118 protein-coding genes, 2 tRNA genes and 1 pseudogene (1 of these 121 running past the window's edge) are annotated in these 110,955 nt (G+C 63.0%); 61 read left to right on the forward strand and 60 right to left on the reverse strand.

The window, feature by feature from the left end:
- Positions 1-343 carry the 3' end of an SDR family oxidoreductase gene (locus GJR96_RS01715; protein WP_151161354.1) on the forward strand. 500 nt of this gene lie to the left of the window's left edge, so 343 of the gene's 843 nt are visible here — the last part of the coding sequence; the start codon falls outside the window, past its left edge; it ends in the stop codon at positions 341-343.
- Between the two features lie 24 nt (positions 344-367).
- Here GJR96_RS01715 and GJR96_RS01720 read toward each other — a convergent pair whose 3' ends face one another.
- The gene (locus GJR96_RS01720) at positions 368-1,582 is read right to left on the reverse strand and encodes an ArsA family ATPase (RefSeq protein ID WP_151161355.1); all 1,215 of its coding nucleotides are present in this window, start codon (positions 1,580-1,582) and stop codon (positions 368-370) included.
- A gap of 137 nt (positions 1,583-1,719) precedes the next feature.
- On the opposite strand from GJR96_RS01720, the gene GJR96_RS01725 reads away from it, so the two are divergent.
- Complete coding sequence (locus GJR96_RS01725) at positions 1,720-2,253, forward strand: CinA family protein (RefSeq protein WP_151161356.1); 534 nt, start codon at positions 1,720-1,722, stop codon at positions 2,251-2,253.
- Positions 2,254-2,377: 124 nt separating this feature from the next.
- The gene (locus GJR96_RS01730) at positions 2,378-2,926 is read left to right on the forward strand and encodes a metal-dependent hydrolase (protein ID WP_151161357.1); all 549 of its coding nucleotides are present in this window, start codon (positions 2,378-2,380) and stop codon (positions 2,924-2,926) included.
- 25 nt (positions 2,927-2,951) lie between these two features.
- Here GJR96_RS01730 and GJR96_RS01735 read toward each other — a convergent pair whose 3' ends face one another.
- Positions 2,952-3,686, reverse strand: a complete 735-nt coding sequence (locus tag GJR96_RS01735; RefSeq protein WP_151163860.1) for a PHP-associated domain-containing protein — start codon at positions 3,684-3,686, stop codon at positions 2,952-2,954.
- Between the two features lie 128 nt (positions 3,687-3,814).
- Here GJR96_RS01735 and GJR96_RS01740 point away from each other — a divergent pair, with 128 nt between their 5' ends.
- Complete coding sequence (locus GJR96_RS01740; protein ID WP_151161358.1) at positions 3,815-4,117, forward strand: DUF7565 family protein; 303 nt, start codon at positions 3,815-3,817, stop codon at positions 4,115-4,117.
- A 134-nt stretch (positions 4,118-4,251) separates the two neighbouring features.
- Here the strand turns inward: GJR96_RS01740 and GJR96_RS01745 are convergent, their stop codons facing one another.
- The 6 genes from GJR96_RS01745 to GJR96_RS01770 form a co-directional block, all read right to left on the reverse strand.
- A complete protein-coding gene (locus GJR96_RS01745; protein ID WP_151161359.1) occupies positions 4,252-4,704 on the reverse strand; it encodes a transcription elongation factor Spt5 in 453 nt (150 codons plus the stop codon).
- 1 nt (position 4,705) lies between these two features.
- On the reverse strand, positions 4,706-4,879 hold the full coding sequence (locus tag GJR96_RS01750) for a protein translocase SEC61 complex subunit gamma (protein WP_004044219.1): 174 nt from the start codon (positions 4,877-4,879) through the stop codon (positions 4,706-4,708).
- A 173-nt stretch (positions 4,880-5,052) separates the two neighbouring features.
- Positions 5,053-6,186, reverse strand: coding sequence for a cell division protein FtsZ (ftsZ, locus tag GJR96_RS01755; RefSeq protein WP_151161360.1), 1,134 nt, complete (start codon positions 6,184-6,186; stop codon positions 5,053-5,055).
- Positions 6,187-6,341: 155 nt separating this feature from the next.
- Positions 6,342-7,661, reverse strand: a complete 1,320-nt coding sequence (locus tag GJR96_RS01760; protein ID WP_151161361.1) for a D-aminoacyl-tRNA deacylase — start codon at positions 7,659-7,661, stop codon at positions 6,342-6,344.
- A 93-nt stretch (positions 7,662-7,754) separates the two neighbouring features.
- Positions 7,755-9,116, reverse strand: a complete 1,362-nt coding sequence (locus GJR96_RS01765; RefSeq protein WP_154326158.1) for a sodium:calcium antiporter — start codon at positions 9,114-9,116, stop codon at positions 7,755-7,757.
- 87 nt (positions 9,117-9,203) lie between these two features.
- Complete coding sequence (locus GJR96_RS01770; RefSeq protein ID WP_151161362.1) at positions 9,204-10,175, reverse strand: calcium/sodium antiporter; 972 nt, start codon at positions 10,173-10,175, stop codon at positions 9,204-9,206.
- Between the two features lie 208 nt (positions 10,176-10,383).
- Here GJR96_RS01770 and GJR96_RS01775 point away from each other — a divergent pair, with 208 nt between their 5' ends.
- Genes GJR96_RS01775 through GJR96_RS01795 form a run of 5 tightly spaced genes read left to right on the forward strand, consistent with a single transcriptional unit; the run spans position 10,384 to position 15,029 of the window.
- Positions 10,384-11,193, forward strand: a complete 810-nt coding sequence (locus GJR96_RS01775) for a shikimate dehydrogenase (RefSeq protein ID WP_151161363.1) — start codon at positions 10,384-10,386, stop codon at positions 11,191-11,193.
- A 44-nt stretch (positions 11,194-11,237) separates the two neighbouring features.
- Positions 11,238-11,897 (forward strand): helix-hairpin-helix domain-containing protein, encoded by a 660-nt coding sequence (locus GJR96_RS01780; protein ID WP_151161364.1) that lies wholly within the window; start codon positions 11,238-11,240, stop codon positions 11,895-11,897.
- Positions 11,898-11,954: 57 nt separating this feature from the next.
- Entirely contained in the window at positions 11,955-13,457 is a 1,503-nt protein-coding gene (gene pabB, locus GJR96_RS01785) for an aminodeoxychorismate synthase, component I (protein WP_151161365.1), read from the forward strand.
- Positions 13,454-14,122 carry an anthranilate synthase component II gene (locus GJR96_RS01790; RefSeq protein ID WP_151161366.1) on the forward strand — a complete coding sequence of 223 codons (669 nt, stop codon included), beginning with the start codon at positions 13,454-13,456 and terminating at the stop codon, positions 14,120-14,122. Before pabB ends, GJR96_RS01790 begins: the two co-directional genes overlap by 4 nt.
- Positions 14,115-15,029 carry an aminotransferase class IV gene (locus GJR96_RS01795; protein ID WP_151161367.1) on the forward strand — a complete coding sequence of 305 codons (915 nt, stop codon included), beginning with the start codon at positions 14,115-14,117 and terminating at the stop codon, positions 15,027-15,029. The genes GJR96_RS01790 and GJR96_RS01795 overlap by 8 nt, the downstream gene beginning before the upstream one ends.
- Positions 15,030-15,040: 11 nt before the next feature.
- Here GJR96_RS01795 and GJR96_RS01800 read toward each other — a convergent pair whose 3' ends face one another.
- A complete protein-coding gene (locus GJR96_RS01800; RefSeq protein WP_151161368.1) occupies positions 15,041-15,457 on the reverse strand; it encodes a Rieske (2Fe-2S) protein in 417 nt (138 codons plus the stop codon).
- 168 nt (positions 15,458-15,625) lie between these two features.
- Here GJR96_RS01800 and GJR96_RS01805 point away from each other — a divergent pair, with 168 nt between their 5' ends.
- Positions 15,626-16,555 (forward strand): calcium/sodium antiporter, encoded by a 930-nt coding sequence (locus GJR96_RS01805; protein WP_151161369.1) that lies wholly within the window; start codon positions 15,626-15,628, stop codon positions 16,553-16,555.
- Between the two features lie 354 nt (positions 16,556-16,909).
- On the opposite strand, the gene GJR96_RS01810 is transcribed toward GJR96_RS01805, so the two are convergent.
- From GJR96_RS01810 to GJR96_RS01820, 3 genes are all read right to left on the reverse strand, one after another.
- Positions 16,910-16,984, reverse strand: a tRNA-Met gene (locus GJR96_RS01810).
- 60 nt (positions 16,985-17,044) lie between these two features.
- Positions 17,045-17,512 carry a GtrA family protein gene (locus tag GJR96_RS01815; protein ID WP_151161370.1) on the reverse strand — a complete coding sequence of 156 codons (468 nt, stop codon included), beginning with the start codon at positions 17,510-17,512 and terminating at the stop codon, positions 17,045-17,047.
- Positions 17,505-18,290: a glycosyltransferase gene (locus GJR96_RS01820; protein WP_151161371.1), complete on the reverse strand. Its 786-nt coding sequence runs from the start codon at positions 18,288-18,290 to the stop codon at positions 17,505-17,507. Before GJR96_RS01820 ends, GJR96_RS01815 begins: the two co-directional genes overlap by 8 nt.
- A 97-nt stretch (positions 18,291-18,387) precedes the next feature.
- On the opposite strand from GJR96_RS01820, the gene GJR96_RS01825 reads away from it, so the two are divergent.
- Complete coding sequence (locus tag GJR96_RS01825) at positions 18,388-20,733, forward strand: DUF2298 domain-containing protein (protein WP_151163864.1); 2,346 nt, start codon at positions 18,388-18,390, stop codon at positions 20,731-20,733.
- Here the strand turns inward: GJR96_RS01825 and GJR96_RS01830 are convergent.
- The gene (locus GJR96_RS01830) at positions 20,730-20,993 is read right to left on the reverse strand and encodes an HAH_0734 family protein (protein ID WP_151161372.1); all 264 of its coding nucleotides are present in this window, start codon (positions 20,991-20,993) and stop codon (positions 20,730-20,732) included. The genes GJR96_RS01825 and GJR96_RS01830 overlap by 4 nt on opposite strands.
- Before the next feature lie 270 nt (positions 20,994-21,263).
- Between GJR96_RS01830 and GJR96_RS01835 the strand changes: the two genes are divergently transcribed.
- From GJR96_RS01835 to GJR96_RS01855, 5 genes are all read left to right on the forward strand, one after another.
- Positions 21,264-21,545, forward strand: coding sequence for a 50S ribosomal protein L44e (locus GJR96_RS01835; RefSeq protein ID WP_058572609.1), 282 nt, complete (start codon positions 21,264-21,266; stop codon positions 21,543-21,545).
- A 4-nt stretch (positions 21,546-21,549) separates the two neighbouring features.
- Complete coding sequence (locus GJR96_RS01840) at positions 21,550-21,744, forward strand: 30S ribosomal protein S27e (RefSeq protein ID WP_058572608.1); 195 nt, start codon at positions 21,550-21,552, stop codon at positions 21,742-21,744.
- Between the two features lie 18 nt (positions 21,745-21,762).
- Positions 21,763-22,563: a translation initiation factor IF-2 subunit alpha gene (locus GJR96_RS01845; RefSeq protein WP_151161373.1), complete on the forward strand. Its 801-nt coding sequence runs from the start codon at positions 21,763-21,765 to the stop codon at positions 22,561-22,563.
- Positions 22,563-22,748, forward strand: a complete 186-nt coding sequence (locus GJR96_RS01850) for an RNA-protein complex protein Nop10 (protein ID WP_151161374.1) — start codon at positions 22,563-22,565, stop codon at positions 22,746-22,748. The genes GJR96_RS01845 and GJR96_RS01850 overlap by 1 nt, the downstream gene beginning before the upstream one ends.
- 73 nt (positions 22,749-22,821) lie before the next feature.
- A complete protein-coding gene (locus tag GJR96_RS01855; RefSeq protein WP_151161375.1) occupies positions 22,822-23,586 on the forward strand; it encodes a proteasome assembly chaperone family protein in 765 nt (254 codons plus the stop codon).
- 123 nt (positions 23,587-23,709) lie between these two features.
- Here the strand turns inward: GJR96_RS01855 and GJR96_RS01860 are convergent, their stop codons facing one another.
- The gene (locus GJR96_RS01860; protein WP_151161376.1) at positions 23,710-24,609 is read right to left on the reverse strand and encodes a PhzF family phenazine biosynthesis protein; all 900 of its coding nucleotides are present in this window, start codon (positions 24,607-24,609) and stop codon (positions 23,710-23,712) included.
- Between the two features lie 129 nt (positions 24,610-24,738).
- A complete protein-coding gene (locus GJR96_RS18000) occupies positions 24,739-24,909 on the reverse strand; it encodes a DUF7563 family protein (protein WP_449271773.1) in 171 nt (56 codons plus the stop codon).
- A 210-nt stretch (positions 24,910-25,119) separates the two neighbouring features.
- On the opposite strand from GJR96_RS18000, the gene GJR96_RS01865 reads away from it, so the two are divergent.
- The 4 genes from GJR96_RS01865 to GJR96_RS01880 all read left to right on the forward strand — a co-directional run bounded on the left by GJR96_RS01865 (position 25,120) and on the right by GJR96_RS01880 (position 28,338).
- Positions 25,120-25,833 carry a phosphoribosyltransferase gene (locus GJR96_RS01865; RefSeq protein WP_151161377.1) on the forward strand — a complete coding sequence of 238 codons (714 nt, stop codon included), beginning with the start codon at positions 25,120-25,122 and terminating at the stop codon, positions 25,831-25,833.
- 108 nt (positions 25,834-25,941) lie between these two features.
- Positions 25,942-26,913: an AEC family transporter gene (locus GJR96_RS01870; protein ID WP_151161378.1), complete on the forward strand. Its 972-nt coding sequence runs from the start codon at positions 25,942-25,944 to the stop codon at positions 26,911-26,913.
- Positions 26,914-26,973: 60 nt separating this feature from the next.
- Positions 26,974-27,834, forward strand: coding sequence for an S-methyl-5'-thioadenosine phosphorylase (gene mtnP, locus GJR96_RS01875; RefSeq protein ID WP_151161379.1), 861 nt, complete (start codon positions 26,974-26,976; stop codon positions 27,832-27,834).
- Between the two features lie 129 nt (positions 27,835-27,963).
- Complete coding sequence (locus GJR96_RS01880) at positions 27,964-28,338, forward strand: CBS domain-containing protein (protein WP_191965794.1); 375 nt, start codon at positions 27,964-27,966, stop codon at positions 28,336-28,338.
- A 33-nt stretch (positions 28,339-28,371) separates the two neighbouring features.
- On the opposite strand, the gene GJR96_RS01885 is transcribed toward GJR96_RS01880, so the two are convergent.
- From GJR96_RS01885 to GJR96_RS01900, 4 genes are all read right to left on the reverse strand, one after another.
- Entirely contained in the window at positions 28,372-29,397 is a 1,026-nt protein-coding gene (locus tag GJR96_RS01885; RefSeq protein WP_151161380.1) for a segregation and condensation protein A, read from the reverse strand.
- A complete protein-coding gene (gene smc / locus GJR96_RS01890) occupies positions 29,390-33,085 on the reverse strand; it encodes a chromosome segregation protein SMC (RefSeq protein WP_151161381.1) in 3,696 nt (1,231 codons plus the stop codon). The genes GJR96_RS01885 and smc overlap by 8 nt, the downstream gene beginning before the upstream one ends.
- 84 nt (positions 33,086-33,169) lie before the next feature.
- A complete protein-coding gene (locus GJR96_RS01895; RefSeq protein WP_151161382.1) occupies positions 33,170-33,472 on the reverse strand; it encodes a DUF7518 family protein in 303 nt (100 codons plus the stop codon).
- A gap of 135 nt (positions 33,473-33,607) precedes the next feature.
- Positions 33,608-34,957, reverse strand: coding sequence for an amidohydrolase (locus GJR96_RS01900; protein WP_151161383.1), 1,350 nt, complete (start codon positions 34,955-34,957; stop codon positions 33,608-33,610).
- Between the two features lie 99 nt (positions 34,958-35,056).
- Between GJR96_RS01900 and gatB the strand changes: the two genes are divergently transcribed.
- Positions 35,057-36,547: an Asp-tRNA(Asn)/Glu-tRNA(Gln) amidotransferase subunit GatB gene (gene gatB, locus GJR96_RS01905; RefSeq protein ID WP_151161384.1), complete on the forward strand. Its 1,491-nt coding sequence runs from the start codon at positions 35,057-35,059 to the stop codon at positions 36,545-36,547.
- Positions 36,548-36,606: 59 nt separating this feature from the next.
- On the opposite strand, the gene GJR96_RS01910 is transcribed toward gatB, so the two are convergent.
- The 3 genes from GJR96_RS01910 to GJR96_RS01920 all read right to left on the reverse strand — a co-directional run bounded on the left by GJR96_RS01910 (position 36,607) and on the right by GJR96_RS01920 (position 39,081).
- Positions 36,607-36,786 (reverse strand): hypothetical protein, encoded by a 180-nt coding sequence (locus GJR96_RS01910; protein ID WP_151161385.1) that lies wholly within the window; start codon positions 36,784-36,786, stop codon positions 36,607-36,609.
- 73 nt (positions 36,787-36,859) lie between these two features.
- Entirely contained in the window at positions 36,860-37,540 is a 681-nt protein-coding gene (locus GJR96_RS01915) for a hypothetical protein (RefSeq protein ID WP_151161386.1), read from the reverse strand.
- 86 nt (positions 37,541-37,626) lie between these two features.
- Entirely contained in the window at positions 37,627-39,081 is a 1,455-nt protein-coding gene (locus tag GJR96_RS01920) for an MATE family efflux transporter (RefSeq protein ID WP_323849390.1), read from the reverse strand.
- Between the two features lie 204 nt (positions 39,082-39,285).
- Here GJR96_RS01920 and GJR96_RS01925 point away from each other — a divergent pair, with 204 nt between their 5' ends.
- Both GJR96_RS01925 and GJR96_RS01930 read left to right on the forward strand, forming a co-directional pair.
- Positions 39,286-41,808: a DNA topoisomerase I gene (locus GJR96_RS01925; protein WP_151161388.1), complete on the forward strand. Its 2,523-nt coding sequence runs from the start codon at positions 39,286-39,288 to the stop codon at positions 41,806-41,808.
- Between the two features lie 105 nt (positions 41,809-41,913).
- Positions 41,914-42,639, forward strand: coding sequence for a phosphoglycerol geranylgeranyltransferase (locus GJR96_RS01930; RefSeq protein ID WP_151161389.1), 726 nt, complete (start codon positions 41,914-41,916; stop codon positions 42,637-42,639).
- Positions 42,640-42,679: 40 nt separating this feature from the next.
- Here the strand turns inward: GJR96_RS01930 and GJR96_RS01935 are convergent, their stop codons facing one another.
- A complete protein-coding gene (locus tag GJR96_RS01935) occupies positions 42,680-43,414 on the reverse strand; it encodes a DUF4013 domain-containing protein (protein ID WP_151161390.1) in 735 nt (244 codons plus the stop codon).
- 52 nt (positions 43,415-43,466) lie between these two features.
- Complete coding sequence (locus GJR96_RS01940) at positions 43,467-44,048, reverse strand: cupin domain-containing protein (RefSeq protein ID WP_151161391.1); 582 nt, start codon at positions 44,046-44,048, stop codon at positions 43,467-43,469.
- A gap of 99 nt (positions 44,049-44,147) precedes the next feature.
- Between GJR96_RS01940 and aspS the strand changes: the two genes are divergently transcribed.
- Complete coding sequence (gene aspS, locus GJR96_RS01945; RefSeq protein ID WP_151161392.1) at positions 44,148-45,452, forward strand: aspartate--tRNA(Asn) ligase; 1,305 nt, start codon at positions 44,148-44,150, stop codon at positions 45,450-45,452.
- A 267-nt stretch (positions 45,453-45,719) separates the two neighbouring features.
- Here the strand turns inward: aspS and GJR96_RS01950 are convergent, their stop codons facing one another.
- Both GJR96_RS01950 and GJR96_RS01955 read right to left on the reverse strand, forming a co-directional pair.
- A complete protein-coding gene (locus GJR96_RS01950; protein ID WP_151161393.1) occupies positions 45,720-46,238 on the reverse strand; it encodes a hypothetical protein in 519 nt (172 codons plus the stop codon).
- On the reverse strand, positions 46,239-46,541 hold the full coding sequence (locus GJR96_RS01955) for a UPF0175 family protein (RefSeq protein WP_151161394.1): 303 nt from the start codon (positions 46,539-46,541) through the stop codon (positions 46,239-46,241).
- Positions 46,542-46,629: 88 nt separating this feature from the next.
- Here GJR96_RS01955 and GJR96_RS01960 point away from each other — a divergent pair, with 88 nt between their 5' ends.
- The 4 genes from GJR96_RS01960 to GJR96_RS01975 all read left to right on the forward strand — a co-directional run bounded on the left by GJR96_RS01960 (position 46,630) and on the right by GJR96_RS01975 (position 49,361).
- A complete protein-coding gene (locus GJR96_RS01960) occupies positions 46,630-47,082 on the forward strand; it encodes an SHOCT domain-containing protein (protein WP_394349472.1) in 453 nt (150 codons plus the stop codon).
- A 75-nt stretch (positions 47,083-47,157) separates the two neighbouring features.
- On the forward strand, positions 47,158-47,991 hold the full coding sequence (locus tag GJR96_RS01965; protein ID WP_151161395.1) for a pantoate kinase: 834 nt from the start codon (positions 47,158-47,160) through the stop codon (positions 47,989-47,991).
- Between the two features lie 86 nt (positions 47,992-48,077).
- A complete protein-coding gene (locus GJR96_RS01970; RefSeq protein ID WP_151161396.1) occupies positions 48,078-48,824 on the forward strand; it encodes a 4-phosphopantoate--beta-alanine ligase in 747 nt (248 codons plus the stop codon).
- Positions 48,825-48,884: 60 nt separating this feature from the next.
- Complete coding sequence (locus GJR96_RS01975) at positions 48,885-49,361, forward strand: hypothetical protein (RefSeq protein ID WP_151161397.1); 477 nt, start codon at positions 48,885-48,887, stop codon at positions 49,359-49,361.
- Between the two features lie 35 nt (positions 49,362-49,396).
- Here the strand turns inward: GJR96_RS01975 and GJR96_RS01980 are convergent, their stop codons facing one another.
- Positions 49,397-50,491: a molybdopterin-dependent oxidoreductase gene (locus GJR96_RS01980; protein ID WP_151161398.1), complete on the reverse strand. Its 1,095-nt coding sequence runs from the start codon at positions 50,489-50,491 to the stop codon at positions 49,397-49,399.
- A 117-nt stretch (positions 50,492-50,608) separates the two neighbouring features.
- Between GJR96_RS01980 and GJR96_RS01985 the strand changes: the two genes are divergently transcribed.
- The gene (locus tag GJR96_RS01985) at positions 50,609-51,673 is read left to right on the forward strand and encodes a phosphotransferase family protein (RefSeq protein ID WP_151161399.1); all 1,065 of its coding nucleotides are present in this window, start codon (positions 50,609-50,611) and stop codon (positions 51,671-51,673) included.
- Positions 51,674-51,714: 41 nt separating this feature from the next.
- Here the strand turns inward: GJR96_RS01985 and GJR96_RS01990 are convergent, their stop codons facing one another.
- Positions 51,715-52,692: a glutathione S-transferase family protein gene (locus tag GJR96_RS01990; RefSeq protein ID WP_151161400.1), complete on the reverse strand. Its 978-nt coding sequence runs from the start codon at positions 52,690-52,692 to the stop codon at positions 51,715-51,717.
- Between the two features lie 250 nt (positions 52,693-52,942).
- On the opposite strand from GJR96_RS01990, the gene GJR96_RS01995 reads away from it, so the two are divergent.
- The 3 genes from GJR96_RS01995 to GJR96_RS02005 are packed head-to-tail and all read left to right on the forward strand — an operon-like array spanning position 52,943 to position 55,980.
- The gene (locus tag GJR96_RS01995) at positions 52,943-53,977 is read left to right on the forward strand and encodes a thiamine pyrophosphate-dependent dehydrogenase E1 component subunit alpha (RefSeq protein ID WP_151161401.1); all 1,035 of its coding nucleotides are present in this window, start codon (positions 52,943-52,945) and stop codon (positions 53,975-53,977) included.
- Positions 53,974-54,984, forward strand: coding sequence for an alpha-ketoacid dehydrogenase subunit beta (locus GJR96_RS02000; RefSeq protein ID WP_151161402.1), 1,011 nt, complete (start codon positions 53,974-53,976; stop codon positions 54,982-54,984). The genes GJR96_RS01995 and GJR96_RS02000 overlap by 4 nt, the downstream gene beginning before the upstream one ends.
- Positions 54,985-55,980, forward strand: coding sequence for an NAD(+)/NADH kinase (locus tag GJR96_RS02005; RefSeq protein ID WP_151161403.1), 996 nt, complete (start codon positions 54,985-54,987; stop codon positions 55,978-55,980).
- Between the two features lie 24 nt (positions 55,981-56,004).
- Here the strand turns inward: GJR96_RS02005 and GJR96_RS02010 are convergent, their stop codons facing one another.
- From GJR96_RS02010 to GJR96_RS02030, 5 genes are all read right to left on the reverse strand, one after another.
- Positions 56,005-57,480: a 2-oxo acid dehydrogenase subunit E2 gene (locus tag GJR96_RS02010; RefSeq protein WP_151161404.1), complete on the reverse strand. Its 1,476-nt coding sequence runs from the start codon at positions 57,478-57,480 to the stop codon at positions 56,005-56,007.
- Between the two features lie 75 nt (positions 57,481-57,555).
- The gene (locus tag GJR96_RS02015) at positions 57,556-58,263 is read right to left on the reverse strand and encodes a class I SAM-dependent methyltransferase (RefSeq protein ID WP_151161405.1); all 708 of its coding nucleotides are present in this window, start codon (positions 58,261-58,263) and stop codon (positions 57,556-57,558) included.
- The gene (locus GJR96_RS02020; RefSeq protein WP_151161406.1) at positions 58,263-59,162 is read right to left on the reverse strand and encodes a thiamine-phosphate synthase family protein; all 900 of its coding nucleotides are present in this window, start codon (positions 59,160-59,162) and stop codon (positions 58,263-58,265) included. Before GJR96_RS02020 ends, GJR96_RS02015 begins: the two co-directional genes overlap by 1 nt.
- Complete coding sequence (gene dcd / locus GJR96_RS02025) at positions 59,159-59,752, reverse strand: dCTP deaminase (protein WP_151161407.1); 594 nt, start codon at positions 59,750-59,752, stop codon at positions 59,159-59,161. Before dcd ends, GJR96_RS02020 begins: the two co-directional genes overlap by 4 nt.
- A 110-nt stretch (positions 59,753-59,862) precedes the next feature.
- Positions 59,863-60,603 (reverse strand): Yip1 family protein, encoded by a 741-nt coding sequence (locus GJR96_RS02030; RefSeq protein WP_151161408.1) that lies wholly within the window; start codon positions 60,601-60,603, stop codon positions 59,863-59,865.
- 100 nt (positions 60,604-60,703) lie between these two features.
- On the opposite strand from GJR96_RS02030, the gene pth2 reads away from it, so the two are divergent.
- Together pth2 and truD are read left to right on the forward strand one after the other, a co-directional pair.
- Entirely contained in the window at positions 60,704-61,042 is a 339-nt protein-coding gene (pth2, locus tag GJR96_RS02035; RefSeq protein WP_151161409.1) for a peptidyl-tRNA hydrolase Pth2, read from the forward strand.
- A complete protein-coding gene (gene truD / locus GJR96_RS02040; protein WP_151161410.1) occupies positions 61,042-62,391 on the forward strand; it encodes a tRNA pseudouridine(13) synthase TruD in 1,350 nt (449 codons plus the stop codon). Before pth2 ends, truD begins: the two co-directional genes overlap by 1 nt.
- Before the next feature lie 37 nt (positions 62,392-62,428).
- On the opposite strand, the gene GJR96_RS02045 is transcribed toward truD, so the two are convergent.
- On the reverse strand, positions 62,429-63,211 hold the full coding sequence (locus tag GJR96_RS02045) for a hypothetical protein (RefSeq protein WP_151161411.1): 783 nt from the start codon (positions 63,209-63,211) through the stop codon (positions 62,429-62,431).
- A gap of 145 nt (positions 63,212-63,356) precedes the next feature.
- On the opposite strand from GJR96_RS02045, the gene GJR96_RS02050 reads away from it, so the two are divergent.
- From GJR96_RS02050 to GJR96_RS02065, 4 genes are all read left to right on the forward strand, one after another.
- Complete coding sequence (locus GJR96_RS02050) at positions 63,357-64,082, forward strand: DUF2103 domain-containing protein (RefSeq protein ID WP_151161412.1); 726 nt, start codon at positions 63,357-63,359, stop codon at positions 64,080-64,082.
- A gap of 140 nt (positions 64,083-64,222) precedes the next feature.
- A complete protein-coding gene (locus GJR96_RS02055; RefSeq protein ID WP_151161413.1) occupies positions 64,223-65,011 on the forward strand; it encodes a helix-turn-helix transcriptional regulator in 789 nt (262 codons plus the stop codon).
- A gap of 387 nt (positions 65,012-65,398) precedes the next feature.
- Positions 65,399-66,808 (forward strand): FAD-binding oxidoreductase, encoded by a 1,410-nt coding sequence (locus GJR96_RS02060; RefSeq protein ID WP_151161414.1) that lies wholly within the window; start codon positions 65,399-65,401, stop codon positions 66,806-66,808.
- Positions 66,808-67,128: a YdhR family protein gene (locus tag GJR96_RS02065; protein WP_151161415.1), complete on the forward strand. Its 321-nt coding sequence runs from the start codon at positions 66,808-66,810 to the stop codon at positions 67,126-67,128. The genes GJR96_RS02060 and GJR96_RS02065 overlap by 1 nt, the downstream gene beginning before the upstream one ends.
- A gap of 77 nt (positions 67,129-67,205) precedes the next feature.
- Here GJR96_RS02065 and GJR96_RS02070 read toward each other — a convergent pair whose 3' ends face one another.
- Positions 67,206-68,210, reverse strand: a complete 1,005-nt coding sequence (locus GJR96_RS02070; protein WP_151161416.1) for an NAD-dependent epimerase/dehydratase family protein — start codon at positions 68,208-68,210, stop codon at positions 67,206-67,208.
- A 102-nt stretch (positions 68,211-68,312) separates the two neighbouring features.
- On the opposite strand from GJR96_RS02070, the gene GJR96_RS02075 reads away from it, so the two are divergent.
- The 6 genes from GJR96_RS02075 (at position 68,313) to GJR96_RS02100 (ending at position 70,132) form a co-directional block, all read left to right on the forward strand.
- Positions 68,313-68,582 carry a 50S ribosomal protein L37ae gene (locus GJR96_RS02075; RefSeq protein ID WP_151161417.1) on the forward strand — a complete coding sequence of 90 codons (270 nt, stop codon included), beginning with the start codon at positions 68,313-68,315 and terminating at the stop codon, positions 68,580-68,582.
- 33 nt (positions 68,583-68,615) lie between these two features.
- Entirely contained in the window at positions 68,616-68,750 is a 135-nt protein-coding gene (locus GJR96_RS02080) for a DNA-directed RNA polymerase subunit P (RefSeq protein ID WP_058572543.1), read from the forward strand.
- 1 nt (position 68,751) lies between these two features.
- Positions 68,752-69,021, forward strand: a complete 270-nt coding sequence (locus tag GJR96_RS02085; RefSeq protein ID WP_151161418.1) for a KEOPS complex subunit Pcc1 — start codon at positions 68,752-68,754, stop codon at positions 69,019-69,021.
- A 43-nt stretch (positions 69,022-69,064) separates the two neighbouring features.
- Positions 69,065-69,442: a prefoldin subunit beta gene (locus GJR96_RS02090; RefSeq protein ID WP_151161419.1), complete on the forward strand. Its 378-nt coding sequence runs from the start codon at positions 69,065-69,067 to the stop codon at positions 69,440-69,442.
- Positions 69,443-69,697 (forward strand): DUF3194 domain-containing protein, encoded by a 255-nt coding sequence (locus GJR96_RS02095; protein WP_058572540.1) that lies wholly within the window; start codon positions 69,443-69,445, stop codon positions 69,695-69,697.
- Positions 69,698-69,925: 228 nt separating this feature from the next.
- Positions 69,926-70,132 carry an HVO_0649 family zinc finger protein gene (locus GJR96_RS02100; RefSeq protein WP_151161420.1) on the forward strand — a complete coding sequence of 69 codons (207 nt, stop codon included), beginning with the start codon at positions 69,926-69,928 and terminating at the stop codon, positions 70,130-70,132.
- A gap of 91 nt (positions 70,133-70,223) precedes the next feature.
- Here the strand turns inward: GJR96_RS02100 and GJR96_RS02105 are convergent, their stop codons facing one another.
- The 3 genes from GJR96_RS02105 to GJR96_RS02115 all read right to left on the reverse strand — a co-directional run bounded on the left by GJR96_RS02105 (position 70,224) and on the right by GJR96_RS02115 (position 73,469).
- Positions 70,224-72,137 carry a DUF2070 family protein gene (locus GJR96_RS02105; RefSeq protein WP_151161421.1) on the reverse strand — a complete coding sequence of 638 codons (1,914 nt, stop codon included), beginning with the start codon at positions 72,135-72,137 and terminating at the stop codon, positions 70,224-70,226.
- 138 nt (positions 72,138-72,275) lie between these two features.
- Entirely contained in the window at positions 72,276-72,827 is a 552-nt protein-coding gene (locus GJR96_RS02110; protein WP_151161422.1) for a GMP synthase subunit A, read from the reverse strand.
- Between the two features lie 117 nt (positions 72,828-72,944).
- Entirely contained in the window at positions 72,945-73,469 is a 525-nt protein-coding gene (locus GJR96_RS02115) for a DUF7097 family protein (protein ID WP_151161423.1), read from the reverse strand.
- 141 nt (positions 73,470-73,610) lie between these two features.
- Between GJR96_RS02115 and GJR96_RS02120 the strand changes: the two genes are divergently transcribed.
- Complete coding sequence (locus GJR96_RS02120) at positions 73,611-73,958, forward strand: DUF192 domain-containing protein (RefSeq protein ID WP_151161424.1); 348 nt, start codon at positions 73,611-73,613, stop codon at positions 73,956-73,958.
- Between the two features lie 252 nt (positions 73,959-74,210).
- Complete coding sequence (locus GJR96_RS02125) at positions 74,211-75,749, forward strand: (R)-citramalate synthase (RefSeq protein WP_151161425.1); 1,539 nt, start codon at positions 74,211-74,213, stop codon at positions 75,747-75,749.
- Positions 75,750-75,789: 40 nt separating this feature from the next.
- Here GJR96_RS02125 and GJR96_RS02130 read toward each other — a convergent pair whose 3' ends face one another.
- Both GJR96_RS02130 and GJR96_RS02135 read right to left on the reverse strand, forming a co-directional pair.
- Entirely contained in the window at positions 75,790-75,969 is a 180-nt protein-coding gene (locus GJR96_RS02130; protein WP_151161426.1) for a hypothetical protein, read from the reverse strand.
- Between the two features lie 80 nt (positions 75,970-76,049).
- A complete protein-coding gene (locus GJR96_RS02135; protein WP_151161427.1) occupies positions 76,050-76,715 on the reverse strand; it encodes a dihydrofolate reductase family protein in 666 nt (221 codons plus the stop codon).
- A gap of 89 nt (positions 76,716-76,804) precedes the next feature.
- Between GJR96_RS02135 and GJR96_RS02140 the strand changes: the two genes are divergently transcribed.
- On the forward strand, positions 76,805-77,140 hold the full coding sequence (locus GJR96_RS02140) for a hypothetical protein (protein ID WP_151161428.1): 336 nt from the start codon (positions 76,805-76,807) through the stop codon (positions 77,138-77,140).
- Here the strand turns inward: GJR96_RS02140 and GJR96_RS02145 are convergent.
- The 3 genes from GJR96_RS02145 to GJR96_RS02155 all read right to left on the reverse strand — a co-directional run bounded on the left by GJR96_RS02145 (position 77,137) and on the right by GJR96_RS02155 (position 79,554).
- Positions 77,137-77,313, reverse strand: a complete 177-nt coding sequence (locus GJR96_RS02145; RefSeq protein WP_154326160.1) for a hypothetical protein — start codon at positions 77,311-77,313, stop codon at positions 77,137-77,139. The two genes, GJR96_RS02140 and GJR96_RS02145, sit on opposite strands and share 4 nt — an antisense overlap.
- Before the next feature lie 802 nt (positions 77,314-78,115).
- A complete protein-coding gene (locus tag GJR96_RS02150) occupies positions 78,116-79,354 on the reverse strand; it encodes an RNA-guided endonuclease InsQ/TnpB family protein (RefSeq protein ID WP_151161429.1) in 1,239 nt (412 codons plus the stop codon).
- Between the two features lie 115 nt (positions 79,355-79,469).
- Positions 79,470-79,554 (reverse strand) — tRNA-Ser (locus GJR96_RS02155).
- Between the two features lie 126 nt (positions 79,555-79,680).
- Here GJR96_RS02155 and GJR96_RS02160 point away from each other — a divergent pair.
- A complete protein-coding gene (locus GJR96_RS02160) occupies positions 79,681-80,631 on the forward strand; it encodes an AAA family ATPase (protein ID WP_151161430.1) in 951 nt (316 codons plus the stop codon).
- A gap of 36 nt (positions 80,632-80,667) precedes the next feature.
- Here the strand turns inward: GJR96_RS02160 and GJR96_RS02165 are convergent, their stop codons facing one another.
- Genes GJR96_RS02165 through GJR96_RS02180 form a run of 4 tightly spaced genes read right to left on the reverse strand, consistent with a single transcriptional unit; the run spans position 80,668 to position 84,100 of the window.
- Entirely contained in the window at positions 80,668-81,174 is a 507-nt protein-coding gene (locus GJR96_RS02165) for a DUF7519 family protein (protein WP_151161431.1), read from the reverse strand.
- A gap of 30 nt (positions 81,175-81,204) precedes the next feature.
- On the reverse strand, positions 81,205-82,473 hold the full coding sequence (locus tag GJR96_RS02170) for a DUF58 domain-containing protein (protein ID WP_151161432.1): 1,269 nt from the start codon (positions 82,471-82,473) through the stop codon (positions 81,205-81,207).
- Positions 82,470-83,093, reverse strand: a complete 624-nt coding sequence (locus tag GJR96_RS02175; RefSeq protein ID WP_151161433.1) for a DUF7269 family protein — start codon at positions 83,091-83,093, stop codon at positions 82,470-82,472. The genes GJR96_RS02170 and GJR96_RS02175 overlap by 4 nt, the downstream gene beginning before the upstream one ends.
- Positions 83,090-84,100, reverse strand: a complete 1,011-nt coding sequence (locus tag GJR96_RS02180; protein ID WP_151161434.1) for a DUF4129 domain-containing protein — start codon at positions 84,098-84,100, stop codon at positions 83,090-83,092. Before GJR96_RS02180 ends, GJR96_RS02175 begins: the two co-directional genes overlap by 4 nt.
- 832 nt (positions 84,101-84,932) lie before the next feature.
- Here GJR96_RS02180 and GJR96_RS02185 point away from each other — a divergent pair.
- Positions 84,933-86,159 carry an orc1/cdc6 family replication initiation protein gene (locus GJR96_RS02185; protein WP_151161435.1) on the forward strand — a complete coding sequence of 409 codons (1,227 nt, stop codon included), beginning with the start codon at positions 84,933-84,935 and terminating at the stop codon, positions 86,157-86,159.
- A 31-nt stretch (positions 86,160-86,190) separates the two neighbouring features.
- Here GJR96_RS02185 and GJR96_RS02190 read toward each other — a convergent pair whose 3' ends face one another.
- The 7 genes from GJR96_RS02190 to GJR96_RS02220 all read right to left on the reverse strand — a co-directional run bounded on the left by GJR96_RS02190 (position 86,191) and on the right by GJR96_RS02220 (position 94,121).
- Positions 86,191-86,391, reverse strand: coding sequence for a hypothetical protein (locus GJR96_RS02190; protein WP_151161436.1), 201 nt, complete (start codon positions 86,389-86,391; stop codon positions 86,191-86,193).
- A gap of 70 nt (positions 86,392-86,461) precedes the next feature.
- Positions 86,462-87,067 carry a class I SAM-dependent methyltransferase gene (locus tag GJR96_RS02195; protein WP_151161437.1) on the reverse strand — a complete coding sequence of 202 codons (606 nt, stop codon included), beginning with the start codon at positions 87,065-87,067 and terminating at the stop codon, positions 86,462-86,464.
- A 95-nt stretch (positions 87,068-87,162) separates the two neighbouring features.
- Positions 87,163-87,555 carry a DUF7268 family protein gene (locus GJR96_RS02200; protein ID WP_151161438.1) on the reverse strand — a complete coding sequence of 131 codons (393 nt, stop codon included), beginning with the start codon at positions 87,553-87,555 and terminating at the stop codon, positions 87,163-87,165.
- Between the two features lie 27 nt (positions 87,556-87,582).
- A complete protein-coding gene (locus tag GJR96_RS02205; protein WP_151161439.1) occupies positions 87,583-88,518 on the reverse strand; it encodes an ABC transporter permease in 936 nt (311 codons plus the stop codon).
- A complete protein-coding gene (locus GJR96_RS02210; RefSeq protein WP_151161440.1) occupies positions 88,515-89,534 on the reverse strand; it encodes an ABC transporter permease in 1,020 nt (339 codons plus the stop codon). Before GJR96_RS02210 ends, GJR96_RS02205 begins: the two co-directional genes overlap by 4 nt.
- A 25-nt stretch (positions 89,535-89,559) precedes the next feature.
- Positions 89,560-91,287, reverse strand: a complete 1,728-nt coding sequence (locus GJR96_RS02215; RefSeq protein WP_151161441.1) for an ABC transporter substrate-binding protein — start codon at positions 91,285-91,287, stop codon at positions 89,560-89,562.
- 134 nt (positions 91,288-91,421) lie between these two features.
- On the reverse strand, positions 91,422-94,121 hold the full coding sequence (locus tag GJR96_RS02220; RefSeq protein WP_151161442.1) for an ABC transporter ATP-binding protein: 2,700 nt from the start codon (positions 94,119-94,121) through the stop codon (positions 91,422-91,424).
- 185 nt (positions 94,122-94,306) lie between these two features.
- Here GJR96_RS02220 and GJR96_RS02225 point away from each other — a divergent pair, with 185 nt between their 5' ends.
- Positions 94,307-94,816: a DUF7529 family protein gene (locus GJR96_RS02225; protein ID WP_151161443.1), complete on the forward strand. Its 510-nt coding sequence runs from the start codon at positions 94,307-94,309 to the stop codon at positions 94,814-94,816.
- Positions 94,817-95,045: 229 nt separating this feature from the next.
- Here GJR96_RS02225 and GJR96_RS18240 read toward each other — a convergent pair.
- Both GJR96_RS18240 and GJR96_RS02235 read right to left on the reverse strand, forming a co-directional pair.
- Positions 95,046-95,528, reverse strand: a pseudogene (locus tag GJR96_RS18240) (zinc ribbon domain-containing protein); the annotation flags it as partial.
- A 144-nt stretch (positions 95,529-95,672) separates the two neighbouring features.
- Positions 95,673-96,074, reverse strand: coding sequence for a MoaD/ThiS family protein (locus GJR96_RS02235; RefSeq protein WP_151161445.1), 402 nt, complete (start codon positions 96,072-96,074; stop codon positions 95,673-95,675).
- Between the two features lie 103 nt (positions 96,075-96,177).
- Here GJR96_RS02235 and GJR96_RS02240 point away from each other — a divergent pair, with 103 nt between their 5' ends.
- The 3 genes from GJR96_RS02240 to GJR96_RS02250 all read left to right on the forward strand — a co-directional run bounded on the left by GJR96_RS02240 (position 96,178) and on the right by GJR96_RS02250 (position 99,904).
- Positions 96,178-97,065 (forward strand): UbiA family prenyltransferase, encoded by an 888-nt coding sequence (locus GJR96_RS02240; RefSeq protein ID WP_151161446.1) that lies wholly within the window; start codon positions 96,178-96,180, stop codon positions 97,063-97,065.
- 91 nt (positions 97,066-97,156) lie between these two features.
- On the forward strand, positions 97,157-98,950 hold the full coding sequence (locus GJR96_RS02245) for a sensor histidine kinase (protein ID WP_151163869.1): 1,794 nt from the start codon (positions 97,157-97,159) through the stop codon (positions 98,948-98,950).
- A 66-nt stretch (positions 98,951-99,016) separates the two neighbouring features.
- Entirely contained in the window at positions 99,017-99,904 is an 888-nt protein-coding gene (locus GJR96_RS02250) for a halocarboxylic acid dehydrogenase DehI family protein (protein WP_154326161.1), read from the forward strand.
- Between the two features lie 9 nt (positions 99,905-99,913).
- Here the strand turns inward: GJR96_RS02250 and GJR96_RS02255 are convergent, their stop codons facing one another.
- The 4 genes from GJR96_RS02255 to GJR96_RS02270 all read right to left on the reverse strand — a co-directional run bounded on the left by GJR96_RS02255 (position 99,914) and on the right by GJR96_RS02270 (position 102,615).
- Positions 99,914-100,753: an oxidoreductase gene (locus GJR96_RS02255; protein WP_151161447.1), complete on the reverse strand. Its 840-nt coding sequence runs from the start codon at positions 100,751-100,753 to the stop codon at positions 99,914-99,916.
- A gap of 38 nt (positions 100,754-100,791) precedes the next feature.
- A complete protein-coding gene (locus GJR96_RS02260; RefSeq protein ID WP_151161448.1) occupies positions 100,792-101,469 on the reverse strand; it encodes a helix-turn-helix domain-containing protein in 678 nt (225 codons plus the stop codon).
- Between the two features lie 73 nt (positions 101,470-101,542).
- A complete protein-coding gene (locus GJR96_RS02265) occupies positions 101,543-102,043 on the reverse strand; it encodes a VOC family protein (RefSeq protein WP_151161449.1) in 501 nt (166 codons plus the stop codon).
- 95 nt (positions 102,044-102,138) lie between these two features.
- Positions 102,139-102,615 (reverse strand): hypothetical protein, encoded by a 477-nt coding sequence (locus GJR96_RS02270; RefSeq protein ID WP_151161450.1) that lies wholly within the window; start codon positions 102,613-102,615, stop codon positions 102,139-102,141.
- Between the two features lie 216 nt (positions 102,616-102,831).
- Here GJR96_RS02270 and GJR96_RS02275 point away from each other — a divergent pair, with 216 nt between their 5' ends.
- The 8 genes from GJR96_RS02275 (at position 102,832) to GJR96_RS02310 (ending at position 110,942) form a co-directional block, all read left to right on the forward strand.
- A complete protein-coding gene (locus tag GJR96_RS02275; protein ID WP_151161451.1) occupies positions 102,832-103,494 on the forward strand; it encodes a hypothetical protein in 663 nt (220 codons plus the stop codon).
- A 278-nt stretch (positions 103,495-103,772) separates the two neighbouring features.
- Positions 103,773-106,070, forward strand: a complete 2,298-nt coding sequence (locus tag GJR96_RS02280) for a type II/IV secretion system ATPase subunit (RefSeq protein ID WP_151161452.1) — start codon at positions 103,773-103,775, stop codon at positions 106,068-106,070.
- A complete protein-coding gene (locus GJR96_RS02285) occupies positions 106,067-107,986 on the forward strand; it encodes a type II secretion system F family protein (RefSeq protein ID WP_151161453.1) in 1,920 nt (639 codons plus the stop codon). Before GJR96_RS02280 ends, GJR96_RS02285 begins: the two co-directional genes overlap by 4 nt.
- Positions 107,983-108,711, forward strand: coding sequence for a DUF7289 family protein (locus GJR96_RS02290; RefSeq protein ID WP_151161454.1), 729 nt, complete (start codon positions 107,983-107,985; stop codon positions 108,709-108,711). Before GJR96_RS02285 ends, GJR96_RS02290 begins: the two co-directional genes overlap by 4 nt.
- A 58-nt stretch (positions 108,712-108,769) precedes the next feature.
- Positions 108,770-109,267, forward strand: a complete 498-nt coding sequence (locus GJR96_RS02295; protein WP_151163873.1) for a DUF7266 family protein — start codon at positions 108,770-108,772, stop codon at positions 109,265-109,267.
- Positions 109,260-109,976, forward strand: coding sequence for a DUF7263 family protein (locus GJR96_RS02300; protein ID WP_151161455.1), 717 nt, complete (start codon positions 109,260-109,262; stop codon positions 109,974-109,976). Before GJR96_RS02295 ends, GJR96_RS02300 begins: the two co-directional genes overlap by 8 nt.
- Positions 109,969-110,418, forward strand: coding sequence for a DUF7262 family protein (locus tag GJR96_RS02305; protein ID WP_151161456.1), 450 nt, complete (start codon positions 109,969-109,971; stop codon positions 110,416-110,418). Before GJR96_RS02300 ends, GJR96_RS02305 begins: the two co-directional genes overlap by 8 nt.
- The gene (locus GJR96_RS02310; RefSeq protein WP_151161457.1) at positions 110,415-110,942 is read left to right on the forward strand and encodes a DUF7261 family protein; all 528 of its coding nucleotides are present in this window, start codon (positions 110,415-110,417) and stop codon (positions 110,940-110,942) included. Before GJR96_RS02305 ends, GJR96_RS02310 begins: the two co-directional genes overlap by 4 nt.
- Positions 110,943-110,955: the final 13 nt, after the last annotated feature.

Consider the following 110,955-nt stretch of genomic DNA (forward strand, 5'->3'; position numbering starts at 1 on the left):
CGGTATCGACGCCGTGCTGGTCGAACCCGGCCCGGTGGAGACGCAATTCTCAGACCGCGTCGAAGACCAGGTCAACGGCGGCGACGAGACCGACGGTATCGAGCGGTCGGGTGCCTACGAGAAGTTCTACAAACTCTTCGACGATACCGAAGCACTCGGCGGCACTGGTCCCGGTGCGATTCCCCCGGAGCGAGTCGCAGAAGACATCGTCAACGCGGCGAGTTCGACGAAACCACGGGCACGCTACCAGCCCGGAACAGTCGCCCAAATCGGCGTGCTCGGTCGCTTCCTGCCAGATTCGTGGCGCGACACCCTGTTCGGGTTCGCACGCAAACTCCCGTAGGGCCGGTTTCGCCGACGGCCTTCCTTACTCCAGACAGGACGCGACGACGCGAAGCGCGTCTTCACCCTGCACCTGGTCTGCGAGGAGCGGAACCCGTTTCACGTCACGGCCACGGAAGAGGTCCGTCGCGGACCGAAGTGCCTCTTGCTGAACTTTCCAGCGACGCTGACAGAATCCACAGTGTTCGAGGTCCGGTGATTCGAACCACGAGGAGTCCACGTCAGCCACGTCGTCTACCTGCTCCATGACGCGATTGACGACGAGCGTCTGCACCGGGATGCCGAACTCGTCGAGACGGGCGACGAGACGCTTCGACTCGACCACGCTCATCTCTTCGGGAATCATGACGACACGGAAGTCCGTCTTCGAGGGGTCACGAAGGACGGCGCGAAGGCGCTCGATACGTTCGCGGAGTTCGTCGAGGTCGGCCATACCCGCTTGCGGGTCGTCCGGGCCGCCGCCGAACATGCCTTTGACGCTGTCCATCATCCCCGAGAAGCGTTCGCGCATGCGGACGATGCGACCGAGCATCGAGTCCATCATCTCCGGTAGTTCGAGGAGTCGGAGCGTGTGGCCGGTCGGCGCGGTGTCGATGACGACGCGTTCGAATCGCGGGTCGTCCAGATATTCGAGGAGTTGCTGCATCGCCGCTGCCTCGTCCGCGCCGGGCATCGACCCAGCCATCCCCATCGGCCCGTCGCCACCGAGCAGGTCCTCGAATCCACCCATCGCGTCACCCATACCGCCGAACGGAGAGGCCCCGCCGTCGTCGCCGACGAACGGGTTGTCGTCGTCGTAGTCGCTCGTGTCGTAGGCCGTCTCGTCGTCCGCGGGAGCGTCTCCGCCGCCCGCAAACGGCCCTTCCATCACCGAGTCGGGGTCGATTTCCGCCGCGTAGAGGGGGATGTCCTCGCGAACCCGCGCCGGTTCGGCGGGGAGGGGCATGCCCAGCGTGTCGGACAACGAGTGGGCAGGGTCCGTCGAGACGACGAGCGTCGCCGTCCCGTCTGCTGCACTGGCGAGTGCCGTCGCCGCGGCCATCGTGGTCTTTCCGACGCCGCCCTTGCCGCCGTAGAGGACGTAGTCGGGGGCGTCGATGCCACGCGGGAGGTCTGCACGGTCCGTAGTCGTCTCCTCCTCGCGGTCCGTGACTTCGACTTCTATCTCCGCTGGACCGTCGTCGCCAGCGTCGTCTGCGTCGTCTTGGGGGCGGTCGGTCGGCTCGACGTCGATGTCCATGTCGGACCCCAAACGGCCAGGCTTTGTGTACTTCTCGGTCTCGGAACCTCGGATTGGGTGCCGCGGGAGACGGGACGGTGGTGACCACCACCGCCTCGCCGACCGGGTTTTTGTCCCATCCGACCGTCGTCTGTCGCATGCGCGAGTTCGCATCCGACCCACCCGAGGAAGAACGCGTGGGCGACGCCCTCCGCGACGCGGGCCACACCGTCGCCGTCGCCGAGTCCTGTACCGGTGGCCTCATCGGGTCGCTCCTCACCGACGTGCCGGGGTCGAGCGACTACTTCGACCGCTCGCTCGTCACCTACTCGTACGACGCCAAGCGCCACGAACTGGCCGTCTCGCGGGAGAGTCTCGACGAGTACGGTGCTGTCTCGGAACCCGTCGCCCGCGAGATGGCCGCCGCCGTCCGCGACGTTGCCGACGCCACGTGGGGTGTGGCGACGACGGGTATCGCCGGGCCAGACGGCGGGTTACCCGGTAAGCCAGTCGGCACCGTCTTCGTCGGCATCGCGTTCGCCGCGCCGTGGGGGTCCGAAGAATCGTACACGCGTGTCGAACGATTCGAGTACGACGGGTCGCGGACGCAGGTGAAAGAACAGATTGCGCGCGGTGCGCTGGAGATGCTTCGTGAAGAAATCGGGTCGGTCAGCGCGAACGCCGACGACTGAGACACCACAGACGCCATGCGACAGGTCGGACAGACGCGACAGGCCGGACGGACGCGACAGTGGGCTACCGCAGTCGGTCGGTTTCGTGGGAAAGCTTTGTATCCCGGCGGGCCAGTCTCAGCGCATGAACAAGAAGGGGCACGTGCTCAATGCCATCCTCTTAGCCCTCGGACTCGGTGTCATTCTCACTGTCGACCCGCGGACGTTCGAACCGAATCGTGTGGAGACGTACGTCCACCTCGCGCAGAAAATCGGACAGTTGTCGCTCCCGGTCATCCTCGGCGCACTCTTTCCCGACGTGGACACCGCCTTCGGAAAGCACCGCAAGACGCTCCACAACCTCCCGGTGTTGATTGCGTTCCTCGCCTTCCCACTCGTCTTCGACAACCTCCACTTCGTCTGGATTGGCGTCGCCACCCACTACGTCCTCGACATGGTCGGGTCGAAGCGGGGCATCGCCCTGTTCTACCCCCTCTCGCCCCAGGAGTACGACCTGCCGACGGGTGTGGCGACGAGTTCGAAACACGCTGACGCGGTCACGCTCCTCGTGACGGCCGCGGAACTCGGCGTCTTGGCCGGCGTCCACTACTACCTCGTTTCGCTCGACGTGTCGCTGGCGAACGCCGCGGCGTCGTTCGTGGACGCGACGGCGGCGCTCACGGTGGTTCTCTGAACGGCAAATCAGGCAAATCAGACGCTCAGTAGACGCTCACGTCGTCGAACGCGCCGTCGTACGCGATGTGGTTCGGGTGGGTCGGTTCCATCCCCGAGAGGAGGAGTCGGTCTATCTTCCCCCACGAGTTCTCGAAGCCGAGGTGGGCGAATTCGACTGCGCCGCGAAGCGTGTGTGAGAGTCCAGAGCGGCGCATCACGTGTCGCTCGTCACCGTTTCGAAGTGCGTCGACGAGGTCCGCCTCCGAGTCGATGTCACGGTCGAACTCGGTCCACGCTTCGCCGATGCTCCCGCGCAGGTGCGCGTACGACGACCCGAATCCGGGGAGCGCGGCCTCGCGGGCGATTTCGCGTCCGCGACGATTGTGACGCGAGAACGCTTTGGCGTTGTACGTCTCGACAGCGTGGATGGCGTCGCGGTGCTGACGGATGTCGTCGATGGTCAGACTCACCGTCAGCAGTTCAGGGTGCGGGACGAGGGTCGCTGCCTCCTGTCGGGCGAACTCGTCGAGTGCGCCGTCGAGGGTGATGAAGTCGGGGACTGGGTCGTCGAGGCCGACTGCGAGGAGGTGTTTGCGGTCGCGCCACGACCCCGTGAACACCTCACGGGCCGGGACGACGAGCAGTTCGTCGTCGGAAAAGCGCTCGGCGCGAGCACGGATGTCGGGAAGACGGACGAAGTGCGGTGCGTAGACGAGCACGTCGATACCGCGGGCTTTCGCACGAGAGACGACTCGCTCGTCGAGAATCTTCACGTGCATGTCTACCCGTGTCGTCGTGCTCGCGGTCACACGACCACGTCGGGGTAGACGATAGTTAGTGGTTGCTATTTCTGAGACGACAGGGGTCCGAAGAAACGGTTTAGTCCCCCACGTCCGTCGGGTCGAACATGCCTAGGTGGAAGTGCGGTGTCGAAGGGTGTGGTGGACGCTTCGAAGACGTCGAAAGTGTCATCATCCACCAGACGACGGAACACGAGCGACACGAGTGTAAGGTGTGTGGGACCATCGTCCCCGAGGGTTACTTCGCGATTCGCCACGCCTTCGACGAACACACCCGCGCGGAGTTCGTCCGCGCGTACGAAGCAGACTCCACGGCGGTCCGCATCCGTGAAGACGTCAAAGACGCCGTCGAAGACGAAGCAGACCTCAACAGTATCGTCCAGCAACTCCGTGAGAAGGGCGCGCTGTAAGAACGACTGTTCGCGTGCGGCAGGGTGTTGGTGGGACCGTCGATACGCCCGACTCCGGTGAGAGCTTCATACGCTCGACTCGGTAGGGGTGCCGCGGAATACGGAGAGAGGAGAGAGAACTGACCGAGCGGTGCTTATCGCTCTTCGGAGTCGAGGACGCGAATCTGGTCGCCGCGGACGGTGACCGGAATCGGAACCGTCGCCTCGTAGAGTTCGACGGTGACCTGGTCTTTCGTCTCGTCGATACGCTGGACGCGTGCCTTCTCGCCTTTGAACGGGCCGGCGATGAGTTCGACGATGTCACCCTCGGCGATGCCTTCGACGTCGGGCGTCGGCGACAGGAAGTGTTCGACTTCGGCCATGCTGGACGTGCCGACCATCCCACCACTCTCGACGAGACCACGGGCGTGTGGAATCTCTTCGAGGACGCGCGTGACGATACCGTCGTCGTCTGCTTCGACCATCACGTAACTCGTGAGCGAGTCGGGCGCGAGGACGGCGTGAATCTCGGCGAAGTCCTTCGACGCAATCATGTCCGCGACCGTTCGCTCTTGGCGAGCGGTCGTCTTTACGGCGAAGATTGGCATCTCAGACGCCTCCGGGGAGGAAACTCATGACCGCGAAGATGATGAATCCGAGCAGTCCGACCAGGAAGATGCCCGCGCCGGCAATCTTGGAGATTTGAGAGAACTCCTGCCAGGAAGGCGTGCTCGCGAGTTTCAGCACGCGAACGTAGCTGTTGAGGTCGTATTTGACGTCCATGTTGGTGGGGGCTAAGACGGCCGGCTTTTTCTATCTATTGATGCTCGTCGCTTCGGAGCGACACGTCTGTACGACATGCGTCGACAGAAAAACGAGTGCGGTCGTGTCCAGCACGGACGACCCGCCGACACGAGTCCGACCGATGCGGTCCACCGAGTCGCGGTTGCGACCGATTACTCGACGTAGTCGATGTCTTCGAGGCGTTCCTGTGCGGCTTCTTGGACCTGCCCGTTGCGGCCGTAGATTTGCGGCGATTCGACGCCCGTGACGACAATCATCGTCCGCATCATGCCTTCGAGTTCGTCGTCGACGGAGGTCCCCCAGATGATACGCGCGTCGGGGTCGATGCGGTCGTAAATCTCCTCAACCACACCTTCTGCCTCTTCGATGCTCATGTCCGACCCACCGGTGACGTTGACGAGTGCGGAGTTCGCGCCGGAGATGTCCACGTCGAGAAGCGGCGAGCGAAGCGCGGATTTGACCGACTCCTGCGCCTTGGACTCCGAATCGGACTCGCCGAGACCAATCATGGCGACGCCACCACGTTCCATGACCGTCTTCACGTCGGCGAAGTCGAGGTTGACGAGACCCGGTTTGGTGATGAGTTCGGTGATGCCCTTGACAGAGCGCATCAGCACTTCGTCGGAGACTTTGAACGCTTGCCGGACGGGGAGTTTCCCGACGGCGTCGAGCAGGCGGTCGTTCGGAACGACGATGACCGTGTCGGAGACGTCGCGGAGGCGTTCCAGACCCGCTTCGGCGTTCGTTCGTCGGACCTCTCCTTCGGCCGTGAAGGGGGTCGTGACGATAGCGATGGTGAGTGCGCCAGATTCGCGTGCCGCCTTCGCGACGACGGGCGCGGACCCCGTCCCAGTGCCGCCACCAAGACCGGCCGTTACGAACACCATGTCAGAGCCTTCGATGGCGTCGTAAATCTCCTCTTGCGATTCGAGTGCCGCCTCTTCACCCACCTGCGGGAGGGACCCGGCACCACGGCCCTGCGTCTTCTGCTCGCCCATGAGAATCTTCGTGTCAGCACCGATTTCGACGAGGTGCTGCACGTCGGTGTTCGCAGCGACGAGTTTGGCTCCCTTGATACCCTCTTGGTGCATTCGGTTGACGGTGTTGCCACCCGCACCACCGCACCCGACCACCGTGATGTTGGTCTGAAGGTCTTTGAGAACCGCTTTCAGTTCGTCGTCAGTCATCGTGCCAGACCGGTTGATGTTGTTCGGGCCGCCGACTTCGGTCGTCCCATCCCCCATGTCCTCGGCCTCATCGATTGCGTCGTCGACGATAGAGTCCATATTTGTGCAGACGGTTTACGGAGGATGACTAATTATCTTTCCCCCTTGTGTCAGACGAGCGTCTGACGATGCCGATATTTGGGTCATTTAATAATTTCATTCTGATACAATCTACGAGAAATATGACAATCGCACTTAATTGATAACTAACTGCGTCACACTGTGAACTCGACAACTCGCTCGCGCGAGACGTCCGTGGGGTCGATAGTCTCCCCGTCGACTTCGACTACCTGTCCAGCCGATAGTTTCCCGAACGCCGGGCCCTCTGGAACGCCTAACTCGCGTGCCGCGTCGGGGTCGAACGCACTGGTGCGGGCCGTGACAGTACCGTCCTCACGGACGACCGAGTCGTACTTCCGGCGTAAAATCTCACAGAGACGCTCGACGAGTTCGTCGTATCCCGCTCCGGTGACTGCGGCGCGACCGACCGCGCGCACGCCGCCCTCGGTCGTGTGGAACGCGACTGTCGTCTCTGCGACGGCGTCGAGAGCGTCGTCGAGGTCGACGCCCTGTGCCTCGCCGAGGAGTCCATCTGGAAGCGATACGACGTCGTACGCGTCCGCGTCGATGTGCGCTCCGAATCGGAGTCCGTCTTCGATGCGCGTGATATCAGATTCGAGTTCGCGGACGCGAGCGAGTGGGACGCCAGCAGTCTCGCGGACCCACGTCTCGGAGACGACGCGATACCCCTCCTCATCGAGGACGGCGGCGAGGTCGTCTCGGTCGCCGTCGACGAGTGCAACGTCGGCCGCCGACGCCTCGAACGCGCGACGAAGCACGTCACGGTTCTCGTCGGGCGACCCCATCGCCTTCAGTTGCCAATCCGCCGCGATGTGCCCCACACACCAGTCGGTGTCGTCGAGGACGCGAAGGAACCGCGGCGCGTAGTGGCCGCCACCGAATCCGACGAGTTGTCGGTCGGTGTCGGCGTCGACGCCCTCGATGTCGAGGACGGCGACCGCCACGGCGCGTGCACCGTCTGGGTCTTCCCACTCGTCCTCGCCACTCCCGAGTTCGACGAACATCGACGGGACCGTGGTCCGCGTCGGCCCGTGGTGTGTCGCCTCGATACCGACCTCGTAGCCGTCGGGTGCGTGGTCACGGAGGGCCGCGACGACGGCGCGTTGGGCGTTTGGACAGGCGCGAGCGAAGTCACCTGCATCACCACCGTAGTCGGCGGGGCCGAAGTTCCCAGTGAAGTGTGCGGTCAAGAGTGGCCCCGTCTCGCCGGAGTGTCGAGAGACGACGGCGAGGTGGTCGAGGTCCGCAGCAAACGCCTCGGCGGGGTCGTCGAGGTAGATGTGGAGGTCGTCGAACTCACGGAGTTCGAACCCCTCACGGCGATAGAACGTGCCGCCACCGTCGGCGTCCGGTCGGTCCTCGTCGGTCTGTGCGTCCCACTCGGCGATGTCGAGTAGGTGCTCGCCGATGTGGACCGATGCGATGTCGGCGCGGCTGACGACGATTCCAATCACGATTCGAGGGTCGCCGACGGTGGCGAAAAGGGCGTCGGAAACGGCGAAGAGACGTGTAGTCGAAGCGACTGCAACCGAACAGTACGGGCGCGTTCAGTCCTCGGCAGCAGCGACGGGTTCCTCGGAAGCGTCCTCGGTGAAGTCGCCGCGTACCCGTCGGATGGACCGTCTGGCGACCGAGTGCAGTTCACGCCAGCGGATGATGAACAGCCCCGTCCCGAGCGCCATGTAGACGACAGCGAAGGCGAAGAGCGACGTCGTCCCGTCGAGCGTGACGAGGCCGAGGACGGGAATCGGGAGGGTGACTGCTGCCCCCGTGACGGCGTAGATGAACTGCGCGAAGAACAGGCCGAGGAGGACCAGCGCTTCGCGGACGCTAATCGTGAGCGAGATGAGGACGGCGATTGCGAAGTAACTCTGCGCGGCGGTGAGCCAGATTTCACCTGCCTGGTGGTTGTCGAGCGGGAGCGGTCCGTAGTAGCCGAGCGAGAGGCTGTAGACGAGGACGAGCGTGCCGATGAGGAGCGTCCACTGGTTGAGTTTCGACGAGATGAGTGCGTTGAATCCAGCTGTCGACCGGGCCTTGTTGACGAGGTAGGCGACGACGATGAGTTCGGGACTCTCACTGGCGAGCGGTGCGACCCACTGAATCATCAAGAACGGCGGGACGCCGACGGCGGTGCCGAGTTCTTCGAGGCCGTGGGCGAAGGGTTCGACGGCGACGAGGATGACGAACCCCGAAAAGAGGAACAACGAGAGCGTCGTGGCGATGCGCTTCGGTTTGACGTACGACTGAAGATACGCGGGAACGCCAATCTGTTCTTCGTGTTCGTGCGGCGAGTTCAACGCGACGAGGATGTACGAGACGTAGAGGCCGACGAGGACGAACATGTCGAACGCGCCGATTCCGTCACCGAGTGGCACGAAGAACGCGAACATCGTCGCCACGAAGAGGAAGAGAATCTCCGTCGAGATGCCCGTGTCCAGACGGACGGCGTCGGCGAGGAACCCGGGGCGGTTCTCGACAGCCTCGTCGCCGGTCTCACGCGCTCGGAAGACGGTGAAGAGCGCGATTGCAGACCAGCCGATACCGATGAGGATGCGGTTCGCACCAGTCATGTTGGCGACGGCGAGACTGGCAGCCTCGGCGGATTCGGGCGACCCTGGATTGATACCCGCCTCCCACGCGTAGAGTGCGTCGACGGCGTATTCGGGAGCGACTGCGAGGACAGCGAGGATAGCCAAGGCGAATGCGCGCGGCACGTCCGCTTCCGCCGTCTCGGCACCCCACGCGAGGAGGAACGATGCGCCGAGGACGGCGATGCCGCTCAATGCGACCGTGACACCAGTCTGGAGCTCGATACCGAAGAGTGAGTGGAGCCCCAACCACGGCACGGTGAGGAGGGCAGCACCGAACACTGCGACCAGTGGGTGGCTCAGTCGTCGTCGTACCATCGTGCCTACACTAGCGTCTGGGGGGTCGGTAGCTCTTGCGTTTCAACCGCACGACAAGAATGTCACCCTCCGCCGACAGGTTCGCTGTTAGGGGAGGATGAGCCAGAAGAAGACGAGATAGCCACCTAGCAGAATCCCGCCGTCGAGGCGAGACACGTCTCGATTGCGGAGCATCAGGAGGATGACGCCGAACGTGAACGCGAGGAGTGCGGGGAAGTCGAGCGAAATCGTACTCGCGGGAACGTTCACCGGAACCATGATGGCGAGGATGCCGAGGACGGCGACGACGTTGTAGATGTTCGACCCGACGACGTTGCCGATACTGAACTCGGACTCGCCGCGGACGGCGCTGATGACCGACGCCGCGAGTTCGGGCAGGGAGGTACCGAACGCGAGGATGGTGAGTCCGATGAAGCGCGTGCTGAAACCGTAGGCTTCGAGGAGTCCCTTCCCTCCCTGGATGAGCCAGTTCGACCCGATGAACAAGAGAAGCAGACCAGCACCGAGGTAGAGAACGTCTTTGAACTGGGCGGATACCGCATCTTCGTCTTCGATGTCGATTTCGTCGGTTCCAATCGCGTCGGCCTTCGCGGAGCGTGCGCGGTAGAGCAAGAACGCAGTGAACACCACGAGGATGACGAGGAGGATACCGCCGTCGAGTGCGCTGAGGTTCCCGTCCATTCCGAGGGCGACGAGTGTCACCGCTGCAGCAATCATGAAGGGGACGTGACGGCGGAGTGTCGCCGTCGAGACACCCATCGGTTGGATGAGCGCGGAGATACCCAACACGAGGCCGATGTTGGCGATGTTCGACCCGACGATTGCGCCCAGTCCGAGGTCAGAACTGTATCCCAGTCCGCTCAACACGGCGACGAACAGTTCTGGCGTCGTCGTCGCGAACGCGACGATGGTCACACCGACGATTGCTGCCCGGAGACCCAGACCGATAGCGAGGCGGGAAGCACCCTCGACGAGTGCCTCGGCCCCGAGATAGAGTGCGACGATACCAGCCACCAAGAGGGCGGTATCGAAGGAAAGCAGGGTTGCGAGTGCCGACATACGCGGGAGTAGACCAACGGGGGACCAAAAGTACGCCGGTACACCGTGCGGTCGCTATCGATTGACATACCGAGGCCTCACTGGTAGCTCTGGTGACTGTTCACGTGCGAATCACGGCGGCTTCGTCGCCGTGGGGACGCCGAACAGAGTCGCGGCGGAATCCGACGCAGACGGGCGAATTATATCACCAGCGAGACTCCACCCGGCTATGGAAGTCTACGGCCTCGTCGGCAACCCCGTCGGGCACTCGTTGTCGCCGCCGATGCACGAAGCGGCCTACGAGGCGACGGGGGTCGACGCGCGATACGTCACCTTCGAACCCGAACTGGACGCCATCGCCGACGCCATCGCCGGTGCGGACGCACTCGGTATCGCCGGCGTGAACGTCACGATTCCGTTCAAACAGGACGTACTGGCCCTCGTCGACCCGGACCCACTGGCCGAACGCATCGGTGCGGTCAACACCATCGACTTCGGCCCAGATGGCCCGGTAGGCTACAACACGGACGCCGCCGGCGTCACACGGTCACTCGAACGACACGGCGTAGAAATCGACGGGTCGAGCGCCGTCGTGGTCGGTGCCGGCGGTGCGGGCCGTGCCGCCGCGTTCGCACTCTCCGATAGTGGTGCAACGGTCCACGTCGCCAACAGAACGGCGGAGAAGGCGACTGAACTGGCCGCTGCCGTCCCCGGTGCGACGGGCGGCGGGTTAGACACACTCGAACGGGTCGGAGACGCAGATATCCTCGTCAATGCGACCAGCGTCGGGATGGATGCACCCGATGAGACTCCAGTTCCGGCGTCGTACCTCCACGCAGACCTCGCCGTCCTCGATGCGGTGTACGCACCGCTCGAAACTCGGTTGCTCCGCGAGGCGGCCGACGTGGGCGCGGTTACCGTCGACGGTGCCTGGATGCTCCTCCTCCAAGGTGTCGAAGCGTTCGAGATTTGGACCGGACTCGACGCACCCGTCGACGAGATGAACGCCGCACTCAGGGCACACCTCGCTGACGGCTGAGGCCGCCGGTTTTTAAATAACCGGATTGCATATGACAAACTAATATGGGCTTGCTTGACAGTATCTCGTCCTTCTTGAAATCCCTCATTGGTGGCGACTCCTCGTCCACTTCGCAAAGCGAACGTGACGAATCAGCGACCGTTACGGTCGAACGGGACACGCGCGCCGAGCGCGAGGAAGCGAACATCGAGACGGAAGCAGCGGTGAAAGAACCGGTCGAAGAGACGCAGGAACCCGAACCTGAAGCGGGAGACGAAGCCGAAGCGACCATCGAAGAGGCCGAACCCGAAGCAACGGAAGAACCGGACGCCGCTGTCGTCGACGAAGGTGAAGACGCCGATGAAGTGGCTGAAGACGCTGAGGAAACTGCACCGGCCGAAGAAGCCGAACCAGAGAGCGTCGAAGAGGACGAACCGGCCGAAGAAGCCGAAGCGAAAGCAGCGGACGAAACTGAAGAGACCGACGCAGCAGAGCCAGACGCAGTCGAAGCCGACGAGGACGAAGAGCCTGAGGCCGAAGAGAGTGAATCGCCCTCCGTCGATACGATTCGCGGCATCGGCCCGGCCTACGCAGAACGGCTCTCCGACATCGGTATCGAGACCGTTTCGGACCTCGTCGCCGCCGACGCAGACGACGTCGGCGACGCAATCGACGTGTCTCCGAAGCGGGTCCAACGCTGGATTGACCGCGCGAGCGACGCGTAAGCAGAACCGCTGACACGTCACGAAACCGTTTACCCGACGCGCCGATTGGTGCGAGTAATGACCGCACCGACCGTCGTCACCGACCGCGACGACTTTCGCGCGACTGCGGCGTCGGCCCCCGACGGCGCGCGCGTCCCCGTCGAAGTTCGGGTCCGCGTCTCGGACCCCTTCGACGCCTATCGGCGTAGCCGACGGGACGCTGGTGGCTTCTTCTACGAGACGACCGGCGGCCAATCCGGGTGGGGCGCGTTCGGCGTCAAACCCGTCGAACGTCTCGCTGTTGGCGCAGATGCCGTCTCCCGAGACGATACCGCGCCGACGCTCGCCGCACTCGAAGGACTCGTCGACGCCGAGACACTCGTTCGTGGCGAGTGCGACGTTCCGTATCCCTGTGGCCTGTTTGGTTGGCTTTCGTACGACGTGGCCCGCGAACTCGAATCCCTCCCCGACCACACGACCGACGACCGACACCTCCCGCACCTGCAACTCGGCGTGTACGACCTCGTCGCCTCGTGGGAAGAACCGCGGACCGACGACGGTGACGACACGCTCCTTCGAATCACCTGCTGTCCCCGAACCCCCACGGATTCGGACTTCGGCGAAGTGTACGACACGGCACGTGAGCGTGCGCTGGGACTCGCAGAGGACGCAGTGGACGGAACTCCCAGACCGGTGGAAGCGCCTGTCGCGTCTCACGAAGCGCAGTTCGAGAGTGAATGCGGGCGCGAAGTGTTCGCCGACCGCGTTCGCGCGGCAAAGCAGTACATCCACGACGGCGACACCTTCCAAGCGAACCTCTCGCAGCGACTCGTCGCACCTGCGGCGGTTCATCCTGTCGACGCCTACGCGGCCCTCCGTGCCGTCAATCCGGCACCGTACTCGGGACTCCTCGAACTTCCCGGCCTCGACCTCGTGAGTGCCAGTCCCGAACTACTCCTTCGAATCGACGGCGAGCGACTCGTCACGGAACCCATCGCCGGAACCCGTCCCAGAGGGGCGACACCGGAGGAAGACCAGCGACTCGAAGCCGACCTGACGACAGACGAAAAAGAGCGGGCCGAACACGCCATGCTCGTGGATTTGGAGCGAAACGACCTCGGAAAGGTCTCCGAGTACGGGTCGGTCGACGTGACCGAGTACCGTCGTGTCGACCGCTACTCCGAAGTCATGCACCTCGTCTCGCTCGTCGAGGGCCGGCGGCGCGAAGGCACAACGCTCGCCGACGCCATCGCGGCGGTGTTCCCCGGCGGGACCATCACGGGTGCGCCAAAGCCCCGGACGATGGAGATTATCGACGAACTCGAATCGACCCGTCGCGGCCCATACACCGGGAGCATGTTCGCCATCGGACTCGACGACAGCGCGGTGTTGAACATCGTCATCCGGACGCTCGTTCGCTACCGCGACGAGTACCACCTCCGCGTCGGCGCGGGCATCGTCCACGACTCCGACCCGAACAGCGAGTACGACGAGACGTTGGCGAAGGCACGCGCGCTCGTCACTGCAATCGACGAGGCACTCGGCGAACGCGCGAAGATGACTGTGGGTGCAGACCGATGACGCGCATCCTCGTCGTCGACAACTACGATTCGTTCGCCTACAACCTCGTCCAGTACGTCGGCGAGTTCGCAGACGAGGTGGACGTGTACCGAAACGATGCCCTGACGACCGAGGATATCCGCAACATCGACCCCGACGGAATCGTCATCTCACCCGGTCCGGGAACACCCGCCGACGCGGGCATCTCTATCCCCACGTTCCGTGACCTCGACTACCCGACCCTCGGTGTCTGTCTCGGCCACCAGTCGCTCTGTGCGGCCCTCGGTGCCCACGTCGGCCACGCGCCCGAAGTCGTCCACGGAAAACCCTCGTTGGTCGAACACGACGGCAAGGGCGTCTTCACCGGCCTCCCCGACCGAATCGAAGTCGGGCGCTACCACTCACTCGCCGTCGAACTGGACGACATTCCCGACGAGTTGGTCGTCACCGCGTACACGGTCGGTGATGAGAGTGGGGGCGACACCAAATCGGCCGTTGGTGCCGACGACACGCAGGTCGTGATGGGCGTCCGCCACCGCGAGAAACCGCATGTCGGCGTCCAGTTCCACCCCGAGAGCATCCTGACCGAGTCGGGCAAAGCCATCGTCCGCAACTTCGTCGCTCTCGCCGCGGGGGAGTCACCAGTCGCGGATACGTGGCAGGCGCGGGAGGCGAACCATGAGTGACGACGACACGGTGCGGCGGTACTACGTCGACGACGAACTCGTTCCGGCGGACGAGGCGTCGATTCCTGTCACGGACCGCGGGTTCCTCTACGGGGACGCAGCATTCGAGACACTCCGTGCATACGGCGGTGGCGTGTTCCACTGGGAGGCCCACGCGGACCGCCTCGCCGAGACGTGCGACGTACTCGGCATGGACCACGGTCTCTCAGACGACGACTTGCGAGCGCGTATCGACGAGACACTCGCAGCCAATGGCCTCGAAGAAGCGTACGTCCGCCTCTCGATTACTCGCGGGTCGCAACCCGGTCGCCTCACCCCCGCCGAAGACGTAGACCCGCGAGTCGTCGTCATCGTCGAACCGCTCCCGCGCGGTGGTCGCAATTCGGACCCTGTCTGGGACGGCCCGGCGACGGTCCAGACGGTCAGGACGCGCCGAATCCCTGACCGGGCCGTCCCCGCACGGGCGAAGACACACAACTACCTCAATGGAATCCTCGCACGCGTCGAACTCCGCGTCACCGGCGCTGACGAAGCGCTCATGCTGGATTCGGATGGGTACGTCACCGAAGGTGCGACGAGCAACCTGTTTTTCGTCGCCGACAACGCCCTCTGCACACCGAGTCTCGACGGTCCCGTCTTGCCGGGTATCACCAGACGAGTCGTCTTGGACCTCGCTCGACAGGAGGGCATCCCGATTCGCGAACGACGCTTCACCCCGGACGACGTGCGCGACGCGGACGAGGCGTTTCTCACGAACTCGACGTGGGAACTCCGCCCCATCGAGACAGTCGATGGCATCTCGGTCGGCGACGGTCCCGTGACGAAATTGCTCTCTCGACTCTACGACGACTACGTGGAGCGACGGTACTACGAGGAGTCGCGCGACGAGGGTATCGCGTCCGAGTAACCGCGGCCGTCTCAGAATTCGACGTTCGACTTCGAACTGCGGTCCGCGGGGTCGGTCTCTATCGCACCTGTTCCTTCGAACGAGAAGTCGTCGTCGGAGAGGAACACGTGGTCGCCGTCGATGGTGAGGTCGATGTCGTCGAGGACGGCACCCTCGCACGGCCCGTAGTTGCAGTACCCGGAGTCCGCTTCGAAGTACGCGCCGTGGTTCTCGCAGATTATCTCGCCGTTGCGCATCTCCGCGCCCGACCCCTTGTCGAGTTTGATGTGCGTCAGGTGCATGCAGTAGTTCAACCAGCCGGTGATATCGCCGTCGTCGCGGACGAGAATCGCCTCGCGTTCTTCTCCGTCGTCGTCGCGGACGCGGAAGAGAAACGTCGTGTCCTCGGGGACGTCGTCGACACCACAGATTCGTTCCAAGTCGCTCATTGGGGTCAGGTTGGAGGGGTGTAGAAAATCTCCTTCGGAAGTGGACGATGAGTCTCCGGATAGAGGCGGGGTTGTGTCAGGCCGGTAAGGGACGAAGAATTTATCCAGCTGAATGACAAAAATCCGAACTCGTGTAATGGAGCCTAACTCTACTCAGCCCGAGGACGAATGACCGACAGCGTACCCGTCGCGATTGTCACGTTCGCTTTGAGTATCGGGGCTATGTGGGTCGGTGCAGAAGCGTTCGTGTCCAGCGCCGCCGGGGTGGCACGTCGCTTCGGCCTCTCGGACCTCGTCGTGGGTCTCACGGTGGTTGCCCTCGGAACGTCGGCCCCGGAGGCCGCCGTCAGTGTCGACGCCGCTCTCGTCGGAAACGGTGATATCGCAGTGGCGAACGTCGTCGGCTCGAATCTCTTCAACATCGGTATCGTTCTCGGTGGTATCGCGGCCATCGTCGGCGTTCGAAGTTCTTCTCGGATGGTCCGGCGAGACGGAGTGGCGATGATACTCTCGACGGTGTTGCTGCTGGCGGTCCTGTGGGATTTACAGGTGAGCCGTCTCGATGGGGTCGTCTTGCTCCTCGCGTTCGCCGGCTACCTCACCGCCCTGTTCGTCCGACCGGACGAGTCGGGAGACGCACCGACCGAACCCCGTCGAGCAACGTGGCTCACCGCTCTCCTTCTCGTCGGTGGACTCGCTACTATCGTCGCTGCCGCGCACTTCCTCGTGGAGTCGGCAGTATCTATCGCCGAGACGGCGGGCCTCTCCGAGTGGGTCATCGGGGAAACTATCGTCGCAGTGGGCACGTCGACTCCGGAAATCATCGCCTCCGTCACCGCCGCACGGAACGGGATGGGCGACATCGCCGCGGGCAACCTCATCGGGAGCAACGTGTTCAATGCGCTGTTCATCTTGGGCATCACGTCGACGATAGCACCTATCGTGGTCGTCGAGACCGCTATCGGGACCACAACGTGGTTACTTTTCCTCTCCGTGCTCACCGCCGTCCTCCTCGGAACGAAAGGACGATTGGGACGACTCGAAGGTGCGGTGCTCGTTGCGATTAACGTGAGTCGCTGGATACTCGATATCTTGTGACGGTGGCCGAGTCGAATTCCTAGAGAAGCACGTCCTCCCAGCACGACGAGATGCACTGCGTGTGGGAGTGTCGTTTTCAGGAGAAGTAGCGGGAGGTAGATGTGAACCTCACTCGCAACGCTTCGCGTTGCTCGCTGGTTCAAACTACCTGGTGCAATTTTCAGAGAATCACGTCGGCGAAGTGCGACAAGACGCACTGCGTGGGAGTGTCGTTTTCAGGAGAAGTAGCGGGAGGTAGATTTGAACCTCGGTCGCTGACGCTCCCTGGTTCACATCTACTGAGCTATGAGGCCGACCTCAGTGGGTCACGCCGAGACGAGACTCGGCGTTCAGGAGTTGAGGTCGGCAAAAACATAGCGGGAGGTAGATTTGAACTACCGATCTCCGGGTTATGAGCCCGGCGGAATCTCCTGGCTATCCCATCCCGCTGAATCAACAAAAGTGACGTTCACTGTTAAGGCTTCTGTTTCGGGAGCTGTGTGGCAATTTTCACCGTGAGTCACGGTGACGCGAACCCGCCCCGATTCGCCACGTGAAGAGACTCTCTGCGACGTAGTTCAAGAACATCGAGGCACCGATTGCGATGGGGAGCGGGATGAGTTGCCAGAGGTCGATGCCAGCGACGGGAATCGTCAGCGGAACCTCTCTGAGTGCGCGGACGACGAGTACCTGCACGGCGAGGCCACCGCTCCTGACGAGATTCGACTTGACGAACCGCCGAACCTTCGCGAGGAGGTGGTCCGACCCCGCGTCGGCAAACGTCCAGCGGTCGTTGATGACGAACATCACGACGATGGCGACTTCTGCGCCGGCGAGTTTGGCTACCTCGCCGACGACGCCGAACACGACGATGAGCAGGCTACTCACCGTAAGGTCGAACATCGCCCCGACAGCACCGACAGATGCGAACTTCCCGAAGCGGGCACCAGAGAGGAGCGCGGACAACCGATTAGTCATCCATGACCTCGCACGAGGCGTCCTCGACGAGGGTTCGCTCGTCGTTGCGGGCGGCGATGAACTCGTGGAGCCTGTCCTGTCGAATCGTTCGCGCGCGATGCCGTGACCGAAGGAGGCCGCGGCCCATCTTGAGCGTCGTGTCGATAGGCGAGACGGTCGAATTCGGCTGGTCCTCCCAGACGACCGGGACTTCGGCGATTCGGTGGTCGAACGCCCCCGAAACGGCGATGAGTTCGATGTCCCACGCGAACCCGGGTTCGTACAGGTGCGTCCGCACGTCGCCCCACGCGTCGGCGGTGATGGCCTTCGCACCGCACTGGTAGTCGTAGAGTGGGACCTCGGTGAGATGGCGTGCCAACCACGCGAAGCCGTCGCCGAGATAGCGACGGGCGACGGTCTGGTGCGAGGCGACGGTTGCGTCCGGGTGGCGTCGTGACCCGACTGCGAGGTCAGCGCCGTCGTGGACGGCGTCGACGACCTGTGCCATGGACTCGGCGGGCGTGCTCCCGTCGGCGTCTGCGAACGCGAGGATATCAGTGTCGAGGGCTTCGAACCCCGCGGTGATGGCCGCGCCCTTTCCGCGGCGGGCGTCGACGGGGTTCACAGTCACGACTGAAGGGAGGGAATCGAGGGCGTCGAGGGTCGTCGACCGCGGCGCATCGAGTTCGACCCGGACCACCTCAGGGTCGAGTTCCTCGACGAGGGCGTGGACGTACGGGACCAGACGATCGGGGTTCGGTCGATAGGCTGGGACCACGACCCCGACAGACTGCGACATGCACGTCCATTCTTCGAACGGGGTAAAAAGCAAACCGCTCTCGCACGCACACGTCATCCACAACACGTATTGTGTCGGCCGAACCTTCCTCGGACAGATGGAGTACGCCCTCGTGGTCCGTTGGCTGGTGATGTTCGCGGCCCTCTGGGCAGTCGGGCTTCCGCTCTCGGCCCGTCTGTTCCGCCGCCTCCCCGGTCACGGCGCTGGTTTCACGCTCCCCGTATCGCTCGTGGTCGTGACCCTTCCGGTCTACTACGTCGGCCACCTCTCGTTCGGCCCCGCCACACTCCTCGTCGGTTTCGGCGTCCTCGTCGCTGCGGCGGCGCTGAGTGGACTCGACCTGACGGCGCTTCGGGGCGGGCAGATTCGTTTCGCGTCCGACATCGACATCGACAGGCGAGCAGTCGCGGAAGCGGCCACAGTGTTCGCAGTCGCCTTCTTGTTCGCCGTGGCCCTCCGCGCACTCGACCCGGCCGTCCACGCCGGCGGCGGTGAGAAGTTCCTCGACTTCGGCCTCCTCCAGTCGCTCTCTCGTGCGACGGTCTTGCCCCCCGAAGACATGTGGTTCGCCGGCGAACCGGTCCGCTACTACTACGGTGGCCACCTCGTGTCGATTCTCCTTGCGTGGCTCACGGGAACCGAACCCGAATTCGCCTACAACCTCGCGCTCGCGGGGTTCTTCGGGTTCCTCGTCACGGCGGCGTTCGAACTCGGGCGGAGTATCTCGGCCGCCGCCGATGCGGACGGCGTGCTCGGCGGCCTCCTCGCCGCGTTCTTCGTCGGGTTCGCTAGCAACCTCGTCACGGCAGGACGCTTCCTCATTCTCACTCTCCCCGAGGGGTTCCAACGGCCACTCGCGCAGGCCGTCGCCGAGCGCTCCCGGTACACCGTCTCGGAGCTTCTCGCGGGGGCAAACGAGTTCTCGTACTGGGACGCCAGTCGCGTCATCCCCGGCACCATCAACGAGTTCCCACTGTTCGCGTGGCTCAACGGGGACCTCCACGCACACATGATGGGCACGCCGTTCTTACTCCTCGCGGCGGGCCTCACGTTCGCGTACTTCGTGACCCCCGAAGACGCACGCTGGGAGCGTCGGCGTCTCGTGGGTGTCGCCGCTCTCGTCGGGGGATTGCAGGTCGTCGTCGATACGTGGAGTTTCCCGTCCGTGTTCGGTGTCCTCTTCCTCGGGATGGTCTTCGCGCCCGCACGTCCGTGGACACTCCTTCCCGGTCGTGAGCGCCTTCGAACGGTCGCAGAGCGTTCCTCAGTCACCAGCGAGGTCGCTCGACTCGTCGGCACGACAGTCGTCGTCGGCCTCGCGGGCGTCTTCGCCGTCGTCCTCGCGAGTCCGTTCCTCCTCGGGAGTGTCGCGGGCGGCGGGAGCACCCGGACGATAGAGATTCTCGCGCCGGCCGAACGGAGTGGCTTCGGCGTCCTGCTGCTCGTTCACGGGGCATTCATCGGCGCGTTCGCGCTCCACTACGCGCGGGAACTCGGCGCTCGACAGCTCGTTCCAGTGGTCGTTGGTTTCGTCGCCGTGACCGCCGTCGCTGTCGTCCACTCCTTCGCAGCCCTCGCGCTCGTCGTGCCGTTCGTCGTCGTCGGGTGGGTCCTCCTCAGACTGAGTGACACTCCGACGTTCGACACCGTGCTCGTCGTCGCCGGCGCAGGTCTCGTGATGCTCGTCGAAGTCGTCTTCGTGAACGAGCAGGCAGGGCCGGGTCGGATGAATACGGTGTTCAAGACGTACATGCAGGTGTGGGTCCTCTGGGGGAGCGCGATGGGGTCGGTTCTCGCAGGATTCGTCCGCGACGCGGCCGACGAGACCGACCTGTCGCTTCCGAACGTCGACTTCCACGTTCGCTCGGGCGCAGTTCGGGGAGTGAGCATCGCTCTCGTCGCGCTACTCGTCGCCTCCACGTCGGTCTACGCCGGCCTCGCCGTCGCCGACCACACACAAACCCCACGTCAAGAGACGACGCTCGACGCGACGGCCTTCGTCGAGTGGTATCACCCAGACGAAGATACGGCGATAACGTGGCTCGACGAGAACGTCGAAGGCACGCCGACCATCCTCACGGCCCCCGGAACAGAGTGGTCGGCGACACTCGATGACCAACGGGAACACGTCATGTACGCGTGGCGCGGGAACCCCGAGTCGAGTCTCACGGGCGTGCCGACAGTTGCTGGATGGGCACACGAAGTCGGCTACCGCGGCCCCGACGCCTACTACGACCGGGTCCGCGACGTGGATGCGATGTACGTGGGTAACGAGTCGACCCGGGCTCGCCTCATCGAGACCTACGACGTGCAGTACGTCTGGGTCGGCCCGGGCGAACGCGCTCGCTACGGAGAGATAGCGACCGACGTCCCGTGGCTGACGCCGGTGCACCGCTCGGGGTCGGTCGTTGTCTACGAAGTAGAAGAAGCGAGGCTGCCTTAGGCGACCTGGCCGCTCTTACGAACGACCTCGATAGCCTCGGCGTCGACGCCCTCGGTCTCGAGCCAGTGAGGGACGTACTCGCGCTTCTCGAATGCCTCGCGCTCGTCCTCGGTCCCGACAGTGCACCACAGTTGGACGCGGTCCGGACCGTGCCAGTCGCCCTGACGGTCGATGGAGAAACAGACGTACTCTTCGCCGTCGTGTTCGATGACGGCGTCGCGCCGAATGCCGGGGTCGCCGTGGATGATGAGCTTCTTCATGTGCCGGGATTGGCACAGTCATTGCTTAATCGCTTCGGCTTCCGCCTTGCAGATGGGGCTCCAGCCGAGAATTCTCGTTGCGTGCCCGGGTGCGACGGCCGACCCCCTACGAATAGCGGGCGTCTCCGAGTGCGGATGGTCGGCCCGGCTCGTGGTCTGCCCACACGTGCCACAGCGCCCCGCGAACGCGTCGAACGCGGGTCTGGGCGTCGCGGCGAACCAAACGGGTTTTAACGGGCGACACCAAATCCCTCCACAAGGTCGATATCTATGCAGATGCCACGCCGTTTCAACACGTATTGCCCCAACTGTAAGGGCCACCACGAGCACGAAGTCGAGAAAGTCCGCAAAGGCCGTCCGACCGGCATGAAGTGGAACGCCCGTCAGACCCGACGCGGGAAGGCGACCATCGGGAACGCTGGTAAGTTCTCCAAGGTGCCCGGTGGCGACAAGCCGACGAAGAAGACCCACCTGAAGTACATCTGCTCGGACTGTGGCAAGGCGCACATGCGCAAGGGATGGCGAGCAGGCCGTCTCGAATTCCAGGAGTAAACACATGGCAGGAAATTTCTACAAAGTCGCGTGCAGTGACTGTGAAAACGAACAAATCGTCTTCGGAAAGGCCTCCTCGGTCGTCAACTGTGCCGTCTGTGGCACGACCCTCGCGACCCCGACCGGCGGAAACGCCGAGTTCCACGGCGAGGTCGTCGAGACGGTCGAGCGTCGCGAGAGCGACGAACTAGAGGCGTAACGTCCCGGAGGATTCCTCATGAAGTACAGCGGATGGCCTGACTCCGGCGAACTCGTCGTCGGAAAGGTAGACGACATTACGGACTTCGGTGTCTTCGTCGACCTCGAAGAGTACGAAGACAAACGTGGCCTGTGCCACATCAGCGAAGTCGCCAGCGGATGGATCAAGAACGTCCGCGACCACGTCCGCGAGGGACAGACGGTCGTCGCCAAGGTGCTCGAGGTCAACGAGAGTTCGCAGCAGATAGACCTCTCTATCAAGGACGTCAACGAGCACCAGCGGAAAGAGAAGATTCAGGAGTGGAAGAACGAGCAGAAGGCGGACAAGTGGATGGCCCTCGCGTTCGGCGAGGACATCGACGACGAGCAGTACGGTGCGATTGCGAACGCCCTGCTCGCCGAATACGACTCGCTCTACGACGGATTCGAGCAGGCCGCCATCCACGGCACTGAAGCACTCGAAGACGTCGACCTCGACGACGACGAAATCGACGCCATCGTCGACACGGCACGACAGAACGTCTCGGTGCCGTACGTCAACGTCACCGGCTACGTCGACCTGCGTTCGCCCGCGGGCGACGGCGTCGACGACGTGAAAGAGGCGCTGAAGGCCGCCGAAGGCGACGGCGAAGTCAGCGACGAAATCGAACTGACGGTCACCTACGTCGGCGCACCTGAGTACCGCATCAAGGTGAAAGCGCCCGACTACAAGACCGCTGAATCGGAACTCGACGCGAGCGTCGCCCGCGCCCGCGAAGTCATCGAGTCGAAAGGTGGCACCGCGTCGTACCACCGCGAACGAAGCGGCGACGACGAGTAATGAAATCTGACATCCGGGTGTGTAGCGCGTGGCGAGGCCGCCACGACCGCCCGGTGTACACGCTCTCTTCTGCTTGTCCGGAGTGTGGCGCACCCACAGCAAACAGCGCGCCCGCACCGTACAACCCCGACGACACGTACGGCGAGTACCGTCGTGCGCGGAAGCGCCGCACCGCCGACGAGTAGTGCGCCGCCGCCGAGTGGCCGAGGCCGTTCGGCTACCGACGCCCTCTTAACCGGTGCGTTCGGCACTACGTGCATGGACGACATCGAAATCGAGGCAGTCGCAGAGGCCGACCTCTCGAATCCGGTCTTCGTCGAGGGGCTCCCGGGCGTCGGGAACGTCGGAAAACTCGCCGTCGAGCACCTGCTCGAAGAGTTCGAAGACGCGACGTTGGTCCGGCGCATCTACGCCGACGTGTTCCCACCGCAGGTCGGACTCGAAGACGGTGTAGCCGAGTTGACCCACGCCGAAATCCACGCCGTCGAGACGCCCGGTGAGGGGCCAGACCTCCTCTTACTCACGGGCGACCACCAGGCACAGTCCAACGAGGGACACTACCACCTCACCGACGCCTTCCTCGACGTGGCCGAGGAGTTCGGTGCCGAACGACTGTTCGCGCTGGGCGGCGTCCCAACCGGCGAACTCATCGACGAACCGTCGGTCCTCGGGGCCGTCACCGACGAATCCCAACTCGACGAACTCGAAGACGTCGGTGTCGAGTTCCGCGACGGCGAACCGGCAGGCGGCATCGTCGGCGTCTCCGGTCTCCTCCTCGGCCTCGGTGGCCGCCGTGGCTTCGAAGCGGCGTGTCTGATGGGTGAGACGAGCGGGTACCTCGTCGACCCGCACAGCGCACAGGTCGTCATCGAGGTGCTACAGGACCTCCTCGACTTCAGCGTCGACTTCGAAGCACTCGAAGACCGAGCAGAGGAGATGAAGGAAGTCGCCGCGAAGATTCAAGAGATGCAGCAGCAACAACAGGGACTGCCGAGCGACGACGACCTGCGGTACATCGGGTAAGCACAGTCGGAATCGAACGGCCGAAGCGCACATCTCGTCCCGACCGAAGCGTCCACTTCGGACTGTTCGAGGCGTCCACCCTCGGAACGCAGTCGAAGGCACCGACTGTCGATATCCGAGGCGCTACGCCTCGATGATGTCGTCGGTGTCGAATTCAGGAATCGTCACTTCTCCATCGAGCGACTGCACCGCACGACCACCGACTCGTATCTGCTCATCGACCGTGACGCGGACGAGACTCGGCCGGTCCACGAAGTGGCCCTGTTCGAACCGAAGTTCGTCGGGGACAGAGTCGAACGCCCCGACCTGTCGGAGGTACGCACCGCAAGCACCACTGGCGGTGCCAGTCGCGGGGTCCTCGGTGATTCCGACGCCCGGCGCGAAACACCGGGCGTGGAGGGTCGAATCGGCGTCGATGGCGTCGAAGGTAAACGCGTAGACACCCGCAGCGTCGTGTTCTGCGGCGAACTCCGCGATGGCATCCATATCGGGCGTGGACCCAGAGAGGTGTTCGAGGAAGTTCACGGGGACGACGACGAACGGGAGGCCCGTCGATGCGAGGGCGACCGGAAGGTCGGCACCAACGTCGCGGAGGGCGGCCACGTCGACGCCCAACATCTCTGCGATTCGGTCGTAGTCGACGTCGAGTGGCCGAACCGTCGGTGCGTCCTGTGTCATCCAGACCTCTCCAAGTTCGCCAATTTCGATATCGAGTGTTCCGACGTTCGTTTCGAGGGTGTGCGTCCCCGGTTCGATGGCGCGTTCGGCCGCGAGGTGAGCGTGTGCCGCGATGGTCGCGTGGCCACAGAGGTCAATCTCCTGTGTCGGCGTGAAGTACCGGATGCGGCGGTCCGCGCTCGCCGACGAACAGACGAACGCCGTCTCACTCGCGCCGAGTTCGCCCGCGACAGCGCGCATCTGTTCTGCGTCGAGTCCGTCGGCGTCGGGGACGACGCCGGCGACGTTGCCAGACAGTGGTTCGGTCGTAAATGCGTCGACGAGAAGGGCGCGTCGGCGGTCCATGGGAGTGCACACTACACGACACTGTATCAAACCCGTGGGTCGGCAGTCGGTCGCTCCCCGTCGGCGGGCGAAAATGGAGGGTCGAAAGAGGCGATGCGGGGGCCGGAGGTGTATCAGTCAGGAACCCGGTTACGCACGAGTCCACCGGACTCGACTACTCTGGGCAGCAGCACCGTTGCCCTGCATCACTTCTCGCATGTTCATGCAGGCGGGACAACCGACGACTTCGTCCATATCGTTGCCGAAGACGCGGACGAAATCTCGGGACACGAACTCACCACAGTTACCACACGTGTGCATTGTTTGATCACCAACGAACTCGGGTACTCCCCGACTCACTATAACTATGACCCTTGTTAGCATACGTTATGAAATTCCTGACGTGACAAATTCGAGGTTAATGGTATCTTAATCGGATGATTCCCGTATTGTGACTGTTCCACACCCTCGGGACGAGTCGTACAGATTAAAGGGCGTCAGGCTCCCCACTACGGACGGTGAACCGAAGACATGGGCAATCTCCCCGACGAATTTAAGTGCACCATCACAAACTGGGAGTACATCTACGGACTCTGTCGTGACGTCTCGGACGAAGTGAAGTCGTCCGAGTTCGAACCCGAAGTCATCGTCGCGCTGGCACGCGGCGGTTGGTTCGCGGGGCGCTGTATCTGTGACTTCGTCGGGCTCGACGACCTGACGAGTCTCAAGATGGAGCACTACGTCGGCACTGCTCAGAAGTCCAATGAACCAGAAGTACGCTACCCGATGCCAGAGGGAAGCGTCGAAGGCAAAGACGTGCTCATCATCGACGACATCGCCGACACCGGCGGGTCCATCAAGCGCGCGTACGAGTACGTGACCGACAGAAACGCGGGCGAAGTCCGCACCGCGACGCTCCAACTCCTCCAGACGAGCGAGTTCGAACCCGACTACGTGGGCGAACGTCTCGAAGAGTGGGCGTGGGTCGTCTACCCGTGGAACTTCATCGAGGACATGATAGACCTCACCTCGGGCGTCATGTCGAAGGCCGACGAGGAGACCTTCGAACTCGACGACATCCGTCACTACCTCTCGGAGTACCACGACGTCGACCGCATCGAGATGGAGATTGCCCAACCCGACCGCATGGAGGAAGTCATCACGGAGATGGAACGACGCGGTGTCGTCGAATCCACCGGTGACGGTGCGTGGCGTCTCCTCGAAAACGACGGCGTCGGTGCCTAATCGACGCGCCGAACCGCAGTCGTAAGCGGGGGCCAGATACCTTCTGGTCTCCGTTCTGTACGCGACAGAAGCGAAACGTTGGTGAGTGTAACCTCCGTCGGCACAGCCATGTCGCTTCTGTCTATCTTCGTCACGGCCCTGTTGCCGATTCTCGCTATCGGCGCAGTTGGTTTCCTTTTAGGGCGGACTCGCGACATCGACCCGGACCCCCTCAACACCGTGACAGTGTACGTGCTCGCGCCGGCACTCGTCTTCTATAGTCTCGCGACGACCGAACTCGCCGGTTCGACGCTGGCGACCATCACTGCCGGTGTCGTCGTCTACCACGTCGTGATGATTCTCGTCGCCGGCGGTATCGCCCGACTCGCCGGTCTCTCGGAGCCACTCCTCGGTGCACTCGTCCTCGTCTCTGCCTTCCCAAATTCGGGGAACTACGGTATCCCAGTCAGCTCGTTCGCCTTCGGCGACACCGGGAGGTCGACAGCGGTTATCTACCTCGCCGTGCAGGGCGTCCTCATCTACACGCTCGGGGTCTACATCGCTGGACGAGGGGCGTCTGGCGGTGACGACGGGGGCGCGGCGTGGCGCGTCGGAATCTCCCGCGTCCTCAAGATTCCACTCGTGTACGCCGTCGTCGCCGCACTCGCCGCCCGGTGGCTTGGCGTCGTCCCACCGACTGACATCGCCGCCATGCAGACGCTCAAACTCGTCGGTGACTCTTCGATTCCGGTCATGCTCCTCATCCTCGGCATCCAACTCGCCGGTGCCGACCTCGGGTCGACGCTCAGAGAAGTCGGCCTCGTCGCCGGACTGAAGATGGTCGTCGCACCCGCAATCGCCGTCGGTATCGCCCTCGTCGCCGGGTTCGGCGACCCAATCGTCGCGCGGACGTTCGTCCTCGAGTCGGCGATGCCCGCCGCGGTGACGCCGCTCATCCTCGTCGGTGAGTTTGGCGACACGAGTGGGTCGACAGTCAACCTCGCGGAGTTCGTCTCCGCCGCCGTCTTCGCGACGACGCTCCTCAGCGTTCCGATACTCTCGGTCCTCATCTTCCTCCTCGACGCCGGCGTCGTCGTGTAATCGCCCACTTCACACATCCCGATTCGCCACGATTTTGTGCACTCTCCGCGTCGTTCGGGTATGAAAATCGGATTTATCGGCGGCAGCGGCATCTACGAAGCACTGCCCCTCGAGAACACGCGCGAAGAACCGGTCGACACACCCTTCGGTGAACCCTCCACGACACCAATCGTCGGTGAGTTCGGTGAGACTGGCCGCGAAGTCGTATTCCTCCCGCGACACGGCCCCGACCACCAGCACTCGCCGACGACGCTCCCGTACCGTGCGAACATCTTCGCGCTGAAGAAACTCGGCGTGACGCACATCCTCGCCAGCAACGCTGTCGGGAGTCTGAAAGAAGACCTGCCACCACAGACGCTCGTCGTCCCCGACCAGATTTACGACCGCACGAAGCACCGCCCCCTCACCTTCTTCGACGAGGGTATCGTCGTCCACCAACCGTTCGCGATGCCGTACGACGAAGAACTCGTCTCCATCCTCGCCGAGGCCGCCGAGGAAGCGACGGACGCGACGGTCCAAGAAGGTGGCACCTACGTCTGCATCGAAGGCCCCTCGTACTCCACGAAGGCCGAGAGCGAGCACTACCGCGCACAGGGGTGGGACATCATCGGCATGACCACGATTCCGGAGGCGAAACTCGCCCGTGAGGCCGAGATTGCCTACGCGACCATCACCGGTGTCACCGACTACGACGTCTGGAAAGAAGACAGCGAAGTCACGCTCGACGAGGTGCTGAAGAACGCCGCCGCCAACGAGGAGGCAATCAAGGACACTGTCGAGGCCGCCATTCGAAAGATTCCAGACGACCACGAGACGGACAGTCACTCCGCACTCGAAGGCACCATCAACACGCCCGACGAGGCCATCCCCGCAGAGACGAAAGCGAAACTCGCACCACTCATCGAGCGGTACGTCGAGTAAGCGAGCGACAGGTGTCTCGGTAGTCGAAACGGTATCTGTGGGCACCTCGCAACGAGAGCGGGCGACGGTGCAAAAGTGTACACACAGCTAGGTGAACTTTCATAACCCTCCGTCACCGTCGTCTACGGAATGAGTTCTTCTGATAGAGTGACCGTCGAAGACGTCATGTCCACGCCGCTCGAGATGATTTCGAAAGACGCGACAGTGATGGAGGCGGTTCAGCAGATGCGCGAGAAGGATATCAACGCACTCGTCGTTCGGACCACGCCGCGGGCGATTGTCAGCAGTACGGACGTCCTCGACGCCATCGCTGACGGAAAGGACGTCTCGAAACTGAAAGTGACCGACGTGATGACGACCGACGTCGAGACTGCGACCCCCGACCTCTACATGGAGGAGGTTGCCGCGATGATGACCTCCTACGGTATCAAACACCTCCCTGTCGTCGACGACGACTACGTCGGGATGATTTCCTCGACTGACGTCACCGCTCACCTGTCGTAATCACGGTCGCAAAATCGCAGTGTGCGTTTGCCCTCAGTCGAGGGCGACTGCTTCGACTTCTTGTTCGCCGTCTGCTTCCTCTGTGTCCAGTCCCTCGTCGTCGTCCGCGTGCTGGTCGAACACCTCGGGATTCTGTATCCAGAGGTCACCGAACAGTTCGTCCTGTTCGAGGTAGACCGTGCTCCTGTGTGCGAGGAACAACAGCGCGAGGTACGTCGTCATCACGGTGTCTGCAACGTGGCGAATCTCTCGGAAGAGCACCTCGTCGCGTCCCTTCTCGTAGTGTTCTGTGAGCACGTCGCCCACTTCTTCGACGATTGCTTCGATGTCCTCGTTGTGGGCCGTGCCGGTCACGTCGTCTTCGGTCGGTTCGCCAGCGCCGCGCATGTCGCCCGCGGCGTGGTAGTCGAGCGTCTGCGTCCCGCGAGAAAACCCGCGGGGTGATTCGGAGGTGTCGTACTCGCGGCGGCGTTTCCACCACGACCCACGCTCTGCTTCGCGGAGTTCGTGGACGAGTTCGTCCAGCGTCTCCGGCGACCCACGGGCATGCTTGCGTTCGAGGCGACGGTCCATCTCCGCTTCCAGTGATGCGATGGGGTCGAATCCGGGCGCGCCGTCGTCGTCCGGACGGCCGCCCTCTGCGCCACCCTGCATGGCGAGTTCCCACGGTTCGAGTTCCTCCTCGTCCGGTTCGTCCGGTGCGAGCAGTTCGTCCGACTTCATCCGCAAGAGGACGCTCGCGTAGAACAGTGCCCGCCCGGTGGTCCGGAGGTCCATCGCGTCGAGTCGTTCGAGGAAGGCGTCCGTGACCTCGACGATGTCGATGTCCCACGGGTCGATGTCTCCCTCTTTGGCGAGTTGGACGAGCAGTTCGACGGGTTCGACTTCGTCGTCGTCGGACTCCGACACGTCGTCCGGGAGGACGTCGTCTACTGCCCCTTCTTCGGGCGCGTCGGTTCCGTCGTCGAGGGCCGCGTCGCCAGAGAACTGAAACGTCTCACTGTCGTCGGACTCGCCACGGTCCCGCGTCAGGTTGAGTTCCGGGATGTCGTCAGTCATCCGCCGGAACCTCCGGTTCCGCCGCAGTCTCGTCGCTGCTGTCACCACCGTCGTCGTCGCTGTCGCTGCCGCCGGTATCGTCGCCAGCATCACTGTCGGGTCCGGAACCGTCCTCCGAGTCACCGCCCTCGCCACCGCCGAACTGGATACCGGTGACGGCACTGACGTTGTCTCCTTGCATCGTCACACCGATTGCACGTTCGGCGCGTTCGAGCAGGGCAGAGCGGTGCGAGACGACCACGAACTGGGCGTCGCCGGCCAAGTCGTCGACCATCTGACCGACGCGTTCGGCGTTCGCGGCGTCGAGGAAGGCGTCGACTTCGTCGAGTGCGTAGAACGGGGCGGGGTTGTGTCGCTGGATGGCGAAGATGAACGCGAGCGCCGTCAGCGACTTCTCGCCGCCGGACATCGCGTCGAGGCGCTGAATCGGCTTGTCGCCGGGTTGTGCCTTCATCGTCAGGCCTTCTTCGAACGGGTCTTCGGGGTTCTCCAAGTGGAGGTGTCCGGTCCCGTTCGAGAGTCGCTCGAAGATGTCGGTGAAGTTCTCGGCGATGGCGTCGAACGACTCCATGAACGTCTGTTTCTTCTGTGACTCGTACTGCTCGATGCGCTCTTGGATGGCGTCACGCTCTTCGACCAGCACGTCGCGGCGTTCCTGAAGGTCTTCGAGGTCGGCCTTCACGTCGTCGTACTCGTCGATGGCGAGCATGTTGACCGGTTCGAGTGCCTCCATCTCTTCGGTGAGGCGTTCGATTTCGGATTCGACCGTACTGTGGTCGGGTATCTCCTCTGGGTCGTAGTCGCCGACCTGCGCTTCGAGTTCGTCTATCTCCCACTCGAGGCGTTCTGCGGCCGATTGCAGACTCTCCAGTTTGGACTCGACGGCGTTGACGCGGTCTTTCTTCTCGTCGCGGGCGGTGCGCGCCTCACGAAGGTCGCCTTGGAGTTCGCGGCGGTCTTCTTTGAGGTCGACCAGTTCCTCTTCGAGTTCTGCGACGGCCTCACGCTTCGCGTCGAGGTCGTCTTCGCGGTCTTCTATCTTCGACTCGGCGTCCGTGATGGTCTCGCGCGCCTCGGCCTTGCGGTTCTGGGCGGCCTCGACCGTGTCGTGGAGGTCGTCCACCGCGTCTTCGGCGTACTGCTTCTCCAGTTGAATCTCGTTGAGGCGACCATCGAGGGTACTCATCCGGTCTTCGAGTTCGTCGATATCGGCCCGAACCTCGTCCGCGCGAGCGGTGAGTTCCGGAATCTCCGAGTCGGCAAGTTCGCGCTCGATGTCTTCGATATCGGACTCGACGGCGGTGATTTTCTCGTCGTACGCGGCGATTTCGTCGTCGAGGTCCGACATCTGCTCGTCGACCGACTCACGCTCGGACTGGAGTTCGTCGAGTCGGTCGTTCAACCGGTCGATTTCGACCTCTGCGTTCTCGATATCCTCTTCGGCATCCTCGATTTCGCGCTCTATCGCGCGAACTTGGTCTGCCGCGTCGGAGGCCCGGCCACGGGCGTCCTCCAGGTCGTCGTCGATGTCCCGGATTTCGCCGTTGAGTGACCGGCGACGGTCTTCGAGTGTGGTAATCTCCTTGGCGATGCGTTCGAGGCGTCCCTCACCCGACTTCGAAAAGGAGTAGCGAGAACCGCCGCCGGACCCACCGGTCATCGCGCCGGAGCGTTCGACTAGGTCACCGTCGAGGGTGACCATGCGGTAGTCGCCCATCAGGTCGCGGGCAGTCTGCATGTCTTCGACGACGAGTGTCGACCCGAGGACGTACGAGAAGATAGATTCGTACTGACTGTCGTAGTCGACGAGGTTGCGAGCGAAGTCCACGACACCCGGATGCGACGGTTTGCGCGGCAGTCCGCGGTTGTCCATCTTCGTGATGGGCAAGAACGTCGCGCGACCCGCGTTCCGGGACTTCAGGTGGTCGATACAGGACGACCCCACGCCGTCGTCGTCGACGACGACGTTTGCGAGGCGGCCACCAGCGGCCGTCTCACAGGCTTTCGCGTACTCGCCGTCGACGGACCCGAGTTGACCGACTGCGCCGTGGACACCGGACATACCGGCGTTGAGGATGGTCGTGACCGCACGCGGCCACGAGTTGTCGCCGTCCGACCCGGCCCGCGCTTCGAGGCGAGCGTACTCGGACTGCTTGGTCTGGAGTTCGTCGTTGACCTCCGAGAGTTCGTCTTTCAACTCGGCTTTCTCGGCCTGCAAGTCCTCGATGACGCCGTCTATCTTCGATTTGTTCTTCGCGGCAGTGTCGAGTTCGCTGTGCAGGTCCGAGAGCGTCGCCTTCAGTTCGGGGATGCGTTCGTGGGCGGCGTCGATGTCGGCTTGCGTCTCAGAAATCTCGTTCGAGCGACGACGCGCGTCGTCGAGGAGGCGGTCTTTGGCACGCTGACGGTCGTTCTTCTCGTCTTTGTACGCGTCGACCGTCTCTTTCTTCTCGGCGAGTTCGGATTTCAGTTCGTCGAACTCGGTGTCGACCGAGTCGATTTCGGCCTGTACTTCGGAGAGTTCGACCTGCTTGGACTGGATGTCGCTCTTGACGGACGCCTTCTCAACTTTTATCTCGCGGATGTCGCCCGACAGGTCGTCTATCTTCTCTTGCTTGCGGTCGATATCGACGAACGCCTTCCGCCGTTCGGCCTCGGCGTCGTCGCGTTTCTCTTCGGCCGCTTCGATGGAGTTCTCGAGGCGTGCGATGTCGCCTTTTATCTCCTCCATCTCGGACTTGATGCGGAGTTGTTCGTCCTCGCCCTTCCGCTCGATTTCGTGCGTGAGGTCTTCGAGGTCCTCTTCGAGACGGGTGACTTTCCCCTGTCGTTCGTCGAGTTCCGCGCGGAGGCTTTCGAGGTCTGATTCGGTCGAGTCGATGCGAGACTCGGTCCGCGAGAGGTCGTCGCGCTTGTCTTCGAGTTCCGCGGCTTTCAGGTAGCCTTCGTACTCTTCTCTCTCGTCGCGGAGACCCTTGTACTGGAGCGCCGTCTCGCGTTCGTCGGCGAGTTGGTCGAGGCGCGTCTCCTTTTCTCCGATGCGGAGGTCCGCTTCGTCGACACGTTCTTCGACCGCTTCGAGTTCGCCGAACGCGGCGTCTTTCTTCTCGTCGAACTCGGCGACGCCCGCGATTTCGTCGATGATGCCACGACGCTGGTAGGGCGTCATGTTGATAATCTCGGTCACGTCGCCCTGCATGACGACGTTGTAGCCCTCGGGCGTGATGCCGGCTTGCGCCAGCAGGTCTTTGATGTCCGAGAGGTTGACCGAGCGTTCGTTGAGGTAGTAGTACGAGTAGTAGTTGTCTGGCGTCTCTTTGACGCGGCGCTTGATGGTTATCTCGTCGACGTCGCCGACGTTGTCCGTGCCGGCGGCGTTGACGACCTGTGACCGGTCGAGTGTTCCCTCGGAGTTGTCGAGGACGACGGTGACACTGGCTTCTTTCGGCCGCTTCGCTGCTTCGTCGCTCCCGTCGGCGTGGCCGGGGTTGTAGATGAGGTCCGTTAGCTTCTCGGCGCGAATCCCGCGGGTACGGGCGAGGCCGAGTGCGAAGAGCACCCCATCGATGATGTTCGACTTCCCGGAACCGTTCGGGCCCGTAACGACCGTGAAATCCTCGTAGAACGGGATGCGGGTCGGCCGCCCGAAGCTCTTGAAACCGTCAAGGACGAGCTCTTTGATGTGCATGTGTTGGTGTTCGCGCGGGTGAGGCCCGCAAGGGTGACACGCCGTATGGACACAGAGCGTGCCTACGTGGACCAGCGCGCCCGATTAGGCGACGATGATGTCGTCGTCGGGCGACTGACTTTCTTCTTCGTCAGAGTCGTCGGCCTCATCCGGTTTAGTCTCATCGCCGTCGACTGGGTCCGCCGTCTCTGCGTCTTCGGGCGCCGCCTCTTCGGCAGGCGTCCAGTCGCCACGTCGACGCGGGGCGCGCGAGGGCACCTCGACGTCGTTCGCGTCTTCGAGTTGGCGAAGTCGTTCTTTCGTCTCGACCAGCTCCTCGGTGAGTCCGTTCACCGCGGCCTGCAGCTCTGCAACCTTCGATTCGAGTTCCTCCACCCGATTGCTCATGCGTACAATAGCCCCGCGCGTGAGACATAAATGTGCGTCAGACAATCACCGAAAATGTGATACGTGCGCGAACTAACGCGCGTCTCTTCACTCGCAACGGGGGAGTCCGGTGCCAGTTCCCGACGTGCGGCCGACTCACTCCTCGCGCACGTCGCTCTCCGCATCTTCGCGGTACGACTCTGTCACCGTCCCGCGGAACGAGCGGACCGCGTCGAGATACGACTCACGAGACCGTTTTCGGTTCTTCGCCGCGCGAAGGTCGTTCATGGCCTCCGGGTCGGTGAGCACGTCGACGAGCGTGCAAGCCGTGAGTTTCGCCGGGACGACGTACGCCATCTCCTCGTCGACGACGCGGAAGTCGCGGGCGTGGACGGCCCCGTCGAATCCCCCGGTCCACGGGTGGAGACCGGGGACGAGTTGGGTGATATCGCCCATGTCAGTCGACCCAGAGAGGTGCGGGCGGCCCTCGGTGACGGCGTCCGGGCCGACGATATCGCGGGCGTTCGCCTCGTAGAGCGACGCGAGCGTCTGGTTCGTCCGAAGCGGCATGTAGCCCGGATAGTCCTCGATTTCGACGTCGCCGCCGATGGCCATCGCACCCGACGAGAGGGCGCGGTTGACCGACTCGTTCGCCTCCGAGACTGCCTCGATAGAGGCCGCACGGACGTACGACTCCATCGTGACCTCGGCCGGGACGACGTTTACCCCGTCGCCGCCGCGGGTGACAATCGGATGGACGCGAACGTGGTCGTCGTCGCGGAAGGTCTCGCGCAGCGCGTTCACCGCGTTCATGCCGAGCATCGCCGCGTTGAGCGCGTTGACGCCCTCCTCTGGGGCCGCACCGGCGTGCGCTTCGGTCCCCCGGTAGGTGACGAACTTCCCGACGAACCCGTTGGTCGAGAAGTTGCTCGTGACCTCGCGCTCCGGCGTGTTGCTGCCGGCGTGCATCATCACCGCGGCGTCCCAGTCGTCGACGTAGCCGCGGCGAATGAGTTCCTGTTTACCGCCGAAGAATTCGATATCGCCCGATTCGTGGAGTCCGCGGCGGTAATCGAGGTCGAGGTACTCCTCGGCCGGGACGGCGACGAACTCGACAGCGCCGTCGAGGTCGTCGACGACGCCGCTCGCGACGAGTCCGAACGCGGTTCCGACGAGGTTTGCGAGTTGCGCGTTGTGGCCGCAGGCGTGAACTGCGCCGGTGTCCGGGTCGGCGTGTGGATGGTCGGGGTTGACGAGGGCATCGAGTTCGCCGAGGACGGCGGCGACGAAGTCACCGGACCCTGCTCGGGCGCGAGCGCCGGTGATGGCGAGTTCCGTCTCCACGTCGAGACCGAGGTCCTCGAATATCGAGACGACCTTCGCAGTCGTCTTTACTTCCTTGTAGCCGAGTTCTGGTTCGGCCTGCACGTCCTTGGCGAAGGCGACGATGTCCTCGGCGTGGGCGTCGATGGCGTCACAGACGCGGGCTTTGAGTTCCTCGGTCATCTGGTCTGCGTGTCGAGACGGGTCCAACCATGATAAGTGAAACCGCCCGCTCGCGCCCGTCCCGTTAGTCTTTAGCCCACCGCCGTCGAAGCGCGCCCAATGACTGCGCAAGCGCTCGAACAGCGCGAACTCGCGGTCGTCATCGGGTTGGAAGTCCACGTGCAACTCGAGACGTCCACGAAGATTTTCTGTGGCTGTTCGACTGAGCCTGCCGAAGACGAGGAGCCGAACACCCGCGTGTGCCCGGTCTGTCTCGGGCTACCCGGCGCGCTCCCGGTACTCAACGAGTCGGCTGTCGAGTCGGCGGTCAAAATCGGGAAGGCGCTCGACGCCACCGTCGCCGAAGACACCCGGTTCCACCGGAAGAACTACTACTACCCCGACCTGCCCAAGAACTTCCAGATTACCCAGTACGACGCACCAATCTGCGCCGACGGAACGCTGGAAGTGTCCGTCGAAGGGAAACGCCGTGACATCGGCATCACCCGTGCCCACCTCGAAGAGGACCCCGGGAGCCTCCAGCACAAAGGTGGCAGCATCGACACCGCGGACTACACGCTCGTCAACTACAACCGCGCCGGCACGCCGCTGATGGAAATCGTCACGGAACCCGACTTCCGAAGTCCGCAAGAGACCCGCGCGTTCCTCGCCAAACTCGAAGAGGTGCTCGAATACCTCGGTGTCTTCGACGCCACTCGCGACGGGTCGCTCCGTATCGACGCCAACATCTCGCTCGTCCCGGCCGACGAAGTCGACGACGACGGCACGATTTCGGACGAGGCGCTCGAAGCCGCGAACCGGACCGAGGTCAAGAACATCTCCAGCCACAAGGGCGCAGAGAAGGCTCTCGCGTACGAGGTCACTCGGCAGAAGAACGCCATCAAGCGCGGGCGTGCCATCGAACAGGAGACGCGCCACTGGGACGAGTCCCGCGGCATCACCGTCTCGATGCGGTCGAAGGAAGAAGAGAAAGACTACCGCTACTTCCAAGAGGCCGACCTCCCGCCACTGCAGGTCGCCCACTGGAAAGAAGAGATTCCGATTCCGGAACTGCCGGACGCCCGCCGCGAGCGTTTCCAGAGCGAGTACGGACTGGACGAAGAGTCCGCATCGAAACTCACCTCCACGAAGGAAGTCGCCGACTTCTTCGAGGACGTCGCCGCCGAGTTCGACGCCGACCTCGCCGCGACGTGGGTCGCCGACAACCTGCTGGGCGAACTCAACTACCGTGACATGCTCATCACCGACGTGTCGGACCGACTCGACGAGTTTACGCGCCTCGTCGAACTCGTGAACGCAGACGAGGTGACGACGAAGAACGCCGAGGAAATCGTCCTCCGCAAGATGCTCGACGAGGGAACGGACCCCGACACCATCGTCGACGATGAGGGCCTCGGCAAGGCCGACGACGACGAAATCGGCGGGTTCGTGCAGGACGCTATCGACGAGAACCCCGACGCTGTCTCTGACTACCACGACGGCGAGGGCGGTGCGCTGAACTTCCTCGTCGGACAGGTCATGCAGAAGTCCAAGGGGAGCGCCGACCCCGGCACCGTGAATCAACTGCTCCGCGAGAAACTCGACGAGTAACGACGCTCGTCACGCGACGGGCCGCGTCACTGATTTTCGTTTCGACCGGTCCGCCGCGGTTACGCCGTCTTGTGACGGACGTACTGCTCGAACGAGACGAACTCGGTCGACCCACACGCGGCGCACTCGTCGGGGGCGCTGTAGTGATACGTTCCGTCTCTGTGCTCGACAGTCCCCGCATACACGACGTGGCATCCATCACAGACGAACCGTTCGGGCAGTTCTGGGGTGTGCGACATAGGTCTCTATTGTATCTCCACCCACATGATACTAGGTTGCCAGTAATCCTCGCCACGCCACCGCAATCGCACGTCAGTCGCGTTCGAGCAACACCACCGCACCGTAGACGACGCCAAAGAACGACAACATCGCTTCTGCTTTCGGGTTCGACGCGGTTCCTTTCGACCCGGATTGATAGACCACGTAGTACGTACCGTCGAGTTCGAACACCCGGCCTTCGCCCTCGTCGGCCCAGAGTGGTTCGTCCGTCTGTATCTGCTCTGTCCGAATCGCTCGTTCAGCGGCAGGATTCGGATAGGTAGAGAGCGACTGGGCGACGTCGTCGAGGGCAGTCGCCGCCGATACGCGTTCCGTCGAGAGGACGAAATGCCCATCCTCCCACGCCGAGTTGTACGCGTAGACCCGTCCGTCACTGTACGCGAGGTACTGTTCCTCGGTCGCGAGGTACCCCGACGTACTCGATACGATAGTCGGGTGGTCGACTTCCACGCTCTCGTTCAACGTCAGTGCTTCCAGCGTGCAGTACCGCGTGTCTGTCATCCCGAACGAGCAGTCGAACCCGTCGATTCCGTGGTGCATCTCGAATACCGCACCCTCGTCGGCGACCACCAGACGGTTCTCTTCGACCGTTATCTCGGCCGACTCGTAGACGTAGTCGGTGCCGGTTACCTCGAGCGCCGGCCCCCAGAACGGATTCGTGACGAGGAGGAGACCGAGGAGGATGCGGCGTGTGCGTGGGGAGGGCAGTCGCATATTCACTCGCCACACTGTGACCGAAAAGTCGTTTCGGCTGTCAGTTCGGTGCCGGCGGGCCGTTCTCGACCCCTCGCCCACGACTCTCAGTCGTCGCCCGCCGTCGGTGCGGGTTCGTGGTCCAAGACACCCTCGCGCCACGTCCCCGCACGGAACCACGCGACTGCGACGACGAACGAGGCGACAGCGCCGACGACGTACGCCCACCAGAGGCCTTCGACACCCCACCCGAGACTGGAGATGGGTCCGACGAGGGGAACGCTCACCGTCCACGTGAACGCGGCGACGATTGCGACTGGGACGCGGAAAATCCACCGCGAGAGGAACGACAGGGCCATCGAGGCTTTCGTGATGCCAGCGCCGCGGAACGCGCCCTGAATGACCATGACGCCGCCGAAGAACGCCCACGACGGCGCGATGATGCGGAGGAACGTGACCCCCTCGTCGATGACGGCCTGCTCGTCGATGAACAGGCGCATCGCTTCGTCGGGGAGCGCGACGACGAGGCCCGCGGCGGCAAAGAGCAGGCCCATCGTCGCCGCCATCGCCGTCCACGTGACTGAGGCGGCCCTGTCGGGCGTTCTGGCACCGAGGTTCTGGCCGACGCCTGTCGCCGTCGCCTGACCGACGGCCCCCGAGACAGTCCACGAGACGGACATCAGGCGAACGCCGATACCGTAAGCGGCAGTGGGAATCGGGCCGAAGCGGGCGACGAACCCGGCCATCACGACGGCCGAGAAACTCCGTGCCCACCCATCGAGCGTCGCTGGAGAGCCGATATCGACGAGTTTCTTCAGGCGTTCCGGGTCGGGCCGCAAGTCGGCGACGTGGAGTTTGACCCCCCAGTCGCCGCGGAGGAGGATGTAGACGCCGACGGCCGTCGCGAACAGGCGAGCGACGAATGTCGCGATGGCCGCACCGCGGGTGCCCATGCCGGCAATCGTGAGGTCGACTCCGAAGACGGAAACTGGCCCCGTCCCGAGGATAAGAATCGGGTCGAGGACGACGTTCAACCCCGCGGAGACGACCATCAACCACATCGCCGTCTTGGTGTCGCCTGCGCCCTGCAACGCTGCGCGGAACGCGAAGAAGAGGAACGTGAGTGGGAGCGAGAGGAAGATGACCTCGATGTAGGCGAGCGCTTCCGTGTAGACGGCACCCTGCGCGCCGATGAGTTCGAGCAGCGGATGTCGAAAGAGGAAGCCAGCGGCGGCGAGAGTCACGGAGACGGCAATCGTCAGCAGAATCGTCTGGCCGACGACGTGGTCGGCTTCTCTGTCCTCGCCGGCACCGACGTGCTGTGAGACGAGGGCAATCGTCGCCGCGGTGATTCCCATCGCAGTCGAGACGAACATCCAACTCATGGGGAACATGAGTGAGACGGCGGCGACGGCGTCCGCGCCGACGCGTCCGACCCAGAACACGTCCGCGAGGTTGTAGAGTGTCTGGAGCAGGTTGCCGGCGACGAGGGGCCACGAGAGGGCGAACAGTTTGGGGGCGATAGCCCCATCTGTCATATCTATTCGCGATTCACTCGACACGTTCGTCGGGTTAGTGTGCGTCGCGTTAAGAATGTGGGTCGCGGAACGTCTCGGCCGCCCAGACCGACGTGAACGACCGTATCATTCACCTCTCGCGCGCGATGCGCGCACCCACTCGTACACCCATATACGCGCGCGTTGAGGCCTCTAACCATCGAATTCGGCACGAAAGGTTTAGAACCTCCCCCGTCATATCGCCGCGCAATGAGTCGTGGCCCCGACCTCATCATCACGGAGAAGGACAACGCCGCGAGACGTATCGCCGACATCTTGAGCGGCGAGACGGCCTCCGCAGAGCGAATGAACGGCGTGAACGTCTACAAGTGGGGCGGCAAGCGCTGTATCGGCCTCTCAGGTCACGTCGTCGGTGTCGACTTCCCTCCGGAGTACAACGACTGGCGTGACGTCGAACCGGTCGAACTCATCAGCGCTCCCGTCGAAAAACACCCCACGCAGGAGAACATCGTCGCCGCCCTCCGCCGACTCGCCCGCCGCGCCGGCAGTGTCACCATCGCCACAGACTACGACCGCGAAGGTGAACTCATCGGCAAGGAAGCGTACGAACTCGTCCGCGAGGTGAACGAAGACGTACCCGTCGACCGGGTTCGGTTCTCTTCCATCACGAAACGCGAAGTGACGGAGGCGTTCGAGAACCCCGACGACCTGGACTTCGACCTCGCCGCCGCCGGCGAAGCACGACAGATTATCGACCTCGTGTGGGGGGCCGCCCTCACGCGATTCCTCTCACTCTCGGCCCGGCAACTCGGCAACGACTTCATCTCCGTCGGCCGGGTGCAGGGGCCGACGCTGAAACTCATCGTCGACCGCGAACGCGAAATCGAGGCGTTCGACCCCGAGGACTACTGGGAACTGTTCACCAACCTGACGAAGGACGCCGACGGGGCCGCCGAATCCTTCGAGGCCCAGTACTTCTACCTCGACGAGGACGGAACCGAAGCGGAACGTGTCTGGGACGAAGCGGCCGCAGAGGAGGCCTATCAGACCCTCCTCGGCGTCGACGCCGCCGAGGTCACGTCCGTCAAGCGACGGACTCGCACGGACAAACCACCCGCGCCGTTCAATACGACGCAGTTCATCCGCGCCGCCGGGTCGATTGGCTACTCCGCCCAGCGAGCGATGAGTATCGCTGAAGACCTCTACACGGCAGGGTACATCACCTACCCACGTACGGACAACACCGTCTACCCGGACGACTTGGACCCGCGCGAACTCCTCGGTGCGTTCGAGGGTGACCGCCGCTTCAAGGAAGACGCCGAGTCCCTCCTCGAACAAGAGGAGATAGAACCGACCGAGGGCGACAACGAGACGACCGACCACCCGCCGATTCATCCGACTGGGGAACTCCCCTCCGCGTCGGACCTCTCGGACGACGAGTGGGACGTGTACGAACTCGTCGTCCGTCGGTTCTTCGCAACCGTCGCAGAAGACGCCGTGTGGGAACACCTCCGCGTCGTCGCCGAGGCCGCCGGTCTCTCGATGAAGGCGAACGGCAAACGCCTCCTCGAAGCGGGGTACCACGAGGTCTACCCGTACTTCAACTCCACCGAATCGTTCGTCCCCGACGTGGAAGAAGGCGAATCGCTCGCCGTCACCGACACACACCTCGACGCCAAGCAGACCCAACCGCCGCGTCGCTACGGGCAGTCGCGTCTCATCGAGACGATGGAGCAGATGGGCATCGGGACGAAAGCGACCCGCCACGACGTGATTCAGAAACTCTACGACCGCGGCTATATCGAGAGCGACCCGCCGCGTCCGACCCGCCTCGCGCGGGCCGTCGTGGAGGCGTCCGAAGACTTCGCGAAACTCATCGTGAGCGAGGAGATGACCTCCCAACTCGAATCCGACATGATGGCTATCGCCCGCGGCGAGGCCACGCTGGAGGACGTCACCGACGAGTCCAAGGAGATTCTTCAGGACGTGTTCGAGGGGCTGATGGAGTCCCGAGAAGAACTCGGAAAGCAACTCCAAGACTCGCTGAAGGCCGACAAGACGGTCGGCCCGTGCCCCGACTGCGGCGGTGACCTCGTCGTCCGCAAGAGTCGCCGTGGGTCGTACTTCATCGGGTGTGACTCCTATCCCGACTGTACGTACACCCTCCCCCTCCCGTCGACGGGGAAACCGCTCATCATGGAAGAGACGTGTGACGAACACGACCTGCACCACATCAAGATGCTCGCCGGGCGCAAGACGTTCGTCCACGGATGTCCGCTCTGCAAGGCCGAAGAGGCAGACGAGGAAGACGACTTGGTCATCGGCGCGTGCCCCGAGTGCGGTGAAGAACACGGGGGAGAACTCGCTATCAAGCGCCTCCGTTCCGGGTCTCGCCTCGTCGGGTGTACTCGCTACCCCGACTGCGACTACTCGCTTCCACTCCCGCGGCGGGGGGACATCGAAGTGACCGACGACTCGTGTGACGAACACGACCTACCGGAACTTCGCATCACCTACGACGGTGACCGCGAACCGTGGGAACTCGGCTGCCCCATCTGTAACTTCCGTGAGTACCAGGCCCAGCAGAACGGCGAAGGCGGGTCGGAGTTAGAGAGCATCAAGGGCATCGGTGCGAAGACCGCCGAGAAGTTGAAAGACGCCGGTATCGAGGACGTGAAGACGCTGAAGGCGGCCGAACCGGACGATATCGCCGCGAAAGTCGAGGGTATCGGTGCCGACACGGTCCGAAAGTGGCAGTCTGCCGCTGACTAATTACAGTTCGATAGCACCGCTCACACGGCGATACATGTCGTCTCTGACACTGCGCGCCCAAAACTTCCGCACGCTTTTTAGGCCCCCTCCGGCATAGAGCGACCAATGAGCTATCCGTGGGAAGACTGGGACCACATCACCAAAATCGACCCAGACAAGGACCTGGTGGACGGCGAGACGTTCGAAGACGTGTGTGAGACGGGCACCGACGCCCTCGAAATCGGGGGCACGCTCGATATCACCGAAGAGAAGATGGAACGCGTCATCGAGGCGACGGCGAAGTACGACGTGCCCATCTATCAGGAACCGTCGAACCCCGGCGTCGTCATCGACGACGACCGGCTAGACGGCTACCTCATCCCGACGGTGTTCAACGCGAGCGACTCGTTCTGGATTACCGGCGCGCACAAAGAGTGGGTCCGCATCGAAGACGGTCTCGACTGGGACCGTACCCACACCGAGGCGTACATCGTGATGAACCCCGACTCGTCGGTCGCCGAGTACACCGAGGCAGACACGGACCAGTCGGCCGAAGACGTGGCCTCGTTCGCCCGCGTCGCCGAGAAGATGTTCGGCCAGAAGATAATCTACGTCGAATACTCCGGCACCTACGGCGACCCCGAGAAGGTGGCCGCGGCCCACGACGCACTCGACGAGTCGACGCTGTTCTACGGCGGCGGCATCCACGACTACGACTCTGCCTACGAGATGGGCCAGCACTCCGACGTCGTCATCGTCGGCAACCTTCTGCACGACAAAGGCGTCGACGCGGTCCGTGAGACGGTCGAAGGCGCGAAAGACGCGTCTGCGGAACTCGTCGACGCAGAGTAACCCGGCGGGACGGCGGCGAACTGACCGCACACTCTTCTGTTTACGCCGACCCGACCGCGTCTCTCTCCGGTTCGTGAGTCGGCCGAAGTGCACGCTTCGAGACGACGTTCGTCCCACGACCGAGGAGCGTCGCGGCCGCGACGAGCGTCACGAACGACACGCCCGCCGTGAGTACGACGCCGACGAGAGGGACCGTCCCGACGAGGAACCCGAGCAGTCGACCGCCGAAGACGACGAGCGCCGACGCGGACACGACCGAGAAAAACGCTCGGTCACCGACGAGCGCACGGGTCACGGGGACGGCGGCGACGAGAGACTGCTCACGGGCGAGCGCAACCGTCGCAGCGGCACCGATGTACGTCCCAGCGAGTGCGGCGAGTCCCGCGACGACGAGACCGGCCACGTCAAACGCAGAGAATCCCAGATACTGGAGTGTTCGCGGGTCGGCGACAGCGGCGAACACCGTGAGCGGTGTGGACGACGAACCGAGGACTGCGCCAGCGATGGCGATTGCTGGCAATTGGAGCACGACGAGAACGACCGAGAGGCGTATCCCCTCGACACCCATGCCGAGAACGCCGTCGAACGTCGAGAGCGTGGCCTCGTCGCGACTGCCGGCGCGGACGAGTCTGGCGACGTAGCCAGCGAGGAGAACGCCGGCCAGCGGCGTCGTGAACGATGCGAGTGTTACGAGGACGCCGATGGCGACGCTATCGAACGAGGTGTCCGCAGCGAACGGGAGTGCGACGGCGGTTTCGAGGTCTGACAGGTCCATGTTCGAGGCGGAGTGGTCCCGGTTTCGTATATAAACCTCCGCAGGCGGGTGGCTACTCTTCTTCAGTCGGTTCACCTTCGGTCGATTCATCCTCAGTCGGTTCCCCGTCCCAGTAGCCGACTGCGGCGTCGCGCGGGAAGTAGTCGTGGAGCGTTCGCTGGTCTTTGTCGCCGCCGGGTGCGGCACCGCAGAAGACACCGACTTTGTCCGAGTCGGGGTAGACGGTCACGTCGGGGTGGTTCATCGTCGAGAGGGCGAGGTACCGAAGCGGTTCGTCGCCGTCGTTCTCCACCTGCCGGACGTACTCCGCTCCCGCTGGCAGGGCGACGTACGCCCCCGGTTCGAGCGCGAGGGTAGATGCGCCTTCGCGGGTGTGGAGCGTCCCCGACCCGGAGAGGACGTACACTGCCTCTTCGTTTCCTTCGTGATAGTGTGTCGGCCACGGGCGCTTGCCCGGCGGGACTTCGTAGAGCGAACACCCGATGTCGCGCCCGCCTGCCGCCGCGCCGAGTTGTTTCCGTCGGAAGGCGAACCGGGTGCCGCGTTCGGTCTCGCGCCAGTCGAGGTCCTGTTCGCAGACGGCAATCGGGGTGTTCGGTGTCTCGTCTGCGGGCGACGTCGTATCGGGTCCCATAGTCTGACTGACACACTGCTCGACAAAGTAACATGGTACCGAGTACCTCGCGGAGTCGAAACGACCGTATTTATCACGCGCGGTCCGGAATCACGTCGTATGCGAAACCGAACGTACACGGCCGACGCCGAGCCTGGCGACACGGTCACCGTCGCCGGCTGGGTACACGAGATTCGTGACCTCGGCGGCATCGCGTTCCTGATTCTCCGGGACACCACCGGCAAGATTCAGGTCAAATTCGAGAAGGACGAGATGGACGACGAACTCGTCGAGACGGGCCTCGGTGTCCACCGCGAGAGCGTCATCACCGTCACCGGTGACGTCGCAGAAGAACCCCGCGCACCGACGGGCGTCGAAGTCACACCCGAGAGCCTCGACGTCGTCGCGGAAGCCGAAGCGCAACTCCCCCTCGACCCCTCCGGGAAGGTCGACGCCGAACTCTCGACGCGCCTCGACAACCGCACGCTCGACCTGCGCAAGGACGAAGTGAAGGCCATCTTCGAGATTCGCGCCGAGGTCCAGCGCGCCGTCCGCGAGAAGTTCCGCGACCTCCGCGCTACCGAAATCAATACGCCGAAAATCGTCGCCACCGGGACCGAAGGCGGCACCGAACTCTTCCCCATCACGTACTTCGGCAAAGAGGCGTTCATGAACCAGTCGCCCCAGCTCTTCAAGCAGCTGATGGTCGGCTCTGGTCTCGAACGCGTCTTCGAAGTCGGCCCAATCTTCCGCGCAGAAGAACACAACACGCCGCGCCACCTCAACGAGGCGACCTCCATCGACTTCGAGTCGGCATTCATCGACCACACCGAAGCGATGGACGTGTGTGAGGCAGTCGTCAAGGCCGCCTACGAGGCTGTCGAAGAGAACTGCCAGGACGAACTCGAAGCGCTCGACCTCGCCGAGGAGTTCGAAGCGCCGTCCGGCGAGTTCCCGCGTCTCACCTACGAGGAGGCCATCCAGCGCATCAACGCGACGGGTGAACTCGACGAGCAACTCGTCTGGGGCGACGACCTGCCCACGGAAGGTGAGAAGGCGCTCGGCGACGACGTCGGCGAGCACTACTTCATCACCGACTGGCCGAGCGAAATCAAGCCGTTCTACATCAAGGACCACGACGACGACGAGACCCTCTCGACGGGCTTCGACATGATGCACCCGAACATGGAACTCGTCTCCGGTGGCCAGCGTGAACACCGCTACGACCACCTCGTCGCTGGCTTCGAACAGCAGGGCCTCGACCCCGACGCGTTCGAATACTACACGAAGATGTTCAAGTACGGCATGCCCCCGCACGCAGGCTTCGGCCTCGGCGGCGAGCGTCTCATCATGACGATGCTCGGACTGGAGAACATCCGCGAGGCCGTTCTGTTCCCGCGTGATCGCCAACGTCTGAGCCCTTAAGGGCGAAGACTTGGAGAGCCAGCGAGACGAACGAAGTGAGTCTCGCCGGACCGGCAGCGCCTGTCGCCGTAGGTGACGGCGCAACGCGAGCGTGGGAGCAGCGAGCAAATCTCTGATTTGCGAGTGGGTTCCCGCGAGACCGCCAGCGTCTCTCCGTAGAGACGCTCCGGGCGAGCGAGTGCTCGTCGGACGAACGACGTGAGTCCGACGGTGTTCCCGCGAGACAGACAACGCCTGAGTCCGTAGGCGACCGAAAATCAGTCTCGACTATTCTTTCGCAGCCTCGTCGATGAGGCGGTAGGCTGTCTCTCGAAGTTCGCCAGTCATGTGCAGACCGTGTGAGTCGATTCGGCGGATGAGGTCTTTGGCCTCACTCGGGGGCAGTCCTTCGTGGACGGCACGAACGACGACTCCGACAGTACCGGTGACAGTCGCACCAAGTCCTTCAGCGACAGTTCGGACACGCCGGTCGTCGGAGACGATGGCAATCGATTGGTCATGTTCGCGCCATCTGAGAACCTGCGCAATGAGCGCCACACCACCGTTTATCTCTTCTTCGTCGAGAATTTCTTTTGCCTTCGAATGTTCCGCTCGTACTCCATCTCTCGAACGACGGGCACCCTCGTGCTTTAGTAGAGAGTGGAGATTGGTTGCCGCAGGTTCCGTGGTTATCTCGTGGTATACCTCAAGTTCCACAACCACGTCACCGTCGAAGTTTAGCAACAACTCCAACTCCCCAACCGTCCCCAACGCTATCAGCGTCGACGCGTCCACGTAGATATCCATCTACAAGTCGAGTGCTGCGTCCGCCTCACGTTCTATTTCATCGGGCGACAACTGCGAGGTGAGGTTTCTGTCTCGGGCGATTTCGAACCACTCTCCCAAACTCACGCCCGCCAGACGGGCCGCTTGATTGAGCGAAACGTCCCCAGATTGGTATCGCTCGATAGCGACGCGAACCCGCAGTTCGCGGAGACCCTCTCCGAGCGCTTTCCGTATCACTGTACTCCGGTCTTCGCCTAGCAGTTCAGCCACGTCCTCCAGTTCATCTCGTTCGTCGTCGGGGATTCGAGCACTGATAGACGGCATCTGTATACATTGTATTACTGCGTATTCGTATTTGAACCTACGCACTGTCAGCGAAACAGTCGTTACCCCTCCGCCGAGTGACTACTGTATGAGTGAACGTGGTCGCCGGAGAGACCGAGACGAGCGACCGATGAATATCGTCGACGACGAAGACGACGAAGGAACCCCACTCGAACAAATCGTCGCCGGTGTCGTCATGGCCCTCACCTTCCTCGTCGGGTTCGGTCTCCTCGCACTCGGGAATCCATTTTTCTGGATTGCATTTCCCGTCGGTTTCGCCGGCGTCCTCCCGGCCGCTATCGGTCTCGTGAGGCTCTACGAGTCACGTCAGACCGAGGAAGCGGACGAAGCACAGTCAGGGACAGAAGACGCGTTGGCGACGCTTCGGCGACGCTACGCGAACGGGGAACTCACAGAAGAAGAGTTCGAAGAGAAGGTCGAGCGCCTGTTGGAGACCGAGACGGTCGCAGACGCCCGTAACGCGGTTTCGGCGCGTCGGATGCGCGAACCCGAACCCGACGTGGAGTCAGAACAGAACTGAACTGAGGTGACAGCGGAGGCGTCCGAGCGAGACGAAACGCAACACCGTTAACCGACCCCCGTCGTAGGAAGACCGATGAGCGACGACGCGACGGCTTTCGTCCCCGGTCACATTACGGGTTTCTTCAGCGCCCATCCCGACGACGACCCGGCAGTCGCAGGGTCGCGCGGCGCAGGTGTGACGCTCTCTGACGGCGTCACCGTCACCGTCGAACCGGCGGACAAATCGGTCGTCACCCTCGACGGCGAGGCTGTCGAGATGCCACCTGTCACCGACGTATTGGGTGCCCTCGGCGTGACCGCCGTGGTTCGCGCCGATAGCGAGTTACCCCTCGGTGCGGGGTTCGGCGTCTCAGGGGCGATGGCGCTCGGGTCGGCACTCGCGGCAAATGCCGTCTTCGAGTGTGGGCGGTCTGAGAACGAACTCGTCACGCTCGCCCACGAAGCGGAAGTCCGCGCAGGGACGGGACTCGGAGACGTCGTCGCACAGGCCCGCGGCGGCATGCCCATCCGTGTCGACCCCGGCGCACCGGGCCACGGTCGAATGGACGGTATCCCCGCGCGACCACACATCGAGTACGTCGCCTTCGGTGGCCTCTCGACAGCAGACGTGCTCGCAGGCGATACGACCACACTCACCGCCGCGGGCGAGACGGCACTCGACGCACTCCTCGAAGAACCGACCGTGGGACGCTTCCTCAGCGAATCCCGACGGTTCGCACGCGACGCGAATCTACTCACCGACCGTGTCGAGACAGCAATCGACGACGTGCGAGACGCCGACGGCGACGCGTCGATGGCGATGCTCGGTGAGACAGTCTTCGCCGTTGGAACCGGTCTTTCGGACGCTGGGTACGACCCCGAGCGGTGTCGCATCCACCCTGCCGGAGCGACACTGCGGAGTGAGTGAGTAAGTGAAGGTCGATTCGCGTTCTGCGTGAGTTCTGCATCCGCGATGAGAAAACGTGTTACTCTCCGAGTGACGACCCTCCGTCAATGAGCGACATCGAGATTCCAGAGAGTCACCCCCGATACCAGTCGCTTCTCACCCGTCACCGAATCGAAGCGGGCGTCGAGAAGGGCATCACGAGCAAGCAAGGCCTCATCGCGCAGGGTCGCGGCGAGGCGTTCGACTACCTCCTCGGCGAACAGACGATTCCGAGCGCGGACGAGGCGGCGCGCGTCGCTGCCGCGTCTCTCCTTCTGGCCGACCACCCCGTCATCTCCGTCAACGGAAACGTCGCCGCACTGTGCCCGAAGGAAATTATCGAACTCGCCGACGCCGTCGACGCAGATATCGAAGTGAACCTGTTCAACCGGACCGAAGAGCGCATTCAGGCTATCGTAGAGCACCTCCGCGAGCACGGTGCCGACGAGGTGAAAGGACTGACCGCCGACGGGCGGATTCCGGGCATCGACCACGAACGCGCCAAAGTCGACGCCGACGGCATCGAGAGCGCCGACGTAGTCGTCGTCCCACTCGAAGACGGTGACCGCGCCGAGGCCCTCGGCGCGATGGGCAAGACCGAAATCGTCGTCGACCTCAACCCGATGTCGCGGTCCGCGCAGGTCGCCACCATTCCCATCGTGGACAACATCATGCGCGCCGTTCCGAACATCACGGCCCACGCGAGAGACCTGAAAGACGCCTCACGCGACGAACTCGAAGCCATCGTCGACGCGTTCGACGCAGACGAGGCACTCGCGGCGGCCGAACGGGCGATTCGAAGCGGCGACGAGTGAGGTTTCAGCCGGACGCGACCACACAAGAAGTTATTTCTGAGCGACACGAGTGGTGCCGATATGACCCGTCAGCGAATCCTCGCAGTCGCGGTGGCCATCGTCGGTTTCGCAGCCATCGTCGTCGGAATTCACCAAGAGTTGCTCCACGTCGCCCCCGGATACACCGGGACGATAGAAACCGGATGGAGTGGCCCACTCAACCACGGAGAGAACCTGCTGGCACGACTCGCTGGCGTCGGTGTCGTCGGGACGCTGGCCACACTCCGGTGGAAGTACGCCGCAGTCGTTCCGTTGGGTGTCGGTGGTGTCGAAATCGGCTATTCGCTCGTGGCCGTCTTCACATACGTCCAGAGCCCGGGACTCTACACCACCGTCCAGACGTCCGGGGGGACGACACGATTTCTGCTCGGGGCTGAGCCGTTCTTGCTCGTCGCCGGCGGCCTCCTCTTGCTCGTCGCGGGCCTCGTCGGGTGGCGGACCCACGGTGAACGCGCGGAGACTCACGACTCGGCATCGAGGGCGTCTTCGCACGCGTAACGAGTCGAACCGTCAGCACCGAACGGCTACCTGTTTCATCCAAACCCACTGACCAACACCGCAAGCCACTGCGCTGGGTCGCGTCGGCGGCGAACCTCCACCGAGTCTATCCACTTCACCCACTGGAACCCGCGGCGGTTCGGGGCGACGAGACGAAGTGGTGCGCCGTGGCCGTGCGAGAGCGGTTCACCGCCGACGTGCGTGGCGAGGAGCATCTCACGAGCCTCCTCGATAGGGAACGACCACCGAAAGCCCGTCACCGACCGAACCGTGACCCACCGCGCTGACGAGTGAACATCGGCGCTGTCGAGTACGTCGCCGAGCCTGACGCCGGTCCAGTCCTGTTCTGTGTACCACCCGCTCGTGCAATCGAGCAGAACCGACTGCGTCTCCCGTGGGACCGACTGCGCCTCGTCTGGGTCGAGGGCAGAGACGCCGAGCGTGCGCGGTCGGTCGACCAACCCACTGACCGAGAGCGACCACGTCGCGGTGTCGATGGGGTCTGGGTCGTCGGCGACCCAACTCGTGACCGGAAACGCGCTGTTTCCCTCACCCGGAGGGAGCGGACGAGAACCGGTGAATCGCCGTGTCGTCCCTTGGAGCGCACCGACTGTCTCTGTCGCGCGGGACGCGACAGCGCCGAAGACGAGGAGTGCCCCGTACTGGAGCGCTCTCCGGCGTCCCTCGAAGTCGGCACGACGCGGCGTGTGGAACCGCGACCGAAGGTGAACGAGAAGAATCGGGACGACGAGGAGACCAAAGCCGATGTGGACGTTGAGGAGCGTCCAAAAGCCGAGTCGGACCTCCACGCCGCTGACCCACGCGATGCCAGTCCCCAACGCCGCGAGTGCGACGACAGCGAGGAGGACGGAGGCGGCCGTATTCCCGTCGTGGAGACGCGAGTCGACGACGCGATGGCGAACCCGATACAGTTTGAACCCGACGAGCGCCACGAGCGTCAGGCCCGCGATGCCGTGGAAGAGAAACAGTGCCCCGTTCGCGGGGTGGCCAGCGCCAAGGCTCAACACACCCGAGAGCGCCTCGAACAGTACGAGGACGAGAATAGACCAGTCGACCGCTCGCGGTGGCGGTTCGACTCGTCTGAGCGCGCGGACGAAACGGCCAGCCATGCGAACGTATAACAGTCGAACGCGGAAGTACCCGTCGCGGTGAGTCGTCGGGACCGACCCCAGAGCGCGCCGCCTCCGCCACCAAAAATTTTCTACGAATCGACACGAACCGAGGGCATGGTCAACGTCCCCGAGGCACGGGAGGTGTCCGAGCAGACGATAGCGGACATCGTCCACTCGGCGTTGCCGGGGTGGCGACTCCGGACGGCAGACCCGGCAGAGCGAGGGTTCTCTTCGGTCTATCGGGTCGTCGTCGAGCGCGATGGCTCGGAACGAGAACTGTACCTCAAGAGTTCGCCCGACGGCCAGACGTGGGGCATCCCAACCGAAGCGAGAATTCAGGCCGTCCTCACCGCACACACGTCCATTCCCGTCCCCGAGGTGCTCAGCGTCACCGACGACCACGAGTCCCACCCGACGCCGTACTTCCTCATGCGTTCGGTGCCCGGTGCAGAAGTTCCCTACGAGCGAGTCGGTCGGTTCGACGACGACGTACTCCAGCGACTCGCCCGAGAAGTAGGCGCGTACCTCGGTGAGTTACACGCCGTTCCAGCAGTCGACCGGTTCGGGCACGTCCGGTCCGACGGTCCCGAGTTGGCCTGCGGGCGACCCAGCGGAGACCCAGAAACGCTGACCGTCAGAAACCCACGGGAGGACTGGCCGAGGTATCTGCGAGAACGGGTCGACGGAGAACTCGACCGGCACGCAGAGAGCCGATTTTCGGACCTGACGCCCGAGTTAGCGCAGTGGTTCGACGCGAGAATCGAGAACCTCGACGGTCCGTTCGAGCCAGTCTTAGGCCGCAACGACCACGGGTTACACAACCTTCTCGTCGACCCCGACACGGGCGAAGTCACCGCGATGCTCGACTGGGCGTACACCCTCGCCGTCCCGGCAGCGTTCGACTTCGAGTTCGCCGTGTACCTCTTCAGTGGAGCGTTCCTCGCCGGACTCCCCGACGTTACAGACCGCCGTGCGATGGTCCGTGAGGCGATGCACGCCGGCTATCGGACGACTGCACCGGAGCGTGCCGAGGCAGTGTCGACGCACGAACCGGTCTACGAGATGCTCGCGATGGTCCGTGTCATGAACGACTTTCACCACTTGACGTTGCCGGAGGGGACCGAGACGGCGGTGGCAGAGCGAATCCGGGCAGATGCGCGGATGCTGTCGAATCGATAGCGGTCGGCCAGCGAAGAGACGGCCGACCCGCCAACACGGCCTCAATCGTCTGCGAGAACGGGAGGGAGTTCCGCGTCGAATCGGTCCCTATCGTGCGGTTCGGCGAAGTCGAGGTCCGGGCCGACGCCGTAGATGCGCTTCGGGTTGATGTCGCCGTGACTGACGAAGTAGTGCCGGACGATGTGGTCGATATTGACCGTCTTGGGAACGCCCGACAGTTGGTAGATATCCTTCGTGTAGTTCCAGAGGTTGTCGTACTCGTGGATGGCCTTCTTGTTGCACTTGAAGTGCGTGTGGTAGACGTGGTCGAAGCGGACGAGGGTGGCGAACATCGCGATGTCTGCCTCGGTGAACACGTCGCCGGCGAGGAAGCGCTGGTCAGAGAGGACGGACTCCCAGTGGTCGAGTGCGTCGAACAGTTCCCTGACGGCGTTCTCGTAGGCCTCCTGCGTCGTCGCGAATCCGGCGCGGTAGACGCCGTTGTTGACTGGTTCGTAAATCTCGTCGATGAGGCGGTCCACCTCGGCTTCGTACCCGTCTGGATTGAGGTCCACGTCGTTCTCGGCGAGGGGGTCGAACGCTTCGTTCAGCATCCGCATTATCTCGCGCGACTCGTTGTTTACGATGGTCTCGCGTGCTGTGTCCCACAGCACGGGGACGGTGACGCGCCCGGTGAACTCGTCGTCGGCGCGGAGGTAGATGTCACGGAGATACGCCTCACCGTAGAGTGGGTCGGGATACTCCTCGGAGAACTCCCATCCGTCGTCGATACGGACCGGTTCGACGAGTGAGAGCGAGACGGCGTCTTCGAGGCCTTTCAGCGCCCGTGTCATCGCGGTGCGGTGTGCCCACGGACACGCGCGGCAGATGAACAGGTGGTATCGTCCCGCCTCGACGGGGAATCGGTCGTCCTCGCCGACCCAGTTGCGGAACGTCGTCGTCTGGCGCTCGAACTCGCCGTCGTCGTTGTTGGCGACGAACGTGTCCGTTCGCCACTCGCCCTCGTAGAGCATGTTCATGCTACCACGACCTGGGGTGTTCGCATCAGCGGGCGTTAGGGATTCACGAATAAAAGGAGGCAGGCGACATCGGTGTAACCGGGTGACGGAGTGGCTACGGTCGAGACGGCCGAAACTGTGGTCTTTGAATTGACATTTAGATGAGGCGAACGGTGTCTTCGGGTTAAACCCTCACAGAGCGCCGAAATTCACCGGTTCTGGTAGGTAGAGAAAGAGCAATGATTAATGCTGCCAATTGTTGTGATGCCGCATGGTGGTAATAGACATAGAAACCGAGGATGGACAGCGAGAAGCGCTCCGTCGAATGCTGACGATTCGTGCGTTCGACACGAAAGCAGGAGAACTCTTTGCAGACGGAGAGCTTCCGGGATTCGTTCACCTCTACGTTGGTGAGGAAGCAGTCGGGGTCGGTGCGTGTTCGGCCCTCGAAGAGAACGACTACATTACCAGTACCCACAGAGGCCACGGTCACTGTATCGCGAAGGGACTCGACCCGAAGCAGATGATGTCCGAGCTGTACGGCAAAGCCGACGGGTACTGTAACGGAAAAGGTGGGTCGATGCACATCGCAGACGTCGATGCCGGAATGCTCGGCGCGAACGGCATCGTCGGTGCAGGCCCGCCGCTGGCAACAGGTGCCGCACTCACGGCACAACTCAAAGGAGAAGACAAAGTCGCACTCGCGTTCTTCGGAGACGGCGCAGTCGCACAGGGACAGGTTCACGAGGCAATCAACATCGCGGCGACCTGGGACCTCCCGGCCGTCTTCGTCGTCGAGAACAACCAGTACGGTGAGGGGACGCCAGTCGAGAAGCAACACAACGTCCAGAACCTCAGCGAGACCGCTGAGGCGTACAACATCCCCGGCTTCACCGTCGACGGGATGGACATCACCGCCGTCTACGAGGCAGTGAAGGAAGCCCGGAAGCGGGCCGCAGACGGTCAGGGACCGACGTTCATCGAAGCCGAGACCTATCGGTACCACGGTCACTTCGAGGGCGACCAACAGCCGTACCGAACAGAAGAAGACATCGACATTTGGAAAGACCGCGACGCTATCGAGTCGTTCAAACAGCGACTCGTCGACGCGGGAACCATCACCGAAGCCGAGTTCGACGAGATGAAAGCCGAAATCGACGAGCAAATCGAAACGGCCGTCGAAGAGGCGAAATCGGCACCATACCCAGACCCGAGCGAGGCCTACGAAGACATGTTCAACGCGACAGTACCGGAGATTAGTCAGTTCTCGAGTCAGATGCGGGCCGACGGAGGTGAAGACCGATGAGTACCGAAACGACCTCCGGAACAGGTCCAGAAGATACCCAAGAGATGACGTTCCGGGAGGCGATTCGTCTCGCCATCCGCGAAGAGATGGAACGCGACGAAGACGTCTTCATCATGGGTGAAGACGTCGGGGAGTTCGGCGGTGTCTACGAAGTCACCGGTGACCTCGTCGAGCAGTTCGGTGAAGCACGCGTCCGGGACACGCCAATCAGCGAGGCGGGGTTCATGGGTGCCGGCGTCGGTGCGGCGGCAACCGGGTCGCGCCCAATCGTCGAAATCATGTTCTCGGACTTCATCGGCGTCTGCTCCGAGCAGATAATCAACCAGATGGCCAAGAACCGCTACATGTTCGGCGGGAAGACGGAGATGCCCGTCACCGTCCGAACGACCGAAGGTGGCGGCAGTGGCGCTGCCAGCCAACACTCCGGGACGCTCCACACGTGGTTCGCCCACTTCCCCGGGGTTATGGCCGTCGCGCCCGGCACACCCGAGTCAGCGAAAGGCCTGTTAAAGTCGGCAATCCGGTCGGACGACCCTGTCATCTTCTTCGAGAACAAGGAGATATACGGACAGACGGGTGACGTCCCACTCGACGAGAACTACACCCTTCCCATCGGGCAAGCGAACGTCGAACGCGAAGGTGAAGACGTGACCGTCGTCGCGACCCAGCGCATGGTGGGTGAGTCGCTCGAACTCGCCGAGGAACTCGACGGGCAGGTCAGTGTCGAAGTCATCGACCCACGGTCACTGTACCCGCTCGACACCGACACACTCGTCGAGAGCGTCAAGAAGACTGGCCGCCTCGTCATCGCCGACGAGAGTCCGCTATCGTACGGGACACACGCCGAAATCGGCATGCGGGTCATGGAGAACGCGTTCTTCAGCCTCGACGCACCAATCCAGCGTGTCGGTGTCGCTGACGTGCACATCCCCTTCAGCCCCGCGCTCGAAGACGAGGTTCTCCCGCACGCCTCGGACGTAGAAGCCGCAATCAACCGTATCGTATAAGTGACGACGACAGTCGGTCTCGCCGTCAACCCTGCTGCCGGGCGCGACATCCGTCGCCTCACCGGCGGTGCCAGCGTCAGTAACAACTACGCGAAACGACGCACCGCGGGGTGCGTCCTCGCGGGACTGACGCTCGTCGAAGACGTCGACGTCCTCGTCATGCCCGACAGCTCCGGCCTCGCAGACCGTATCGTCGACGACGCGCCGTCAGAACTCGACGTCGGATTCGTCGAGATGTCGGTGACAGCGTCTGGGAAAGACAGTCGGACTGCGGCCGAACACTTCGAAGCGAACGCGGACGCGGTAGTCGTCCTCGGCGGAGACGGGACGACCCGCGACGTCGCACACTCCATCGGTGACGTTCCAGTCGTGAGCATCTCGACGGGGACGAACAACGTCGTCCCGACACCAATCGACGGCACTGTCGCGGGTGCCGCCGCCGGACTCGTCGCAACCGGAGCGATACCCGCCGACGAGGCGACGATTCGCCACGGGGCCATCGAAGTCGACGTGGAAAAAGCAACCGGCGCAACGTCGATTCGCGGACTCGCGACCGTCGGGGTTCTCGACCGAGCGTTCATCGGAACACGGGCGATTTTGGACCCAGAAGACATCGTCGGTGGTGTCGTCTCGCGCGCGTCACCGGCCGAAATCGGTCTCTCCGGCCTCGCAGGTGGTCTCGTCACACACCGTCCAGACGAACCCGGGGGTGTCGGCTTCCGACTCGCCCGCGAGGGTGCCACTGGAACGAGAGTCCACGGGATTACGGTTCCCGGGACACTCTCGGAGGTTCAGGTCGCGGACTACCACGTCCTCGACGACGGTGAACCGTACACCTTCGAGGTACCTCGCGGTGTGGTCAGCGTGGACGGCGAACGTGAACACGAGGTCCAAGACGGCCTCGTCACACTCCGACCGGTTTCAGACGGCCCGCGTCTCGTCCAGATAGAATCGGTGCTCGAACAAGCAGCCCACGAGGGCTACTTCCGAGCCTGACTTTCTTTTCGCGTCGCCGAAGTGTTAGCGGCCACCTGCTGCGATGACGAGTGGCCACGGCTTTTCGACGTGTTCGACGAGGCTCCCGAGGAACCGTGCAGCGTCGGCACCGTCGACGATACGGTGGTCGAACGAGAGCGAGAACGAGATGACTCGCCGGACTGCCACGTCCCCGTCGTCTGTCGGGACGACTTCCTTTCGAATCGTGTTGACACCGAGGATGGCGACCTGTGGCGGGTTGATTATCGGGTCGAACGATTCGACGCCGAGGACGCCGAGGTTCGATATCGTGAACGTGCCACCGGTCAGGTCGTCCATCGTGTAGTCACCCGAGAGCGCCCGCTGGGTAACTTCTATGCGTGTCTCAGCCAGTTCGGCGAGCGAAAGCGAGTCCACGTCGCGGACGACAGGGGCGATGAGTCCCTCGTCGATATCGACTGCGATGCAGATGTGGTGCGATTCGTGGAGTTGGTGAACGTCGTCTTCGAAGGTGGCGTTGAACGCCGGGTACTCGTCGAGCGCCGCCGAGACGGCGAGGATGAGTACGTCGGAGATGGACACGTCGACGCCGAGTGCGTCGTCCGCCGCGTCCGCCGCCGCGAGCAGTTCCTCCGCGTCGGCCCGGCGATTGACTGTCACGTGGACAGACTCTCGGTAACTCTGGCCGAGTCGGTCTGCAATCGTTCGACGCATCCCCGAGAGTGGTCGCTCCATCTCGACAGGTTCGGCTTCGGCGGCGACTGCTTCACCTTCGGACACACCACCCGACTCGGCCGCCGCGCGCACGTCCGATTCGGTTATCCGACCGTTCTGACCGGTCCCTTCGACCTGCGAGATTTCGACGCCGAGTTCTCGGGCCAACCGACGAGCGCTCGGTGGCGCGAACACTCGCTTCCCCGCTGCACCCTCGCTCGACGTCGCTGCGTCCGCCGCGGCCGCACCGCCCTCACTGGGTGCGGACTCGGCCGCCCCCTCGACGTCCTCTTCGGTAATCGAACCCTGGAAGCCGGTTCCTTCGACTGTCGTGAGGTCGACACCGAGTTCGTCTGCGAGTTGTTTCGCTCGTGGTGAAGCACGAACGTCACTGGCCTCCTTCGTCTGTTCCTGTTCGGCCGGTTTCTGCTGTGTGACCGCCGACTGGGACGCGCTGGACGCTTCTGCAGTCGCCGTCTCGGGTTCTTCCTCGGCCGCTTCTGCGTCTTCCGCACCTGCGTCGGCATCTCCCACACCTGCTTCTGCTTCCAGCGACGAGATATCCTCGTCTGCTTCGGCCACGATTGCGACTACCCCACCGGGTGCTGTCGAGTCACCTTCGGCGAGGAGTACACGTCGCAAGACGCCGTCTTCTTTTGCCGTTATCTCGGCCGTCGTCTTCTCAGACTCGATTTCGGCGATAGGTTCACCCTCGGTGACCGCTCCACCCTCTTCGACGAGCCACGCGGCGAGTTCCCCGGACTTCATCTCCAGCCCGAGTTTGGGCATCTTGACAATGTACGCCATGGTAACAACATACACTATCTATCACGAAATAGGTTGGCAGGGAAACGAATCCGACTTCCTGCGTTCGAGGCCCGTTCACTCGTCGACGACACCGGCGCGAACCCGTGCGAATCCCAAGGCTTGCGTCGACGAGTCGACGGCGTAGCACCGCGATTCGAGGGACCGATGGGCCGCGAGGAGTCGCTGGTCGAGCATCGCCGTCGGCGACCCGCGCATCGTCCGCGTGCCGGGCGGCGCAGTCACGCGGACGAGCGCTCGGAAGACAGGATTGAGTGGTCGCCACGTTGGGTCTGTCGTCCGCGCGAGGTCGACGAGACAGAGACGCCCACCGGGACCGACGAGGTCCGCCCACGACGAGACGACGTCGGCAGGGTCGGCGAACATCCCGGAGACGAACGTCGCGAGGACGGCGTCTACGTCGGTGATTGGTGGACGTGTCGCGTCTGCGCGGACGAGGTGGACGTTCGGATACGCGGCCATCCGGTCGCGAGCGACGTCGAGTACGCCCGGAGCGAAGTCGACACCGACGACAGTGCCCTCGGGTCCGACGCGGTCTGCGAGGTACGGCAGGTTCGCACCCGTCCCGCACCCCATCTCGACCACGGTGTCTCCTGTGTCGAGTCCGAGCGCGTCTGCTGCGTCGGTTCGGACGCTCCCGACGCCGGGTGTCCGACGGGCGATGGCATCGTAGAGCGTCGCCCACCGCGTGTAGAAGGATTGCGCGACTGCCGACGGTGACGGAGTCGACGAGTGTTGTGCAGAGGCCGACGAGTCTGAAGGCATCAGAGTAAGACGCGAACCACGTCGGCGACAGTCGGCGCGTCGGGACCGAGGATGTACGTGATTGGTTCGATGCCGTACCCACCCGACTGGTAGACGACGAACGTCTCCGGCACGTCGCGGCCTTCGAGCGTCGCGCGGACCGGGTCCGTCGGCGCGTCCGGGTCGAACTCGATGCACTCGTACCCCGCCGCTTCGAGGTCACTGATGACACCGGCGTCGTAGACGACGTTCAGGGCCGCGTTCACGTCCACACCGGCGGCGCGGGCCGACAGCAACACGCTGGCGACGTGTTCGCTCACGCCGAACTCCGGTTCGCCGGGGACCGTCGCTTGCCCCTTCACGTCGAAGATTCGGCCGGGGACGCCGGCAACGTCGTCGATGTTGTCGGCACCGGGGAGCGCTTCGACGAGGTTCGACCCGACGTTGGGAATGAGACCGGCGAATCCAGAGGTGTTCGTGAGCATCCGAAGGCCTCGGCGAACCGACGACCGAACCTGTTCGACCGTCCGGAGGTGGCCCTCCGGGTCGTGGATGCTGTGGAACCCGTCGTACGAGGAGAGTTCCGGCATCGCCTCCTCGTGGAGGTCCGAGAGGAGGTCGCCTTCTTCGAGTTGGCGGATGAGGACTTCCGACTCCACGAGTGCCTGCACCGGCGTCATGTCGCCGGTCGCGAGGCCTTCGCCGACGCGGGCGACTAAGTCGTGAACGCGTTCGTCGTCGGCGATTCGCTCGTTCATGCTGACTTCGCCATGGGCGTACTTCGAGACGGCGCTCTGACTGATGCCGAGTGCGTCGGCCACCTCGGCCTGTGTAAAGCCACGAGAGCGGAGGTCTTCTGCGAGCAACGCGCGGAACGTGGGAAGAAACGCGTCGACGACGATTTCTTCGATGAATCTCATGTGTCGTCGGAGGCGGAAAACTCGGGGTCAGAACCGATGCGCGAGGCCTGTGGACCGCGCTGTCCCTGATACTTCGACCCGCGTTCTGCGCCGTAGGGACGGTCTGCGGGCGACTTCATCTCCGTGAAGATGAGTTGAGAGATGCGCATGCCGGGCGTGAGCGCGACGGGTGCGGTCCCGAGGTTCGAGAGTTCGAGCGTAATCTGTCCCTCGTATCCTGGGTCGACGATACCGGCCGTCGCGTGGATGACGACGGCGAGTCGGCCGAGGGACGACCGGCCTTCGACCGTCGCCAGCAGGTCGGCGGGAATCTCCACGCGTTCTTTGGTCGTCCCGAGGACGAAGTCACCCGGATGGAGGATGAAGTCCTCACCCTCGGGGACGTGCGTCTCGGTGACGTATTTCGACACTTCGTCTTCACGAGTCGGGTGGATACACGAGATGTTCGTGCGCTGGAACTCCAGAAAGTCCGTGCCCAGTCGAAGGTCCACACTCGCCGGTTGGACCTGCATGTCGATGTCGTCGATTGGGTCCACTACGAGGTCGCCTCGTTCGAGGCGAGCGAGGATGTCTGCGTCCGAGAGTATCATTGTCGGAATGAGCGCGAGGAGGTAACGTAAATCCACCTTCTCGCCCGAGGTGTGTGACGACTTGTAGCCAGAGAACCTCGCACCCAACCCGACACGAATTCGAGACCAAACTACAGCAGTTCGAAGAAGAGACCGGCGACGCTCAACCCGACAGTGACGAGTGCGGCGTCACCGACGTCGACGTCGCGTCCGCGGGCGAGGCCGTAGGTTCGGACGTACGTCGCCCACGCGACGACGACGAGTGTCACGGCACCCGTCAGTAGGCCAAGCCCCGAGAGAGACGCCTGTATGGCGCTGACCGCTCCGTTCGGGTTCGCAGGCAGGGTCACGCGACTGAGGTGGTAGACGAGGAACGACCCGACCACCAACAGACGAAGTGTGCTGGGAATCAACCCCCACCCGGCGACGACGAGCGTGTCGGTGAAGCGACCCGACCCGCCGACGAGTGACGACCCGATGTGGAGGACAGCACCTTGGAACACCCAGCCGAGAGGAACGAAGAGCAGCATGGCCCACGGTACCCACGAGAGTTCCTGCCAGACGAGGTCGCCGAGGCGCCTGTCTATCGTCTCGGGGACAGATGAGTCACACCCGTCGGGCGGGGACATGTCGTCGAACGCACCGCCGTCTTCGTACTGCTCGCAGGACCACGCTGGAACGTGGTCGGGATTGTCAACCGAGACCTGTTGGTCGAGTTGCTGGGTGAACGTCCAGAAGATACCGCCGACGCCGGCAGTGAGGACGATACTCAGGAGTGCAACGACGGCGAGGACGCGGCCGAAATCGAACGGTGGCGTCTTCGAATCGAAGTATTCGCGGGGCTCGAGGAGGGGCGTTCGGGGACCAGCCATCGGTCGAACGACGGAGATGTCAATTAAGTTTCTTGTGATTCTCGGAGAGTCGACGCCCACGATGGGAGGACATTTACCGCGTCGGCGGGGAGAACACGCCATGAAACAGGCCATCGTCGCCCGAGCAGACCTCGGCATGGGCCGAGGGAAACTCGCCGCGCAGGTCGCCCACGCCTCGCTATCCGCGTACGAGGACACGGACACACAGACACGGAAGCGCTGGAAGGGCGAAGGACAGAAGAAAGTCGTCCTCAAGGCGAACGGCGAGTCGGCGCTGTTCGAACTCGCCGACAAGGCAGAACGTGCGGGCCTTCCCACCGCCATCATCCGCGACGCGGGACACACCCAACTCGACCCCGGTACGGTGACGGCACTCGCCGTCGGCCCCGGTGACGACGAGGAAATCGACCGCGTGACGGGCGACCTCTCGCTGTACTGATGCGCGAGGCACACCCCCTCGAACAGGCAGTCGGCATCGACTACTACGTGAGCGACGCGGACGGTATCGGCGGCACCCTTCGAGTCGCCCCCGAGGACTTCCGCGTCCGCGAACTCGAACTCGACTCACTCAACATTCGCCCAGCGGACGCCCACACGGGCGACTTCCCCAACCTCGTCCTCCGCGTGACGCTCCGCGGGTGGGACACCAACGACTTCGCCGGACGACTCTCCGACGAACTCGGCGTGAGCAGAGAACGCGTCTCGTGGGCCGGGACGAAGGACAAACACGCCGTGACGACCCAGTTGTTCACCGTCCACGGCGGCGAGGCAGAGTCCGTCCCCGAGGTTCCGAACGCCGATATCGAAGTCGTCGGTCGACTCGGACGAACACTCGACTTCGGTGACCTCGCGGGCAACGGATTCCGCATCCGCGTCCGCGACCCGGAACGCCCAGAGAACGCGGCGGCCATCACCGAGGCCCTCCGCGACTTCGGCGGCCGAGACGACATGGTGGGGGTGCCAAACTTCTTCGGCCACCAGCGCTTCGGAAGTATCCGGCCCGTCACCCACACAATCGGCCTCCACGTCCTCCGCGGTGAGTGGCGCGAGGCCGTCCTCGCGTACTGCGGTGGCCCGACCGAAGACGAACCCGAAGAGACCCAAAAAGGACGCGCTATCGTCGACGAGGAGGCCGAATCCGACGACCCCGACTGGCATCGCGCACTCGACGCGATTCCGGGCTACCTCGGCTACGAACGCGGCATGCTCCACCGCCTCGCCGAAGACGGTGCAGAGACCGAAGCGGACTGGCGCAACGCGCTCGAATCCGTCCCGTCGAACCTCCAGCGACTCTTCGTCAACGCCGCCCAATCGTACGCTTTCAACCGAATCCTCTCGGAGCGACTCGCTCGCGGCCTCCCCTTCGACGAACCCGTCGAGGGCGACGTGGTTTGCTTCGCCGACAGAGACGCACCCGACGGCCTCGAACTGCCCGACGTGAGTCGCCTCCAGTCGGCGACTGGCCGTCGCGTCGACGTGATGGCCCGCCACATCGAACGCGGACGTGCCTTCGTCACCGCGCCACTCGTCGGCACCGAGACGGTACTCGCCGACGGCGAACAGGGCGAAATCGAGCGGGAAGTCCTCGACGAGTTGGACCTCGAACCGAGCGACTTCGACCTGCCCGGAAACTTCCGTTCGACCGGCACCCGGCGAGCGATTCTCGTCCGAACCGACCTCACCATCGACGACGACGACGAGTTCGCCGTCGACTTCGCACTCCCGCACGGGTCGTACGCGACGGCCGTGATGCGCGAGTATCTGAAGGCCGGTCCGCTGGACCTCTGAATAGGGGTGCAGACCCGTAGAATCCCTTTTTAGCTGTTCAATCAGTGGACTGCGACGCCGCTGTCGCCCGCGTCGTCGCGTACCCGATTGCCGCGAACGGGAGCGACAGCAGTGTCGCCACGAGTGCGAATCCGATAGCGAGTGCAACGGTCCAGAGTTGGAATCCCGAGGCTTCGGCCGCCGGCGGGAAGTACGACCACACGGGGACTGCGAACGCGAGCGTCGAGACGGCCGCCCCGAGGCGATACCGGCCCCGGGCACTCGCCACGCCGAGTGCGTATCCGACGGCAAGCGGGAGTGCGAGCGTCGAGGTGCGCGCGACAGATGGGCCGACGACGGCGTAGGCGACACCCGCGCCGAGGGCGATGGGTGCCATCGCGTACAGTGACCCCGTGACGACGCCTTCGGTGTTCGAGCGCCCGGCGAAGATTGCACCTGCCGCCGCGAGGAAGACGACACCCGTCCCGACGACGACCACGGGTCTGTCGCGGGCGAACACGGCCACGAGTGGAATACCAGCGGACGCGACGAGTGCGAAGACGAGTTCCGCTGTCGTGCGGGTGTCCGCGGGGTCACGGTGGGCGAAGAACGCGCGGAACGTTCCCGCGGCAAGCCACGCGAAAACGGCGAACAGCACCGTCGAGATGGGTGCGGCCCGGCGGAGATACGATGCGATGGCACGGCCAGTGTCGAGCGCTGACTGCCCGAGTTGGGTTGCGAGACGAATGGTCGTCTCTGGGTCGAGTGCGAGGGCGAACACCCCGACGAGACCAGCGAGTGCGAGCGGAGACAGAGACGCCAGAAGGGCGCGACGACGCATACCTCGGTGTCACGGACACGGCACCAATAGTTTTCGCCACGAGAGACAGTCCGGGAACCCGTTCAGAGTCGCCTCGCGGGGACGGGCGTGAAGAGCCACTTCCAATATAAACGACCTTTTGTACGCGCACACCCGAACCGACGGTATGCATTGCCGGCGGTGTGGGAATCCGTTAGCCAAACCGGGAGACTACTGTCTCACCTGCAACACCGCCAACTGCGACGCCGTCGTCGCCGTCTTCGACACCGACCGCGCGACGCTCACGTTCCTCGACGAAGACGACATCGTCGGCGAGACGACGGTCACGACCATCCCCGAGACGGACGACGACACCAGAGTCGTCCAACTGCGGAACTTCGCGGGCCTCGTCGCCGACGAGATTCGACGCAAACGCCCCGAGACGGTCTACGCCGCAGGCGAGCGTGCCCCCCTGCGCGAGACGCGCGCCCAACTCCACTACGAGTTCTACCGCGTCACTGAAACGGATCCGGTACAGGCCGTCCTCGACCGGCGAGGGGAACGAGCGCTGGAAGTCGTCGACATCCCACCCGCGGAGAAACTCGGTGGCAGTCACACGACACTCATCGGCGGGCGAAAGGGCAGACGGGCGATTGGCGTCGTCGCCGGCCACCCGCACGTCAAGAAGGTCATTCCCGGCCCTATCGACGCCAGTGGAACCGGGTCGCGGACCGGTCTCCGCGCCAAAGTCACGCGGGCCGATACCAATGGAAACGTCAGACTCCTCTTACGCGATGGGTCGAGCGTCCAAGAAAACCGCATCGTCACGACGGCGATGAACCGCGAGACGGGCGAACGCGTCCGCGACGACCTGAACGACGCACTGCGGGAAGACGGCTTACAGGACGAGTGACCTCGTGCCCACTGGGTGAGCGACGAGGAGGGTTCTGTGAGAGTCTCGACGGCCGAGAGGAGTCGCGTTCGAAGCGGGTTCCCGCCAGACGGGGAAATTCCCGCCGGAATTGGTAATACCGTAGCAAGCGTCTAAGTAGCATGATAACACCGGTCGAAGACATCGAATTTCTGGCTCGTTCAGCACACCGTGTGAACGCGCTCGGTGCACTGGCGGCCGGCCCCCAGAGTCGCGAGGACCTACGGGAAGCGATCGGCGCATCGAACGCCACGGTCGGACGTCTCCTCAACGAGTTCGACAAGCGAACCTGGATATCGCGTGACGGTCACCGATACGAACTGACACCGCTCGGTGAGTTCATCGCCACTGGGTTCTTCGACCTCGTAGAACGATTCGAGACAGAGCACTCGATCCGTGACATCTGGCAGTGGTTCCCCGCCGGTCTCGGGTTCACCATCGACATGTTCTCCGGGTCGACGATCACACTGCAAGACGAGCGCAACCCCTACTGTCCGAACAGCCGCTACGCCGAACTCATCGAGACGTCCGAGTCGCTCCGAGAGGTGGGAACTGTTCTCCACAAGCCGGAGAACGTCGAGATGGTGTTTGAGCGTGCTGTCGACGGCATGGAGGTCGAACTCGTCTTTCCGAGAGAAGTAATGACGGACATGGTCGGCTTCGCTCCCGAACTCGCGGACGAGGCGCTGAAGAGCGGGAATCTCGTTCTTCTGGTCTACGACGACCTTCCGGATGGGTTCTGGATATTCGACGAGCGTGTCGGAATGTGCTGTCGCGACCAAGAGACGGAACTCTCCCGGGCCGTCATCGATACCAGCACGGCCGAAGCGCGAGCGCACGCGCAGTCGCTCTACGACGCGTACAGAAGCGAGGCAACCCCGTTCAACCCAACTGTGTTCGTCGCGAGCTAACACCTCCGCTGCAGACTCCCGTCGTCGACGGGGAGCACGAGCGTGCGTATCTAGCCTCAGAGTGCGGTAATTTCGATTTCAACTCCCGGAGGATGTCACGCATCGAGGACGAAACTGTATCGAGGAAAGAGCGGATTTCAGCATGTGCAATGATATCACGCAGCATCGTCAAGAACCATGGGCGCCATTAGTAAGTGAGGAAACAAGTATGGCAACAGTAATCAGACAGACTAAGAACACGGTCCCCGTTGGGATGACACCCGTTCCGAAGTACGCCACTTGGGACGAACACCGTGATGCATTGCGCCAGGAGGCCGAGGCTCTTCGAGCGAAGATGGAACGGCGACGGACCGAGGGTGCCACAGATCACCGTTCTGCGGTGAGATAATGGCCTTGACAGCAGACCGACCGCTGGCTAACGACGAAATCGACGCACTTAGAGACAGACTCAGAGGTGATGTCCTGCTCCAGACTGACGAGGAATACGACGAGAGACGGTCGATCTGGAACGCAGCAATCGACAGGCGTCCAGCAGTCGTCGTTCGACCACTCGGGGCCGCCGACGTGATGGCCGCGGTCCGATTCGCCCGTGAACAGAGCCTCGAGATATCCATCCGCGGCGGGGGACACCACGTGGCTGGGCACGCTGTCACAGACGGCGGACTGATGATTGACTGCTCGGCGATGAAATCGGTCCGTGTGAACCCCGACGGAAAACGGGCGTGGGTCGAACCCGGTGCACTCCTCCACGACGTGGACGTCGAGACACAGGCGCACGGGCTCGTCCTCCCGGGCGGCTTCATTTCTCTGGTCGGAATCGGCGGTCTGACGCTGGGCGGCGGGTTCGGGTACCTGTCACGCTCACTTGGGCTGACCGTCGACAACCTCCGGTCGGTCGAGTTGGTGACCGCCGACGGGGAGTTCGTCACCGCGAGCGAGAGCGAGAACTCCGACCTGTTCTGGGCACTCCGCGGCGGCGGTGGGAACTTCGGCGTCGTGACGGCGTTCGAGTTCGGTCTTCACGAACTCGAGCCTACTGTCCTGGCGGGCCCCATCGTCTACGACTTCGCGGACGCCCCCGAAGTGATGGCTGCGGTTACCGGCGCCATTCGGGAGGGCCCGGACGAAATCGGGTGTGTCATGACGCTTCGGAAGGCACCACCCGCTCCGTTCCTCCCCGAGGAGGTTCACGGCCAGTCAGTACTCATCGTGACGGTGATGTACGGCGGTGACGTGTCCGCGGGCGAAGAGGCGCTCGCACCGATTCGTGCGATCGGTTCCCCGATTGCCGACGCCGTCGGACCGAAGCCGTACGCGGTGTTCCAAACGATGTTCGACGCGGCCGCTGGCCTCGGCGCGCGCAACTACTGGAAGACACACTACCTCGCGGAGATGAGTCCGGAAGCAATCCGCGCCATCTGCGACCGTGCCACCGACATCGCCTCGCCCGAGACGGCCATCGGGATGATGGCGCTCGGCCGTGAGATTGCCCGCCGCCCGGCCGACTCCACTCCGTACCAGCACCGCGACGCAGAGTGGTTCGTGGTCATCCAAGCCCGCTGGCGCGAAGCCGACGAGGACGGGACCCACACCGGATGGGCACGGGGACTGTTCGAGGACCTCGCGCCGCACGCGACCGGTGGTGTGTACCTCAACGCCACCAGTCTCGACGAGGACGAGACGGGCGTCCGCGACGCTTTCGGGGCGGACACGTACGAGCGTCTCGTGACGGTGAAAACTGAATGGGACCCAGAAAACGTGTTCCACCTTAATCCGAACGTGCGGCCAGAAGCCTGATGGAAATCGTGTTCATCACGTTCGAGTCGGAACTGCGTCTCGAGGAGGTCGAGGCCCGATTTCGAGCGCGGACCCGGCAGTTCCGCGACATGGGTGGACTCCTGCAGAAGTTCTACGTTCACGACGAGCAGCGTGGACGGAATGGGGGAATCTACGTCTTCGACTCCGAAGCGTCTCGCGACGCGTTGTTCGAGTCGGAGATTCACGCCAACCTCCGAGACGCACCCGATGTACACGACCTCGACATCGTGACGTTCCACGTGTTGTTCCCGCTCTACGAGTTCGGCGACGTTTCGACGCCCACAGACACTCAGCCGTAGCCACGATGTGTCGACAGCGCAGTTTCGTCCGACCGTCAGTTACTGGGTGCTTTTCGATAGCGTTTCCGTGAACTCACTTACTGCTGTGTCGCTTCGGGAGACTGGTCCGAGTCGGTACCGAGGCGAATCGGTTCGGCCGCGACCCCTTGTTCGCGGTACCACTCGACCGTCTCTTCGATAGCCGTTTCGAGTGGCGTCGCCGTCACCGCATCGCCGAACGCGTCTCTGAACTTCGAGTCGTCAACGATGAACGGCGCTTCGAACGAGTACCGCTGTTCGCTGAGTTCCTTCAGCGGCGAACTCACGTAACTACCGAGCGTCAACACGAGTCCCGAGGCGGCGACGATGTGTGGGAATCCCGGGTCGGCCCCCGCGGCGTCGTAGACGAAGTCGACGAAGCGGCGGGTCGAAACAGTCTCCGGGTTCGGCACGTGCCACGCCTCGCCGAGTGCTTCGTCACGCTCGCCGAGGAGGACCAGCGCACGTGCGAAGTCCGGGACGTAGGTGTACGTGTGGGGGTATTTCGGGGTCCCGAAGACCATCGCACGCTTGCCAGCGACGGCGGCACCGAACACCTGTTCGCCGACGGCAGACTCGCGGACTCGCGGGCCGAAGAAGTCGCTCGCCCGGCCGATGGTCGCCTCGATTCGCCCCTCGTCGTGGGCGTCGAGGACCATCCGGGCGCACGCCGCGCGCGTTCGTCCCTTCGGGCCTGTGGCCGCGTACGGCAGGTCTTCGGTGAGTCGGGCGTCTACCTCGCCGTACATGTAGAGGTTCTCCGCGACGACCAACCGTGCGTCGGCGGCCTCCACACCTTCGACGATGCCACGAGTCAGGTCGGGGAACAGTTCCGGCCACGAGTCGTAGGGAGGTTGCGCGCACTGGTAGACCACGTCCGCGTCGGCGAACGCTTCGGCCGCAACGGTCGGGTCTGAGACGTCGACTCTGCGGTGTTCGACGCCCTCGGGGAGCGTGTGTTTCACGTGTCGTGTGACGACGACGACGTCCTCGTCGCGTTCACGGAGGTGTTCTGCGACTGCCAGTCCGACTGGACCCGCCCCGACAACGAGGTGTTTTGTCATGCTACTCACTACGCGAAGTAGCGACAAAGCCGTGTCTAGGGTTCCGTCTGGCCGAGACGACTCGTAGGGTTTATCCATACTGCCGAGGTAGTTCGCGGTACTATGGCCGACAAGAAGGCACGATCTGTTGGAAGTGCCGGGCGCTTCGGTGCACGGTACGGCCGTGTCGCCCGCCGCCGCGTCAAGGAAATCGAAGCAGAGATGCGCAATGCGAAAGTCGACGGCGACGACGTCACCCGCGTCGGAACCGGAATCTGGAAGAACGAGAAGACTGGCGAAGTCTTCACCGGCGGTACCTACCGTCCCCAGACCCCGGCAGGTAAGCAGGTTCGTCGTTCCATCCGCGCTGCACTGACTGGCGATTCCGAATAACCTCGAGTTAGCCTCGATTCCTCACATCTTACAATGAGCTACAAGTGTTCCCGGTGCAAGCGCGACGTCGAACTGGACGAGTTCGGTGGCGTTCGTTGCCCGTACTGTGGGCACCGCGTCCTGCTGAAGGAGCGGTCCCCCAACGTGAAAGAAGTCAACGTCGAGTAACGTGCGCTCAGCGCACAGCGCTTCTCTCGAGTTCGACTACCCCGACGAGCGGCGCGCACACGTCGTCGAGCGGAGCGTCGCCGTCGAAGTCGGCGAGATAGACGACGCCCGGTCGAGCGCGCGTGTCCACCGCGAGGGGCGGACTGTCGTCGTCACCGTCGACGCCGGAGACGTCGTGGCACTCCGCGCCGGCGTGAACACGTGGATTCGCCTCGTCGAGACCGCAGAGGCCGTCGCAGCGGCGAGCGAGAGTCGTTCACAATCTGCGTAGGAGACCGCGGGTGTTTTAGGGCCGGCGTCCCGTCCGTTCGGGTATGCAGGGAAGTCTGCCGCCGGAAGCCCAAGAGAAGCTCGAAGAACTGCAGAACCTTCAGGAGACCGCGCAGAACGTCTCCGAGCAGAAGCAGTCTTCCGAGACGGCGCTCAACGAAGCCAAGACGGCCCTCGAGACGCTCGAGGACGTCGACGCTGACTCCACGATGTACCGCGAAGTCGGAGAACTCCTCATCGAGACGGACTACGAAGCGGCGCAGGAAGACCTCGAAGAGAAGGTCGAGAGCCTCGAAGTCCGCGTCGAGCAGCTGACGAAGCAGGAGTCGCGTGTCCAAGAGAAGTTCGAGAGTCTGCAGGAAGAACTCCAGCAGATGCTCCAAGGCGGCGGTGCCGGCCCGATGGGCCCCGGCGGCGCATAAATGCCAGAGCCGACGGACGAAGAAGTGGTCCAGACCGCCGCGGAAGCGGCCGAGGGCCTCATCTTCGCCCGGTTCAAGCAGTCGCGCGTCACTGACTTCGACGTCACTGTGACGTTCGAAGACGGCGTACTCGACGTGGACGTGTACATCAACGCGCCCGACGACGCCGAAAACGCCGAGGCGGTCGCCGACGAGGCGGCCCGAACGGCACAGGAAGCCGTGGACGAACTGTTCGCGGCCGCTGACGACGAGTAGGGTTGTTTTCGCGGGAACCCCCCGCACTCGCTTCACACCGTGAGCGGTGCATTGGTCGTCACCGACGCCACGGCAGGTGGCCAGTCGTCTCTCTGCGTGACGCGTTGCCACCAAACTGTGCAATCATCATATCGTTTCGGCACGCCACTACGGAAACCGAAACCAGCACGGGGCCAAACTGTACAATCGCCCGGTACAATTATCACGATATATGGTGTATGTTACCTCATGTCAATAAGACGTACCCCGAGAGGGACGACTGCGTTGGACCGACTGCGAGAACGCTACACCGACGTCGAGCGAGTCTGTTCGAAGTGCGGACACGTCGATACAGACGGTGGGTGGTCGGCAAAGACAACCGGTTCGACCGTCCTCTATCGACACATCTGTCCGAGTTGTGGTGCCATCGAGACGCGAACGCTCTCGCTGAAGTAAGTGCGGCGGGGCGTTTTCTCGTCGTCCGAGTTCACTCGGTGAGTGGCGACGGTGTCGGAGAAAGCGGGAGACGCAGGGTGGGCAAGGCGCCTTACGCGAGGAAGAACACGAGTAAACTGACCGCCATCGACGCGAGGATAACCGCCAGTGCCAGCGCCCCACCCATCGAGACGACGGCGTTCGCGTGACTCGCGAGCGTCTCGGTCCGGTCGTTGCCGAAGATGGTCACTTCGGCACGCTGGGTGGCCATCCCCGCAGTGACGGGTTCTTGGTCTGCAACTGCCGTCTCGACGAGGTCCGTAATCGTCGCGAGCAGTTCGTCGTGGTCGATGGCCGCCCCGACCTGATTCTCGGCTTCGACGGTGTTGACGATGTGCGTGTCCGTCGTCATCACTTCCGCGACGTCCGCCAGCGCATTCGGGCCGTTCGTCAGGTCGTCGACGATGTAGTCGCGCAGGCCGGGTTCCATGTTGTTCCCGTCGATGAGGACGTACGCGGTCACCTGACCGTTTACCTCGGTCACCGCCACGCGGATTCCCAGCGGGCCGATACCCTCTCGCGGCACCCACTCGGTCTGTTCCCACGCAGTCCCGAGTGTGAGTGCTCCGCGAGACGACGCGCCGAGGTGCTCGCCCGCGAGACCCGCGGCCGATATCATGTCGAACGAGCGTTTGCTACCGGGGGTGACGTGGCCGAGGTCCGGGCCTTGCAGTCCGTTGTTACAGTTGTGAGCGTCCACGAGGAGGACGTTTTCGAGGCCCGTCGTTCTCGCCTCGGCGGCGGCCGAGAGGCCGACGGCGTACTCCACGTCGTCCGCGAACATAGGTGCGTACGTGGAGACGAGTACGGCATCGTCGCCGAAGCTTTGGCCGAGCATCTTGGCATCGCCGGATTCGACACGGACGCTCTCGGTTGCTTCGCCCGTGTACTCGATGTCCTCGTAGGCGGCGTCGGCGGCGTCGAGGACGACGTCGACTTCGCGCTCGGTCACGAGGTTGAAGTCGTGGCCGGCGGTTGCGTGCGGCGGGAACGCGAGGCCTTCGGCACGTCGGGCGACCCGTTCGGGGAAGTTGCCGCCGCCGATTTCGCCCATCGGGCCGGGGTGAATCATCGGCAGGACGAATCGGGCTTTCTCGGTGCCGTCGTCTCGGCGGAACGAGAGGACGGTCACGGGGACGATTGCCTCTTGGCCGAGTTGCTCGAAGAAGTCCTCCAGTTCGCGAGTCCCCTCGGCGACGTGGCCGATGAACCCGCGGATGAAGTCGAGGACCGACACGCCGAGGCTCCGACGCCACGGTCGGTCGACGATGCGGAGGAAGGCGTAGACGCCCAGCGAGTAGATGACGCAGGTAATCGCCAACAGTTGGAAGTGAGTGAGCGCGATTGCCGAGAGTTCGGGCGGCGCTCTGTCGGGGCGGGCGAGGTAGGGCAACAGGTACGCGTCGAGGATGGGACCACCCACCTCGAAGAATCGGAGCGTCCCGCTGTAGACGAACAGTAACGCCGCGGCCGTGAGCGTCTGGATGCTCGCTGGAACCGCCGCAATCAGCAACGACGACCGGGAGACGGCCATGATGATGAGCAGGCGGAACGCGAAGACCGACGCGAGGGAGACCACGAGCGCGTCGAAGACGAACCGCTGGCCGAGTCCGGTGAACACCGAGACGATGGCGGCGACGGTGACGAACGTCACGATGATGACTTCGCCCGCCAGTGCGAGGAGTGACGAGCGATTGTGCGTCAGTTTCCCGCCGACGAATCGGTCGACGCCGGTCGTCCCGAACGCCGCGACGACAGTGGGGATACCGATGAAGAAGATGCCTTCCCAGGCGTCCCTGCCGAGGAAGAAGATACCCCGCCACGAGCTTTCGAGGTCACCGGAGTCGAACGCCGCGATTCCGGCCATCGCGGCGACGAGCAAGGCGAACCCCAGACTCGTGTACCAGTTGGGCGCGCGGAAGATGAACCGCGACAACCCAGCGAGGTCGCTCTGCGTGGAGGTCATTTTCGGAACAGACAGAGTGGAGTGGGGTAAATCTCTCGTATTATTTCGACCGAAAAAGGATATGAGAGAGGAGATGGGCGTTCGGGGCCACGAGTTTGGCCTCGACCGGCCGAACGTCTCGTTCGCGAGTGGGCGGAGTTACGCTTCGCAGATGGCGATGAAGTTCTCGAAGACTTCCTCACCCTCGTCGGTGTGGGCCACCTCGGGGTGCCACTGGACGCCGTAGAGGTCACGTTCGGTGTCGCTCATCGCCTCGATGGTACACACGTCGCTCGTGGCGGTGTGGGTGAAGCCCTCTGGGACTTCCTTCACTTCGTCGGCGTGACTCGCCCAGACGCGCGTCTCGGGGGCGAGCGAACCGATTAGTGGGTCGTCTTCGTCGAGAATCTCCACGTCCACGTCCGCGTAGCCACCGTAGTCGCCGGACCCGACGCGGCCACCGAGTTCCTCGGCGAGAATCTGCATGCCGAGACAAATGCCGAGGACCGGAACGTCGAGTTCGAGGTAGTCGGCACAGCGGCCGATTCGGTCCATGTCGGGACCACCGGAGAGGACGATACCGTCCGCGTCGATGTCTGCGGGGTCCGTGTCGTTGTCGACGAGTTCGGTGTCGACGCCGAGGTCACGGAGTGCGCGCCGTTCGAGGTGGGTAAACTGCCCGTGGTTGTCGATGACGACGATGCGGGTCATGAGCGGGATTGGACTACCGTGCCTAAAAGTGGTTCGAAGAGTGGTCGAGATGCGCGTATCCGTGCATCATATTGGCATATCGACCGGGAAAACCCCGGGTGGCGTTCGGGGAAGACGCTATCCGTCGCCGAACCGGTCTCGTGCCGACTGAAAGCCCATCTCTTCTAGCTCTTTCGTCCGCCGCGCTTCACGTGCAGCGATGGCTTCCGGGTCGGGCGAAGCGTCGTCGTCGGTGCGGGCGAACGACTTGTGGACTTTCGTGTGACACCATCGGCACAGTGCGACGGTAATCTCGTGAGAGGGCTTGTCGCCGGTGCGACTCCCGTACGAGAGGTGATGTTCTTCGAGTAGGGGGCGTGCCGTCGAGTCGTGTGCCATACGGACCTCTTCGAGGCCACAGCGAGTGCACTCGCGGCCGCTGGTGGTCGAAGCGTAGTGCGGGCAGTCGCGGAAGTCGCAGTCCTCGTCTGCGGCGACGCACTCGTAACCGACTCGTGCGCGTTCGCGGGCGAACGCCGGGTCTCTATCGGCGTACTCGCGGGCGAGACGGCAGTGCCCGTCGCTGGTGAGGTGGTCACACCGGCCGGCGTGGTCGTAGGGGTCGTCGACACCCACGGGCGTGCCTGTCGGCGTCTGTTCCATGCACCGGGGTCAGACCGGCGCGTGTGTAAACGTTGCTCTCGACTGTCAGACGGTCTGCGGTCGGGTCAGGAGAACCCTCCCGAAACCCTGAATGTCGATTCGTCGATGGTTTCATCATCTACTCTGTCATAACGCAGGATAGTGAGGCTCGTACACCGACAGAACGGCGACCACACGACGCTCGCCTCGAACGTCGAAACCGCCGATTCGTTCCTCTCGAAGGCCCGTGGACTGATGTTCCGCGGGTCCGTCCCCGAAGATTACGCACTCGTCTTCCGATTCGACGACGCCGACAGACACAGTCTCCACATGATGTTCGTTCCGTTCGACATCGACGCGCTGTTTCTCATCGGCGACGAAGTCAAGCAGAAGAAACGCCTGTCTGCGTGGACCGGCATCGGATTCGGAATGGCCGACACCATCATCGAACTCCCCGCCGGTGCGGCCGAAGACGTCGAACCGGGTGACCTCGTCGAACTCGCGGAGTGAGATAGACACAGTTGCGCACGCGACTGCCAGACGTAGCGTCCACGACTGCTGTTGTGCAGGAGTACGGGACGTGACGGCCATCTCCGACGTGACACCAATTTCTGTCGGAACCATCTCTTTTATACATTCTTCGACAAATGTGTTCAATTACTATGTCGGAAGATACCACACCGACGGAGGATAGAGTAAGTCGTCGCGAGACGGCTGGCTGTGAAATTCGACGGTTCTAACCTACAAGGACACGATTCTACCGTGAACGAACGATTCGGGAAGACCCCCGAGCTACGCACTTCTGATTCGGTACAGCTGTTAGATACGACGCTTCGCGACGGCGAGCAAGCGCCCGGTGTCTCGTTGACGCCGGACGAGAAGGCAGACATCGCGCGCGCACTCGACCGAGCACAGGTCGATTACATCGAGGCGGGAAGCGCCTGCACCGGCCCCGGCGAGCGCGAGACCATCAAGCGCGTCACGTCACTCGGCCTCGACGCGACGGTGACGAGTTTCGCCCGTGGCGTGCAAGGCGACATCGACCTTGCGCTCGACTGCGACGTGGGCGGCATCACGCTCGTGGTTCCGGCGAGCGAACGCCACATCGAGTCGAAGGTCGGGACGACCCGCGAGGGCGTCGTCCAGACGACCGACGAACTCGTCGCGTACGCCAAAGACCACGGCCTCTGGGTCGAAGTCATCGGCGAAGACGGGTCTCGGGCGTCCCCCGGGTTCCTCGAAGAACTGGCACGCACGTCTCACGACGCCGGTGCCGACCGATTCTGTTTCGCCGACACGGTCGGTCACACCAGTCCCGAGCACACGTACGACGTGGTCTCGCGTCTCGCTGAGTACGGGCCGACGTCGACGCACACCCACGACGACCTGGGACTCGCGATGGCGAACGTCCACGCCAGTCTGGCCGCAGGTGCGGACCTCGTCCACACGACGGTCAACGGCATCGGTGAACGCGCCGGCAACGTCGCCCTCGAAGAAGTTGCAATCGCGCTTGCCCACTGCTACGACGTCGAGAGCGTCAAACTCGACGAGCTCTACGCACTGGCACAGAAGGTGGCCCACGCGACTGGTGTCGCACTCCCGCCAAACAAGGCCGTCGTCGGGCAGAACGCGTTCACCCACGAGAGCGGCATCCACACGGACGGCACGCTCAAAGACGACGCGATGTACGAACCGTACCCGCCAGAGACGGTGGGGCGCGAACGACGACTCGTCCTCGGAAAACACGCCGGGCGCGCCGGCGTGAAGGCGGCACTCGACGAACACGGTGTCGACGCCACCGACGAGGAAGTCGCCGCCGTCGTCAGTCGAGTCAAGGAACTCGGCGACCGCGGAAAACGCGTCACCGACGCCGACCTACTCGCGTTCGCTGAAGACGTGCAGGGACGTGAACGCGACCGACAGGTCGAACTCCTCGACCTCACGGCCGCATCCGGCGGTGGCACGCCGACTGCCAGCGTCAGGCTCCGGGTCGACGGCGACGAACGCGTCGCATCCGGCACCGGGTCCGGTCCGGTCGACGCTGCGGTGAAAGCCGTCAGAAAAGCACTCGGCCCAGACGCCGACGCCCAACTCGACGATTACCACGTCGACGCCATCACCGGCGGCACCGACGCCGTCGTGACCGTCGAAGTGACCATGTCGCTCGGCGACCGGAGCGTCTCCGTCGCCGCGTCGGACGCCGACATCACGCGAGCGAGTGTGCAGGCGATGGTCGATGCACTCGACCGACTCCTCGAAACGACCGAGACGACGCCAGAACCCGCATCCGCGGACGACTAACTGGCGACGCGTCTTCTTCGCGACGCGCCACCGACCGCGTTCAGCGCGTTTCTTTGGCGACGAGGTAGGTCCACCCACCTCGGCGCTCGAACCCGATTGCGTCCTCGCCGAGTGTCGACTCCGCGTAGTCGGCGACTCGACCGGTTCGAACCGTCGTGACGTCTATTCGGCGCGTCCCGCCGTCTTCGCTCGTGTTCGTGTCTGCCGCGTTCGCGCTCATACCACCACTAACGATTGGCGGTGACATGTATCGAATCCTAGTAGAGTGAAAGTGAAACCGACAGACAGCACCGAGTCGTGTCACTCGGTGTCGTATCGGAGCCAGACGAGGCCATCGTCGAGTAACTCGACCGCTTTTCGGTGAAGTTCGACACCCTCCTCGGCGAGTGTCGGGCCGGGTTCAGGACCACGCAGGAAGGGCCGTGCAGACTCGCCACCGACGAGTCGCGGGTGGACGAGGACGCTCACCTCGTTCACGAGGCCGGCACGGAGGAGGACGCCGGAGAGTGTCCCACCGCTATCGACGAGGACTGTCTCGATGCCGTGCGTCGATTCGAGTGAAGTCAAGGCGGCAGAGAGGTCGACTCGGTCGTCACCCGCTTCGATAGCCTCGATACCGACTCGTTCGAGGTACGTGCGGTACTCGTCGGGCGTGGACGCGGAGACGAGCGCGATGCCGCGACTCCAGAACGGACTTTCGAGGAGACCACGCCAGTTGCGGATTTGGCCGCGACTGTCGGGGACGACGAGCAGTGGACAGTCCTCGTCTTGGACCTCGAACGGCGCGAGCGATGCTGGGTCGTCGGCGGGTGGTGCCTCTTCGTCGGCGAGGAGTGTCTCACTGCCGACGAGGTGAACGTCGGCGTTCCACGTCGCGGCGAGTTCGTAGAACGTCCCGATGTCCGCGGGGAAACCTTCGATTCGGCCGTCGAGACTGACGGCGCTGTGGACGACGACGTGGGCCATGTGGGAGATACGTCGCGTACGGACAAATCGATATGTGAAGCGATGCAGACACCGGGCCGTACAAGGTTCCCGAGCCACGACAGGTCAATGTGACAGACGCCGCCTTCGTCGTCGATATCAAACCCTCGGCCCGCCGGACCAACGGCGCAGTGGGGACACTCGTTAATCGGCGCGGCGCGCGACACGTCTTCAGTTCCCGCGACGACGCCGAGATGTGGGCCAGTGGCCTGTCGAGTCGTGGGAGCGTCGCCGTCTGGATTCGCAGTGCCGACCCGCGCGACGAGAGCGACGTGGACGCGTATCTGGTCGGCAGGCGTGCGCGCGAGTCGGTGCTTGCGGGCGCGTACGACAAGCGACGGCGGCGGTTACGTGGAGGAGACGACGGCGAGCAAGTGGCGTTCGAGACGTTCGACGGCGAGAGTTAGTCGCTGGCCGAAGAGTGATTCGCTGTCGACGACGAGAACGTGAGCACTGCGCCGCCGAGCACGATTGCGAGGACGAGGCCCAGTACGCCCGCCGCCCGGTACGCTTCGGCGACGAGAATGAGGAACAAGAGGGCCAAGACTGCGTCGAGTTTCTTCGTGAGCGTGGGGTCCATAGTCGTCGTTTCTGGAGAATATGTGACAACTCTTTCGGCGACGTGCGTGTGTGCACTCGCAGGGTACGTCGTAAGTGGCGTCGACAGAGTGGAGTGGACACGTCACTGCGGGGTACTGTCCCCGGTTTCGTTCATAAAGCTTTGCACTGGAGATGTCAGATTATGGCGCTGCTGAAAGACCATCAGAGCAAGACAGGAATAGCGTGCTGAATAGAGGGGGTGAGTTCAGCAAATAAGAAGTCGAAAGTCCGGCAGCTTATCGGCTGAGGAAGTAATTTCCAATCCCTGCGACCACACCGTAGAGTAACAGAACTCCGATGAGAACCCCCAATAATCGCACCGAGAGCATTATCACGAAATCTATGAAAATCTCTCCAATAATCAGCCACCATTCTTTGATTGGCCTTCAGAATCCCCCAATCTATCCCAACAACCCATCTCACAGAGACGACTGTACCCACAAGGACGCCCCAAGAAGCTAGTGCAAGTCCAGCAGGATTAGAGGGTGTTGTCTAACAAGGAGATAATCGCTCCCACTATCGCCCAGCCAAGGATACAAACGATAACCCATGGGGAATTGTATCTCGCCTCTTGAACGAGAATTCCGCACAAGCCATCAGTAGACGTGTATCCTCACTCATCATTTTGAGAAAAGCTGGTCAAGGACTTTGACAGTGCCCAAATCCCTGTCAAGACACGAACCAGATGCGCTCCCGTGATAAACCGGCTGAAGAGGAAAAGCGCCGAGGGTCAGTAACCAACGTGAGCACGTAAGCTTGTCAGTGGACTTTGCATCTATCTCTCAGAGGGAGTAGGCACTGAAGTCGCCATGTAGATTCAACGTCCCTGACGTCAGCGCACACTGACAGGGTGCGCCTCCACCCGGAGACTTCTGCTCCGAATGGAGTGTCTTCATGAGTTTACGAGCGATGTTCTTGCTCGCATTATAATCTGCGTTCGATTGGTACCCGCACTTCCGACACACAAATGCGTGCTTCGACGGACGGTTCGATTTGTGCGTGAACCCACACTTCGAACACCGTTGGCTCGTGTACGCTGGGTCCACCTGCTCAACCGCAATCCCCAACATCTCGGCCTTGTATTCGACGTACTCGAACAATCGCCTGAACGCCCAAGCGTGAAATTTCTTTGTACCAGCCATCCGAGTGCGAATATCTGTCAGGTTCTCAAACGCAATGTGTGTACAACCGTGACCACGAGCTTCGGAAACAATTTCGCAAGACACGCGATGTAGTTCGTCTTTCATCCATCGACGCTCACGGTACTTCATCGACTGAATCGAAAGGTGTGCAGACCGCGTCCCCGTCCGTTGCATCGACCCGCGGGTCGTCTCAAACTCACGACGACGATGATTCATTTTGTTGGCATTCCCGATGAACGAACCCGTTGAGGTTACGGCAAGTGTGCCGTCTACATTTACATCGACACCAAGGACTGTTCTGTGCTTGCTATCGGAGGTTTTCATAGGTAGCTCACGAACGGGGCGACGCATTCGTGCGTGGAGGTAGAACGATTCTGTTGATTGGTCGTACTGCAGTGTGGACATACGGAACTCGAAGTCCTCGTTTAGCAGGTACTCGCCAATCGGAGTCCCATCCGGGTCGTCAGGAAGAACATAATTACACTCAACGCGACCATTCACCGTTGAGAGCGAAACATGGTCACGGTAGAACGTCGCACTTCGCTTGTCGTAGACGACGCTCCACGCGTCGAAGTGTGGTTGACTTGTGTTCTCACCTTTCTTGAGTCGGGCGACACCACTTTTGCTGGCCTCGATAGCACGGCGAATCCCTTTCTGTACGAGGTTCGCGGTCAACTCTGTCTCACTACGAAGTTGCTCGTAGAGGGCTTTCTCGGCTTTCTGTTTTGAGGTCACACAGTAGTCGTTTGGGTACCTCCATGCCCACTCTGCGGTAGTGTTTGCACAGTGGAGGAACTGATTTTTGGTCTGATGGAGGTCGTCGCACCGCTCGTCAGGTACGTCAAGTTTGACTATTACAGTGCGAATTATGTGCTCCACTACGGCCTTCTGGCCCCGTCTTAGCTTATAAATGTGAGCACAGTCGAGGAATATCGACTTCAAGCAATGAAGCTCAACACTACAGGTCAACGACTGGGTTTTGAGAGAATGTGAGCGCCGAGGGTGAGATTTGAACTCACGTGTCCGAATGGACAGTAGATTTCGAATCTACCGCCTTGGCCGGGCTAGGCTACCTCGGCTTCCATTGCTTCATATCTCGCGGATAGTTTAATCCGTTTCGATTTCGAGAAGCTTCGAGTGCCGTGACCACACGACGAAACCGCGGCGACCACCGAGACTAAGTTCCGCGCAGACGGGGACGTAGCATGGACATCGACCAGGCGAGCGAAACGTGTTCGCAGGTTCTCGACGCCATCTCCGGGGCCGTCATCGCCGAACGGTCGTTCCTCGAAACCGTTCTCACGGGCGTCCTCGCCCGTGGCCACGTCCTCCTCGAAGACGTTCCGGGGACGGGAAAGACCCTCACCGCCCGGAGTGTGGCGACCGCACTCGGCCTCTCGTTTTCGCGCGTGCAGTTTACGCCGGACCTCCTCCCGGCCGACGTGACCGGGACGAACATCTACGACGAACGCGACCGGTCCTTCGAGTTCTCACCCGGACCCATCTTCGCGAACGTCGTCCTCGCCGACGAAATCAACCGCGCACCACCGAAGACGCAGGCGGCCCTCCTCGAAGCGATGGAGGAAGGACAGGTGACCGTCGACGGCGAGACGCACCAACTCCCGAAACCGTTCTTCGTCATCGCCACGCAGAACCCCGTCGAACAGGAGGGGACGTTCACGCTCCCAGAAGCACAGGTGGACCGCTTCGTCGTGAAGTCGGCTATCGGTTACCCTGACCTCGACGGTGAAATCGAACTCCTCCGCCGACGCGCAGGCCGTGAGGAACAAAGCCCGAGCATCGAACGCGTCCTCGACCGGGAGTCCGTGGTCGCTATCCGCCGGGCGCCCGAGCAGGTTCGCGTCGACGACGACCTGTTGGGCTACATGGCCGAACTCACCCGCGAGACACGGACCGACCGGCGCGTCCGCGTCGGCGTCTCACCCCGTGGGACGCAACGGCTGTTCGAAGCCTCGCGTGCCCGTGCCGTCATCGAAGGACGGGCGTACGTCACGCCCGACGACGTGAAGCGCGTCGCACAGTCCGTCCTCGCACATCGCCTCGTCCTCACGCCGGACGCTCGCGTCGAAGACGTGCAGAAGGCAGACGTGGTTGCTGAGGTTCTCGACCGAGTGACGGTGCCGACGATAGACTGAGCGCGTCGCTGAGGGAGTGGGAACTCGGTCGGGAGGTCAGCGTCTGACGGCGGCCACGAGTGCGATGACACCGACGAGGAGCAACACGACGGCCGCAACAGGTTGTCCGCCCGACGCAACCGACCCGAGTACGTAGACGATAGCGACGCCGACGGTGAGAACGAGCAGCGTCGTCGCCGCATGGACGACTTCGAGGCGGGTTGTGTCCGTCTCTCGGCCGAGGTGTCCCCCCACAGAGAGGGCGTTCTCTGCGGTGTCCCACGCGAGAATCGACGCGACACCCCCGAGGAGGAGTGCTTCGAGGCCCGAACCGGAGACACCCGCAGCGAGGAGTGCGAGGAAGAACACGCTCCCTGCTGTGTCGAGGAACCGGCGAGACCCACGCGTCAATCCAGCCGCGAGGAGGACAGTCCCGACGAGACCAGCGAGGGCCGCGACCGTCGTCGTGAACGCGAGCGCAAGCGTGGCGAGTCCGGCGGCCGAGAGCGCAATTGCCGTTCCAGTCCTTGTCGGCAGGCGGGTGATTTCGCTCACTGGGACCACCCGGACCTCATCGTGACCACCCTGATTGACTCATTGTACCCACCCCGATTCTGCCCGCGCGAGCGCCACCGCGAGCGGTTCTGCACCCCAGTCGACGACGCGGATACCGGCACGTCGCAAGTCGCGGAGACGCAAGTCGCGTTCGAGGCGGGCGAGACGAGCGCCGACAGTCCCCGTCGTCGTCGGGTCGGGCGAGACGACGGTGACCGCGTGTCCGTACGCTTCCAGTCGTCGGGCGACGGAGACGGCGTAGTCGTCGGTGAGCGGCGTACAGAAGATGACCTGCGCGTCACTGGAGAGACGTCGGCGCAATCGTCGGACTGCGATAGAGGGGAAGAACGCCTCGTCGGGCGGTGTCGGTGCGAATGCGGGATGGGTCGCAAAGAGTCGGCGGGCGCGGGCGCGGTGGTCGACTCCCGACGACGGGGCGAGCCAACACTCTCTCGGGCCGAACGCCGCCACACCGACTCGGTCACCGCTGTCGAGGAGCGCCGAGAAGGCGATGCTCGCCGCATCGACACTTCGTTCGACCGCTGTCTCGGCGTCTGCATCGGGGGCGACGTGTGCTTCCGACCGCGTGTCGACGACGAGGACGACTGCCGCGGCGCGTTCCTCACGGAACTGGACCGTCGCGAGTTCGCCCGTTCGAGCGCGGCGGTTCCAGTCGATTCGTCGAATCGGGTCGCCGTGTCGGTACTCACGGATGGACGCGAACTCCAAGCCCGACCCCGGGACGTCGGTTTCGACGCGACCCGCGTACTTCGACGTGAGGCCGCGAAGCGGAAGGTCGGCCGTCGCCGCCAACTCGGGTTCACAGCGCATCGTCGTCTCCGCGAGTACCGTCTCGCGGCGTTCGACGGCACCGCTCGGGTCGCGCGCGACGACGACCGTTTCGTCCCACGTGTGCTCGCCGCGAATCGCCGTGACGGTGTACGTTGCCGTCGCAGTCGCGCCGGGACGGAGTGCCGTTCCGAGACGAGCAGGTCCATCCACGACGGCCAGGGCCGGCGGGACGCCATCGACGATTCGGAGGTCGAAGAGCGTCCGAGTCCCTTCGTTGGTGACGCTGAGCGTGACTTCGACTTCCTCGTCCGGGTCGGGCGTCGAGTCGGAGAGTTCACGCTCGACGTCGAGCGTGACCGCTGGAATCGAAGCGATGCGGACGTATCCGAGGAGGACGACGCCGAGTCCGGCGAGCAAGAGCGGTGCGGGTTCACGCGTGAGGACACCCGCCGCCGCGGCGACGAGGACGAGGCCTTCGAGGCCACTCCAGCGCTCGGTGTCGAATCCGCGAGTCATCGGCGTGCTCCGATTCTATCGCCGTCACCTTCAGAGGACCGCGCGATGTCGCGTCCGGCAGTTTCTCTTCTCGAATCGCGCCCGATATCCTCTATCGCAGCAATCGTCCGTTCGACTCGGGCGACCAACCGCGACTGGCCCGACAGGAGGAGTCGAAGTCGATAGCTGAACGGAACGGGGACGTCCGCTCCCAAGAATCGGGCAGCGACCACGTCGTCGGTCCACCCTCCCGTGTCGACGAGTGCCGATGCACCCTCTGGGGTTCGGCCGTCACGGAGGACGAGTGCGCGCACCGCTCGCTGTTCGAGTCTGTCGGTGAGTCGGTCACGAGCACCCCACCGGCCCTGACGCGTCGTGGCCGCCAGGAGTTCGCTGTCGAAGTCAGTACCGGGGACGGGGACTTCGACGCGAACTTCGGGGTCGCCCGTCGTCGTCGTCCGGATTTGTGTCCCACGCCGACGTTGGATGTACCGCAATCCTTGAATCGTCGCCAGCGCGGCGACCACTCCGAGAAACACGTCTGTGAGTTCGATACCAAGTGAGATGCCGGCGACGATAGCGAGGCCCCCAACAGTGGCGACGACGCCGACGAGAAGCGCGAGAGACCGTCTCTTCGTCACGGTTCGTCCTCCTGTCTCGAATCTCTCTCGTGTCTCGAATCTCGCGTTGGTCCAGACCCGTCGGTGGGTGCATAGGTCGATTCGATGCGACGAAGCGCGTCGATTGCACGTTGCTCGCGCGCCGTCGTCGCATCGGCCCCGCCGTACCGAACTTCCTCGAAGAGCGTCGTCAGTTGCGTCACGTCCTCCCGCGCCATGCCCGCTTCGACGGCGACCGCGGCGAACTCCGCCGGCGTCGAAGACTGTCGGTTGGGTACGTTGAGGTGGTCGGTCATCTCCGCCCACGCGCGGAACACTTCGTTTTCGACGCCGCTCTCACCGGATTCGATCCGCTCGGCAGCAGCACCGGCGGCCCTCCCGACGGCCGCGACGTTCGGGACTTCGTCGGGTGTCGCGTCCGCTTCGTCGTCGCCTTCGTCTGGTGAGTCACCCGTCCCTGTCACGAGCATGAAGAGGGCAACGGCGAGGGCGACGACGAGCAAGAGAGTGAACACTGCCGTCGGGGGCGAGATGTTCTGGGCTCCGCCCGCACTCTCGCCGAGTTGCCCACCGCCACCGGGGGCGAACAGCGAGATGTTCCCTGCGGCGGCAGCGGCCTGTCTCGAAAACGAGAACTCCTGACTGCACGCGGTCAGAAACCCGAACAGGAGAACGACGGGTGGCCCCAACGCGAAGACGATTGCGACTGGGGGAAGGAGCGAACGAGTCTCCCAGTAGGCGTACCCACCGAGAAGGAGAAAGACGGCGGCGACGAGGGCGAGCACCCACGGTGAGAGAAGCCACGGAAGACACGGAGTCGGGATACTGATTCCTTCGCTATCGCCCGAAAGTGGTTGGAATCCCGTGTCCTGTGACTCACCAACGCCACCACCGCCGTCGTTGCCAGCACCGAATCCCGAGGGACCACCGTCTGTTACGACAGTCGAGTCGATGGTTGCCGCGGCGACGGCGAGGGCGACGACGGCGAGGAGGGCGAGTGCGAGCGCACCGTACGCAGAGCGGTCCACGATACACAGTAACAGTATGCGAGGTAAAGATATTTCGAGGACTGCGCCGCCGGAGTGGGTAGATTCCACAGAGATGCGAGGTGAACAGACTCAGGTCGGTCGGGTGACGTACGTCTCCCGTGACGACGAGAACGACGGCCACTCGAACCTCTCTGTTCCGCGTTCCTCTCTTCTCGAGGCAGTCCACTGCGCCGATAGTCGCTGTACTTCTGACAGAGACAGACCACCAATACAAGTGAACACGGTTTCTCCCGCGTGGTCAGGTACCGTCACTGCATGCCGACACACCACTGCTGCAAGTGAATGATGACGGCCGAGCGACGGCAGAGACTCGACCCAGAGACACCACCGTTTCATGTGAACCAGAGTGAGCGTCCGAGTGGTCGAAGTCGAAGAGACCACACGTACAAGTGAATGGACGGGAGTGGGCTCGGCTTCGTGGACCCACCACAATTGCAGGTGAATTGCCACCGAGAGTCCCAGCAGGTGCTAAATTCACGAGTTTGCCGTCACGTGTGAGAGCGGTCCGACCTCGTTTTCGTGTCAACGATTTAGTTGAAACTGTGCTCTGTTACTCTTCTAGAGTGTGTCGTGTGTCGTTATTCACTTGTAACAGTGGTGTGTGTCTGTGTCGTGAGTGTCGGGAACAGCAGAGTGAGATATCGTCTGTATTCAGCACGTCGTCGATATCGTTCGTGGATGACTTCGACGACTCGGCGTCTGGTCGACTCACTCTGTGGCGACAAGGAACGGACACACGAGCGTGTGCGTTCAAATGAATCAGATGAAATCGGGGTTTTAAATAGGGGGACGCGACAACGACCCGACGCTAATGCGCCGGTTCGAACGAAAACAAAACGTCTTCGTCAACAAGGACGCTCTCGGTGAGTCCTACAAACCCGAGCGCATCGAAGAACGCGACGACGAGATTTCGGAGTACATGGACGCCCTCCAACCCGTCGTCGACGGGTGGGAACCGAACAACATCTTCCTCTACGGGAACACCGGTGTCGGAAAGACAGCAGTGACCGAGTTCCTCCTCGAGATGCTCCTCGAAGACGTCTCACAGTACGACGACGTAGATTTGAGTGTCATCTCCATCAACTGCAAGACGCTCAACTCCTCGTATCAGGTCGCAGTCGAACTCGTCAACGAACTCCGACCGTCGGGCGCGGAGATAAGTTCGACCGGCTATCCCCAACAGACCGTCTTCAAGAAACTCTTTCAGGAGTTAGACGACGTTGGTGGGACCATCCTCATCGTCCTCGACGAAGTCGACTCTATCGGTGACCGCGACGAATTGCTCTACGAACTCCCTCGCGCGCGCTCGAACGGCAAACTCGAAGACGCGAAAGTCGGCCTCATCGGCATCTCGAACGACTTCAAGTTCCACGACCAACTCGACCCGCGCGTGCAGGATACCCTCTGCGAGCGTGAACTGCACTTCCCGCCATATCAGGCCCCGGAACTCCAGAACATCCTCGAATCACGCGCCGAGGTAGCCATCGCCGCAGACTCGTGTGAAGAAGGAGTTCTCAACCTCTGTGCCGCACTCGCCGCCCGCGACAGCGGAAGCGCGCGGCAGGCCCTCGACTTGCTCAGACTGGCGGGTGAACACGCGGAGAACAAAGACGACGACCGAATCACGCTCGACCACGTCGACATCGCCCGGCAAAAACTCGAACAGGAACGCGTCGTCGAAGGGATGCGCGAACTCACCGAGAACGGTCACTTCGCACTCCTCGCAGTCGTCTCGAAAGCGGCGCACGACGAGACGCCCTGCCGAATGCGTGACCTCTACCAAGAGTACCTCCGCCTGTGCAACTCCGCCGGCATCGACCCACTCGCCCAGCGGTCGGTCCACAACCACCTCTCTGACCTCAGGATGCTCGGCATCCTCTCGGCCGAAGAGAACCGAACCGGGTCGCGGGGGAACTACTACAGTTACGCCCTCGACGTTCCCTTCTCCAGCGCGATGGAAGCGCTCTCGGACGTGTTGTCGCTCGACTCGGTGTTAGACGAGATTCGAAAGACGGCGCGGCAGGCGGAAGCAGTCTAAGCAGTCTACCTCCACTCACGTCGACGTAGTCTCACTTCTCGGCCGGGCGATTGTGTTCGAACAGTTGCCACAGTAAGACCACACTGGCAATCGAGAACGCGACGAACAGGACGAACGAACCAGTCCCAACGTCACCACTGAAAACAGCCTCTGCCTGACTGACCGCCCCGACGAGTGTGAGGACGAAGAGAACAACCACACCACGACGGTTCACCCCGACAGGTCTGTCCATACGACATTATGTGCGCGAAGGTACATGAAATTGCACCGTTCAGCGAGGTGACGACGGTTCTGCGGCGGGCTTAGACGCCCTTGGCCAGTCGCGCAAACACGAACTCGCTACTCGTTCCGAGTGGGTCGTTCGCCATCCGCGTCTCCAACCGGTCGAACCCCGCTTCTCGAAGTTGCTGGAGCGTCTGTGCCCGCCCGGGCGACGAGAAGAACATCTCTCCACCCATCCATCCACGACGAACGGTTTCGAACCGACCGCCGGGAAGTGTCATCAGCACGCACCCATCGGGTTTCAAGACCCGTGCGAACTCGCGGTAGACGGCCGAGTGCGACTCCCGGGGCACGTGGAACACGGCGTGGTAGGCAGTGAGACCGTCGACCGAGTCGTTACGGAGTGGTATCTGAAGCATGTCGGCCATGACCAACTGCGCGTCGGGGACTGTGGTCGTGGCCAAGTCGAGTCCGCGTCGAGAGAAGTCGAGGCCGATGCTTCCGGCAGGGAGGTTTGCGAGCGTCCGTGCACCGTCTCCGCATCCAACGTCGAGGACGACTGGGTCGTCTGGGAGGTCGGCGACGAACTCCGAGAGGAGAGCGGCGTCGGACCCGGTGGGGTCTCTGTTTCGGGCGTACGCATCGGAGACGGCATCCCACGCGTGTCGCACGGCGTTTCGGTCCATGTCCTCTGGTAGGGAGGGAGACGAGATAACCGTCTGTCAGTCTCGCCAGTTCCGGTGGTCTCGACCGTCGAAAAAGAAGGTGAGCGCTCGCCCAATCAGAAGACCGACCCGAAGACGACCGACCCGACGAGCATCGTCCCGACCATGACGCCGAGTCCGAACCCGAGAATACGAGTCATCGCGCGACGGGCGTCTGGCTCGGTCCACCCCGTTCGTGTGTCGAGGTGGTCCTGCATGGCCTCGATGCCCCGGCCGAGTGCGACCGCACCCGACCAGCCGAGGAGGCCGAATCCGAAGACGAGGGACCCGAGGGCGAACGTCGTGTCGACGGCGGCGGTCACGTCACCAAAGAGAGCAGACCCGACCAGCGCGACGACTGCGACTCCCACGCCGACGGCGAGTGCCGTTCCGACGAGGTGAAGCCGAACGGTAGCCCGTTCGGTAAGCGGCGGGCGTTCGTCCGGCGGGTACTCGGGTGCTGTAGACATCGTGTGAAGAAACGCCGTGAGGAGACGTTAGTCGACCGCTTCGCGCATCCGTGGGTCCAGTGCGTCGCGCATCCCGTCACCGAGGAGGTTGAACCCCAGCACGGTGAGTGCGAGGAAGAATCCGGGGAAGAACGACCACCACCAGACTCCGGTGAGGAGGCCTTGGCTCACACCGTTCGAGAGCATCAGCCCCCACGAGGGCGTCCCGGCCTCGGCACCGAACCCGAGGAACGAGAGTGCCGCGAGGTCGATGATAGCGAGACCGAAGTTGAGCGTACTCTGCACCGTGATGGGTGCGAGACAGTTCGGCAGGACGTGTCGAGCGAGCACACGCGGGTCGGCCGCCCCGAGGGCGACTGTCGCGTCGATGTACTCGTTTTCGAGGACGGTCAACGCCGCTCCGCGGACGACGCGGGCGAACCGCGGCGTGTAGACCAAGGTGAGTGCCGCAACCGCGCGCCACAGACCAAGGTCGTCGGGGAAGATAGCGACGAGTGCGAGCGCCAACAGGAGCGATGGGAACGCGAGCAGTACGTCCATTGTCCGCATGATGACGTTGTCGGTCACGTCGCTGTAGTACGCCGCGATGATGCCGAGTGAGACGCCGAGCGTCGTCGACGCCGCGACGGTCACCGTCCCGAAGAGCATCGCGTACCACGCACCGTAGGCGACGCGCGGCACGAGGTCACGCGCCTGCCCGTCGGTCCCGAAGGGGAATTCGAGACTCGGTGCGGCACGGTTCGGGTTCGTCCCCAGTTGCGACTGGGTGATGACGTCGAGGTCGACGAACAATCTGGCGTAGATTGCGATGAGCACCATCGCGACGATGATGGCAATCCCGGCCAGCGCCAGGCGGTTCGAGAGCAGTCGGGAGACGAACGGTGACGCTGTGAAGCGGTCGATGAGACTGCGCTGGTTGGCGTCCACCGTCGTCTTTGTCGTGGTTTTCGTGTCAGTGCTCATTGTTCGATGCGTGGGTCGAGGATGGAGTAGGTGATGTCGACGCCGAGGTTAACCAGCGTGAACAGGAACGCGAACGTCAGGACGGTTCCCTGCACGATGGGGTAGTCGCCGACCTTGATGGCCTCGACCAGGAGCGTCCCGATGCCGCCGATAGCGAACACCGTCTCCGTCAGCACTGCGCCGCCGAGCAGGCCACCGAACTGGATGCCGATGACCGTGATGACGGGAATCATTGCGTTGCGGAAGCCGTGTTTCAGGACCGTAATCTTCGCGCCTTGGCCCTTCGCCCGTGCGGTCCGCATGTAGTCCTGGCGAATGACCTCCAGCATCGACGAGCGCATCATCCGCGAGATGAGCGCCATCGAGTAGATGCCGATGACCGTCGCCGGGAGAATCATGTGCCGCGCAGCAGAGACGAACATCTCCCACTCGCCCGCCAGCAACGTGTCGACGGTGACGAGACCCGTCACGCGAATCGCTTCGACGTTGTAGAGGACCGAAATCCGGCCGCTCGTCGGGAGCCATCCGAGCACCTGCGCGAACAGCAGGATGAGGAGCGGGCCGCTCCAGAAGATGGGCACGCTGATACCGGCGAGTGCGCCGATACGGGTCGTGTGGTCCGTGAAACTGTCTTGCTTGACGGCGCTCAAAATCCCGAGCGGGATGCCGAGCGAGATGCCGATGAGTTGCCCGTAGATGGCGAGTTCCAGCGTGACAGGCAGTTTGTTCGTGAGAACTTCACTGACCGGCGTGTTCCGCTGGATGATGAAGGACTCGCCGAACTCGAATTGTGCCGCGTCGAAGAGGAACCGGCCGTACTGGACCCATATCGGGTCGTTCAGTCCGAGACTCTCTCTGACCTGCTGGACGAACTCCTCGCTGGCCCGCTCGCCGGCGATGGTCAGTGCCGGGTCGCCCGGCGAGAGGTGCAGAATGGCGAAGACGAGCGACGCCACTCCCACCAACACCGGGACGAGCAACAGCAGCCGCTTGAGTACGAATCGTGTCGAAATCATGTATGGAAAGACGACCGGTCAGGCTCTATTCGAGGCTGACCAGGTTGAGGTACGGACCACTGATGGCCGCAATCTGGAACCCACTGACGCGGCTGGAGACGCCACGGAGTTCGTCGGCGTAGTCGAGGTAGACCCACGGTGCCTCGTCGTGGGCAATCTGGTTCGCTTCGTTGTAGAGCGACTCGCGCTCTGCTTCGTCGTAGGACGACTGACCCTGTTCGACGAGGTCCATGTACTCCTGGTTTGCCCAGGCGGAGCGGTTACTGGTGTTGTAGCCTTCGGTGTCGAAGCTAACCCAGTCCTGCCCCTCGGTGAGTTGGTCTTCTTCCACCTGCGGGTGGAGCAGCACGTACATGAAGTTGTCCGGGTCGGCGTTGTCGGTGTACCAACCGAGGAAACAGGCGTCGTGGCGGCCCTGTGCCGTGTATTCGAGGAACGGACCGAACGACTGCTGGTTGATGTCGACTTCGATGCCGATGTCACCGAGGTTGGACGCGACAGTCTCTGCGGTCTGAATCGGCGACGGGTTGTACCCGCGCGGGTTCTGGAACGTCGCGAGTTCGAACGAGAATCCGTCACCGTAGCCGGCCTCTTCGAGGAGGCTCTGTGCCTGCTCGGGGTCGTACGGGTACGGGTCGAGGTCCGAGTTGTGACCGAGGACGTTCGGTGGGAGCGGCTGACTCGCCTGCGTCGCGAAGCCGGAGTAAATCTCGTTGACGATGGCTTCGGTGTTGATGGCGTAGCTCACTGCCTGACGGACGCGCTTGTCGCGGAACTCCTCACGGCTGGCCATGTTGAACGCCATGTAACCGATGTTGATACCCTCGGTTCGGACGAGTTCGGCGTTACTCGCGTTCTCGACCTGGATGGACGACTGCGCACCAAGGCCGTCGATGATGTCGAGTTCACCGCTGGCGAGCGACTGCGCACGCGTGGAGTTCTGGCCGATGGTGACGAAGACGACTTCGTCCACGTTCGGACCGTCGCCCCAGTAGTCGGGGTTCGCCGACAGACGGATGAGTTCGTTCGCGTCGTCGAGGTTCTCGAGTTGGAACGGACCGGTTCCGACAGGGTTCTTGTTGAGGTCCGTGCCGTACTCCTCGATTGCGGCCTGAGAGTGAACGGCCGCGGCGAACATCGCCAGGTTACGCAGGAACGGCGCGTACGTCTGGGTCAGCTGAATCGTCATCGAGTAGTCGCCGTCGACCTGAATCTCGTCGATCCAGGCACCGAGCGTGAACGGACCGTAGGCGGAGACGTAGTCGTCGCCACCGTAGTACTCGTAGTCGGAGTCGACGAAGCGGCGGTACGTCGCGACGAAGTCGTCTGCGGTGAACTCCTCGCCGTTGTGGAACGTCACGCCTTCGCGGAGCGTGATGGAGGCCGTCTGGCCTTCGAGGCTGTACTCCGTCGCGAGTCCCTGCGTCAGCGTGGACTGGCCCGGTTCGAAGTTGATGAGCGTGTCGTAGAGTTGCTCCGTGACCTTCGCAACCTCACCGCTCGTACTGTTCTGGAAGTCGAGCGTGGGCGAGTGACTCCCACGACCGTAACGGAGGACCTGCGGCGACCCGTTGTCGTCGCCGTTGCCACCATCGGTAGACTCGGTTTCGGTCGTATCGGCACCACCGGTATCCTCGGTGGTCGTCTCTTCGCCGTTACCGCCGGTACAACCAGCAAGCGCCGCGGTGGCCGCGGCCGTCCCCGCCGCGCTCAGGAAGCGCCGTCGGGAGACACTATTGCCATCTTGTGACATACGAGTAACTATCAATCACACCCTATAAAAATAACGAAGCGAGCGGCCGGCGAATGAGAGACAGCGGCGACTCGTTTCGGTAAATATGTGGAATTATCGAAAAGGAATTTCCTCGGATGCGAGTAGTTCGCCGGTTAGTTATCCAACAAGTGGCACGCCGCGGGATGGTCGGCCGTTCCGAGTTCGGGTGCGTCCCGCTCACAGACACTTTCGAACCGGTCGCGGAGGACGTCGGCAGCGTGTTCCCAGTCGTCGTCGACGACGTACTCGAGTGCTTCGTCGATGACCTCGACCAGTTCGGGAGACAACGAGTACGAGAGGTGCGACTCGCGAAGTTCGTCGACGACAGCGCCGTGTTCGGCGGTGCCGCCGTCCGCGCTCACCGTCGCTGCCTGTTTTCCACGCCCTTCCATCGCCTCTTCGCGCGCAGTCGCGACGTCGAGGCTCTGCTTTTCGATGCGTTGGCGGAGGTCCATCACTTCGCGGTACGCGGCCTGTTCGATATCGAGGTCCTCCGGCGGGATGACCTGTGGACACCGCGTCCGGAAGTGGCACCCCGACGGCGGGTTGATGGGACTCGGCACGTCTCCTTCGAGGATGATGCGGTCGTCGGTGGACGCCGCCGGGTCGGGTTCGGGAATCGCCGACAGGAGTGCCTGTGTGTACGGATGCCGCGGGTCGTCGAACAACTCGTCGGTCCGGGCGACTTCGACGATTTCACCGAGGTACATCACGGCGATACGGTCCGAGATGTGCCGGACGACCGAAAGGTCGTGCGCGATGAAGAGATACGTCAGACCGAATCGCTCTTGGAGGTCTTCGAGCAGGTTGAGAATCTGCGCCTGCACGGACACGTCGAGTGCCGAGACGGGTTCGTCGGCGACGATGAAGTCCGGGTCGACAGCGAGGGCGCGAGCGATGCCGACACGCTGTCGCTGACCGCCCGAGAGTTCGTGCGGGTAGCGGTCGTACTGGCCGACTTCGAGACCGACGGCGTCCAACAGTTGGTTAACGCGGCGACGCTGGCGTTCACGGTCGGAGTCGCCGGGCGAGACGGTCACGTCGACTGCCGTTACCGTGTCGCCGTCGCGTTCGACTTCCACGTCGACCCGAAGTCGTTCTTCGACGGACACGTCGACTTCCGACCCTTCGACGGTGACGGAGACGTGTGCCGTGGCGACGCCGTCGGACGACCCGACGATGGCGTCGATTTCGTCGCTGGCGGTGACCGTGACACGACTGGAGTCGATGCCCGAAAGTTCGGTTTTGACCTCACCGCGAACGTCCGGGTCCGACGCCGGTAAATCGTGGACCTTGAGCGGTTCTTGGATGGTCTGTCCGACGGTCATCCGCGGGTCGAGCGACGACAGCGGGTCCTGGAAGATCATCTGCATGTCGCGCCGTGTCTTCCGGAGTTCGTCGCTGTCGAGGTCCGAGAGGTCCGTCCCCGCGAAGACGACGCGTCCGTCGGTCGGTTCGGTCAAGTGGAGGAGACTTCGGCCCGCGGTAGACTTCCCACACCCGGACTCGCCGACCAGCCCGAGCGTCTCGCCCTCGAAGACGGTGAAGTCGATGCCGTCGACGGCTTTGACACTCTGTTGGTCCACGCCGAGGACGCGGTCCAAGAAGCCCTCACCCTGCTGGTAGTACTTCTTGAGACCGTCCACTTCGAGCAGTGGGTTGTCCGACGGTTCCGACGTTTCCTTCGCCACCATCGCCTCGGTACCGTACTCGTCGGTGTCGAAGTCGTCGAGGACACACTTCGACCGGTGGTCGACTGCCCCGGCACCGTGTTGCTTGTACGGAATCTCGCCGGCGGTACACTCGGGTTTGGCCCACGGACACCGCGGCGCGAAGTGGCACCCTTCGGGCATGTCGATGAGGTCCGGGACGTTCCCCTCGATGGGAGTCAGACGCTCTTTCTCCTCGCTCGGGAGCGATTCGAGGAGTGTGTACGTGTACGGGTGCGACGGGTTGTGGAATATCTCGTCGACCGGCCCCTCTTCGACGATTTCACCCGCGTACATGACCGCGACGCGGTCACAGGTCTCGGCGACGACGCCGAGGTCGTGGGTAATCATGAGAACCGACATCCCGAGGTCCTCCTGTAGGTCGTCGATGAGGTCGAGAATCTGCGCCTGAATGGTCACGTCGAGCGCCGTCGTCGGTTCGTCGGCGACGAGCATCCGTGGTTGACACGCGAGTGCGATTGCGATGAGGACGCGTTGACGCATGCCGCCGGAGAACTCGTGGGGGTACTCGTCCACGCGCGCACCGGGTTCAGGGATACCGACCGATTCGAGCACGTCGATGGTCCGTTCGACCACCTCGTCGTCGATATCTCGACTGATTCGCGGGAGCAGTTCTCGGACCGCGTTGAGCCACGAGTCTTTCCGTCGGCCACCGTACTGGTGGAGTCGCAGACTCTCTGCGACCTGTTCGCCGACCGTCAGCGACGGGTTCAGCGAGGTCATCGGGTCCTGGAAAATCATCCCGATTTCGCTGCCGCGGACGGCGCGAAGGGCCTCTTCGGGTGCCTGCACGAGGTCGATGACGTCGCCATCGACGAACTCGGGATTCTTGTACTGCGCGCGGAACTCGTCTGCGAGGTGCGCGCTCTCCAGTTCGACGCTGCCCGAGACGATTTCACCGGGGTCGTCGATGAGTCCCATCGTCGAGAGGGCCGTCACACTCTTTCCGGACCCCGATTCGCCGACCAGACCGACCGTCTCCCCTTCACGGACGGTGAGGTCGAGACCGTCGACTGCTTTGACGCGGCCACGGTCTGTCGCGAACTGCGTCCGGAGGTCCGAAAGAGAGAGTAGATTTGTCATTGTGTGTCAGTGACCTGCATGTGATGAAATAACTTTTTAATTATTGCCGGAAACGCGAGCACGAATCACCCCGGATTCACTCACCAGAGTGTAACAATCGAGAAGCGAGGGTGACTCGACACTGACTCCCTGCACCCGAAGTAGCAAAGCGAAGGTTTAGGTAGCGCACTCCGACACCATGCCGCATGGAAGAACATCCGCTCTCTGAGTCGTCGAACACCTGGGAAACGGTCGTCGAAGAGTGCGAAGCAGTCGCCGAAGAGTATCGAGAACGCGACTGGCACGTCGTCGTCGCCCTCCCCGGCGACGTGGTTCCCGTCCCCGGAACGGGCGACGAAGTTGTCAGCCACGTCGGACTCGACGTCATCGTCGGCGACGACGTGTACCCCGAAGTCGAATCTGCCGTCGAGGGCGTGACCTTCGACGAGTACGAGGCGTTCCGAGCAGTCGAAGGCGGACTCGTCTACCTGACGCTCGTCGTTCGCGCCACGGAGGACGAAGTCGCCGTCTGTCTCCCGTTGTACTACCGTCTCGCCGAGACGGACAGACTGTTCTCGCTCCTCAGACAGGGTGAGACGATGCGGACCAAGGTCCACCCACTCGACCCAGAGAAAGGTGTCGAGTTCGTCCACGAGGACCCAGACCCACTCTTGCCGCCGAACTGGGACGACGAACCGGACCCGTCGGCAGAGTAGAACAGACTGTTTCAGTAAATGGGTCTGCAGGGTCGGTGACCCCTCAGGACGAGGGTTCGTCTTCTGTTTCGACCGATTCGTCGGACGCGTCTGCGTCTGTTTCGGACTCGATGTCTGTTTCTGTCTCGGTGTCCGCTTCGGCTTCGGTGTCAACTTCAGCCTCTGCATCCATCTCTGTCACGTCTTCAGCCGTCTCGGTGGACTCCGTTTCGACTCTGATTGGTCCGGCATCCTCCGGTTCCGATTCGGACTCGGCCGCTTCCGATTTGGTGGTTTCGACGACGTCTGCGACGGGTACTTCGTGTGCGTGTTCTTCGGCCCGGAGAGCCTCGGCCCGGAGTTCCGCTCTCGTGTACGCGTCGTATATCGCGTAGAGCCACACCGCCGGGAAGAGGATGAACCCAACGAACACGAGCGTCGATATCGCGGCGACGATAGTGGCGATGATGAAGACGAGTCCGCGTTCGAGTTCGCGGTTGTATATCTGCCCCAGTCCGGGGAAGAGCGCCGAGAGCAGGGCCGCGACGAACGGGTTCCCACCCTCTAAGAGCGAGTCGACCGCGGAGTCGACTGACGACTTCGGCGGCGGACGCTGGCGAACGCCACAGGACGGGCAGATTTCTGCCTTCTCGTCGATGACCGCGCCACAGTTACGACAGAACACTTCGTTTTGACCGCGCTCGCGACCCGGTGTTTCGGTGGATTCCGACATACGTCAAATAGTTCTCGGACGGTCCTAAACCTAGCCCGCCAGATAGCGTCGAGTGCCCCCCAGAGAGTCACAGGTCAGAGACAGGAGAGGAGCGACGTTGGAGACAGAATCGGTGGGATGTCAGAGGCAGGACAGGGAGTGTTGTCAGAGGCAGAATAGGAAAGGGTAGACGAGCGCCACACGGTCACCGTCTTGGAGTTCCGTGTCTAACCCCGCCAGACTCTCGTTGAACACGCCGTTCACTAACACTCGCGCGTAGGCGCGAGTCTGGTCACCCTCGGGATTCTTCCGCCACGTCCCAGGTAGTGAGTCAGCCTTCACCCACCCGCGAGTCGTCGCGTCCGCTTCTCGCCGTGCCATCACCAGGTCACGAACGTCGTACTCGTCGAAGAACGCCTCCAGAAACTCGCGGAGGGTGTCGCCTTCGAACGTGTACTCCAGTCGGTGCGTCCCGACCGCAGTCCGAACGTGTCCAGTGAACCGTGCTTCGACTGTCGTCGTCGCCTGCTGCGTCCCAGTCGGGGTATCGATAGTCTTCGACTCCATATGTGTGACCTACGCGAGCGAGGAGGATGAGCATCACTCCGAACACGTTCGGGGTGTGTCGAGGTGAACTCTAACCTGTGTACCGTTCACACTGTGAATCGCTATGCAACCCATTCCAAACCGAGTGTACGCTGCTGTCGTTCACAGTTCGTTGTTCCTCGGGCTAGCGACCATCGGGGAGGTGTACGTCGCGTCGTCGTTCGCAGGAGTCGAAGCGAACGTCGCCCTTCTCGTCGGACTCCTCGCGACCATCGGCGTCTACAACCTGGACAAACTCGCGGACTTGGAAGCCGACGCCGCGAACTACGCCGAACGGACCGCGTTCGTCTCGGCGTTCCCCCGCGTGTACGCGACACTCTCAGGTATCGCCATCGTCGGTGCCGTGGCACTCTCCATCCAGTTCGGTGGGGTCTCAGGACTCGCCCTGGTGGTGTTCCCCGGTGTCATCGCCGCCGTCTACAGTTTCCCGGTCCTCCCGAGCGACTCGGTCAAACGTCTCAAAGACGTCTTCCTCGTCAACACGACTGTCGTCTCGCTCGCGTGGGCGGTTCCCGTCGCGTTCGTCCCCGTCGCCGTCGCAGTCGACAGGTCCGGACACCTCACCGGTGCTGCCGTCGCCGCACTCTGGTTCTTCCTCCGGTCGGCGGTTTCGGTCGAGGTGCACAACGTCCGCGACGTACACGGCGACGCAGAGAACGGCGTCGAGACGCTCCCGACGGCAATCGGAGTCCGACGCACCCAGTACGTGCTGTACGCACTGGAAGTGATTTCGCTGGCCATCGTCGTCGCCGCCGCAGTCGTCGGTTACATCCCGTGGTGGGCACCTTCGGCACTCACGCCCGCCCTCGTCTACTCGACGTGGATTACCTACTCACTCACCGAGCCCAACTGGTCTGTCGAACGACTCTGCACGCTTCGAGATGGAGAAGGCGTCTTGATGACCGTCGGCGTGGCGTTCGTCGCGTCAGGGATGTCACTGTTCGCCGTCTAGATTCCAACATACGCTTTTGTCACTTGGGTAGAAATACCCAGTCGTGAGTACGATTTCGGGGGCCGCGTCCGAGATATCGGTGGCACCAGCGATGGCATCGGCCGGTGCCATCTCGTCGCACCACATCTCGTTCGTCGCGTTCGCACTCGGGTTGACCGCCGTCGCTGCATTCGTCAGTCTGGGCGTCGCGGCGTACGCGTGGCGACGGCGCTCGACGCCCGGTGCAGTAGCGCTGAGCGTGCTCTCACTCGCCAGTGGGTGGTGGTCGTTCGGGTACTTCGTCGAACTCGTTGCCACCGACCTCTCGACCAAACTTCTGGTCGCGAACCTCGAGTGGGCGGGCGTCCTCGCGGCACCAGTCGCGTGGTTCGTCTTCGCGTCGAACTACTCCGGACGGGACCGATACACGTCCACGCCGTCAGTTCTCGCCGCCTCGTTCCTGCCGATGGTCGCCTTCGTCGCCGTGTGGACCAACCCCGCCCACCACCTCATGTGGACTTCGGTCACCGCCGAACCGGCCGCCAACGGGAACATCACCATCCTCCAGACCGAGTGGGGACCGCTCTACTGGGTGATGCTCGGGTACGGCTACCTGCTGTGGCTCGCCGGTGCGACGATTCTCGTCCGAACGGCGTTCGACATGCCGACCATCTACCGGTTGCAGGCCGTCACACTGGTCGTTGGCGCATTGATGCCCATCCTCGGGAACTTCGCGACGACACTCCTCGAACTCGAAGGGGCGTCGTTCGACATGACGCCCGCCTCGTTCACGTTCGCAGGCCTCGCCTGTGCCGTCGCTCTCAACAGATACGGCCTCCTCGAATCGCGTCCCGTCCCGCGATGGATGGCCCGTGACCGAGTCGTCCAGACGATGGCCGACGCGATGCTCGTGACCGACACGAAGTGGCGCGTGACCGACTTGAACGAGGCAGCACAGACAGTGTTCGAGCATCACGTCGAGCGACTCAAGGGCCGAACTGTCGGCGACATCGTCCCCGAATTTTCACCGCTTCGAGCGGAACGAGGGCCGCAGACCATCTCGTTCGACAACAGCCAGCGGTACTACGAACTCTTCACGAGCGACTTCACCGACACGCAGGGTCGGACGATTGGCCACGCCGTCATCTTCCGTGACGTGACGGACAAGCGTCACAACCTCCAACAACTCGAAGTGATGAACCGTGTCCTTCGGCACAACCTTCGAACCGAGGCCAATCTCCTCGATGGCTACACAGGACTCGTCTTCGACGACCTCGAAGAGGGTGACATCGACGCCGCACGTTCGCACGCCGACGTGGTCCGGTCGCACGCGAACATCCTCGTCAACATCAGCGAGAAAGCACGGAAACTAGGGGAACTCCGTGACGCAGATGGCGAAGTAGACGAAGCCAGAAATTCGCCCGCCACAATCCAGATACAGAACGCGGCAGCGACTGTCGAGTCGGACTATCCGGAGGCGACTATCCGGTTCGACTCGCTCCCCAGTGGCGACGTAGTCTGTCCGCCACTCTTCGAGTCGATAGTGGTCGAACTCATCGAAAACGGCGTCGAGCACACCGACGCCGCCGACCCAGTCGTCACCATCTCTGGAAGCGTCGAAAACGGGACGCTGGAACTCCACGTCGTCGACGACGGCCCGGGAATCGCCCAGAGTGAACTCGCGGCTATCGAAGCGGACGGAGAGACACCACTCCGACACGGGAGTGGACTCGGTCTCTGGTTGGTCACGTGGGGTGCCGACCAACTGCGAGGTGACGTGTCGTTCGAGCGCCGTCCGGAAGGTGGCACCGACGCTGTCGTCCGAATCCCGATTCGACGGAATCGAGTAGACGAAACGGTATCCGATGCGACACACGAGAAGAACGGTCCAGACGAGGCCGTCTGACGGAGTGCAGTCGGCACACACGTCGACAGAACGCCTATCACCACGCCGACTGTGCAACAGTATACCATGACTATCGACGCGAGCAAACAGGTGTACGAGTCGGCGGCGACCGGGTGGCAACGCGGACTCTACGACGACATCAAAACCACGTTCCGGGCACCGGTCGTCAACTGGTTCTTTCGGACGCTCATGGCGAACCAACCGACGTTCCTACGCTACGCGTGGGGACAACTCAAACCGGCGTTCGAGACGCGCGCGTTCGCTCGATACGAAGTGGAGTATCGGGATACGGTCCTCACCGTCCTCGAAGAGGACCGGACACTCCCACACTACGACCCGACCACTGCCGGCATCTCACCCGCAGAGTTCCGAGAAGCACGCGGGCAACTCGTCACGCTCGACACGGTGATACCTCGACTCGCGTTCCTCTTCGAGACACTCGACCGAGCACTCTCGGACGAACCAGTGGGCGAATCACCCGCCGAAGATTGGGAGGCAACCGCACCGTTCCCTGAGATGAACAGAGAGTCCGGGCGGTCGGTGACGATGACGCCGTTCGAGGACGTTCCCGACTCACTCGCCGAGACGGTTGCGTCCATCCAAGACGTACACGGCTTCGACTCCGGACTGCCGACCATCTATCGGAGTCTCGCCCAGTGGCCATCCCTCCTCGAAACGATGTGGGACGACCTCGAACCGGTCCTCGAGTCGACGGCGTTCGAGGCCGCGTGTGTCTCCTCGTGGTCGAACGCCGCAGAACAGGCGTCTGCGTTGGCGTACACGCCTCGACTCAGCCCCGCCGACCTCCGCGACGTCGGAATGACCGACGAGGATATCGAGGGGCTACAGGGTCTCGCCGAGCAGTTCCGCCACGGCCCCGTCGAGACAGTTCTTCCGGCGGTCACACTCTACGCGGCGACGCTCGGGGCGACCGGTCCGCGTCGTCTTGGGTGATGCACTATCTCAGACCATGAAGTCGACGACGCGGTCGTAGACACGGTCACCGCCGATTCTGCGGGCGGCGAGGAGTGGCTTTGCATACTGGCCGACGGCGTATCGGGCCTTGGGGTCGTTGGAGCGGACGGCCTTCCGGATGGCACTCGCGACGACTTGTGGGTCGGACCCGTCGCCGGCAGCTTCCCGGGTCGTGTCGGCCAACTCGTTGGCCATATCGGCGTAGGGACCGTTCCCACTGCGTTCGAGCAAGCCATCGACCATGATGCTGCTCCATTCGGTTTTGATAGAACCGGGTTCGATGACGACCACGTCGATTCCGAACGGAGCAACCTCGTAGCGTAAGCAGTCACTCCAGCCTTCGAGTGCGTGTTTCGTCGCGTGATACCACGCGCCCATCGGCGTCCAAATTCTCCCACCCATGCTACTGATGTTGATAATCTTCCCGTAGCCTCGTTCGCGCATCGTGGGGAGAACCAGTTGTGTGAGGCGGGCGAGGCCGAACACGTTGACCTCGAACTGGTAGCGAGCGTCTTCCATCGGTGTCTCTTCGACGCTGCCGTAGAGGCCGAATCCAGCGTTGTTGACCAGAATGTCGATTCTGCCGAACTCGTCAGTAACGGTTTCGACCAGCGAAGTGAGGTCGTCTTCTTCGGTCATGTCGGCCGGAACGACGAACGCGGTTCCACCACTCGATTCGATTTCGTCTGCGAGTGCTTCGAGTTTCTCCGCACGGCGAGCAGAGAGGACGACCGTGATTCCCTCTTTGGCCAGTGTCTTCGCAGTCGCTTTGCCGATGCCAGACGATGCGCCAGTGACGATTGCGACGCGTCCAGTGGTGTTTGCCATGACGCACTAGGACGACCCTCCGAGAAGAGAAGGCTATGCTAAGCAGTAAGTGTGTTTAAGTACTTCTTCGGACCGAGCGTCTGGCTGATGAGTTGCTGTTCGGCGCGACGAAGGAGGTCCGAGGTGGACGCAGCGGTGATACCGAGTTTGTCGGCGAGTTCTTGTGTAGACATGCGACGCGGCGAGTCGTAGTACCCACCGGTGAAAGCGAGCGAGAGTGCCCGATACTGTCTATCAGTTAGCCCAAATTGGTCACGCTCCCCGGGGTTCTCCGGGTCCGACGCGATGTTCAGCAACTCCATCGGGATATCGTACACTTCACACCGGTCTCGAAGCGTGCTGAACGCCTCGTAGTTCGAGAAGACCTTCAGTTCTCGCACGCCCTCGCCGGTTATCGTCGCGTCCATCATCACGCCTTCGAACGCTTCGGGGTCGTGAGCGTCTAACAGGTCGGATGCCCCGTCGACGGTCACTTGATAGAACCATCCATCTGCTGCCTTTCCGATTGGTGCGACATCGGTTATCTCGGGCTGGGAGTCGAGTTCTCGCTCGAAAGCCTCCTTCGAGTCGTCGTCGATACTGACCGTGACGAGGAGGTGTCCGCTATCGAGTTGGACTGTGTTGGCGACCGAGATTTCGCGACTCGGGAGCGCCTGCGCGAGTCCGACCAAGGGTAGCGTGGGGTCTGCGAGAAGAATCTCTGCGACGATAGCCATACACAGTATGGGACGCCGAGGTAAATAACACGCCGCGTTGGTGAAAAACAGTGAAACCGGTTGCAGACAGGTGCTATGGGTACTGTCTGTCCGGTTCGGGAATCTCTTCTAAATTGGTCGCCGTCTCGAAGATGACGCCGTTGAGTTGCTCAGCCGTGTCGAAGTACCAGTACGGCACCTCCCCGAAGACACCGCTCTGGATGACGGGCATGTCGTTCTCCTCGAACGTTTCGACGACCGCCTCAGTGTCTTCGAACGCGAAGCAAGCAACGTGGTGGAGGCCTTCCCCGTGTTCGTCGAGGTGTTCGGTGTAGATGCTCTCTCCCTCCTGTGGTTCGATGAGTTCTATCATCGTGTCGCCCGCGTACGTGAGCGCCAGTGTCATCGAATAGTCGTGTTCTTCTCCCCTGTAGGTCGTGTCGTGGAGCGTCGGCGGCGCGAACTCGTAGACGTCCCACGGACCGAGTCCGAGGATGCCACCGAAGCGGTCCATCCCGTCGTCGATGTCTTCGACCACGAACGCAATCTGTGTTATCTCTGGAATCTCGATTCCGAGGTCTGGTATCTCGACCATGGTCGACAATCGTGCCCGAACACAATATATCAATTTTAAGACATTCTTGACAATCAGGTTTGGGGACTCGTTGGGTTACCACCTGACCGAGTTCGCTACGTCCGCAGTACCTCTCCGAACTCGTCTTGGTACATCACATTCAGTCGGGTGATAGCCGAACGAATGTTCTGAATCTCCGAGTTATTCGAGAGAACCGGATTCACGTCAACGACGTAGTCAGCGAGTCGTTCTGCGGCGACGACGACACCGTGAACGAGGCGTTTGAGGTCGGTCTCGACCGGATTCGAACCAGATGTCCAGACGGAAACTGTCGATGCGCCGGCCTGGTTGAGGTGGAGGATGTGGTCCGAATAGAGGTAGTGAACGTCGGCATCGCTTCCCTCCATCACGTCGATAGTGGCCTCGCAGATTCGGCGTACCGTGTAGACGACGGCATCGTCGATGGGGTACGCCGTCGGACTCCCGTCGAGGTACGTGTCGTCGACGACGTACCTGATTCCTGCACCCGCGGCTATCTCCCCGTCTTCTATCGCGTCTCTGAAGTTCTCGTTTAGGTCGAGTTCGACGTTCACGTCTCTCACCACCGAAAGGCGTCAGTGTCACGTCGTTGGTACGCCGTGATGACCCGTCTGTTCACCTGCACGACTCGCATGTCCATTCGCAGTCACATCAGGGTTGTTGGGTTCGACTACAGTTCGTGCGGAATACCCCTCGCTCAGTCTCACATTCGTGACAGTCGGGAGAGTGAGTAATACACGTTGATTTTGTAACAGGTCATACAGTACCGCATGAGACTGGACCCAGTGATTGCACACCCACCGCGGAGCTTGTACCGTGATGCACTCACCGAAGAGGCGGAACGCGCCGCGGAGACGGAAGCAGAAGTCGGGCTAGAAGAAGAGGAAGCGGGGAGGGGATTGGACGTTCTCGTCGGTGAATCCCGTCGAGAGGAAGCCGTTGTTCGTGAACGCGAGGAAGAACCGTCTGACCTCGCGGGCGTGAGTGATGCGCTCTACCAACTGAAGAACACCATCCCCAAGGAAGTGCTCGTCCTCTGGGCGGCGTTAGAGGGAGCAGTCAGACTCTATGGCCTCCCGTTCGAGGTGTACGTGGCGCTCGTCGCGTTCATCACGCTCGTGATGCCAGTCTACGTCTACCGCGCAATCGAGAAACCGGACACCCCGACGCTCGAAACGACACCCGGACAGTGGTGGGACACCGCCAATATCCAGTGGCAGAGTCTCCTCTCTGCGGGTGCGTTTCTCGTCTGGGTGTACTACCTCGGCGGCCCATTTGCCATGGCCGGACTCCAAGACCCGGGCATCGCTGCCATCCTCGTCATCATCTACCCCGTGTTGGTCGTCACCTCCCAATTCTACGGAAGTTACGTCATCTACCAACTCGAAAAGATGCGTAAGCCCGGTACTGAGCGGTCACAGGACACCGTGTGAAGTGGGAGTGGAAATTAGGATTTCACGTCGCCGCTCGTGGAGTGGACTCTACCTCACCTTTCCCGGTACGACACCCAAGTCGCGACTCCACTGATTCTCACGAGTGAGATTTTCGTCACTACTTGGTGTCAATTGAAAAGACACATCTCGGACCAGACTCTACTATAGATTCCAAGATATCACAGATAAGGCCGCTCATTCGACCGTTTTCGAGTTGGTCAGTGTTCCACAATCACACTGTCAAAATTTAAATACCGAAATCTGACAATCCCCGTAATATGCCTACCCAAGGTGATACCGAGGGGACGGAGCAACCCACTCCGACCCTCGAGTTCGGACCCACCTCGACACCCATCGAGGAGGGTGGCGTTCCAGCCCCGGTTCCACCGGACGACCCAGCGGCGTGGTACGCGCCGAGCGTTCGGTCACAGTACGAAGTCGCACCCGATACAGTCGTGACTATCAGCGACGCTGACCACGGGTTCGACTACGATGTCCGGGAACCGACGCTCGGCGTTCGAGAGACACGAGCGCTGGAGACTGTCCGCGACCACTTCTCGACTGTCGTTCGCCGCCGACCGCTCACACGCGAAGGTGCCGCAGAACGAGCGTCAGTCGGCCTCTCTCCGAAGTACCGACGCATCCTCGACCGGTTGTTGGACCTCTCGCCACCCTCACGACGGCGCGTCGAACACTACGCACTCGCCGATTTACGCCTCCTCGGCGACGTGACACCGCTCGCGTTAGACGACCGAATCGAAGTGGTCGATGCCGGTCGTGGAGACGGGAGTGAACGACTCGTCGTCCACACGGAAAACTTCGCACCTGCGACGACGGCGTTCGACTCCGACGTAGCCTTCGCCGACCGCATCGCCGCAGAGCGTATCGAACACTATACAGTTCCGTTCGCCGGGTACGACGTCGACGTCGTCGTCTACCGCGATAGACTCCTCGGTGACGACCGGTTCGCGACGAAGTACGCGGTTCTCGAACCAGACCTGGTTCCGGGTGACACAGCACTCATCGAGGAGTGCAAAGAGCGCATCTGGGAGGCGAACGTCGACGACGTGGTCTCAGACCGCGTCGGGTTCGTTCGCGAACGCGCCCGTGAGTTCCTGTCTCGACGTCTCACCGCCCGCAACACGAAAGCGTGGGTCGATGCGACGCGATTTCGAGTTCGCTCTGCGCTGGCCGAGTACGGCATCACCCTACCACCCGTCGACCGGCGGTTCGCACAGGACCGCCTCGACGACCTAGTGTACTACGTCCTCCGCGACTACGTGGGAGAGGGTATCCTCACGGTCCCCATCCGTGACCCGAATCTCGAAGATATCGAGGCGAACCGCGTCGGCGAGCGTGTGAAGGTCATCCCACGGGCCGACGTGACCGGTCGCGGTGGTCTCCGCGTTCCGACGAACCTCGTCTTCCAAGACGAGACGGAGTTCACCAACGTCGTGACCCAACTCGCGGCGGCGGACGGCGTGGAGTTGAACGCCTCGAACCCGAGTGCGAAGGTGAACCTCCGTCCGGGTTCCGTCGGTGGGTCCCCGTCGAGCGACCCCGACGAGACGATTCGCTGTGCAGTGGCCTTACCCGTCATCTCCGAGGGCGGACCACACGTCTCGATTCGAAAGCAGTCCGGCAACGTGCTGACGCCAATCGACCTCGTCCAGAGTGGGTCGGTCTCGACCGAACTCGTCACGCTGCTCTGGTTGTGCTACGAGCACCACCGGGTCGTCCTGTTCTCTGGGTCGACCGGCGTCGGAAAGACGACGCTGATGAACGCACACATGCCGTTCATCCCGTACGACCATCGGCCAATCAGCATCGACGAGGGGTCGCGAGAGGTCCACCTCCCACACGAGACTGGCATCTCGCTCACGACGCGCGACCACGAATCCGAGTTCAAGCGCGTCTCGATGGCCGACCTGATGACCGAAGCCAACTACCTGAACCCGGACGTGGAGGTCATCGCCGAAATCAACACGCCGGCGTCGTTCGCGACGTTCGCGGAGACGTTGAACACCGGCCACGGCGTCATCGGGACGACACACGCCGCAGACGTCGAGACGCTCGTCAACCGCGTCATCGAACAGGGTCTGCCCCCATACTTGCTCCGTGAACTCGACCTCGTCGTGTTTCCGCACAAGGTCGACGGCGAACGGTACGTCGCCGAAGTGGTCGAACTCGTCCCCGAGTCGGAGTACGACGAGACCTGGGGACGACGTGGCGTAGTCGAGAAAGACGGCCGCACCCTCCACTGGAACACCGTCGGTCGGCGGACACCCGAAGGGGCGTTCGACATCTCGTACGAACACCCACAGTTGGGTGACGACCACCGACGCGTCGGGATTCGTTTGTTCCACCGCATCGCCGAGGCCACCGACCGAGAGGTCGAGTCCGTCGAACGCGAGTTCCACCGCAAACACCGGTACGTCGAGTACCTCGTCCGTGAGAGCGTGACCGACGTCGACCAACTGTTCGGGTTCCTCTCCGACTTGCGGACAGACGAGGCGGCGACGGTCGAACGCGTCCGTCGTCGGATGGCCGAACGCGAGACCGCAGGAGAACCGTGACCGAGTTTGACACCCCAATCGACGACCGACGAGTCGACCACGTGCGTTCGCTCTCGGTCCTCGACAGAGCACTGTACGCGCTGTTCGCTCGGCACGTCGATTCGTCGCGGCACGACCGAGACCGCCGGCGCTACCGTGGCACCGACCTGCGGGTGAGTTTCGACTTGTATCTCGCACGCACGTACGGTCTCGCGTGGCTAACGGGGGCGTTCGTCGCCCTACCGACGGTACTCGTCGTTCTCGCAGTCCCCGACGGAACCATCGACGGTGCGTTGGACGTGCTTCGTACCGTCGTTCCACTCGTCGATAACGTCCCAGTTCCCGTCGTTCCACGCCTCCCCGTCGCGGTGCTGGTCGCACTCGGTGTGGTGACGGCGACACGGCACGCCGTGCTCGTCGCCGCCGGCCGCTATCTTGGCTGGCGGGCCACTGCTCGTCGGGAGAACATCGAACGGACACTCCCCGGTGCCGTTCGGTACCTCCACGTCCTCTCGTCGGGGAGCGACGGTCCACGCGAGATGCTCAGGCGCGTCGCCGAAACCGACGCCTACGGCGAGACGGCAGTCGCCTTCCGAGGCGTCCTCAACACGGCATCGTTGACAGGGAACGTGAACGAGGGACTCCGACGCGTCGCCCGCGACACGCCTTCAGAAGGGATGCTCTCGCCGTTTCTCCTGAAGTTCCGAGAGCACGCGGGGCAGGGGGAAGACGCCCTCCGAAACTACCTCCGCATGGAGAGTCGGATGCTCGGTCACCGACAGGACCGTGCCCGTGACCGCGCAGCGGGATTCCTCGAACTCCTCGCAGAACTGTTCATCGTCCTCCTCGTCCTTCCGTCACTCCTCGTCATCGTCCTCACGGTGATGAGTGTCATCGCACCCGGTCTCTCGACGCAGGTCGTCACACCGGTCGGCGAGACGACCATCCGGGGCGTCGTCGTCTACGCCAGTGCGGCGTTCATCGTGGGCGTGGGACTCGCCGCCAGTCTCTTGATTGCTGGCCTCCGGCCACCAGACCAGTCCATCGAGTACGAGCGACCACCGACGGCACTCGAAACGCTCGGTACGACACTCACGAACCCCGCCAGTGCCGCAGTCGTATTCGTGTTCCCCGCACTCGTCGTCGCCGGAATCGCTGGCCTCGCGGGGACAGACGTAGTCGGCACTGCACTCGCTGGGTACGTCGCGTACGCGACTCCAGTCGGTATCGTCGGGGTTCGACGTGCCCGCATCGATGACGCGAAAGACCGTGAATTGAAAGACTTCGTCCACGCCGTCTCGGGACACGTCAGCCTCGGTCGCCCCTTCGCGGCGGCCGTCGAACACGTCGGACGCGACGTCGACCTCGGCCCACTCGACGCCGACGTCGCCGACCTCGCACTCAACCTCAGACTCACTGCCCCGAGTGCGGGCACGGACGTGAATCTCCGAACTGCCGCCCTCGAACGCTTCGTCGAACGTGTTGGAACACCGATGGCCGAACAGACCATCGGCCTCGTCGTCGGTGCACTCGACGGCGGGAGCGACACGGGAACCGTCTTCGACACGCTCCAGACGGAGATTGGTCGCCTCTACCACGAGAAACGCGCCCTCCGCTCTGGACTCCTCGTGTACGTCGCCGTCGGGTGGACGACTGCACTGCTGGTCGTCGGTATCACCGTCGCCGTCAACGTCCACGTCTTCGACGGATTCGCACAACTCTCGTCGCTCTCGACGACAGGGTCGTTCGCCCTCGACGCGGGTGCGGTCGACTTGACCCGTGACCGGTACCGAATGTACGTCGTCACGCAGGCGACGATGCTCGCGTCTGGGTGGTTCGCCGGCACAGCGAGTCGCGGTCGGTACGAAGCGCTCCTCCACTCCGCCGCCCTCGTCACCGTGTGTTACCTCGTCTACGCAGGCGGTGGTCTGATATGACTCGTCCCGTGCCTTCGGCTGTTCGTGCCCAATCGAACGTCGTCGGCGCCGCCCTCTTGCTCGGCATCGGTGTCGTCGCAATCGGTCTGTTGACAGCGAGCGTCGGCACACTCGTCGATGCACAGGTCACCACAGCGGACGCCGACGCTGCGACGAACGGATTCGCATCTCTCAGAGACGGTGTGTTCGCGGGAGGCAATAGCACGCATCCGGTTCGCGTCTCCGACGGACAACTCTCCCGTGTGAACCGTACCGTCCGGGTCGTCGCCGAACAGGGAGCAAACAGAACCTACGACGCCGACGGGTACGTCGCCACGTTCGGTGACCACCGAATCGCGTTCGTCGGCGGGGCCGTAGTCAGGGGTACAGGGAACAACTCTCGACTCGTCACGCCCGTCCCATTCTCCATCGCTGGTGACGCGGCGTTCCTCCCACTTCCGACGCTGACAGCATCGTCAACAGACGGCGGGGGACTCGATGGTGGGTCTGTGCTTCGGGCGCGGACCACCCGACGTATCGACGACTTCCCGAGCGACGAATACGCCATCGCCGTCGAGACGACGACGCCACGCGCGTGGGAACGAGCGTTCCAACGTCGCGGGTTCAATGCAACCCAGACAGACCTCGACGGCGATGGTATCCCGAGTGTCGTCGCAACCGCCCCTGACGAACGGACACTCACGGTGGCAACGTACGACCTCACGGTGGTGGTCGACCGTGGCTGACGCACGTGGGTCGTCGAGTCGTTCGTGGACCGGGGGGCGACAGTCCGACTATCGAGGGATGGTTCCCGTCGTCGGCAAAGCACTCGAAGCGGCCATCGTCGTGCTGTTTATCGGCCTGTTGACCACCGTCATGTTCGGTGGGGTCGTCCCCGACCACCGTGACGCAGTTGCGCACGAACTCGCAGAGCGAACACTCGCGACGGCGACAGAGAGCATCGAAGAGACTGGCACGGTTCCCGACTCGACAGTCCGTGGACAGCGACTGACGACAGTCGATATCCCGCGGTCGATTCGGGGGAGCACCTATCGAATCGAGTACGACCAGAACGCGTCGTTCGGCGACGACCCGAACGCGACGACACCCGCGCTGGTCCTCGACCACCCTCGCGACGTATTCGACCGTCGTATCCCAGTTACGCTCCCTGATCCGGTGAACGTCTCGGGGACGTGGGACAGCGGAACAGACAGTGTCGTCCGCGTCGTCGTCGAGGACGACGAGACGACGCTCGAACTCGTGAACGAAGGTGCCACGAGTACCGGAGGCGGCGATGGGTGACGGACTCTGGTCCGACCACTGGTCGGCTCCACCGAGGGGGTCTAGAGGCCAGACGACACTCGCTGGGCTGGCGGTGGCACTCGTCCTCCTGACGACAGTCACCGCCGGAAGCATCGTCGCCGCCGACCGAGCACTCTCGGACGCGACCGATACCTCACTGGACCGTGCTCGAGCAGACCGTGCTGCGACCGCACTCGTCACGGACTCGCCGGTAGTCACGTCGCATGGTTACGTCGACGCGCAACGCGCGAACGAGACGAACGCGACCGAACTCGCGGCCGCGATCCCGACACTTCGTGGCGTCGCGTTCAGTGTGCGGTTCGATGGCGACGAAATCGCGGCACGAGGAGACGTGAGCGATAGCGTCCACGTCTCACGGGGTGTCGTCGTCGCCGACTATCACACCGATAGTGAGAGCATCGACGTGGACGGCGAAGACGCGACGACACTCGACGGGAGGACCGGGCGAATCGAATTCGACGTGGACCCTGGAGCCAACACGACAGTTCGAACGATTCGCGTCGGCGACAGAGTCGTCCTCCACCGACCGACCGGTATCGAAGGAACACACAGCGTGAACGTCTCGTCGCACGCGGCTCCCGTAATCCGTGTCGACGTGGCCGGGCCTGCACCCGCTGGGACAGTGACGGCCACGGCCCGTGTCTTCGAGACACGCACTGGTCGCATCGAGGTGGCTGTCGATGCGTGAGCGAATCCTGTGGGCGATGGCCGAACTCGTCGGTTGCCGTCGGTCCGACGCCCGTGGCCAACTCTCGTTGACGGTGGTCGAAGCGACCATCGTCACCCTCTTCGTCCTCGCCGTCGCCGCGAGTTTTACGTTGACACCGACGCCAATGCAGACAGCATCACTCGACCAGCAGGCGACCGACGCCGCGGCACTAGTCGCGAGTGTACCTGCAGACGCCCCCGGAACGCTTCTCGGCGTCGCGTGCGAGTCATCCGGAGACTTCGACACCCGGGCAGAGCAGTTGCACACCACTGCGTCGACTGGTCTCCCAGATGGTGCGTTCGTCTGGCTCCGAACGAGCGTCGGGTCGGTTGGCACACCACCTCCGGATAGCGCACGGGTCGGTACCGCGTCCGCCGTGGTCCCGCGGTGCACCGCGACGTTGGAGGTGTGGTACCCGTGAGTCCTCGCTGTTCCGACTGCTCACAGAGCGACCAGCGCGGACAACTCGTCCTCGTCTCGGGAGCAGTCGTCGTCGTCGCGTTGTTCGCACTCGTCCTCGTCCACGCGCAACTCGCGTACGTCGGCGCGTCGACGACGCCACCCGTCACGGACGTCGCGGCGTCGACTGAAGATGCCGTCGAGATGGCGACAGCAGGCGTCGCTGGACGATACGATTGGCCCGCGAGGAGGTCGGCAGTCACCGACTTCAGGTCACGTCTCGACCCTGCACTCGTGCGAATCGAACGAGCACACACGAACGGTGGCGGGGCCTCGCTTACGACGAACCAGTCGGCCGCCGCCGGGTGGGCGCTCAGAGACTGCCCCCGCGGGACGTACCGAGACTTCGGTCCGTGTGTCGCAGACGACGGCGTCGTCGTACAAGAACGGGCAGGCGAGACCACAGTCGTCGCCGTCGCCGTGGACATCGCCATCGGCACGCCTCGCTCACAGACCGACCTGACACTCGTCGTTCGTCCGGAGTGACGGAGAGGAGACG

The sequence above is a fragment of the Haloferax litoreum genome (assembly GCF_009674605.1).
Classification (GTDB): Archaea; Halobacteriota; Halobacteria; order Halobacteriales; family Haloferacaceae; genus Haloferax; species Haloferax litoreum.

Bases quoted from the DNA above. Each gene is read 5' to 3' on its own strand.
- GJR96_RS18000 (WP_449271773.1), bottom strand. From the start codon at position 24,909: ATGCACACGTGTGGTAACTGTGGTGAGTTCGTGTCCCGAGATTTCGTC.
- GJR96_RS01955 (WP_151161394.1), bottom strand. From the start codon at position 46,541: ATGCCGTCTATCAGTGCTCGAATCCCCGACGACGAACGAGATGAACTG.
- GJR96_RS01720 (WP_151161355.1), bottom strand. From the start codon at position 1,582: ATGGACATCGACGTCGAGCCGACCGACCGCCCCCAAGACGACGCAGAC.
- GJR96_RS02115 (WP_151161423.1), bottom strand. From the start codon at position 73,469: ATGGAACAGACGCCGACAGGCACGCCCGTGGGTGTCGACGACCCCTAC.
- gatB (WP_151161384.1), top strand. From the start codon at position 35,057: ATGACTGCGCAAGCGCTCGAACAGCGCGAACTCGCGGTCGTCATCGGG.
- GJR96_RS02020 (WP_151161406.1), bottom strand. From the start codon at position 59,162: ATGAGATTCATCGAAGAAATCGTCGTCGACGCGTTTCTTCCCACGTTC.
- GJR96_RS02110 (WP_151161422.1), bottom strand. From the start codon at position 72,827: ATGACCCGCATCGTCGTCATCGACAACCACGGGCAGTTTACCCACCTC.
- GJR96_RS01855 (WP_151161375.1), top strand. From the start codon at position 22,822: ATGGACGACATCGAAATCGAGGCAGTCGCAGAGGCCGACCTCTCGAAT.
- GJR96_RS02240 (WP_151161446.1), top strand. From the start codon at position 96,178: ATGCAACCCATTCCAAACCGAGTGTACGCTGCTGTCGTTCACAGTTCG.
- GJR96_RS02100 (WP_151161420.1), top strand. From the start codon at position 69,926: ATGTCAATAAGACGTACCCCGAGAGGGACGACTGCGTTGGACCGACTG.
- GJR96_RS01845 (WP_151161373.1), top strand. From the start codon at position 21,763: ATGAAGTACAGCGGATGGCCTGACTCCGGCGAACTCGTCGTCGGAAAG.
- GJR96_RS01895 (WP_151161382.1), bottom strand. From the start codon at position 33,472: ATGAGCAATCGGGTGGAGGAACTCGAATCGAAGGTTGCAGAGCTGCAG.
- GJR96_RS02015 (WP_151161405.1), bottom strand. From the start codon at position 58,263: ATGCCTTCAGACTCGTCGGCCTCTGCACAACACTCGTCGACTCCGTCA.
- smc (WP_151161381.1), bottom strand. From the start codon at position 33,085: ATGCACATCAAAGAGCTCGTCCTTGACGGTTTCAAGAGCTTCGGGCGG.
- GJR96_RS01970 (WP_151161396.1), top strand. From the start codon at position 48,078: ATGAGCGACATCGAGATTCCAGAGAGTCACCCCCGATACCAGTCGCTT.
- GJR96_RS01730 (WP_151161357.1), top strand. From the start codon at position 2,378: ATGAACAAGAAGGGGCACGTGCTCAATGCCATCCTCTTAGCCCTCGGA.
- GJR96_RS01790 (WP_151161366.1), top strand. From the start codon at position 13,454: ATGACGCGCATCCTCGTCGTCGACAACTACGATTCGTTCGCCTACAAC.
- GJR96_RS01960 (WP_394349472.1), top strand. From the start codon at position 46,630: ATGAGTGAACGTGGTCGCCGGAGAGACCGAGACGAGCGACCGATGAAT.
- GJR96_RS01800 (WP_151161368.1), bottom strand. From the start codon at position 15,457: ATGAGCGACTTGGAACGAATCTGTGGTGTCGACGACGTCCCCGAGGAC.
- GJR96_RS02075 (WP_151161417.1), top strand. From the start codon at position 68,313: ATGGCCGACAAGAAGGCACGATCTGTTGGAAGTGCCGGGCGCTTCGGT.
- GJR96_RS01935 (WP_151161390.1), bottom strand. From the start codon at position 43,414: ATGGACCTGTCAGACCTCGAAACCGCCGTCGCACTCCCGTTCGCTGCG.
- aspS (WP_151161392.1), top strand. From the start codon at position 44,148: ATGCGAAACCGAACGTACACGGCCGACGCCGAGCCTGGCGACACGGTC.
- GJR96_RS02130 (WP_151161426.1), bottom strand. From the start codon at position 75,969: ATGAGCGCGAACGCGGCAGACACGAACACGAGCGAAGACGGCGGGACG.
- GJR96_RS02045 (WP_151161411.1), bottom strand. From the start codon at position 63,211: ATGCGTCGTCGCGCCCTTCTGGCGTCTCTGTCTCCGCTCGCACTCGCT.
- GJR96_RS01975 (WP_151161397.1), top strand. From the start codon at position 48,885: ATGACCCGTCAGCGAATCCTCGCAGTCGCGGTGGCCATCGTCGGTTTC.
- GJR96_RS02200 (WP_151161438.1), bottom strand. From the start codon at position 87,555: ATGTCTACAGCACCCGAGTACCCGCCGGACGAACGCCCGCCGCTTACC.
- mtnP (WP_151161379.1), top strand. From the start codon at position 26,974: ATGAAAATCGGATTTATCGGCGGCAGCGGCATCTACGAAGCACTGCCC.
- GJR96_RS01740 (WP_151161358.1), top strand. From the start codon at position 3,815: ATGCCTAGGTGGAAGTGCGGTGTCGAAGGGTGTGGTGGACGCTTCGAA.
- GJR96_RS02060 (WP_151161414.1), top strand. From the start codon at position 65,399: ATGGCCTTGACAGCAGACCGACCGCTGGCTAACGACGAAATCGACGCA.
- GJR96_RS02030 (WP_151161408.1), bottom strand. From the start codon at position 60,603: ATGGCTGGTCCCCGAACGCCCCTCCTCGAGCCCCGCGAATACTTCGAT.
- GJR96_RS02185 (WP_151161435.1), top strand. From the start codon at position 84,933: ATGCGCCGGTTCGAACGAAAACAAAACGTCTTCGTCAACAAGGACGCT.
- GJR96_RS02010 (WP_151161404.1), bottom strand. From the start codon at position 57,480: ATGGCGTACATTGTCAAGATGCCCAAACTCGGGCTGGAGATGAAGTCC.
- GJR96_RS02225 (WP_151161443.1), top strand. From the start codon at position 94,307: ATGGAAGAACATCCGCTCTCTGAGTCGTCGAACACCTGGGAAACGGTC.
- GJR96_RS01795 (WP_151161367.1), top strand. From the start codon at position 14,115: ATGAGTGACGACGACACGGTGCGGCGGTACTACGTCGACGACGAACTC.
- ftsZ (WP_151161360.1), bottom strand. From the start codon at position 6,186: ATGGACTCTATCGTCGACGACGCAATCGATGAGGCCGAGGACATGGGG.
- GJR96_RS01745 (WP_151161359.1), bottom strand. From the start codon at position 4,704: ATGCCAATCTTCGCCGTAAAGACGACCGCTCGCCAAGAGCGAACGGTC.
- GJR96_RS02300 (WP_151161455.1), top strand. From the start codon at position 109,260: ATGGGTGACGGACTCTGGTCCGACCACTGGTCGGCTCCACCGAGGGGG.
- GJR96_RS02055 (WP_151161413.1), top strand. From the start codon at position 64,223: ATGATAACACCGGTCGAAGACATCGAATTTCTGGCTCGTTCAGCACAC.
- GJR96_RS01910 (WP_151161385.1), bottom strand. From the start codon at position 36,786: ATGTCGCACACCCCAGAACTGCCCGAACGGTTCGTCTGTGATGGATGC.
- pabB (WP_151161365.1), top strand. From the start codon at position 11,955: ATGACCGCACCGACCGTCGTCACCGACCGCGACGACTTTCGCGCGACT.
- GJR96_RS02070 (WP_151161416.1), bottom strand. From the start codon at position 68,210: ATGACAAAACACCTCGTTGTCGGGGCGGGTCCAGTCGGACTGGCAGTC.
- GJR96_RS02295 (WP_151163873.1), top strand. From the start codon at position 108,770: ATGGTTCCCGTCGTCGGCAAAGCACTCGAAGCGGCCATCGTCGTGCTG.
- GJR96_RS01850 (WP_151161374.1), top strand. From the start codon at position 22,563: ATGAAATCTGACATCCGGGTGTGTAGCGCGTGGCGAGGCCGCCACGAC.
- GJR96_RS01915 (WP_151161386.1), bottom strand. From the start codon at position 37,540: ATGCGACTGCCCTCCCCACGCACACGCCGCATCCTCCTCGGTCTCCTC.
- GJR96_RS01750 (WP_004044219.1), bottom strand. From the start codon at position 4,879: ATGGACGTCAAATACGACCTCAACAGCTACGTTCGCGTGCTGAAACTC.
- GJR96_RS01985 (WP_151161399.1), top strand. From the start codon at position 50,609: ATGGTCAACGTCCCCGAGGCACGGGAGGTGTCCGAGCAGACGATAGCG.
- GJR96_RS01930 (WP_151161389.1), top strand. From the start codon at position 41,914: ATGAGCTATCCGTGGGAAGACTGGGACCACATCACCAAAATCGACCCA.
- GJR96_RS02280 (WP_151161452.1), top strand. From the start codon at position 103,773: ATGCCTACCCAAGGTGATACCGAGGGGACGGAGCAACCCACTCCGACC.
- GJR96_RS01765 (WP_154326158.1), bottom strand. From the start codon at position 9,116: ATGGTACGACGACGACTGAGCCACCCACTGGTCGCAGTGTTCGGTGCT.
- GJR96_RS01870 (WP_151161378.1), top strand. From the start codon at position 25,942: ATGTCGCTTCTGTCTATCTTCGTCACGGCCCTGTTGCCGATTCTCGCT.
- GJR96_RS01860 (WP_151161376.1), bottom strand. From the start codon at position 24,609: ATGGACCGCCGACGCGCCCTTCTCGTCGACGCATTTACGACCGAACCA.
- GJR96_RS01965 (WP_151161395.1), top strand. From the start codon at position 47,158: ATGAGCGACGACGCGACGGCTTTCGTCCCCGGTCACATTACGGGTTTC.
- GJR96_RS02170 (WP_151161432.1), bottom strand. From the start codon at position 82,473: ATGACTCGCGGATTCGACACCGAGCGCTGGAGTGGCCTCGAAGGCCTC.
- GJR96_RS02290 (WP_151161454.1), top strand. From the start codon at position 107,983: ATGACTCGTCCCGTGCCTTCGGCTGTTCGTGCCCAATCGAACGTCGTC.
- GJR96_RS02305 (WP_151161456.1), top strand. From the start codon at position 109,969: ATGCGTGAGCGAATCCTGTGGGCGATGGCCGAACTCGTCGGTTGCCGT.
- GJR96_RS01900 (WP_151161383.1), bottom strand. From the start codon at position 34,957: ATGACCGAGGAACTCAAAGCCCGCGTCTGTGACGCCATCGACGCCCAC.
- dcd (WP_151161407.1), bottom strand. From the start codon at position 59,752: ATGATACTCTCGGACGCAGACATCCTCGCTCGCCTCGAACGAGGCGAC.
- GJR96_RS02195 (WP_151161437.1), bottom strand. From the start codon at position 87,067: ATGGACCGAAACGCCGTGCGACACGCGTGGGATGCCGTCTCCGATGCG.
- GJR96_RS02275 (WP_151161451.1), top strand. From the start codon at position 102,832: ATGAGACTGGACCCAGTGATTGCACACCCACCGCGGAGCTTGTACCGT.
- GJR96_RS01995 (WP_151161401.1), top strand. From the start codon at position 52,943: ATGGTGGTAATAGACATAGAAACCGAGGATGGACAGCGAGAAGCGCTC.
- GJR96_RS01735 (WP_151163860.1), bottom strand. From the start codon at position 3,686: ATGCACGTGAAGATTCTCGACGAGCGAGTCGTCTCTCGTGCGAAAGCC.
- GJR96_RS02000 (WP_151161402.1), top strand. From the start codon at position 53,974: ATGAGTACCGAAACGACCTCCGGAACAGGTCCAGAAGATACCCAAGAG.
- GJR96_RS01725 (WP_151161356.1), top strand. From the start codon at position 1,720: ATGCGCGAGTTCGCATCCGACCCACCCGAGGAAGAACGCGTGGGCGAC.
- GJR96_RS02105 (WP_151161421.1), bottom strand. From the start codon at position 72,137: ATGACCTCCACGCAGAGCGACCTCGCTGGGTTGTCGCGGTTCATCTTC.
- GJR96_RS01840 (WP_058572608.1), top strand. From the start codon at position 21,550: ATGGCAGGAAATTTCTACAAAGTCGCGTGCAGTGACTGTGAAAACGAA.
- GJR96_RS02250 (WP_154326161.1), top strand. From the start codon at position 99,017: ATGACTATCGACGCGAGCAAACAGGTGTACGAGTCGGCGGCGACCGGG.
- GJR96_RS02255 (WP_151161447.1), bottom strand. From the start codon at position 100,753: ATGGCAAACACCACTGGACGCGTCGCAATCGTCACTGGCGCATCGTCT.
- GJR96_RS02080 (WP_058572543.1), top strand. From the start codon at position 68,616: ATGAGCTACAAGTGTTCCCGGTGCAAGCGCGACGTCGAACTGGACGAG.
- GJR96_RS02235 (WP_151161445.1), bottom strand. From the start codon at position 96,074: ATGGAGTCGAAGACTATCGATACCCCGACTGGGACGCAGCAGGCGACG.
- GJR96_RS01825 (WP_151163864.1), top strand. From the start codon at position 18,388: ATGGAGTACGCCCTCGTGGTCCGTTGGCTGGTGATGTTCGCGGCCCTC.
- GJR96_RS02050 (WP_151161412.1), top strand. From the start codon at position 63,357: ATGCATTGCCGGCGGTGTGGGAATCCGTTAGCCAAACCGGGAGACTAC.
- pth2 (WP_151161409.1), top strand. From the start codon at position 60,704: ATGAAACAGGCCATCGTCGCCCGAGCAGACCTCGGCATGGGCCGAGGG.
- GJR96_RS02145 (WP_154326160.1), bottom strand. From the start codon at position 77,313: ATGGACCCCACGCTCACGAAGAAACTCGACGCAGTCTTGGCCCTCTTG.
- GJR96_RS01880 (WP_191965794.1), top strand. From the start codon at position 27,964: ATGAGTTCTTCTGATAGAGTGACCGTCGAAGACGTCATGTCCACGCCG.
- GJR96_RS01820 (WP_151161371.1), bottom strand. From the start codon at position 18,290: ATGTCGCAGTCTGTCGGGGTCGTGGTCCCAGCCTATCGACCGAACCCC.
- GJR96_RS01775 (WP_151161363.1), top strand. From the start codon at position 10,384: ATGGAAGTCTACGGCCTCGTCGGCAACCCCGTCGGGCACTCGTTGTCG.
- GJR96_RS01980 (WP_151161398.1), bottom strand. From the start codon at position 50,491: ATGGCTGGCCGTTTCGTCCGCGCGCTCAGACGAGTCGAACCGCCACCG.
- GJR96_RS01865 (WP_151161377.1), top strand. From the start codon at position 25,120: ATGGGCAATCTCCCCGACGAATTTAAGTGCACCATCACAAACTGGGAG.
- GJR96_RS02220 (WP_151161442.1), bottom strand. From the start codon at position 94,121: ATGACAAATCTACTCTCTCTTTCGGACCTCCGGACGCAGTTCGCGACA.
- GJR96_RS02265 (WP_151161449.1), bottom strand. From the start codon at position 102,043: ATGGTCGAGATACCAGACCTCGGAATCGAGATTCCAGAGATAACACAG.
- GJR96_RS01780 (WP_151161364.1), top strand. From the start codon at position 11,238: ATGGGCTTGCTTGACAGTATCTCGTCCTTCTTGAAATCCCTCATTGGT.
- GJR96_RS02245 (WP_151163869.1), top strand. From the start codon at position 97,157: ATGGCATCGGCCGGTGCCATCTCGTCGCACCACATCTCGTTCGTCGCG.
- GJR96_RS01815 (WP_151161370.1), bottom strand. From the start codon at position 17,512: ATGACTAATCGGTTGTCCGCGCTCCTCTCTGGTGCCCGCTTCGGGAAG.
- GJR96_RS02210 (WP_151161440.1), bottom strand. From the start codon at position 89,534: ATGATTTCGACACGATTCGTACTCAAGCGGCTGCTGTTGCTCGTCCCG.
- GJR96_RS02215 (WP_151161441.1), bottom strand. From the start codon at position 91,287: ATGTCACAAGATGGCAATAGTGTCTCCCGACGGCGCTTCCTGAGCGCG.
- GJR96_RS01990 (WP_151161400.1), bottom strand. From the start codon at position 52,692: ATGAACATGCTCTACGAGGGCGAGTGGCGAACGGACACGTTCGTCGCC.
- GJR96_RS02135 (WP_151161427.1), bottom strand. From the start codon at position 76,715: ATGGCCCACGTCGTCGTCCACAGCGCCGTCAGTCTCGACGGCCGAATC.
- GJR96_RS01885 (WP_151161380.1), bottom strand. From the start codon at position 29,397: ATGACTGACGACATCCCGGAACTCAACCTGACGCGGGACCGTGGCGAG.
- GJR96_RS01835 (WP_058572609.1), top strand. From the start codon at position 21,264: ATGCAGATGCCACGCCGTTTCAACACGTATTGCCCCAACTGTAAGGGC.
- GJR96_RS02065 (WP_151161415.1), top strand. From the start codon at position 66,808: ATGGAAATCGTGTTCATCACGTTCGAGTCGGAACTGCGTCTCGAGGAG.
- truD (WP_151161410.1), top strand. From the start codon at position 61,042: ATGCGCGAGGCACACCCCCTCGAACAGGCAGTCGGCATCGACTACTAC.
- GJR96_RS01925 (WP_151161388.1), top strand. From the start codon at position 39,286: ATGAGTCGTGGCCCCGACCTCATCATCACGGAGAAGGACAACGCCGCG.
- GJR96_RS01950 (WP_151161393.1), bottom strand. From the start codon at position 46,238: ATGGATATCTACGTGGACGCGTCGACGCTGATAGCGTTGGGGACGGTT.
- GJR96_RS02190 (WP_151161436.1), bottom strand. From the start codon at position 86,391: ATGGACAGACCTGTCGGGGTGAACCGTCGTGGTGTGGTTGTTCTCTTC.
- GJR96_RS01770 (WP_151161362.1), bottom strand. From the start codon at position 10,175: ATGTCGGCACTCGCAACCCTGCTTTCCTTCGATACCGCCCTCTTGGTG.
- GJR96_RS01805 (WP_151161369.1), top strand. From the start codon at position 15,626: ATGACCGACAGCGTACCCGTCGCGATTGTCACGTTCGCTTTGAGTATC.
- GJR96_RS02095 (WP_058572540.1), top strand. From the start codon at position 69,443: ATGCCAGAGCCGACGGACGAAGAAGTGGTCCAGACCGCCGCGGAAGCG.
- GJR96_RS02090 (WP_151161419.1), top strand. From the start codon at position 69,065: ATGCAGGGAAGTCTGCCGCCGGAAGCCCAAGAGAAGCTCGAAGAACTG.
- GJR96_RS02160 (WP_151161430.1), top strand. From the start codon at position 79,681: ATGGACATCGACCAGGCGAGCGAAACGTGTTCGCAGGTTCTCGACGCC.
- GJR96_RS02260 (WP_151161448.1), bottom strand. From the start codon at position 101,469: ATGGCTATCGTCGCAGAGATTCTTCTCGCAGACCCCACGCTACCCTTG.
- GJR96_RS02205 (WP_151161439.1), bottom strand. From the start codon at position 88,518: ATGAGCACTGACACGAAAACCACGACAAAGACGACGGTGGACGCCAAC.
- GJR96_RS01940 (WP_151161391.1), bottom strand. From the start codon at position 44,048: ATGGGACCCGATACGACGTCGCCCGCAGACGAGACACCGAACACCCCG.
- GJR96_RS01830 (WP_151161372.1), bottom strand. From the start codon at position 20,993: ATGAAGAAGCTCATCATCCACGGCGACCCCGGCATTCGGCGCGACGCC.